The organism is Gilliamella sp. B2969 (genome assembly GCF_026536195.1).
In the GTDB taxonomy this organism is placed as follows: domain Bacteria; phylum Pseudomonadota; class Gammaproteobacteria; order Enterobacterales; family Orbaceae; genus Gilliamella.
Genome location: NZ_JAFNOP010000009.1, coordinates 1 through 115343 on the forward strand (window position 1 = coordinate 1; position 115343 = coordinate 115343).

Annotated in this window: 118 protein-coding genes and 1 pseudogene (1 of these 119 running past the window's edge); 41 read left to right on the plus strand and 78 right to left on the minus strand. The window is 36.1% G+C overall.

The genetic code is table 11. From position 1 onward, the window contains the following. The 5 genes and pseudogenes from J3U66_RS09035 to J3U66_RS09055 all read left to right on the plus strand — a co-directional run. Positions 1–346: pseudogene (locus J3U66_RS09035) on the plus strand (hypothetical protein); the annotation flags it as partial. A gap of 10 nt (positions 347–356) precedes the next feature. After that, on the plus strand, positions 357–1355 hold the full coding sequence (locus J3U66_RS09040; RefSeq protein ID WP_267344438.1) for a hypothetical protein: 999 nt from the start codon (positions 357–359) through the stop codon (positions 1353–1355). Next, positions 1355–2521 carry a hypothetical protein gene (locus tag J3U66_RS09045; protein ID WP_267348774.1) on the plus strand — a complete coding sequence of 389 codons (1167 nt, stop codon included), beginning with the start codon at positions 1355–1357 and terminating at the stop codon, positions 2519–2521. The genes J3U66_RS09040 and J3U66_RS09045 overlap by 1 nt, the downstream gene beginning before the upstream one ends. 118 nt (positions 2522–2639) lie before the next feature. Then, a complete protein-coding gene (locus J3U66_RS09050) occupies positions 2640–3740 on the plus strand; it encodes a hypothetical protein (RefSeq protein WP_267348775.1) in 1101 nt (366 codons plus the stop codon). A 118-nt stretch (positions 3741–3858) separates the two neighbouring features. Further along, complete coding sequence (locus J3U66_RS09055) at positions 3859–4962, plus strand: hypothetical protein (RefSeq protein ID WP_267348776.1); 1104 nt, start codon at positions 3859–3861, stop codon at positions 4960–4962. 394 nt (positions 4963–5356) lie between these two features. On the opposite strand, the gene glnS is transcribed toward J3U66_RS09055, so the two are convergent. The 4 genes from glnS to J3U66_RS09075 form a co-directional block, all read right to left on the minus strand. After that, the gene (gene glnS / locus J3U66_RS09060) at positions 5357–7042 is read right to left on the minus strand and encodes a glutamine--tRNA ligase (RefSeq protein ID WP_065634533.1); all 1686 of its coding nucleotides are present in this window, start codon (positions 7040–7042) and stop codon (positions 5357–5359) included. A gap of 298 nt (positions 7043–7340) precedes the next feature. Then, positions 7341–8552 carry an MFS transporter gene (locus J3U66_RS09065; RefSeq protein ID WP_267348777.1) on the minus strand — a complete coding sequence of 404 codons (1212 nt, stop codon included), beginning with the start codon at positions 8550–8552 and terminating at the stop codon, positions 7341–7343. Positions 8553–8674: 122 nt separating this feature from the next. Beyond that, a complete protein-coding gene (locus tag J3U66_RS09070) occupies positions 8675–10018 on the minus strand; it encodes an ATP-binding protein (RefSeq protein WP_267348778.1) in 1344 nt (447 codons plus the stop codon). Next, the gene (locus J3U66_RS09075; protein WP_267333868.1) at positions 10015–10743 is read right to left on the minus strand and encodes a winged helix-turn-helix domain-containing protein; all 729 of its coding nucleotides are present in this window, start codon (positions 10741–10743) and stop codon (positions 10015–10017) included. The genes J3U66_RS09070 and J3U66_RS09075 overlap by 4 nt, the downstream gene beginning before the upstream one ends. A 156-nt stretch (positions 10744–10899) precedes the next feature. Between J3U66_RS09075 and J3U66_RS09080 the strand changes: the two genes are divergently transcribed. The 4 genes from J3U66_RS09080 to J3U66_RS09095 are packed head-to-tail and all read left to right on the plus strand — an operon-like array spanning position 10900 to position 13221. Continuing rightward, positions 10900–11628 carry an MtnX-like HAD-IB family phosphatase gene (locus J3U66_RS09080; protein ID WP_267333869.1) on the plus strand — a complete coding sequence of 243 codons (729 nt, stop codon included), beginning with the start codon at positions 10900–10902 and terminating at the stop codon, positions 11626–11628. Positions 11629–11640: 12 nt separating this feature from the next. Next, positions 11641–12474: an alpha/beta hydrolase gene (locus J3U66_RS09085; RefSeq protein WP_065634529.1), complete on the plus strand. Its 834-nt coding sequence runs from the start codon at positions 11641–11643 to the stop codon at positions 12472–12474. Next, positions 12474–12830 (plus strand): EamA family transporter, encoded by a 357-nt coding sequence (locus J3U66_RS09090; RefSeq protein ID WP_267333870.1) that lies wholly within the window; start codon positions 12474–12476, stop codon positions 12828–12830. Before J3U66_RS09085 ends, J3U66_RS09090 begins: the two co-directional genes overlap by 1 nt. Position 12831: 1 nt before the next feature. Continuing rightward, entirely contained in the window at positions 12832–13221 is a 390-nt protein-coding gene (locus J3U66_RS09095) for a DMT family transporter (protein ID WP_065634527.1), read from the plus strand. A 75-nt stretch (positions 13222–13296) separates the two neighbouring features. On the opposite strand, the gene J3U66_RS09100 is transcribed toward J3U66_RS09095, so the two are convergent. The 3 genes from J3U66_RS09100 to J3U66_RS09110 form a co-directional block, all read right to left on the minus strand. Beyond that, the gene (locus J3U66_RS09100; RefSeq protein ID WP_267348779.1) at positions 13297–14169 is read right to left on the minus strand and encodes an arginase family protein; all 873 of its coding nucleotides are present in this window, start codon (positions 14167–14169) and stop codon (positions 13297–13299) included. Beyond that, complete coding sequence (locus J3U66_RS09105) at positions 14166–15215, minus strand: GNAT family N-acetyltransferase (RefSeq protein ID WP_267348780.1); 1050 nt, start codon at positions 15213–15215, stop codon at positions 14166–14168. The genes J3U66_RS09100 and J3U66_RS09105 overlap by 4 nt, the downstream gene beginning before the upstream one ends. 80 nt (positions 15216–15295) lie before the next feature. Next, positions 15296–16705, minus strand: coding sequence for an aspartate aminotransferase family protein (locus J3U66_RS09110; protein WP_141671563.1), 1410 nt, complete (start codon positions 16703–16705; stop codon positions 15296–15298). A gap of 176 nt (positions 16706–16881) precedes the next feature. On the opposite strand from J3U66_RS09110, the gene J3U66_RS09115 reads away from it, so the two are divergent. The 7 genes from J3U66_RS09115 (at position 16882) to gyrB (ending at position 26185) form a co-directional block, all read left to right on the plus strand. Further along, positions 16882–17631 carry a MipA/OmpV family protein gene (locus J3U66_RS09115; protein WP_267333874.1) on the plus strand — a complete coding sequence of 250 codons (750 nt, stop codon included), beginning with the start codon at positions 16882–16884 and terminating at the stop codon, positions 17629–17631. A gap of 130 nt (positions 17632–17761) precedes the next feature. Continuing rightward, on the plus strand, positions 17762–18670 hold the full coding sequence (locus J3U66_RS09120; RefSeq protein ID WP_267348781.1) for a recombination-associated protein RdgC: 909 nt from the start codon (positions 17762–17764) through the stop codon (positions 18668–18670). 192 nt (positions 18671–18862) lie between these two features. Next, positions 18863–19966, plus strand: coding sequence for a porin OmpA (ompA, locus tag J3U66_RS09125; RefSeq protein ID WP_267333876.1), 1104 nt, complete (start codon positions 18863–18865; stop codon positions 19964–19966). Between the two features lie 161 nt (positions 19967–20127). Continuing rightward, positions 20128–21486, plus strand: a complete 1359-nt coding sequence (dnaA, locus tag J3U66_RS09130; protein WP_267333877.1) for a chromosomal replication initiator protein DnaA — start codon at positions 20128–20130, stop codon at positions 21484–21486. 15 nt (positions 21487–21501) lie between these two features. Then, complete coding sequence (gene dnaN / locus J3U66_RS09135) at positions 21502–22605, plus strand: DNA polymerase III subunit beta (RefSeq protein WP_267333878.1); 1104 nt, start codon at positions 21502–21504, stop codon at positions 22603–22605. A 52-nt stretch (positions 22606–22657) separates the two neighbouring features. Beyond that, positions 22658–23731, plus strand: coding sequence for a DNA replication/repair protein RecF (gene recF / locus J3U66_RS09140; protein ID WP_267344428.1), 1074 nt, complete (start codon positions 22658–22660; stop codon positions 23729–23731). 42 nt (positions 23732–23773) lie between these two features. Continuing rightward, complete coding sequence (gyrB, locus tag J3U66_RS09145) at positions 23774–26185, plus strand: DNA topoisomerase (ATP-hydrolyzing) subunit B (RefSeq protein WP_267333880.1); 2412 nt, start codon at positions 23774–23776, stop codon at positions 26183–26185. Positions 26186–26322: 137 nt separating this feature from the next. Here gyrB and J3U66_RS09150 read toward each other — a convergent pair whose 3' ends face one another. The 13 genes from J3U66_RS09150 to gss form a co-directional block, all read right to left on the minus strand. Then, entirely contained in the window at positions 26323–27807 is a 1485-nt protein-coding gene (locus J3U66_RS09150) for a hypothetical protein (RefSeq protein ID WP_267348782.1), read from the minus strand. Between the two features lie 99 nt (positions 27808–27906). After that, a complete protein-coding gene (locus J3U66_RS09155; protein WP_267348783.1) occupies positions 27907–29295 on the minus strand; it encodes a VWA domain-containing protein in 1389 nt (462 codons plus the stop codon). A gap of 62 nt (positions 29296–29357) precedes the next feature. Continuing rightward, the gene (locus tag J3U66_RS09160; RefSeq protein WP_267333883.1) at positions 29358–29840 is read right to left on the minus strand and encodes a hypothetical protein; all 483 of its coding nucleotides are present in this window, start codon (positions 29838–29840) and stop codon (positions 29358–29360) included. Between the two features lie 2 nt (positions 29841–29842). After that, complete coding sequence (locus tag J3U66_RS09165) at positions 29843–30535, minus strand: hypothetical protein (RefSeq protein ID WP_267333884.1); 693 nt, start codon at positions 30533–30535, stop codon at positions 29843–29845. Then, a complete protein-coding gene (locus J3U66_RS09170) occupies positions 30535–32148 on the minus strand; it encodes an SUMF1/EgtB/PvdO family nonheme iron enzyme (RefSeq protein WP_267344425.1) in 1614 nt (537 codons plus the stop codon). Before J3U66_RS09170 ends, J3U66_RS09165 begins: the two co-directional genes overlap by 1 nt. After that, positions 32105–33328, minus strand: a complete 1224-nt coding sequence (locus J3U66_RS09175) for an ABC transporter permease (RefSeq protein ID WP_267333886.1) — start codon at positions 33326–33328, stop codon at positions 32105–32107. Before J3U66_RS09175 ends, J3U66_RS09170 begins: the two co-directional genes overlap by 44 nt. Beyond that, positions 33321–34049 carry an ABC transporter ATP-binding protein gene (locus J3U66_RS09180; protein WP_267348784.1) on the minus strand — a complete coding sequence of 243 codons (729 nt, stop codon included), beginning with the start codon at positions 34047–34049 and terminating at the stop codon, positions 33321–33323. The genes J3U66_RS09175 and J3U66_RS09180 overlap by 8 nt, the downstream gene beginning before the upstream one ends. Positions 34050–34054: 5 nt before the next feature. Next, positions 34055–36028 carry a vWA domain-containing protein gene (locus J3U66_RS09185; RefSeq protein ID WP_267348785.1) on the minus strand — a complete coding sequence of 658 codons (1974 nt, stop codon included), beginning with the start codon at positions 36026–36028 and terminating at the stop codon, positions 34055–34057. A 14-nt stretch (positions 36029–36042) separates the two neighbouring features. Beyond that, positions 36043–37053: a hypothetical protein gene (locus J3U66_RS09190; RefSeq protein WP_267348786.1), complete on the minus strand. Its 1011-nt coding sequence runs from the start codon at positions 37051–37053 to the stop codon at positions 36043–36045. 130 nt (positions 37054–37183) lie between these two features. Further along, positions 37184–39862: a putative virulence factor gene (locus tag J3U66_RS09195; protein WP_267348787.1), complete on the minus strand. Its 2679-nt coding sequence runs from the start codon at positions 39860–39862 to the stop codon at positions 37184–37186. Beyond that, positions 39859–42885 (minus strand): virulence factor SrfB, encoded by a 3027-nt coding sequence (locus tag J3U66_RS09200; RefSeq protein ID WP_267344420.1) that lies wholly within the window; start codon positions 42883–42885, stop codon positions 39859–39861. Before J3U66_RS09200 ends, J3U66_RS09195 begins: the two co-directional genes overlap by 4 nt. Before the next feature lie 8 nt (positions 42886–42893). Next, complete coding sequence (locus J3U66_RS09205) at positions 42894–44435, minus strand: SrfA family protein (protein ID WP_267333892.1); 1542 nt, start codon at positions 44433–44435, stop codon at positions 42894–42896. 258 nt (positions 44436–44693) lie between these two features. Continuing rightward, positions 44694–46568 (minus strand): bifunctional glutathionylspermidine amidase/synthase, encoded by a 1875-nt coding sequence (gene gss / locus J3U66_RS09210; protein WP_267348788.1) that lies wholly within the window; start codon positions 46566–46568, stop codon positions 44694–44696. Between the two features lie 195 nt (positions 46569–46763). On the opposite strand from gss, the gene ybeD reads away from it, so the two are divergent. Both ybeD and J3U66_RS09220 read left to right on the plus strand, forming a co-directional pair. Then, positions 46764–47033: a DUF493 family protein YbeD gene (gene ybeD / locus J3U66_RS09215; protein ID WP_065634508.1), complete on the plus strand. Its 270-nt coding sequence runs from the start codon at positions 46764–46766 to the stop codon at positions 47031–47033. A gap of 74 nt (positions 47034–47107) precedes the next feature. Beyond that, positions 47108–48385 (plus strand): bifunctional O-acetylhomoserine aminocarboxypropyltransferase/cysteine synthase, encoded by a 1278-nt coding sequence (locus J3U66_RS09220; RefSeq protein ID WP_267348789.1) that lies wholly within the window; start codon positions 47108–47110, stop codon positions 48383–48385. Positions 48386–48438: 53 nt separating this feature from the next. On the opposite strand, the gene adk is transcribed toward J3U66_RS09220, so the two are convergent. The 11 genes from adk to putP all read right to left on the minus strand — a co-directional run bounded on the left by adk (position 48439) and on the right by putP (position 59471). After that, positions 48439–49083, minus strand: a complete 645-nt coding sequence (gene adk / locus J3U66_RS09225; protein WP_267333895.1) for an adenylate kinase — start codon at positions 49081–49083, stop codon at positions 48439–48441. 39 nt (positions 49084–49122) lie between these two features. Then, positions 49123–49371: a zinc-ribbon domain-containing protein gene (locus J3U66_RS09230; protein WP_267333896.1), complete on the minus strand. Its 249-nt coding sequence runs from the start codon at positions 49369–49371 to the stop codon at positions 49123–49125. A 3-nt stretch (positions 49372–49374) separates the two neighbouring features. Beyond that, positions 49375–50841 (minus strand): ribosome biogenesis GTPase Der, encoded by a 1467-nt coding sequence (gene der / locus J3U66_RS09235; RefSeq protein ID WP_267348791.1) that lies wholly within the window; start codon positions 50839–50841, stop codon positions 49375–49377. A gap of 15 nt (positions 50842–50856) precedes the next feature. Then, positions 50857–52029, minus strand: coding sequence for an outer membrane protein assembly factor BamB (gene bamB / locus J3U66_RS09240; protein ID WP_267333898.1), 1173 nt, complete (start codon positions 52027–52029; stop codon positions 50857–50859). Positions 52030–52055: 26 nt separating this feature from the next. Continuing rightward, complete coding sequence (locus J3U66_RS09245) at positions 52056–52772, minus strand: YfgM family protein (protein ID WP_267333899.1); 717 nt, start codon at positions 52770–52772, stop codon at positions 52056–52058. A gap of 18 nt (positions 52773–52790) precedes the next feature. Beyond that, positions 52791–54068: a histidine--tRNA ligase gene (gene hisS, locus J3U66_RS09250; protein ID WP_267333900.1), complete on the minus strand. Its 1278-nt coding sequence runs from the start codon at positions 54066–54068 to the stop codon at positions 52791–52793. Between the two features lie 24 nt (positions 54069–54092). Further along, positions 54093–55202 carry a flavodoxin-dependent (E)-4-hydroxy-3-methylbut-2-enyl-diphosphate synthase gene (gene ispG, locus J3U66_RS09255; protein ID WP_065634500.1) on the minus strand — a complete coding sequence of 370 codons (1110 nt, stop codon included), beginning with the start codon at positions 55200–55202 and terminating at the stop codon, positions 54093–54095. 86 nt (positions 55203–55288) lie between these two features. Beyond that, positions 55289–55723 carry a helix-turn-helix domain-containing protein gene (locus tag J3U66_RS09260; RefSeq protein ID WP_267348793.1) on the minus strand — a complete coding sequence of 145 codons (435 nt, stop codon included), beginning with the start codon at positions 55721–55723 and terminating at the stop codon, positions 55289–55291. A 58-nt stretch (positions 55724–55781) separates the two neighbouring features. Then, positions 55782–56648, minus strand: coding sequence for a pyridoxal kinase PdxY (pdxY, locus tag J3U66_RS09265; protein WP_267348795.1), 867 nt, complete (start codon positions 56646–56648; stop codon positions 55782–55784). 4 nt (positions 56649–56652) lie between these two features. Further along, the gene (tyrS, locus tag J3U66_RS09270) at positions 56653–57924 is read right to left on the minus strand and encodes a tyrosine--tRNA ligase (RefSeq protein ID WP_218056882.1); all 1272 of its coding nucleotides are present in this window, start codon (positions 57922–57924) and stop codon (positions 56653–56655) included. 53 nt (positions 57925–57977) lie between these two features. After that, complete coding sequence (gene putP, locus J3U66_RS09275; protein ID WP_416379671.1) at positions 57978–59471, minus strand: sodium/proline symporter PutP; 1494 nt, start codon at positions 59469–59471, stop codon at positions 57978–57980. 255 nt (positions 59472–59726) lie between these two features. On the opposite strand from putP, the gene nth reads away from it, so the two are divergent. Both nth and smrB read left to right on the plus strand, forming a co-directional pair. Beyond that, on the plus strand, positions 59727–60365 hold the full coding sequence (gene nth / locus J3U66_RS09280; protein ID WP_065634495.1) for an endonuclease III: 639 nt from the start codon (positions 59727–59729) through the stop codon (positions 60363–60365). A gap of 6 nt (positions 60366–60371) precedes the next feature. Continuing rightward, a complete protein-coding gene (smrB, locus tag J3U66_RS09285; protein ID WP_267333904.1) occupies positions 60372–60902 on the plus strand; it encodes an endonuclease SmrB in 531 nt (176 codons plus the stop codon). A 642-nt stretch (positions 60903–61544) separates the two neighbouring features. Here smrB and cgtA read toward each other — a convergent pair. From cgtA to rplU, 4 genes are all read right to left on the minus strand, one after another. Next, the gene (gene cgtA, locus J3U66_RS09290; protein ID WP_267348797.1) at positions 61545–62711 is read right to left on the minus strand and encodes an Obg family GTPase CgtA; all 1167 of its coding nucleotides are present in this window, start codon (positions 62709–62711) and stop codon (positions 61545–61547) included. After that, entirely contained in the window at positions 62708–63676 is a 969-nt protein-coding gene (locus J3U66_RS09295; RefSeq protein WP_267333906.1) for a DMT family transporter, read from the minus strand. Before J3U66_RS09295 ends, cgtA begins: the two co-directional genes overlap by 4 nt. A gap of 88 nt (positions 63677–63764) precedes the next feature. Further along, positions 63765–64025: a 50S ribosomal protein L27 gene (rpmA, locus tag J3U66_RS09300; protein ID WP_034915250.1), complete on the minus strand. Its 261-nt coding sequence runs from the start codon at positions 64023–64025 to the stop codon at positions 63765–63767. Between the two features lie 15 nt (positions 64026–64040). After that, positions 64041–64349 (minus strand): 50S ribosomal protein L21, encoded by a 309-nt coding sequence (gene rplU / locus J3U66_RS09305; protein WP_025314436.1) that lies wholly within the window; start codon positions 64347–64349, stop codon positions 64041–64043. Positions 64350–65086: 737 nt separating this feature from the next. Between rplU and J3U66_RS09310 the strand changes: the two genes are divergently transcribed. The 4 genes from J3U66_RS09310 (at position 65087) to J3U66_RS09325 (ending at position 69289) form a co-directional block, all read left to right on the plus strand. Continuing rightward, entirely contained in the window at positions 65087–66109 is a 1023-nt protein-coding gene (locus tag J3U66_RS09310; RefSeq protein WP_267333907.1) for a DUF4272 domain-containing protein, read from the plus strand. A 307-nt stretch (positions 66110–66416) separates the two neighbouring features. Then, positions 66417–66914 (plus strand): MarR family winged helix-turn-helix transcriptional regulator, encoded by a 498-nt coding sequence (locus J3U66_RS09315; RefSeq protein WP_267333908.1) that lies wholly within the window; start codon positions 66417–66419, stop codon positions 66912–66914. Positions 66915–66989: 75 nt separating this feature from the next. Further along, on the plus strand, positions 66990–68108 hold the full coding sequence (locus J3U66_RS09320; protein ID WP_065634490.1) for an HlyD family secretion protein: 1119 nt from the start codon (positions 66990–66992) through the stop codon (positions 68106–68108). Continuing rightward, positions 68108–69289 carry an ABC transporter permease gene (locus J3U66_RS09325; protein WP_267333909.1) on the plus strand — a complete coding sequence of 394 codons (1182 nt, stop codon included), beginning with the start codon at positions 68108–68110 and terminating at the stop codon, positions 69287–69289. The genes J3U66_RS09320 and J3U66_RS09325 overlap by 1 nt, the downstream gene beginning before the upstream one ends. A gap of 208 nt (positions 69290–69497) precedes the next feature. Here the strand turns inward: J3U66_RS09325 and J3U66_RS09330 are convergent, their stop codons facing one another. Beyond that, a complete protein-coding gene (locus J3U66_RS09330; protein ID WP_267344413.1) occupies positions 69498–69923 on the minus strand; it encodes a lipoprotein in 426 nt (141 codons plus the stop codon). A gap of 801 nt (positions 69924–70724) precedes the next feature. Here J3U66_RS09330 and agaR point away from each other — a divergent pair. From agaR to agp, 8 genes are all read left to right on the plus strand, one after another. Continuing rightward, positions 70725–71495: a transcriptional repressor AgaR gene (gene agaR, locus J3U66_RS09335; RefSeq protein ID WP_416379738.1), complete on the plus strand. Its 771-nt coding sequence runs from the start codon at positions 70725–70727 to the stop codon at positions 71493–71495. A gap of 50 nt (positions 71496–71545) precedes the next feature. Continuing rightward, complete coding sequence (locus J3U66_RS09340) at positions 71546–72712, plus strand: SIS domain-containing protein (RefSeq protein ID WP_267333912.1); 1167 nt, start codon at positions 71546–71548, stop codon at positions 72710–72712. Between the two features lie 42 nt (positions 72713–72754). Beyond that, positions 72755–73243, plus strand: coding sequence for a PTS N-acetylgalactosamine transporter subunit IIB (gene agaV, locus J3U66_RS09345; RefSeq protein WP_267333913.1), 489 nt, complete (start codon positions 72755–72757; stop codon positions 73241–73243). A 16-nt stretch (positions 73244–73259) separates the two neighbouring features. Continuing rightward, complete coding sequence (gene agaW, locus J3U66_RS09350) at positions 73260–74036, plus strand: PTS N-acetylgalactosamine transporter subunit IIC (RefSeq protein WP_065634485.1); 777 nt, start codon at positions 73260–73262, stop codon at positions 74034–74036. Beyond that, the gene (locus J3U66_RS09355; protein WP_267333914.1) at positions 74026–74922 is read left to right on the plus strand and encodes a PTS system mannose/fructose/sorbose family transporter subunit IID; all 897 of its coding nucleotides are present in this window, start codon (positions 74026–74028) and stop codon (positions 74920–74922) included. Before agaW ends, J3U66_RS09355 begins: the two co-directional genes overlap by 11 nt. Positions 74923–74932: 10 nt before the next feature. Next, a complete protein-coding gene (gene agaF, locus J3U66_RS09360) occupies positions 74933–75370 on the plus strand; it encodes a PTS galactosamine/N-acetylgalactosamine transporter subunit IIA (RefSeq protein WP_267333915.1) in 438 nt (145 codons plus the stop codon). Next, positions 75360–76520, plus strand: coding sequence for an N-acetylglucosamine-6-phosphate deacetylase (gene nagA / locus J3U66_RS09365; protein WP_267348800.1), 1161 nt, complete (start codon positions 75360–75362; stop codon positions 76518–76520). Before agaF ends, nagA begins: the two co-directional genes overlap by 11 nt. A 120-nt stretch (positions 76521–76640) precedes the next feature. Beyond that, the gene (gene agp, locus J3U66_RS09370; protein WP_267333917.1) at positions 76641–77900 is read left to right on the plus strand and encodes a bifunctional glucose-1-phosphatase/inositol phosphatase; all 1260 of its coding nucleotides are present in this window, start codon (positions 76641–76643) and stop codon (positions 77898–77900) included. 72 nt (positions 77901–77972) lie between these two features. Here agp and J3U66_RS09375 read toward each other — a convergent pair whose 3' ends face one another. The 7 genes from J3U66_RS09375 to gatA all read right to left on the minus strand — a co-directional run bounded on the left by J3U66_RS09375 (position 77973) and on the right by gatA (position 84234). Next, the gene (locus J3U66_RS09375) at positions 77973–78632 is read right to left on the minus strand and encodes an HAD-IA family hydrolase (protein ID WP_267333918.1); all 660 of its coding nucleotides are present in this window, start codon (positions 78630–78632) and stop codon (positions 77973–77975) included. Positions 78633–78959: 327 nt separating this feature from the next. After that, positions 78960–79904 (minus strand): hexose kinase, encoded by a 945-nt coding sequence (locus J3U66_RS09380; protein ID WP_267333919.1) that lies wholly within the window; start codon positions 79902–79904, stop codon positions 78960–78962. A gap of 184 nt (positions 79905–80088) precedes the next feature. After that, on the minus strand, positions 80089–80862 hold the full coding sequence (locus J3U66_RS09385; protein WP_267348801.1) for a DeoR/GlpR family DNA-binding transcription regulator: 774 nt from the start codon (positions 80860–80862) through the stop codon (positions 80089–80091). Between the two features lie 92 nt (positions 80863–80954). Beyond that, complete coding sequence (locus J3U66_RS09390) at positions 80955–81998, minus strand: alcohol dehydrogenase catalytic domain-containing protein (RefSeq protein ID WP_267344406.1); 1044 nt, start codon at positions 81996–81998, stop codon at positions 80955–80957. Between the two features lie 102 nt (positions 81999–82100). After that, positions 82101–83477, minus strand: a complete 1377-nt coding sequence (locus tag J3U66_RS09395; RefSeq protein ID WP_267333922.1) for a PTS galactitol transporter subunit IIC — start codon at positions 83475–83477, stop codon at positions 82101–82103. A 4-nt stretch (positions 83478–83481) separates the two neighbouring features. Continuing rightward, positions 83482–83766, minus strand: a complete 285-nt coding sequence (gatB, locus tag J3U66_RS09400) for a PTS galactitol transporter subunit IIB (RefSeq protein WP_065634476.1) — start codon at positions 83764–83766, stop codon at positions 83482–83484. 15 nt (positions 83767–83781) lie between these two features. Continuing rightward, positions 83782–84234 (minus strand): PTS galactitol transporter subunit IIA, encoded by a 453-nt coding sequence (gene gatA, locus J3U66_RS09405; protein ID WP_267348803.1) that lies wholly within the window; start codon positions 84232–84234, stop codon positions 83782–83784. Between the two features lie 270 nt (positions 84235–84504). On the opposite strand from gatA, the gene J3U66_RS09410 reads away from it, so the two are divergent. Next, positions 84505–85035, plus strand: coding sequence for a gluconokinase, GntK/IdnK-type (locus tag J3U66_RS09410; RefSeq protein WP_267348805.1), 531 nt, complete (start codon positions 84505–84507; stop codon positions 85033–85035). 46 nt (positions 85036–85081) lie between these two features. After that, positions 85082–86887, plus strand: a complete 1806-nt coding sequence (edd, locus tag J3U66_RS09415; RefSeq protein ID WP_267333925.1) for a phosphogluconate dehydratase — start codon at positions 85082–85084, stop codon at positions 86885–86887. Positions 86888–86987: 100 nt separating this feature from the next. Here the strand turns inward: edd and J3U66_RS09420 are convergent, their stop codons facing one another. Beyond that, a complete protein-coding gene (locus J3U66_RS09420; RefSeq protein ID WP_065634472.1) occupies positions 86988–88709 on the minus strand; it encodes a thiamine pyrophosphate-dependent enzyme in 1722 nt (573 codons plus the stop codon). Between the two features lie 311 nt (positions 88710–89020). Here J3U66_RS09420 and J3U66_RS09425 point away from each other — a divergent pair, with 311 nt between their 5' ends. The 3 genes from J3U66_RS09425 to fmt all read left to right on the plus strand — a co-directional run bounded on the left by J3U66_RS09425 (position 89021) and on the right by fmt (position 92327). Continuing rightward, positions 89021–90838, plus strand: a complete 1818-nt coding sequence (locus J3U66_RS09425) for an SLC13 family permease (protein ID WP_369126357.1) — start codon at positions 89021–89023, stop codon at positions 90836–90838. A gap of 97 nt (positions 90839–90935) precedes the next feature. Then, a complete protein-coding gene (locus tag J3U66_RS09430; RefSeq protein ID WP_267348807.1) occupies positions 90936–91238 on the plus strand; it encodes a hypothetical protein in 303 nt (100 codons plus the stop codon). 129 nt (positions 91239–91367) lie between these two features. Continuing rightward, positions 91368–92327 carry a methionyl-tRNA formyltransferase gene (gene fmt / locus J3U66_RS09435; RefSeq protein WP_267333926.1) on the plus strand — a complete coding sequence of 320 codons (960 nt, stop codon included), beginning with the start codon at positions 91368–91370 and terminating at the stop codon, positions 92325–92327. A 34-nt stretch (positions 92328–92361) separates the two neighbouring features. Here fmt and tehB read toward each other — a convergent pair whose 3' ends face one another. Continuing rightward, a complete protein-coding gene (gene tehB, locus J3U66_RS09440; RefSeq protein ID WP_267348809.1) occupies positions 92362–93228 on the minus strand; it encodes an SAM-dependent methyltransferase TehB in 867 nt (288 codons plus the stop codon). Positions 93229–93421: 193 nt separating this feature from the next. Here tehB and fabI point away from each other — a divergent pair, with 193 nt between their 5' ends. Next, complete coding sequence (gene fabI, locus J3U66_RS09445) at positions 93422–94210, plus strand: enoyl-ACP reductase FabI (protein WP_267333928.1); 789 nt, start codon at positions 93422–93424, stop codon at positions 94208–94210. Between the two features lie 117 nt (positions 94211–94327). Here the strand turns inward: fabI and ppnP are convergent, their stop codons facing one another. After that, on the minus strand, positions 94328–94618 hold the full coding sequence (ppnP, locus tag J3U66_RS09450) for a pyrimidine/purine nucleoside phosphorylase (RefSeq protein WP_065634467.1): 291 nt from the start codon (positions 94616–94618) through the stop codon (positions 94328–94330). 327 nt (positions 94619–94945) lie between these two features. Between ppnP and slyD the strand changes: the two genes are divergently transcribed. The 3 genes from slyD to J3U66_RS09465 all read left to right on the plus strand — a co-directional run bounded on the left by slyD (position 94946) and on the right by J3U66_RS09465 (position 96598). Next, the gene (gene slyD, locus J3U66_RS09455; protein WP_267333929.1) at positions 94946–95512 is read left to right on the plus strand and encodes a peptidylprolyl isomerase; all 567 of its coding nucleotides are present in this window, start codon (positions 94946–94948) and stop codon (positions 95510–95512) included. A 159-nt stretch (positions 95513–95671) separates the two neighbouring features. Next, on the plus strand, positions 95672–96340 hold the full coding sequence (radC, locus tag J3U66_RS09460; protein WP_267344398.1) for a RadC family protein: 669 nt from the start codon (positions 95672–95674) through the stop codon (positions 96338–96340). A gap of 54 nt (positions 96341–96394) precedes the next feature. Beyond that, the gene (locus J3U66_RS09465) at positions 96395–96598 is read left to right on the plus strand and encodes a SlyX family protein (RefSeq protein ID WP_416379596.1); all 204 of its coding nucleotides are present in this window, start codon (positions 96395–96397) and stop codon (positions 96596–96598) included. 340 nt (positions 96599–96938) lie between these two features. On the opposite strand, the gene rplQ is transcribed toward J3U66_RS09465, so the two are convergent. From rplQ to hscA, 32 genes are all read right to left on the minus strand, one after another. Then, entirely contained in the window at positions 96939–97325 is a 387-nt protein-coding gene (gene rplQ / locus J3U66_RS09470) for a 50S ribosomal protein L17 (RefSeq protein WP_034884211.1), read from the minus strand. Positions 97326–97354: 29 nt separating this feature from the next. After that, complete coding sequence (locus J3U66_RS09475) at positions 97355–98344, minus strand: DNA-directed RNA polymerase subunit alpha (protein ID WP_065634463.1); 990 nt, start codon at positions 98342–98344, stop codon at positions 97355–97357. 25 nt (positions 98345–98369) lie between these two features. Then, a complete protein-coding gene (gene rpsD, locus J3U66_RS09480) occupies positions 98370–98990 on the minus strand; it encodes a 30S ribosomal protein S4 (protein ID WP_065558591.1) in 621 nt (206 codons plus the stop codon). Positions 98991–99036: 46 nt separating this feature from the next. Further along, the gene (gene rpsK / locus J3U66_RS09485; RefSeq protein ID WP_034948028.1) at positions 99037–99426 is read right to left on the minus strand and encodes a 30S ribosomal protein S11; all 390 of its coding nucleotides are present in this window, start codon (positions 99424–99426) and stop codon (positions 99037–99039) included. A 15-nt stretch (positions 99427–99441) separates the two neighbouring features. Continuing rightward, positions 99442–99798, minus strand: coding sequence for a 30S ribosomal protein S13 (gene rpsM / locus J3U66_RS09490; RefSeq protein ID WP_025314404.1), 357 nt, complete (start codon positions 99796–99798; stop codon positions 99442–99444). Positions 99799–99967: 169 nt separating this feature from the next. Continuing rightward, the gene (gene rpmJ / locus J3U66_RS09495) at positions 99968–100081 is read right to left on the minus strand and encodes a 50S ribosomal protein L36 (protein WP_034884218.1); all 114 of its coding nucleotides are present in this window, start codon (positions 100079–100081) and stop codon (positions 99968–99970) included. A gap of 26 nt (positions 100082–100107) precedes the next feature. Next, positions 100108–101448 (minus strand): preprotein translocase subunit SecY, encoded by a 1341-nt coding sequence (secY, locus tag J3U66_RS09500; RefSeq protein ID WP_267333931.1) that lies wholly within the window; start codon positions 101446–101448, stop codon positions 100108–100110. An 8-nt stretch (positions 101449–101456) separates the two neighbouring features. Further along, on the minus strand, positions 101457–101891 hold the full coding sequence (gene rplO, locus J3U66_RS09505) for a 50S ribosomal protein L15 (protein ID WP_065634461.1): 435 nt from the start codon (positions 101889–101891) through the stop codon (positions 101457–101459). 5 nt (positions 101892–101896) lie between these two features. After that, entirely contained in the window at positions 101897–102076 is a 180-nt protein-coding gene (gene rpmD, locus J3U66_RS09510; protein ID WP_025314400.1) for a 50S ribosomal protein L30, read from the minus strand. 6 nt (positions 102077–102082) lie between these two features. Then, positions 102083–102583, minus strand: coding sequence for a 30S ribosomal protein S5 (gene rpsE / locus J3U66_RS09515; RefSeq protein ID WP_025314399.1), 501 nt, complete (start codon positions 102581–102583; stop codon positions 102083–102085). Positions 102584–102597: 14 nt separating this feature from the next. Beyond that, positions 102598–102951: a 50S ribosomal protein L18 gene (gene rplR, locus J3U66_RS09520; protein WP_025314398.1), complete on the minus strand. Its 354-nt coding sequence runs from the start codon at positions 102949–102951 to the stop codon at positions 102598–102600. Between the two features lie 9 nt (positions 102952–102960). Further along, on the minus strand, positions 102961–103494 hold the full coding sequence (gene rplF / locus J3U66_RS09525; RefSeq protein WP_267333932.1) for a 50S ribosomal protein L6: 534 nt from the start codon (positions 103492–103494) through the stop codon (positions 102961–102963). Between the two features lie 11 nt (positions 103495–103505). Beyond that, entirely contained in the window at positions 103506–103898 is a 393-nt protein-coding gene (gene rpsH / locus J3U66_RS09530; protein ID WP_034884228.1) for a 30S ribosomal protein S8, read from the minus strand. A gap of 17 nt (positions 103899–103915) precedes the next feature. Next, positions 103916–104221, minus strand: coding sequence for a 30S ribosomal protein S14 (gene rpsN, locus J3U66_RS09535; RefSeq protein WP_065634459.1), 306 nt, complete (start codon positions 104219–104221; stop codon positions 103916–103918). 11 nt (positions 104222–104232) lie between these two features. Beyond that, positions 104233–104772 (minus strand): 50S ribosomal protein L5, encoded by a 540-nt coding sequence (rplE, locus tag J3U66_RS09540; protein ID WP_065634458.1) that lies wholly within the window; start codon positions 104770–104772, stop codon positions 104233–104235. Positions 104773–104789: 17 nt separating this feature from the next. Then, positions 104790–105104, minus strand: coding sequence for a 50S ribosomal protein L24 (gene rplX, locus J3U66_RS09545; RefSeq protein ID WP_065634457.1), 315 nt, complete (start codon positions 105102–105104; stop codon positions 104790–104792). 10 nt (positions 105105–105114) lie between these two features. Then, positions 105115–105486: a 50S ribosomal protein L14 gene (gene rplN, locus J3U66_RS09550; RefSeq protein ID WP_025314392.1), complete on the minus strand. Its 372-nt coding sequence runs from the start codon at positions 105484–105486 to the stop codon at positions 105115–105117. 194 nt (positions 105487–105680) lie between these two features. After that, positions 105681–105941 (minus strand): 30S ribosomal protein S17, encoded by a 261-nt coding sequence (gene rpsQ / locus J3U66_RS09555; protein WP_025314391.1) that lies wholly within the window; start codon positions 105939–105941, stop codon positions 105681–105683. A 1-nt stretch (position 105942) separates the two neighbouring features. After that, entirely contained in the window at positions 105943–106134 is a 192-nt protein-coding gene (rpmC, locus tag J3U66_RS09560) for a 50S ribosomal protein L29 (protein WP_065634456.1), read from the minus strand. Then, complete coding sequence (gene rplP, locus J3U66_RS09565) at positions 106135–106545, minus strand: 50S ribosomal protein L16 (RefSeq protein WP_025314389.1); 411 nt, start codon at positions 106543–106545, stop codon at positions 106135–106137. It lies immediately after the preceding gene. Between the two features lie 12 nt (positions 106546–106557). Beyond that, complete coding sequence (gene rpsC / locus J3U66_RS09570; protein ID WP_065634455.1) at positions 106558–107295, minus strand: 30S ribosomal protein S3; 738 nt, start codon at positions 107293–107295, stop codon at positions 106558–106560. Positions 107296–107309: 14 nt separating this feature from the next. Then, positions 107310–107642: a 50S ribosomal protein L22 gene (gene rplV / locus J3U66_RS09575; RefSeq protein WP_034884235.1), complete on the minus strand. Its 333-nt coding sequence runs from the start codon at positions 107640–107642 to the stop codon at positions 107310–107312. A 13-nt stretch (positions 107643–107655) separates the two neighbouring features. After that, positions 107656–107934: a 30S ribosomal protein S19 gene (gene rpsS, locus J3U66_RS09580; RefSeq protein WP_024496505.1), complete on the minus strand. Its 279-nt coding sequence runs from the start codon at positions 107932–107934 to the stop codon at positions 107656–107658. A 19-nt stretch (positions 107935–107953) separates the two neighbouring features. Next, entirely contained in the window at positions 107954–108778 is an 825-nt protein-coding gene (gene rplB, locus J3U66_RS09585) for a 50S ribosomal protein L2 (protein WP_065562943.1), read from the minus strand. An 18-nt stretch (positions 108779–108796) separates the two neighbouring features. Beyond that, on the minus strand, positions 108797–109099 hold the full coding sequence (gene rplW, locus J3U66_RS09590) for a 50S ribosomal protein L23 (RefSeq protein WP_034885052.1): 303 nt from the start codon (positions 109097–109099) through the stop codon (positions 108797–108799). Continuing rightward, positions 109096–109698, minus strand: coding sequence for a 50S ribosomal protein L4 (gene rplD / locus J3U66_RS09595; RefSeq protein WP_025314384.1), 603 nt, complete (start codon positions 109696–109698; stop codon positions 109096–109098). The genes rplW and rplD overlap by 4 nt, the downstream gene beginning before the upstream one ends. 16 nt (positions 109699–109714) lie before the next feature. Then, positions 109715–110341 (minus strand): 50S ribosomal protein L3, encoded by a 627-nt coding sequence (rplC, locus tag J3U66_RS09600; protein WP_267348811.1) that lies wholly within the window; start codon positions 110339–110341, stop codon positions 109715–109717. A 31-nt stretch (positions 110342–110372) separates the two neighbouring features. Then, a complete protein-coding gene (rpsJ, locus tag J3U66_RS09605) occupies positions 110373–110684 on the minus strand; it encodes a 30S ribosomal protein S10 (protein WP_006120582.1) in 312 nt (103 codons plus the stop codon). 373 nt (positions 110685–111057) lie between these two features. Then, a complete protein-coding gene (locus J3U66_RS09610) occupies positions 111058–111993 on the minus strand; it encodes a pseudouridine-5'-phosphate glycosidase (protein WP_267333933.1) in 936 nt (311 codons plus the stop codon). Then, the gene (locus J3U66_RS09615) at positions 111990–113081 is read right to left on the minus strand and encodes a PfkB family carbohydrate kinase (protein ID WP_267348812.1); all 1092 of its coding nucleotides are present in this window, start codon (positions 113079–113081) and stop codon (positions 111990–111992) included. The genes J3U66_RS09610 and J3U66_RS09615 overlap by 4 nt, the downstream gene beginning before the upstream one ends. A gap of 192 nt (positions 113082–113273) precedes the next feature. Beyond that, complete coding sequence (gene fdx, locus J3U66_RS09620) at positions 113274–113612, minus strand: ISC system 2Fe-2S type ferredoxin (protein WP_065634451.1); 339 nt, start codon at positions 113610–113612, stop codon at positions 113274–113276. Positions 113613–113626: 14 nt separating this feature from the next. Further along, positions 113627–115343, minus strand: partial view of a Fe-S protein assembly chaperone HscA gene (gene hscA / locus J3U66_RS09625; protein ID WP_267348813.1) — the 3' portion only. Its footprint extends 143 nt past the window's final position; 1717 of the gene's 1860 nt are visible here — the last part of the coding sequence; its start codon lies off the right edge, out of view; its stop codon occupies positions 113627–113629.

Sequence of the window (115343 nt, forward strand, 5' to 3'; positions counted from 1 at the left end):
TCAAAAAATCACCTTAATTTGTGGTGGCTCTTATATCAAAATCAGTGAAGAGGGGATTGAGCTCGGTACAGCTGGTAATGTGTATTTAAAAAGCAATGCTTTGCAAAAAATGGGGGCAAAAACAATAGCACCTAATCCATTAGCACTACCGTATATTATTGGTGATTATGCTGTTAAATTTATCTGTAAAGATGAAACTGGAAAAATTTATGCCAATGAACGTTACATTGCTACGCTACCTGATGGTAGAAAGATACAAGGGCAAACCGATAAAAATGGGTATACACAACCATTCCACTCTACCAATGAAAATGAAACAATTACACTGGAATTAATTAGTAGGTAAGTTAATCAATATGCCAAATGAAAACACGCAAAAATGTAAAATTTTTACAGCTCAAACAAGTAAGCTTGAAAATGGCGAGGTTGCCACTGAGGAAGTGATATTAAAAAACGTACCAACGCCTCTTTTTATATTATTTGCTTATGGGGGCACAGGAGCAGCAAACTTTTTAAGAGCTGCCGAATTTAAAAAACAACGATTAGAGTTTAAATACCCGGATGCTGAAGTTAGAATCATAAAAGGTTTTGAGTATCCATTACAATTTAAAGCGGAATGGAAAAAACTATATAATGAATTAACCAACTCAGAAACGGCTTGTAAATATGCATTGTGGCATGTTCATTATTTTGGGCATGGTGATGAAATTTCCCTAACTTTTAGAAGCTACAGTAGGTTATACTTTGACAGTTCCGACAACATGGAACGTTTACCATGGCATCCAAATGAAGGCATTTTTGTTTTACACTCCTGTCGGGGAGCAGCTTTTGAAGATACTCTTAATATAACATACATAGAGAATCAAATTTGCTTAGCTAATACCATTTCAAAGCAGCAAAAAACACGTTGTTTAGGGCAAGTAACCTTTGGAAGTTTTAATGCTCTTGACATACTAACAGATAATAATAAAGTTGCCATACCATTGAATAAGCGAGCAAATATTTTTCATCCAAAGGACAAATGGGAAGCTGATATTATAAGTAAAGCAAAATACAGATCTCATTATGCTTATAATTATGTTAAAGATTTCTTAGAACAACCTGCTGTTTTATGGGGCTATGCCTTGTTAACAAATGATACAAAAGAAAGAACATTAGATATAAAACAAAAGTATGAGAATAATACAAAAATACAAAATTCAACTTTACCTAAGTTATATCCAATCTATCAAGAAATAGAAAAACTTGCACCGAAAAATCAAATCCTACCTTGTAGGGTTTTTAATAAAGGAGATTTAGAAGAGCGTATTGTTGAAGTGGATGTGTTTAATCAAAATGATTTGGAATATATTTAATGAGTTATACTACCAAAAAAAATAAATCAATACGGAAAAAATTAATCATTTTTGTCACTTTTTTGGGTCTTATTATCAGTATTGGCCTTATATATTTAAATACTGATAATTCAAAAAAACGAAACTATGAACTTAATCAACCGGAAAATTTAATTATGGACTTTACCATTTACCCTTCAACTATTCCCGAAAATGAATTATTACGCATAGACGAAGCTAAAAAGCTGTATAACTCAGCCTTTGACCATAGCGTATTTTATGGTGTGGTTAATCCTGACCAATTGATAAAATTTCTTAAACATGCCTGGCAATGGGATAAAAATGCCATGCCGTATTATTACGATGTTCTTAGTTGTAAAGATTTTTATGATAAAAGAGGAAAAGAGGACGGTATCATTATGTCCTTTGCTGAGTTTATGCACAAATATCGAGATCAGTTAGTGGATAGTGCTGGTAAACCGTTAGTTGAACCAGCGGTGTTTAAAAATAGTCAAATACAGTGGTATTTATGGGATAAGTTTGCCGATTTAAAATATCCCTATTTTGCCTTTCAAAATGGTTACGTAATAGGTACTTGTGGGTATGATGAACAAGGTATGGCGCGCCCCTGTCCTGATGAGCAATTAGAAAAAAGTATTGTGTATTTTAATTATGCCATTGAAGGCGGCTATCATTGCTACGAATATTTAATAGCCCGTATGTTATTTCAACATGGGCGTCAATATAAAGATCAGAAATATAAACAACTGACTAAACTAACCGAATACCGCAGAGCATTAAAATCAGATGATTTAAAACTAGCCATAGATTATGCACAGTTAATGGCCGAGCATAGCTCAATGATTGGCATATTGCGCATGACTGAAGCCTATTTCTATGGATTAGGTCGAGAGCAAGATCCGGTTAAAGCTTATGCCTGGTCACTGTTAAGCAATTATGCAAAACAAAAAATCACCGAGATAGACAACAATTTGGCGTGGGATGCAGAGCAATTACCACCAGTTTGGGAATATAACAAGCAAATCCAACAACGTTTAGAACAAATGCTTACCCCAACCGGAAAACAGGCGGCATTAGATTATTTGGAAATACTGAAAACTAAAATTGTAACTTGGGATTACAATGAATGGCGAGATCAAATAGATGATTTTCATCCTAAACCTTAATTTATTTGACTATATTGTAGTGAGTTTAAGGTTGAATAATAGTGATTAATCTGGATAGCGTGTGAAGAATAGCAAATTGAAACGTTCAAAGTTGAAAATAGTCATGCTAGTAATGATTATGATAATGGTTATTAGCCTTTATCAATTATATTTTAATCAATCATCCGATAACCAAGTTAATGTTGGTTTTGTTGAATCCAAAAATTTAATTATGGACTTTACCATTTACCCGTCAACTATTCCCGAAAATGAATTATTACGTATAGACGAAGCTAAAAAGCTGTATGAATCAGCCTTTGACGATAGCATATTTTATGGTGTGGTTAATCCTGACCAATTGATAAAATTTCTTAAACATGCCTGGCAATGGGATAAAAATGCTATGCCATATTATTACTCTCTTCTTAGTTGGCAAAAACACTTTGATGATGGTTACAAAGAAGATGGGATGATCTCTTTTACAGAATTTATGCGCAAATATCGGGATCAGTTAGTGGATAGTGCTGGTAAACCGTTAGTTGAACCAGCGGTGTTTAAAAATAGTCAAATACAGTGGTATTTATGGGATAAGTTTGCCGATTTAAAATATCCCTATTTTGCATATAAAAATGGTTACATAATAGGTACTTGTGGGTATGATGAACAAGGTATGGCGCGCCCCTGTCCTGATGAGCAATTAGAAAAAAGTATTGAGTATTTTAATTATGCCATTGACGGTGGCTATCATTGCTACGAATATTTAATAGCCCGTATGTTATTTCAACATGGGCGTCAATATAAAGATCAGAAATATGAGCAACTGACTAAACTAACCGAATACCGCAAGGCATTAAAATCAGATGATTTAAAACTGGCCATAGATTATGCGCAGTTAATGGCCGAGCATAGCTCAATGATTGGCATATTGCGCATGACTGAAGCCTATTTCTATGGATTAGGTCGAGAGCAAGATCTGGTTAAAGCTTATGCCTGGTCACTGTTAAGTGATTATGCAAAACAAAAAATTATCGAGATAGACAATAATTTAGCATGGGATGCTCATCAACTACCACCGGTTTGGGAATATAACAAGCAAATCCAACAACGTTTAGAACAAATGCTTACCCCAACCGGAAAACAAGCAGCATTAGATTATTTGGAAACACTGAAAACCAAAGTTATAACTTGGAATTATAATCTGTGGCGCAATCAAATAGATGATTTTCATCCTAAACCGTAATTTATTTGACTATATTGTAGTGAGTTTAAGGTTGAATAATAGTGATTAATCTGGATAGCGTGTGAAGAATAGCAAATTGAAACGTTCAAAGTTGAAAATAGTCATGCTAGTAATGATTATGATAATGGTTATTAGCCTTTATCAATTATATTTTAATCAATCATCCGATAGTCAAGTCAATGTTGATTTTGTTGAATCCAAAAATTTAATTATGGACTTTACCATTTACCCTTCAACTATTCCCGAAAATGAATTATTACGTATAGACGAAGCTAAAAAGCTGTATAACTCAGCCTTTGACCATAGCGTATTTTATGGTGTGGTTAATCCTGAACAATTGATAAAATTTCTTAAACATGCCTGGCAATGGGATAAAAATGCCATGCCGTATTATTACGATGTTCTTAGTTGTAAAGATTTTTATGATAAAAGAGGAAAAGAGGACGGTATCATTATGTCCTTTGCTGAGTTTATGCACAAATATCGGGATCAGTTAGTGGATAGTGCAGGTAAACCGTTAGTTGAACCAGCGGTGTTTAAAAATAGTCAAATACAGTGGTATTTATGGGATAAGTTTGCCGATTTAAAATATCCGTATTTTGCCTATAAAAAGGGGTGGGGAATGGGTTTTTGTTGGTATGATGAACAAGGTATGGCGCGCCCCTGTCCTGATGAGCAATTAGAAAAAAGTATTGAGTATTTAAATTATGCCATTGACGGTGGCTATCATTGCTACGAAGATTTGATAGCTCGAATGTTATTTCAACAAGGTGACCATTATCAGGATGAAAAGTATAAACAAATAATTAAATTAACCGAATACCGTAAAGCATTAAAATCAGACGATTTAAAACAGGCAATAGATTATGCACAGCTAATGGCCGAGCATAGCTCAATGATTGGCATATTGCGCATGACTGAAGCCTATTTCTATGGATTAGGTCGAGAGCAAGATCCGGTTAAAGCTTATGCCTGGTCGCTGTTAAGTGATTATGCAAAACAAAAAATCACTGAGATAGGCAACAATTTAGCGTGGGATGCAGAGCAATTACCACCGGTTTGGGAATATAACAAAGAAATCCAACAACGTTTAGAACAAATGCTTACCCCAACCGGAAAACAGGCGGCATTAGATTATTTGGAAATACTGAAAACTAAAATTGTAACTTGGGATTACAATGAATGGCGAGATCAGATAGATGATTTTCATCCTAAACCGTAATTTATTTGACTATATTGTAGTGAGTAAAATTTAAGGTGTATTAAGAAATCGCAAATTGAAGTAAATGGACAATAGTGTGAATAAACGTAACGTTAAATGCTCGATGCTTAAATTATTAATCCTGATAATTGGCATGAATAGATTGGATGTTATTATGGCAAAAATTTTGAATATTTTCGAATCATCTAAAAATAATCAACCTAAATAATGTTTTTTAATTTTATCTAGTACAGCCCCTTCTTTGGCTAAAGACTGCGTTTTTTATAATAATTCTAAAGATAGTTTCAAACTAGCTTTAAAATTTACTTAGTTATATTTTGCGTAAAAGTGATAACTTTTTAATTTTAATTAAAAATAAGTTAAATAAAACGCCGACTGAAGTCGGCGATAATCATTACTTAGCTTGAGTTTCGTTCCAGCTATCTCTTAATCCAACCGTTCGGTTGAATACTAAATTGTCATCAGTTGCATATTTACTATCTAAACAGAAGTAGCCTTCACGTTCAAATTGGTAAGCTTTGCCAACTTCAGCATGTTGCAGGCTTGGTTCAACAAATCCTTTTTTGATAATCAATGATTCTGGATTAATAGTTGATAAAAAGTCTTCAGCCGCCCCAGGATTTGGAGTATTAAATAAACGATCATAAAGACGAATTTCGGCTGGTTTTGCGAATTTAGCCGATACCCAATGAATCACACCTTTAATTTTACGCCCATCTTCTGGGTTTTTATTAAGGGTGGTTGGATCATAACTACAATAGATAGTTTGTATATTACCTTCTGCATCTTTTTCAACGCGATCAGCACGAATAACATAAGCATTACGTAAACGGACTTCTTTTCCTAATACTAAGCGCTTATAATTTTTGTTCGCCTCTTCTTTAAAATCAGCGCGATCAATATAAATTTCGCGGGTAAATGGTGCTTCACGATTGCCCATCTCCGGACGATTTGGATGATTTGGCATGCTGAGCACTTCATCTAAGGTTTCTGAAAAGTTTTCAATCACAACTTTCACTGGGTCAAGCACAGCCATTGCTCGTGGTGCGTTTTCGTTAAGATCTTCACGAATACAAAATTCTAGCGTGCTCATTTCAACGGTATTTTCTTGTTTGGTTACACCAATGCGGTTACAAAATTCACGAATGGAAGCAGGTGTATAACCACGGCGACGTAAACCTGAAATAGTTGGCATACGTGGATCATTCCAACCATCAACAATTTGTTCTGACACGAGTAAATTTAATTTACGTTTTGAGGTGATAGCATACTCTAAATTTAATCGAGAAAACTCATATTGATGTGGGCGAGCGTCAATTGTGATGTTATCTAATACCCAGTCATATAAACGGCGATTGTCTTGAAATTCAAGTGTGCATAATGAGTGAGTAATATTTTCAATTGCATCAGAAATACAATGAGTAAAATCGTACATTGGGTAAATACACCATTTATTGCCGGTTTGATGATGTTCGGCAAATTTAATACGATATAACACTGGATCTCGCATAACAATGAAAGGGGAAGCCATATCAATTTTTGCTCTTAAACACGCTTTTCCTTCAGCAAATTTTCCTTCTTTCATTTGTTGGAATAGCGTTAAATTTTCATCGATACTACGATCACGATAAGGACTATTTTTGCCGGGCTCTTTTAAAGTGCCACGATATTCACGAATTTCATCTGCTGAAAGTTCATCAACATAAGCAAGACCTTTATTAATTAACTCAATTGCATATTCATATAATCGGTCGAAATAATCAGATGAGTAACAGATTTCACCATCCCACTCAAAACCTAACCAATGAACATCTTCTTTAATCGATTCAACGTATTCAACATCCTCTTTGACTGGATTAGTATCATCAAATCGTAAATTACATTTACCCTGATAATCTTGAGCAATACCAAAATTTAAACAAATTGATTTAGCATGACCAATATGCAAATACCCATTTGGTTCAGGTGGAAAACGCGTATGCGTGGTTTTATATTTACCTGCTGCTAAATCTGCATCAATAATTTGACGAATAAAGTTAGTTGGACGATTTTCTGTCTCTGTCGGTAAGGAACCGCTCATAAAAAAACCTCTGATTAAATATTTCAATGACGAATTTAGAAATTTGTTCTGTCACTTTTTATCATTTTGGCCAAAGAATATAACAAATTTTTTGTTTTTCTGAAATGGAAAAACGTGTATTTACTGTGACAAAATAATGTTTTTTATAAAATCGATGGTTTTCCTAAAAATTGCATGTGACGACAACCTAAAAAGTGACATTACTCAAATATAATTAAAACAACTATTAAAATTGGGTATTATTTATATTTGAGTAAACTAGTGAGTTTAAAATTTTAGTTTTAGTAATAAGATAATGTTAATTTTTATTTTTCTTTTCATTGACAAAAAGCATAGCGGTTATACCCACTAAAGTTAACGCTGCGGCTAAATAAAAACCACTATTTAAACTACCTGTTTTATCCGCTATCAATCCAGTAAAATAAGGAGCACAAATTGATGCGCTCATACCAAAAAAGTTGTATAACCCAAAAGCCGTACTAAGCGAAGCTTTAGGCGCATTATCGGCAACTAAAGCGATTAATACTGGATTCAAGCTTATTTTACCAATAAAACCATATAATATAAGTACTGCAATTAATACAGCATATGATTCACTATACACAATCGAAAAAATAGCAATTAATGATAATGGCATCATGCATAACACTACCGGTTTACGTCGACCAAGTTTATCCGATATATAGCTACACAACAAAGTACCAATAATTGAGATCCAAGGTACAATTGATGCAATTTGTGAAGCTTGTAATTTATCCATTCCTCTTTCTGCTTCAAGATAGTTTGGTAACCAGGTGATAATGACAAAAAAACCATATATTGAACAAAAGATTGTAATATAAGCTAAAACCAAATTGCGGTTCTTGAACAATTCCGAAAATTTTATAGACTGTGAAACCTGTGTTGCTGTCGGTTTGGCCACTTTTTCTTTAATACACACAGCCATCAGTAAAGTAACGATTATTATTGGAATAGCAACAACCACAAACGGTAGTTGCCAAGAACTATGGAATACTGAAATCATCACACTTGATAGATAATATCCCATGGCAATACCAAATGACATTCCACTGCCAATAATAGCACTGCCTAACGTTATCCATTTTTTAGGAATAGCTTCTGATGATAACGCATATTGTGGTCCATAATAACAGCCTTGTGCCGCACCAGCTAATATCCAAAGAATCAAAAAGATTATGAAAGAAGGAGCAAAATATATTGATGCAATAAAAATGGCATATAATATGAATCCTGTCACAAGCACACGCTTGCGACCTATTTTATCGCCAAATATACCTGAAGGTATTTGAAATACGGTATAAGCAAGAAAAAACAGGCTCATTATACCGCCAGTTTCAGCCTTATTTAAGCCAAACTGAGTTTGTAATTCACCAATAAGCGGGCTTAAAACTGATCGCCCAGCATAAATAACAATCCAGCCCAAAAAGAAAATGATAACTAATTTGATCCAATAAGCATTTGGAGTGGCGTTTTTTGAATCGCTTGCCATGTTACTCACCTTACCGTTGCATAAAGTAAGTATCATCTTATGATAACGTCAAAAAAATAAATTACTCACATATCACAATTATGATTTTTTTTAATAAAAAAACATTGATTATAAAAAAATAATTAACAATCATTGGATTTTAATGAAACAACAAATCGTGCGCCACCCAATGGACTTGTCACCACAAATGCTTTGCCATCATGAAATTCAGCCATTAGTTTTACATAAGCTAAACCAAGACCATAGCCGCCCGTTGAACGAGTTCGACTAGTATCTAACCGCGCAAAAGGCATAAAAATTTTTTCTCGAGCATCAAATGGAATACCTGGACCATCATCATCGATTTCAAACACAACGCCATTTTCTTGTTTGGTGATATTTAATACCGCTTTATGTGCTGCATATTTAAAAGCATTTAGCAGTAAATTTTTAACAATGGTTTCGGCTAAATTGATATCTATCACGGCTTGAGCATCTTGGCTATTACACACTAACTCAAAGTCTTTGGGTTTGAATAATGAGAGTGATTGGCAAACTTTTTCGCTCCACTGTTTGAGTGATACTGCTGTTAAATTTAGCTCAATATTACTCTGCTGCATTTTAAAGTAACTTAAACTAGCATTAATTAACGTTTCAAGTTCGTTAATGTCATCATTCATACCTTTTTGTAGCAATAACCGTTCTTGTTCGTCGGTTGACTCTTCAAGCATGCTAAGTTCAAATCGCATTCGTGCCAGTGGGGTTCGAAGTTCATGCGCCATGGCATGTGAAATAGTTTGATTGGTCCCAACTAAATGTTCAATATGTGTCCCCATGTTATTAAGGACATTAGCCAATGGCTGAAATAACCAACCTTTGACATTTTCCGTTCGCGCCTTAAGATTACCCTGTCCTAACTGCTCAGCTGTCTGCCTAATATTAACTAAATCTTTCCAGACCGCACTGAAAGCAAAATAGATCAAAATAAAAAAGATAATAGCGCTAAATAATGCCCATATAATTAAAAAAACACTAAGTGACATAGTGTTAGATTTTAAAATATCGCGCATAACCATGGGCCCGAGTTGTAGCAACTTGCCATCGTTTAAATCGATATAGACAACCTCTTCATCACCATCGTATGAAAAACCTAATTTTTTTAACTCGTTGTGTACAGTTTCAGGCAGTGGTGTATTAGCAGGTAAAATGGTTATTGGATAACCAAAATAGGGTTGTAATTCATTGACCACTTCTTGAAGAGGGCGATGTTTATTTTCATTAATGCGCATGCGTATCAGGTTGACTGTGCCTCGTTGTGACTCACGAAACACAATATGATCATCTGGCATATCGGTTAATGATGAAGGTAAAGAATCAAATACGAGTAATGCACCATAAGCAATGATACATTGCAATGAAAGCAAAATGACCAGATAAAATACGATGCGGCGATTAAAAAAAAGGGGTTTTGCTAATAATTGGCTCAATGATTATCCCCTTCTCGCATAAATAAATAACCTTTGCCTCTTACTGTTTTAATGCGTGATGGATTATCGGGATCATCAAGTAATTTTCGACGTAGTCGAGAAATCCGAGCGTCAATTGAACGATCACTACCATCAAAATCAATTCCTCGAACTTGAGAAAAAATATCATCACGAGTCAATATATTACCGGCGTTAACAGCGAGTAACCAAAGCAAATCAAATTCAGCGGTGGTTAAATCAATTTCTTGATCTTGTAATAGCACCTTACGATTTTCACCATCAATAGTAAGATTATCAAAAACTAATGTTTTGTTATTGAGCGGAGCGGCTGTTTCTTTACTGCTATCTTTGTCTAATTCAATTTGTTTTCGCCGAAGTAGCGCTCGAATACGTGCAAGTAATAATCTTGGTTCAACAGGTTTAGCCAAATAGTCATCGGCACCCAGTTCTAAACCGACAATTTCATCAATATTATCTTCACTTGCTGTCATAATAAGAATGTAATTATTGAACCAAGTACGTATATCACGGCAGATATCAAAGCCAGATTTTTCCGGTAACATGACATCTAAAATGACTAAATCGGGATTAAATTGTTGAATTTTTTCTTCTGCACCATTACCACTATTATGCCATTGAACAAGATAACCTTGTCGAATCAAATAAACTTGTATTAAATTAGCAAGTCGCTGGTCATCTTCAATAATTAGTATACGTTCACTCATTCTTATTCTCAGTATGGTAACAGTAAGTAGTAAGGCCTTATTATACAGGCAATTTTATTCTCGTTACAAAATATATACAAAGAGCCTACAAAGTTTGAAATCACTCTATGAGAAAATTTGCGACAATATCGATAAATAGGCTATTTAATTTCAAAAATGAATAATTTTTCATCAATTACAAGTCATCTATTTCATCCATCTTATTCACAACATCATACGCCAATCGTGTTGTGTGATTTTGATGGTACCATTAGTGTTAAAGATGTAACAGATACTTTACTGAATCATTTCGGTAAAGACGGATGTGACGAACTTGAAGAGTTATGGGTGAATGGTAAAATTGGTTCTCAAGAGTGCATGAGTAAGCAAATTGCTTTGATGGATGCCAGTTTAGCAGAACTTAATGAAGTTTTATCACAAATTGAAATTGACCCAACCTTTAAGGCATTCATTGATTACACTGATCAAAACAACATACCGGTTCACGTTGTCAGCGACGGATTAGATTACGCAATTGAATTTGTGTTAAAACGTCATGGCATAGAAAATTTACCTATTTTTGCTAATAGATTATTACACGATAATGAACGTAGCTGGCGTCTTGAATTTCCTTATGCTAATCAAAATTGCATTAAACAAAGTGGAAATTGTAAATGTAATCACGTTAAAAAACAGCAATATTTTCCACAAATTCTTTATGTTGGTGATGGAACGTCTGATTATTGTGTTTCTCATAATGTGGATTTTGTTTTTGCCAAAGATAAATTGATTCATTATTGCCAAAAAAATAATATTGAACATAGTGCTATTAAATATTTTTCTGATGTTACTCAAGCATTAAAACAGTCACAGCAAGCACTTATTCCAACTGTGATGGTAAAATAATAGGAAATAATAATGAGTACAATTCAAGATTTATCTTACTTTTTACCAGGTAATAAAAATGGGGTGCTTTTAATTCATGGATTAACAGGTACACCAAATGAGATGAGAATTTTAGCAAATGGCCTACATAAAGCTGGATTCACCGTTTATGCAATACAATTAGCTGGCCATTGTGGGACTGAAGCCGATCTTTGTAAAACCACATGGCAAGATTGGTATAAAAGCGTACAAGATGGCGCAGATTATCTAGCCAACCATGTAGATAATATTTTTGTGGCGGGATTATCAATGGGCGCCCTGCTAGCGTTAAAGTTAGCAGCTGACAGACCTGAACAAATTAAGGGAGTGGGTGTGCTTGCGCCCACTTTTTATTATGATGGTTGGAGTATGCCTTTTTGGGCAAAAAAATTCTTTTTCTTACTCGTCTATTTTAAAAAATTAGGTATTTTTCAAAAAGTTTCTTTTATTGAAAAGCCGCCTTACGGGCTTAAAGATGAACGAATTCGTGCTGTCGTTTCAGAAAGTATGCTTAGTGGCGATGCAGCGTCTGCCGGCCTTGCTGGTAACCCTTTTCCGGCGCTGGCAGAAATGCAACTATTAGCAAAAAATGTACGACAAATTTTGCCGAATGTTACCTCACCTTGTTTAATTATGCATTCGGGTAATGATGATATCGCAAATATTGAAACCAATGCCAAATTAGTTGAAAAGCATGTATCGGGACCTAAAAAATTAATCGTATTAAATGAGAGTTATCATTTAATCACCATTGATTCTCAACGCCGCGAAGTGATTAAAGAATGTGTTTCTTTTTTTAACGGTATAGTAGAAGGAACAAACACTTAATGTCACCATTAGTCATCATACTTTGGGTTAGCAATATCTGTTTTGATACTTTAGGGCAAATAGCCTTTAAATTCGCTGCAACTTCAACAAATAATCGTGACGGTTGGTACTATTGGATCGATTTATCAAAAAATCATTGGATTTGGATTGGTATTATATCCTATATTGCTGAATTTCTACTTTGGTTAGCATTTTTAACATTAGTTCCACTGTCACAGGGTGTTTTACTTGCCTCATTTAATATTATTACCATCATGTTGGTTGGTCGTATTGTTTTTAAGGAACTTCTCACCTTTCATCGTATAGTTGGTATGCTTTTAATCACAGCTGGCGTTATTTTTGTGGGATTGTCTTAATATGGCACGATTTTATTTAATTGGCTTCACAGTATTACTCATCTTTGATACGATTGCACAATGCAGTTTTAAATTAGCAGCAATTCACGCTGAACCTTTAGCGATGAGTATTGATTGGCTGGTTCGCGTATTTACTAATCCATGGATCTATATATCAATTGCTGGTTATATTTTCACGTTTTTTACTTGGATGACCTTACTAAAAAAAGCACCAGTTGGACCCGCTTTTGCCGCTTCTCATTTTGAAGTGGTGACAGTTATGATCGCATCAATTTGGTTATTTAACGAGCCAATAACCTTATTTAAATTGATTGGAACAATATTAATTGTGTCAGGAATTGTGTTTTTAGCGATAGCTGAAAACAAATTAACTCAACAAAACAATCATTAAATTAAACCTAAATTATTCAATAAAGTGTAGGTAGTTTTTTATTAAAACAACTACACTTTCTATTCGATTTTTCAGTTATATAACTAATGCTTTTAACAAGGTCAAATTAAGCTGATGTTGTTCGCTTTGCCAAGTTTGTAACTTATCAGCCGGTATGATGGGTTGTTTATCTAATGAACTTAAAAAGCGCTTAAACCAGTTCGATGGTTGCCATATTGACAATTCGCCGGTGATATCACTACCAATAACACGCTGTTTAATCGATGAAATAACATCCAATAGGTGGTAAGTCTGTAACTGACCTTGATCCCAATTGGTATGAATAACCTCTTCACTTAATACATCTTTATCAATCGATAAATAAACGCGTTCTGCATTATGATACTGTTCAGATAAAAAACTCGCAATAAGATCATCTGGAGTAGAAAAATACCGAAATGCATGACCTAAACCTATTTTTTTTGCCCATGACACATTAACACCTAGGCTCCAATAAGTGAGTTTTTTATGAAAAAGTGGTTTCCATCTATTTTCCCAAAAATGGCTAATGCCAATATCATGTGAGGTAATACCCAATACGTGTACCTGTTTCACAAACGGTAAGCTTGCGACATAACTGACCCATGAACCACAATGAATACCAAATAAGTAACGCATATTATCGGGATGATTATCAAAAATTATTACTTCAATGGGATTTTCTGCTGAGTAATATTTCGCTAAACGCGCAATCAATAATAGTGAGATATGATGATAATCCCCGCTTCCCATCAAAACTGTACCATAATGCTCAGGTAAAAATTGTTGAAGTTTTGCGCTAAATTGTTGAAATTTAGTTCGAGAGCATCCAAAACGCAGAGTCTCTTGCCAAGCGGTTAAATCTATTTTTTTAGCATCACTAATTTCACCGACACTTTGATCAAAGTCGAGAATTATAGGGCATTTCATGCTACTTTCTCCTTGTCACTTTCAAAGTGACCAATCAATTTACGTATTACCACTCTTAATAAAGGATTGCGGATATAAACTAAATGCTTTGTTAACGTAAATTTGGCACCCAGTGATGCTTTAACTTCGGGATCGGTCCAACCGGCAATATAGTGACTAAAGCCGTTTTCAACTGCATATTCAAGATTAACAAACCAACTGACAAAATAGAGATTGAGATTTTGAGCTTGGGGGTAAACCATACCGATATATTTATCAATTAACATGTTATTGACCACGTAGCAGATATTGTAACCAATAAGTTCATTGTCATGATAATAAGTAAAAATACGTGTTTGAGCAGATTTGTTCTGTAATAATTGCACGAAAAATGGTTTAGTTAACAAATCAAAATGTACGTCGCTTTGCTGATAAACATTAAGATAAAGTTGATAATATTTATCTAAAACAGCATCATTAAAAAAACAGTCATCGCCACTATTTAAAACATTAATCTCTAGCTTTTGGCGAGATTTTAATTTCCGCCTAAAATTTTTTCGACGACTATATGAAAAACGTGAAAAAACTTCATCTAAGCTATCAAAATCTATAGGTAACCAAGCTAATGCTTGCCCTTCAACTTCAATAAAACCTTGATTTTTTAACGCCGATATAAATTCGGCAGAATATTGATTATCTTTATCACTCAATAAGGGGGAAGATAAAGGTAAATCTTTAACAATAACAAAAGGATATTCTTTGCTATAACTTGCTTTCAGGTTACCCGCTAATTTTTTTGCATCAACTTTATCATTGAGCATGCCATATTCAGAGACAGTTGTCCCAACAAAACATGTTTTAGGTTGTAACCAGTGCCGCCATTTTTTGGATAGTGGTAATTTTTCAATTTTATTTTTGAAATTATCATCAGCTGTTGTCAATAAATCGAACTTTGCTGAAAAAACAGGCACACCACCATCACTTAGCCAAGCAGAAAAATTATGTGGAGGATAATTTAAAAAATTGTCTATTAATTCATTAGGTTCTAACTGATTAATATATTTCATAACGATATAAATGTTAACTGTTTGAATTGAATAAGAGATCCCGCTAATAGCCATTAGCGGGAAAATTTAGAAATAATGGATTAAAGCTCTTTTTTAGCTCGAGTAATTAACTGATCCAGTAATTCAATACCTTGATCAATCTCTTGACGGGTAATGTGTAGCGAAGGGGCAAATGTAATTACGTTTTTGTAATAACCACCGATATCAAGCACTAAGCCCATTTTCGTACCTTTCCAATCAAGATCGCCTGACATACCAATGTCTACCATTTTATCAACCAAAGCTTTATTGGCTGTAAAACCATCATCAGTACAAATTTCAGCACGAAGTGCTAGACCTAAACCATCTACTTCACCGATCTCTTTGTGTTTTTTCTCTAGTGTTTTTAAGCCTTCAAGGAAATATGCACCGCTATCCATTACCATTTTTTCGTAATCAGTTTCAGACGTCATTTTTAACACTTCAAGACCAACGGCTGTACCTAGTGGATTTGATGCAAAAGTTGAATGCGTCGATCCAACAGGGAACACTTCAGGATTAATTAACTCTTCACGAGCCCACAAACCACCTAATGGATTTAAACCATTAGTTAATGCTTTAGCAAATACCACCACATCAGGTTTAACATCAAAATGTTCAATTGACCATAATTTACCAGTACGGTAAAAGCCCATTTGGATTTCATCTACAACTAATAAAATACCATATTGATCGAGAACTTTTTTCAAACCTTTAAAGTAATTACGTGGCGGAACAATATAACCACCCGTTGCTTGTAGTGGCTCAGCATAAAATGCAGCATATTCAGCCTGACCTACTTTTGGATCCCATACACCGTGATATTCTGTTTCAAATAAACGCGCAAATTCAGCAACTAAATGTTCACCATACTCTTCAGCAGTCATGCCTTTTGGACGACGGAACGGATATGGGAATGGAACAAACATAGCACGATCACCAAAATGTCCATAACGACGACGGTAACGGTAGCTTGACGTAATTGAAGAGGCACCCAGTGTACGTCCATGATATCCACCTTGGAAAGCAAACATCAGTGACTTACCACCTGTTGCATTACGAACAACTTTTAGCGAATCTTCAATACATTGTGAACCACCAACATTGAAATGCACTCGACCTTGATAACCAAATCGCTGCTCCATACCTTGAGCAATGGTTTTTGCTAATTCGATCTTGGTTGGATGCAAATATTGGCTTGCACACTGTGGTAAGGTATCAATCTGTTTTTTTAGAACATTGTTTAATCGTTCATTTGCATAACCAAAGTTACATGCTGAATACCACATTTGTAAATCAAGAAAGGCTTTACCTTCTTTGTCGTACATGTAGCTACCTTCACAGCCATCGAAAATTTTTGGCGGTTCAACATAATGAACGGTATCACCAAAAGAGCAATATTTGGCTTCGTCGGCTAATAGAGTGGCATCATCAGGGCGACTGTTAATCATTTCTAAAGTTGGTTTACTCATAATTTATCTCACTAATCCATATTCAAATATGATAAAATGTGGCATTATTATTCAAGAAATTTGTTTGTTACAATGTACAATTAATGTATAGATTTTGTGACCATTCATTTTAATTCAATTAAAACAAAAATATTCGACCAGATAATGGCATTACAAATTTAATGGGTATAAAGAAAATGAAAAAATCGCGCTGCGCTGCTTATATATTTACATTAATGACTTTAGCATACATACCTATTGCTTCTGCTGATCCAACTTCTATTGGAATTGGAGCAGGTTGGGCAACGTCACCTTATAAGAGTTACAGCTCGAAACTTTATCCAGTTCCACATATTGATTATGATAACGGTGTATTTTTTATCGATGATTTATCTGCAGGTGTTTATGCATATCAGGCCAATGGACAAAGTCTTTCAATTGGTGCTCGCTATTTAGCTAATGAATTCAAACCTCATGATTCTGATAATCACCGCTTAAAACAATTAGATACTCGCCATTCTACTCTACTTGCAGAAATCGAATATTCAATTGATACTGACTTCGGCAGTTTTTCTAGTAGTGTTGGGACAGATGTTCTTAATGAAAGTAACAGCATCTTAGCTAATGCTGATTATAGCTTACCTTACCTAGAGGGTAATTTAGTTATAGTACCGACCATTGGTATCAATTGGGCAAACAGCAAACATAACGATTATTACTATGGCGTATCTCACAGAGAATCATCACGTTCTGGATTACGTTATTTTAATGCTGATAGTTCAGTAACCCCTTATGCTGAAATCGGCGCCCAATATTCATTAACGGATAATATTGCTACTTTCGGTGGTGTTCACGTTGATAAATTAACCGGTGATGCTGCCGATAGTCCAATGGTAGACAGCAGTACAATTACTTCTGTTTATATGGGATTATCTTATAAATTCTAAGTGTTTTGGTCTATTTTAGAATTAAAGCTGATGATAAAACAATAGGTCAATCGTATTATTATCGTACGCTTTATTTACGACAATTATGGTAAAATAGTTATCCTAAATAAAACTTAGGAAGTGTAATAACATGCTTTGGTTTAAAAATGCCATTATTTACCAACTTAATAATGACACCTTACTAAATAAAGACACTATTGAAAAAGCAGTCAAATCCCAACTGTTCACACCATGTGGTAACCTTGATACCACTAAAATAGGTTGGGTATCACCTTATCGTGATGATAACCAAGATAATTTAATTATTGATATCAATGGCCAATATTTACTACGTATAAAAAAAGAGACAAAAATATTACCTGCGCCAGTTATCAAACAAGCATTATTAGAAAAGATAGATAAACAAGAGCAAACATTAAGTAGAAAATTAACTAAAAATGAGAAAGCGACATTAAAAGATGAAGTCATGATTGATCTCATGCCTCGAGCCTTTAGTAAATATAATCACTATTGGCTTTGGATTGATACCGACAATAAACGTATCATTGTCGATAGTAGCAATTTTAAACAAGCCGAAGATATTTTAGCTATTTTACGTAAAGAGTTAGGCGCACTTGCCTTAACACCGTTATCAATTGATAAACCGCTAGAACAAATATTAACAACTTGGGCTAAAGAAAAACTTAGCTTTCCACCTTTTATATTAGGCGATCAAGCTGAATTGAAAGATCCGCTTGAAGGAAATGGCATTATTAGTTGTAAAAATCAAGATATCACTAGTGATGAAATGCTAATTCATTTTGATTCAGGAAAATGGATCACAAAAATGAAAATTATTGATGATAGAGGTGTGAATTTCATTGTATACAGTGATTTGACGTTAAAAAGAATTAAGTTTGATTCTATCATTTTAGATGAAAATGAAGATATTGGCTCAGATGAATTTGATAAGCGTCTCGAAGCTGATTTTATTATTATGTCAAACGTTTTAGCTAATACCATTAATGAGTTTACACTCGTGATTAACAAAATTATTTGATAATATTATTTAAATATTTTTTTAGTGTTGTATTATAAACTCTAGCTTTGCATATAAAGTATGCTATAATCACAAAAGATTATGTATAGCATAATTTACTTGAAGATAAATTATTATTAGTTTATTTCAAATAAACTTAAATAAAAACAAACTAAACAACGTCTATAACAACATATAAGTTGAGGCAAGAAAATGAAAAAAACAACTCTAGCTCTAGCAATCGCAGTTGCAAGCTTAACAGCTACTGCAGCTAATGCAGCATACGAAGACAACACTTTTTATACAGGTGCTAAATTAGGTTGGGGAGAACTTTATAGCTTAGATGCAAATAAAGTTAAAGGTGCTGATTTTGTTGGCATCAGTACGGCTGATCGTAGCAACGTTGCTGGCGGTGCATTCGTTGGCTTCCAAGCTAACCCTTACTTAGCATTTGAATTAGGTTACGACTGGCTAGGTTCAGCTAAATATAAAAGATCATTTGGTTTTCTAGGTAAAAGCTATGATTTAGGTCACAGTAAAGTATCTGCACAAGGTGTATCTTTAACTGGTAAATTAAGCTATCCATTATCATTCATCTCTGATGATTTAGATGTTTATGGCCGTGCTGGTGGTATGGTAACTATCGCTAAATGGAAAAATGGTGGTGTGTATAAAGACGTTTATGGTCATGGCGGCACTAAAACTGATGTATCACCAGTTTATGCATTAGGTCTTGATTATCGCTTCGACGAAGACTTCTCTACTCGTTTAGAATACCAATACACTCAACATATTCATACTAAAAGTGATGCATCACCTGATTCAGGCTTGTTAACTTTAGGTATTACTTACCGTTTAGGTTCTCCAGCAGTTGCTGCTCCAGAAGTTGAAGTTAAAACTCAAGAAAACCGTTATGTGTTAAACGAAGATGTTCTATTTGCTTATGCAAAAGCTGATTTAAAACCAGAAGGACGTCAAGCACTTGATAACCTATTAACATCTCTTGTTAAAATTAACCCAACTCAAAGTGCAATCGTTGTAATTGGCCATACAGACCGTATTGGTTCAGACAGCTACAACCAAAAACTATCTGAACAACGTGCACATTCAGTAATGAAATACCTAGTAGAAAAAGGTGTTCCAGCTGATTTAATTAGTGCTCGTGGTATGGGTAAATCTCAACCAGTTACAGGTACTAAATGTAATGCACTTCGCGGCGCTGACTTAAAAGCATGTTTAGCACCAGATCGTCGTGTTGAAATTGAAGTTAAAGCACGTAACGTTAAAGAAGTGAAAGTGATCGACTCAACCAATTAATTTTGATTGACCTAATCACTAGAACCCGGCTGATGCCGGGTTTTTTATTTATAAGATTTGGTTAGTAACTAAATAATATATCACCTTCGATCTATAAATTACCCACAAAAAAGATTATAATCAGTTCTGTTTTGTTAGTAATTATAATTAAAGGGGTTATTGTGCCTACCGCTATTTGGCAAGATTGTCTTTCTCAATTACAAGAAGAACTTCCGACAACTGAATTTAATTTATGGATTCGGCCATTGCAAGCGGAAATGGTTGATAATAAACTTTACATCTATGCCCCAAATAGATTTGTGCTCGATTGGGTTCGAAATAAATATCTCACAACCATATCACAACTATTAAATAAACATTTTAATAATGATTCTTTGAAGTTATATCTTGAAGTTGGCTCTACTTTATCAATTGATAAAAAAGTCAAAAAGGAACAACCGAAAGCTGATCTGGCTCCGGCATGGAAAACAACTAAAGAAAATAATAGTAATTATAATTATCATTCAGGAATCAATCAAAAACATACTTTTGATAGTTTTGTAGAAGGTAAATCTAACCAACTTGCTGTCGCGGCGGCAAAACAAGTGGCAGAAAACCCAGGTAAAGCCTATAACCCATTATTTTTATATGGATCAACGGGTTTAGGTAAAACACATTTATTGCATGCAGTTGGTAACCAAATAATTGAAGAACAAAATAATGCAAAAGTTGTTTATATGCATTCGGAACGATTTGTGCAAGATATGGTCAAAGCATTACAAAATAATGCTATTGAAGAATTTAAAAATTACTATCGATCAGTCGATGCGTTATTAATTGATGATATCCAATTTTTTGCCAATAAAGAGCGTTCACAAGAAGAATTTTTTCATACTTTTAACTCATTATTAGAAGGTAATCAACAAATTATCTTGACATCTGATCGCTATCCGAAAGAAATAAATGGTGTTGAAGATCGTTTAAAATCACGTTTTGGTTGGGGGCTAACAATAGCAATAGAACCACCAGAGCTTGAAACTCGCGTTGCAATACTAATGAAAAAAGCAGAAGAAAATCATATAAAGTTACTTGAAGAAGTAGCATTTTTTATTGCTAAACGCTTACGTTCTAATGTACGAGAACTAGAAGGTGCATTAAACCGAGTCATTGCCAATGCTAATTTTACAGGTAAAGCGATAACGATTGATTTTGTTAAAGATGCGTTAAAAGATTTACTCGCATTGCAAGAAAAACTTGTGACTATTGAAAATATTCAAAAAACTGTGGCGGAATATTATAAAATTAAAGTATCAGACCTATTATCTAAACGCCGCTCTCGCTCTGTAGCAAGACCTCGTCAAGTTGCGATGGCATTAGCTAAAGAATTAACCAATAAAAGTTTACCTGAAATTGGTGATGGATTTGGTGGCAGAGATCACACTACAGTTTTACATGCATGTCGAAAAATTGCAGAATTAAAAGAAGAAAACAATGATATTAAAGAGGATTATTCCAATTTAATTCGAACATTATCAACTTAAAAAAGAATCAACATTATGAAATTTATTATTGATCGCGAAAAACTTATCAAACCACTGCAACTTGTCAGCGCACCTTTAAGTAGCCGTCCAACGTTACCGATTTTAGGTAATTTATTATTACAAGTGAACGATAATACTTTATCAATGACAGGCACCGATCTTGAAATCGAAATGATTGCGCATTTACCTTTAACTGAAGCAAATGAACCGGGTGCAACAACAGTTCCAGCAAGAAAATTCCTCGATATCTGTCGAAATTTACCCAATAATGCGCAAATTTCGATAACCGTTGACGATAATCGATTAATAATTCAATCGGGTCGAAGTAAATTTTCCTTAGCGACCTTACCTGCTAGTGATTTTCCTAATTTAGAAAATTGGCAAAGCGATGTTGATCTTGCAGTTCCGCAAAAAACAATAAAACGACTTATTGATGCTGTTCAATTTTCAATGGCTAATCAAGATGTAAGATATTACTTAAATGGTATGTTATTTGAAATTGAAGACGGTCTATTAAAGACAGTTGCAACTGATGGGCATCGTTTAGCCGTTTGTGCTCAACCAATTGGTCAAAATATTGCTAGCCCTTGCTCAGTCATTATGCCAAGAAAAGGGGTGATAGAACTTGCAAAATTAGTTGCCGATAATGAAGAACTGATTAATATGCAAATTGGTAATAATAATTTACGCGTTAATCTTGGCGATTTTACCTTCACTTCAAAACTCATCGATGGTAGATTTCCCGACTATAAACGCGTATTACCTAGAAACCCAGATAAACCACTTGAAGTATCCTGTGATGAATTAAGAAATGCATTATCTCGCGTGGCAATTTTATCCAACGAAAAATTTCGTGGAATAAGATTATACGTACATAATGATCAGATAAAAATTACGGCCAATAACCCAGAACAAGAAGAAGCAGAAGAATTAATTGATGTTAAATATCAATCATCAGAGCTCGAAATCGGCTTCAATGTCACCTATTTATTAGATATATTAAATACTCTAAGATGTGATAGCGTACAACTTTTATTAACTGATGCAACATCCAGTGTTCAAATTGAAGATATCAATGATCAATCTGCCACATATGTTGTCATGCCAATGCGCTTATAATCATAACTTCTCTTAGCTTCTGATCCCAGTCGGAAGCCTTATTTTATACTATATGACAATTTCACAAATCAAAATTCATCATTTTCGTAATATTGATCATGCCGAGTTATCGTTATCTCGGCATTTTAACTACATCATTGGTGATAATGGTAGTGGAAAAACTAGCCTACTTGAAGCAATATACATGCTTGGGCATGGCCGGGCATTTAGACATATTCAATCCAATCGAATTATACAACATGAACAACCTGAATTAATTTTATTTAGCCAAATTGAATCTGCCAATCAACAAACACGCACAATTGGCTTATCAAAAACACGCAATAATGAAAACAAAATAAAAATTGATGGTGATGAAGGTTTTCGGCTCACTGATTTAGCAAAACTATTACCTATTGAACTCATTACGCCAGAGGGTTTTGATTTACTCACTGGTGGTCCTAAATATCGACGAGCTTTTATCGATTGGGGCTGCTTTCACCATTACCCTGAATTTGTCTATCTTTGGAACAATTTAAAACGATTATATAAACAGCGTAATGCGTTATTAAAACAATCTTATAACTATAACCAACTATTACCTTGGGATAAACAGCTAGTCCCGGTTGCTGAAAAAATAAGCCAGATTAGAGCGGATTATACTCAACATATTTTTCCAAAAATTATAAAAACCTGTGTAGATTTTCTACCTGAATATCAATTAAATTGCCTGTACTATCAAGGTTGGGAACACAGCAGTGATTATGCAGAAATACTTTACAAGCAATTTGAACGAGATAAATTACTTAATTATACCTCGCTAGGTCCACATAAAGCGGATATCAAATTTCGAGTTGACAACATTCCCGTTGAAGATCTTTTATCACGTGGTCAGTTAAAACTACTCATGTGTGCTTTACGTTTATCACAAGGTGAGTATTATTCAAAACAAACAGGGCAATCATGTATTTATTTAATTGATGATTTTGCTTCTGAACTTGATAACAATAAACGAAATCTATTAGCAAAACGTTTAAAACTTGCAAATTCACAAGTGTTTATTACAGCCGTTAACCAAGACCAAATAACCCAGATGATCGATGAAAATGATAAGATTTTTAACATAAAATCTGGTATAATTTCATAATTGTACGAAACGATAAAAGAAATTAAATAGGTCAAAAAATCCATGTCTAACTCTTATGATTCATCTAGTATTAAAGTGCTTAAAGGGCTTGATGCAGTCCGCAAACGTCCTGGTATGTATATTGGAGATACCGATGATGGAACAGGCCTTCATCATATGGTTTTTGAAGTCGTTGATAATGCCATTGACGAAGCATTAGCAGGTTACTGTAACCATATCGAAGTAATCATTCATCCTGATAACTCTGTATCCGTTCGTGATGATGGACGCGGTATTCCAACGGGTATACATAAAGAAGAAGGTATCTCAGCAGCTGAAGTCATCATGACTGTTTTGCATGCTGGTGGTAAATTCGATGATAATTCCTATAAAGTATCGGGTGGTTTACACGGTGTTGGTGTTTCGGTAGTTAATGCTTTATCTGATAAATTAGAACTTGTCATTTATCGTGAAGGAAAAATACACAAGCAAACCTATCATTTAGGTGTGCCAGAAGAACCGCTTAAAGTTATTGGTGAAACCACTGAATCAGGGACTTATGTTCGTTTTTGGCCAAGTCCAAAAACGTTCACCAATATTGAATTTGTCTATGAACATTTAGCAAAAAGGCTACGCGAACTATCATTTTTAAACTCTGGTGTTTCTATTAAACTCATTGATGAACGTACAGGTAAAAGTGAGCATTACCATTATGAAGGTGGTATTAAAGCATTTGTAGAATATTTGAATAAGAATAAGAATCCAATTCATCCTAAAATATTCTACTTTAGTACCGAAAAAGATAATATTGGTGTTGAAGTTGCATTGCAATGGAACGATGGTTACCAAGAAAATATCTACTGTTTTACTAATAATATTCCTCAACGTGATGGTGGTACCCATTTAGCCGGTTTTCGTGGTGCTATGACTCGTACACTAAACAATTACATGGAAAGCGAAGGATACAGTAAAAAAGCAAAAATTAGTGCCACCGGTGACGATGCACGTGAAGGGCTTATTGCTGTCGTATCTGTCAAGGTTCCCGACCCTAAATTCTCATCACAAACAAAGGACAAATTGGTTTCATCAGAAGTTAAATCAGCAGTGGAATCGGTTATGGGTGAAAAGTTAACCGAATACCTACTTGAAAATCCTTCTGATGCGAAAATTGTTGTCGGTAAAATTATCGATGCAGCCAGAGCGCGTGAAGCAGCACGTAAAGCACGTGAAATGACTCGACGCAAAGGCGCATTGGATTTAGGCGGTTTACCTGGCAAACTTGCTGACTGCCAAGAAAAAGATCCTGCTTTATCTGAACTTTATTTAGTGGAAGGGGACTCTGCGGGCGGTTCAGCCAAACAAGGACGAAACCGTAAAAACCAAGCAATTTTACCATTAAAAGGTAAAATTCTAAATGTTGAAAAAGCTCGCTTTGATAAAATGCTCTCTTCTCAAGAAGTCGCAACATTAATTACAGCATTAGGTTGTGGGATTGGTCGTGATGAGTATAATCCAGATAAAATGCGATATCATAGCATTATCATCATGACCGATGCCGATGTCGATGGTTCACATATTCGCACATTATTACTCACGTTTTTCTATCGTCAAATGCCAGAAATTATTGAACGTGGTTATGTTTATATCGCACAACCTCCACTCTATAAAGTTAAAAAAGGCAAACAGGAACAATACATTAAAGATGATGATGCAATGACACAATTTCAAATTGCATTAGCATTAGAAGATGCCTCATTACATGTTAATGATCATGCACCAGCACTTGCTGGTGAAGCGCTTGAAAAACTGATTGCTGAATATCAAAAAGTTGAAAAACTCATTACCAAAATGGAACGTCGTTACCCTAAAGCGTTACTTTCTGAATTGGTTTATCATGATGTTTTAGATGAAAGTATTTTACAGAATCAACAATCAGCACAACATTGGGCTAAAACCATTATTGATAATTTAGCCAGCAAAGAACAACACGGTAGCAGTTATCGCTATTCAGCAGACTACAACGATAAAACACAATTATATGTGCCAATAATTAAAGTAAGAACACATGGTGTTGATAATAACTATGCATTAGATCAAGTGTTTATTCATAGTAATGAATACCGTAATATTTGTCATTTAGGTGCGCAATTAAAAGGTTTACTGGAAGATGGTGCTTTCATTCAACGAGGTGATCGCAAACAGCCAGTTAACTCATTTGAAGAGGCAGTAGATTGGTTAATTCGTGAATCTCGTCGTGGTTTAACCATTCAACGCTATAAAGGGCTTGGTGAAATGAACCCAGAACAGTTATGGGAAACAACAATGGATCCAACCAGCCGTCGCATGTTACAAGTGACCATAAAAGATGCAATCGAAGCTGATCAGCTGTTTACTACCTTAATGGGAGATGAAGTTGAACCACGTCGCTTATTTATTGAAGAAAATGCGCTAAAAGCGGCTAATCTTGATTTTTAACAGCCTATCAGCCCTATTACAGATAACAAAAAACCAGATAAACATCTGGTTTTTTTATAGTGATTGATAGTGATGGCTAAAGCAAATTAGCCTTATTTTGTAAGATAAGTTAATGCCTTAATACTTTATTATTGTCTTTATTGGCAAACAGGTCTATTTATTTTCAAATCAGACACCGCATTGTTCATCTGTTTAATCATATCTTTTGGACTCTGAGCGATATAGACCTTCCCTCCTGTCATATCCGCAACACAATCAATTTTATGTTCGCCTGCTATATCGACAATGTTAATTTTTAATTTTGGTTTCTGCGTCGAAATATAATTCGCTAAAGTACAAATATTATTCCTTGAACAGCTATCTTCACCATCACTGATGATCAAGATATAATCATTACGATTCACACCATCTAACATACTACTCGCTTTTTCAAGTCCACTATAAAGTGGTGTTCCACCCCCACCTGCACCTGATGGATTAAGTCTGGTGATATTATTTTTTAAAATACTACGACCAGCATAATCATAAAATTGCGTAAAATTTGCCGCCGGACAGCGATTTAACGTGACAAGCGATATACCAATATTGGGTTGTATTTTATCGATACTCGATAACGCTACGCTTTTACTTGTCGATAAACGACTGGGTAAACGCGTCATTTTTTTCTGATAATCAACTTTTTCCTGTTCGGACATATTACGAGGATAACCATAAGACAGGTATTGAAAAAATTGCTCAACTTCTGCTGGCGATTCAGCTAAAGTTGCAGTCATCGATAGGGAATTATCAAACACAATAACCATTTTCGATGGATTTGGATTGTTCTTTATCTCATCTTGAGTGATACAATTAGGCGGATTTTTAACCTTAGGTTTTGGTTTAACTTTGGGTACTTCTTGAGTATTAATGATAGGCTCTGGCTCTATAGCAGGTACGGGATCAGGTTCTGGCGTAGCGACAACTTGCGGCGCTTTCGGAGGTTCCACTACCGGTGCCGGCTTAGATACAGGTTCAGGTTTATTGACTAATACTGGCGGAATAATAATTAACTCAGGTACAGATTGCACCTTGTTTTCTGGTGAAGATGGATAAAAAAAGTACCACAATAGGCTCAATAATCCTAGTAATAGCAATGCCAAAATTAACCAGTACCACCAACGCCAAAATGATTTTGAAACCGTAACAGGGGGAATAACCGGTTGCGATAAAACGGGTTTTGCTAGATCGAAAATAATAACGGGTTCATCATTAATAACAAAAATTTGATTGGCTAAATTTTTTATTCTAGGCAACCATAAAGCTACAAATTTTTGTTGTTCATCATTTAAAGGAATTGATTTAATCGCCGTTTCAATATCATTAATTCGCGTGGTTAATGTATCTTTTATTTTTTGCTTATGCGATTCATCTGCAACATGATCAATTAATATCGGTTGCCCTTCAAGATGAGTATACCAACCTAAATAGTCATTGTTACTCATAAGTTTAGGTATAGCAAAAATGGAAAAAGTGCGTTCTGTCAAATGCGGTTTTAACAACGATAACATTAAGGAGTATTGCTCCAATAAAGCCAACTTAGTTAAATCATTATGATCAATTGAAATCCGGGTTATTCGTTGCATTATTCACGCATTTCCTTCTATTTTGAACGTATAATAAACAAGCTTATTAACTCAAGGCTGTTTTTATCAACAACATCAAAAATTTATTATCGCTTTACACTACTCACAAATCGGTTTACTAATATTCATATCAGACACAGCATGATTCATTTGATTGACAATTTCTGTTGGATTTTGTGCAATGTAAACTTTACCACCAGTACTTTGAGCAACACAGTCAATTTTATGTTGCCCTGCAATGTCGACAATATTAATTTTCAAACGTGGTTGCTTAGCCGCTATATTACTCGCTAACGTACAAATATTACTTTTAGTACAATTATCATCACCATCACTAATAATTAAAATATAGTCATCACGATTTACGCCATTAAGTAATTTACTGGCTTGTTGTATACCACTATAAAGTGGCGTTGCGCTGTTATATTCTAACGGATTTAATTTATTGATTTTATTTTTTAACTTTGATCGATTAGTATAATTATAAAATGATGTGGTTTGAGCGACTGGGCAACTTGTAAGTGTCACTAATGCGATATCAATATTTTGCTGTATTTTATCAATTGTGGATAGTGCCACTTTTTTACTACTTGATAACCGATTAGGTAACCTAGTCATCTTTGCTTCATAAGCGTTGGCTTGACTTTCTGACATGGAATTCAAATTAGTTTTTAAATATTGATCTATTGCGGATTTTGACTCCATTAATGTCAATGTCATTGATGCTGAATTATCAAATATTATTACCATTTTAGAGGCGTCATTATTATGGGCCACTTCTTCTTTTCGAATACAATTTTTAGCTACTGGCTCAGGCACAGGTTGCTGAACAACAGGTTCAGGCTCTTTCGTCGGCGGTTCAACAACAGGAGCTGGTGGCTTGTTAACCAACACAGGCGGAATAATTATTAACGCCGGAATAACATCAGGCTTTTTATCTTTATTAAATGGGCAAAAAAAGTACCCTAACACACCTAAAAGTCCTAATAGCAATAATGCCAACAATAACAAATACCACCATCGCCAAAATGATTTTGGGGCAACCACAGGAGGAACCGGCGTAGGTTTGGGTAAAATTGGTTCTTCAAAAGAATTAACAATGACAGGTTCACCATTAACAATATAAATTTGATTACCTAAACTTTTAATTCTTGGTAACCAAGACGAAACTAATGTTTGTTGCTCACTATCTAAACGCATTGACTTAACGGATAATTCAATATCGTTGATGCGTGTTTGTAACGTTTCAGTAACTTGTTTCTTCACGAGCTCATCATTAACATCACTCAGTGAAGTAGGCTGTCCTTGAAGTTCGGTGTACCAACCTAAATATTGATTATCATCAATTAATCGAGGTATCGCGAGAATTGAAAATGATCGCTGAGTTAAATTGGGCTTTAACAACGATAACAAAGAATTATATTGATCCAATAAAGCCATTTTTTGTGAGTCATTATGGTCAACTATAACCCTTGCTATTCGTTGCATGCGCAATATATTCCTTAATTTTAACTTTTCAAATAAATAATACTGTTCAAGTTTTCAGATAGCTAAATATTTAGTGCTTTCTGTAATTGTTGAAGTTTTTTATTTAATTTATCCAGTTCGACCTGTTTTTCTACTTCTGATTTGTTTGATTTATTTACTTGATTATACTGTTGCTCAATGTCATTAACTTGTTTTAATAAATCGTCACGACCTTTCGCTTTTGCTTTTATTTCGCTCGTTAATTTAGACAGATCTTGCTTTAACTTCTGCTGCTGAGCTTGTTTCTGTTTTACACTCAACGTAGTATCGTTTTTCTGTTTTTCGATATTTGCATAAATCTCTTTAAATTGTTGATTAGCCCTTTGTTCGTTCTCAAGAATTTGTTTTTTCTGATCAATTCTAGCCTGATAATTACCGGAATAATTGCAACTTATTTTATCCATAATACCGATATTAGTATTTTTAGGATCACATTGTTCTGGAGTTGTAGAACAGCCGGCGAGTAAAGCAAGCGATAAAATAGAGATAAAAGATATTTTTTTCATAATTAACCAACCTTAACAGCTGAGCGTTGTTGAGTAACTAAATTCACTTGTTTTTCAAGTGCTGCTATTTGTTTATGTAATTGACCGATTTCTTGATCCAATCTAGTGACGTTCACACCGGATCGTTGTTCCTGAACAGACAGGTTAACCCAATCATTTTCAACTTTCTTAATTCGTTTTAATTTATCATTTAAATAAGCAATATTCGCGTCGATTTGAGTTAACTCTTTCTGAGCCTGCTTTTTATTGACACTTTCGCTTTTTATTTGTTGATTTAAAGCGTTAAGCGTAGCTAAATTTCTATCCACAACATCTTTAGCACTTCGTGTAATTGATTGCACTTCTGCGGTGTTTTGTTGAACATCTTGAATATAGGCATCAATGCGCGCCTCAGCATTAGCATATTCTGCTCGTTTTTTATCCAGATAATAATTTCCGCCCATCATTACTCCACAACCAACAGCGGCAGAAGCAAGGCATGCAGCAGGTTTTCCACCTAATAACACACAGCCAAGCCCACTAATACCTGCACCTATGGCACAAGATTGCCATGCAGATTTACTAAAAAATTCAGCAGTTGAACCTTTAGTTAATTCAGGATCGACATTTTTTGTACTCGCTCCGCCAGATGTAGATTGACAACCTGCCAAAACTAGAGAAATGCATAAAGCAAGTGTACCTATCATTTTGTTCATTATTTCTTTCCTTTTATCTCATTACAAGATTGCAGCCAAGTTGTTCTTTCAATCTTACCAGACTCAATATATTGATTAATATGTTGTAAATAAAGTTTTAAGTAATCACTCATATTCGCTTTACCACTGTTTTCTAAAATAAATTGCGTGGGCTTTGCTTGCTCATCAAGAGTATTTTTTTCATAGTTTGATGCGGTATTAACAATGGTGTCAGCATAATATTTTAAAATAAAGTCTCTGGCATTTTTCGACTCATCAAGAACGTGTTTTAAATTATTGAGTTTTTCGGGTGAACACACACCGTCATTATTAACATTTTCCGAATCTTTTGTTTCACAAACTTCATTATTTATGGTGTTATATAAATTATTATTATATTCAAATTTACTATTTAAGTCAGAGACATTTGCACACAAAAAAGCGCCTAACTGTAGCGCGGATTGAATTGAGCGGTTTCGCTGTTCGTCGCGAGCTTGATTGGCACTACGTAAAAGGGTATTTAGTTGATTGAGTTCTTTTTTAGTCTTTTCATCTTCGACTTGTTTAGTGATTTTTTCAAGCTCACTCACCACATTTTGTTTTTGATTTTCTTCCGCTTCTGAGCCTAATTCATTCCATTCTTTGTCTAATTCTTTGATAATATCGCTACTAGACATCACTTCAGTTGTATAGACCACTCGAAAACCGACATCCATACTTTTATAAGCACCTTTATCATCGTAATACGGTTTTTCAATACGAAAAGCAGTGGTGATTGACGATTCAGGTGTCAAATAACTGCCACCTCTAACCGTCATACCACCAGGTTGACCATGATAACGATCAAGTTTATTCATACGAAAAGAATCAAACATCATTTCGCTAGCATTGCCTAACATATCATAAAGATCAACAGGATTAGGCTGTAAGCGTCCAATAAGCTGTAATTTACCATTGGCTGATTTTGCACCAGAAAACCATGCATAATTTTCTAAATTTGCCGTCATTGGGAAACGCATTTCACGGAACTCAGAATCTGTCACTTTTGACCCTCCACGAGCTGCATATTCCCATTCGGTATTATTAGGTAGACGGATATAACCTTTCGGTAAGGTATTAGCGTTAATCTTCGACTGATTTTCAATCAACCAACGATTATATTTATCAGTAAAAGCAACAGCATCAAACCAACTAATGTTGGTAATAGGAAAGGTAAGTGCTAGTTTTGCTGTGGGGCAAGTATCACTCATGACAGCTTGATATTGCAAAGCGGTTATTTCATATTTGCCAATCAAATAATAACGCTCTTTTCCCTTTTCAGAAAAACTACCAGAAATATAATTGGGGGTTGCATATTCGGCAAAACCGAGCTCTTTTTGATTACTGCCTAAAATAACTTTAATATCATCTAAAGGCTTATTCGTTGGTGTATAGATTTTTTTCATTACCAAACTACCATCACATGGCATAGGCAAAATAACATCATCTTTTGCTGGTTTTGGATTGAAAAAATTACTATTCCAAGGTTCAGCATAGCAACTTAACGGAAATAAACTGATAGTTAATCCCCAAAAAGCAATTTGTTTTAAGTTACGCTTCGCGTAAACTTTCTGCTGGTTGGATCTTAATAGCACGTCGACCTCCTATGGCTACAACGACACCTGAAATAACTATACACAACAAAAATGCAATGATAAGGTGGTAAAATTGTAAGCGACTTACAATTGGTTGTGAAATCAAATTTTTACCTAACACAGCATTAAAGGCATAATTGCCTAATAAAAATAACACAAAGGAAACGAAAAACGCCAAACAACTCAAAATAACGGCTTGATTGATTAAATACCCCATTATCGCTTTGGATTGGAAACCAAGTAATCGCATAAAAGCAATATCTTTGCGCTTACGTTCAATATTTGATAGAAACGAACCCGCAAACGATAAAATACAACCTAGTCCTGCGGTTATTGCAATCACGCTAAAAATAAAATTGAGTACCCGATCAATCGCCTTAACATTTTCAATGACATTAGACTGCGTGCGTGTTTCGATGTTCTTTTCTCTTAATTTAAACGACAATGGTGCTACGTTATCTAACGAATTGGCATAAATGCGAGCCCTTGCAAATAATGAATGGGGTGGCGGATTATTTTTACCGGTATTAGTTGCAAATAATTCACTTTGATAGCCATCATAAAAATTTTCCATTGCAATGAGTAAATCTAAACTGACAAACGCAGCAGCACGACTATAGCGATTGTCAGGAATAATACCTTTGACCTCTAATTCAATTGATCCTTTCTCGAACTTGCCATCTAATTGACGGGTAATAAATAATTTTATATGACTACCCACAGTTACTTGCAATTTTTCCGCTGATAATGCACTTAATAAAATTTGAGTTTTATCATTAATAGAAGGCAAATCCTGTGTAAGCGGATCGCCACTCGCTGTAGGAATAATTTCAGCACTGCTCACAAAGTGGCTTGAATCTTTGACTAGATCGGCTTGAGTATTAAGCGAACGCGTTAAAGGAATCACAAAGCCAGTTTCAGGTTGTTTTTTTATCCAGTCAAACATGGCATCATCCAGATTTAAATTACCCACAATCTTTATCTCTAAATTTTGTGGATCATTAAGTAGTTGCTGCCGTAGCTGCGAAACTACGCCATATTTTAAGCTGAACAATAACAATAATGGTGTAATGACCGATATGACCGATGCGATAATACAAAATGAGACTTTTTTGTCGTACCATAAATCAGACAATGATAACCGTATGATTAGCAACCATTTTAATATCATTTTACTCATCGACGCATACCTTGCTTTGTAATGGTAAAAAAACTGATGATTGTGGAGAGTTTAATTTGGCCGATAAAGTAAATAAGCCTTTACTTGCAATACGTTGCCAATCATGCGTAACAATCATCGCGGCAATATTATCTTGTTTTGCCTGTTCAATAATCAAATCAAACAGTAAATTGGCGTTATATGGATCTAACGCTGAAGTCGGTTCATCAGCGAGTAATAGTGCTGGTTTATGAATAATCGAACGAATAAACGATGCTCGTTGCCTTTCACCAATTGATAACTGCTTAGGATATTTACTGAGTAAATGTGCAATGTTAAGCTTGTCGACTAAATAATCGAATCTTGACATATCAACGGGTAGCTGAAGTAATTTAAGCGGTAATACAATATTTTCCCAAATAGTCAAAAACGGCAGTAAACCACCAGTTTGTAACATAAATCCTAAATAACGAGCACGAATAATCGCTAACTCATCGATATCATTACGGTGAATTAATTTAGCTATATCAATATCGCTATTATCTAAAACTAATTTATAACAATCCAGCTCATCAGGTTTTAAAATCATGCCAATCATTTCAAGCAACGTACTTTTACCCGATCCGCTATCGCCTTGTATCACGACAACTTGCCCTGCGTTTAATGATAGCTCTGGCAGGCAAACGTTGAAAAAAGATTTGCCTGTAGAGCGAGAGATGGCTAATTGCTTTATTGTTAACATGAGCTTTACGGTAACATTTCTAATGGGATAGGATAAACATTATCACGAGGATCACTACCTTCAGCTAATGAAATCCAACGATCAACATCGGCATTACATTTCTGATAATAACGAATTTTGCTATTAAGATTACGAATAAATTTTTCTTGTTCAAGTCCACTCATGCTTTTCCAAGTATCTTGATCCAGTCCAGTAACATCACTTTTATAAGGAATATTATCCAAATATTCGCCAAGCAAACCTAAATCAGCAATTTTGGTAACTGAATCTGATTTTAGTTTACTTGGATCTTGCCCCATAGCTGCGGCAACAGAACGTAATTGTGAAAACATATCATCAGAAGAAATCAATCCATCATTAGCTGCATTAGCAATTTTACTAACCACATCACTTAAGTCACTCAATTGCGACTTAGTTAATAAAATCCGAGGCTCTGCTGTTGGTATTGTTGGTTTAACAAAATCTTTATCCGCAATCCACGCTTTAAAAACTGAAGGGGCTTTCGTTCCATTGGTATCACCTAAATAAGCAAGCTGCATTGCTTTACTCAATAATAATGCATCTTTTAGCATATCCGAATCATCATCTTTAGCATTAAGTGCATTACCTACAGATGCTTCACCTTTATATGCTAATTTCACTTGTTCAGACAACGCATCAGCTAATAAATCAACTTTCTTACCAAATTCTTGAACATCACCAGCATTAACAGGGTAATAAAGTGATTTATGAATAAAATCATTGTAGGTTAAATCAGAATATTGCGCGGCAGCGACTTGATGATCTTTTTCACCACTTGGTGTTTTTAAATGCAGTGCATAAATAGCAACACCTTTATGCTGAGCTTCAAGCCTTAATTGTGCAGCATCCATACCGGTGCTAGACAGTTTATCGTCACCAGGAATGGCACTAGCATCAGTAATTAAAATCATATATCGCGCGCCAAAACTATTCCAATTGATATCATTTAGCGCTTGTGCAACACCTGCATAAGAATCTTCTGCAAAATAAGAAGTTGAAACAGTCGCTTGCTTGAGTGAAGCACTTAATTTCATGAACTCTTCTTTATTTTGAACTTTATTAGGATCAACAAAAATTTTAGAAACAAACTCCAATTTATCAGACGCTTTTAAACTAGAACGGAACGATACTAAACCAAATTTAACCTGATTTTGTAAGTGTTCCTTTTCAATATGTTGATAAACACGTTCAACTGCCTCTTTGGTTCTTGAAATATAAGGATCCATTGATATGGTTGAATCAATGACAAAAACAATTGCAGCTTTAAATGGTACAACTTGATTGGCCGTATTATCATCCGAGCTTTGGTTATTAGTGGAGTTAGAATTAGTGTTATTTTTAACCAATTTATCTTGTTTACTCACTGAAGCGACTTCTAAAACTCGCTCATAAAAACCTTTACCATTCATCACCTCTTCACCTTGTAAAATAGGTAATAAATAAAAGTTTGTTTTAAAATCAATATACGCTTTCGGCTCTTGCGCCACAATTTCAGGCGTTGCTTTATCAGCGTTTAGTGAGTCTCGAATGGGTTTTAACAAAGCTTCGGGCTGATCTGAATCTACAATTTTGGTTAAAGCCGCTTTATCTTTAAAAAATAATAGAGGATCACGATCAACTGGATTGGTAAAAACCAATGTCATTTGCATATTCCATGCTATTGCACAGGAATTATTTATCCAACCTATTGTATTACCATATGAATCAGGTCCAATACTAAGCCACTCTTGATTATTATCTGTTTTTCGTTCATACACATAATACCGAGAAAAAGCAGGTAATGTAGCGCCTGTTGGATCCGTAATATTTTTTTTCAATTCACAAGTTGGTGTACTTAGCACTCGTTGATAAAGTGTTGTTTTACCCTCTTGTTTTAGTGGTTCAGCAGCTGAACTTATCAACGGCATACAGGCAAGCGTTAGACTGATAACTAATTTTGAAACGGCTATTTTTTTCATACCTGTGTTCCCCATTATTTTTGTAACTCGTCTAATCGTTCTTTAGCTAATGTATTATTCGGATCACGGTCTAACGCAGTTTCATACCAATAACTTGCTGTACCTTTATCTGCTTTAAAACAATTATTTGCTTGATAAAATTTTTCGTCATACTCTTTAGCATAAAGGAAAGCAATCTGACCATTTTGCTGGGCTTGATTTGCATATAGACGCTGAGCAATATTACATTTATCCGCCTTTTTTGCACCATTAATTAACTGGATAATTGCCTGAGTATCAGGCTTGGTTTGTAAACACTGTTGAATAAAAGCCAGATCGTCAGTTGTGGTATTATTTAAACTGCATTGCGCATTAACTTGAGCTGTAGGTTCGACAGGTTGTGTTTTTTGAAACACTAAAAAATACCATGCAGCTAGGCCAAGACCAGCTAAAATCAATAGAACAATGATAATGGTGATAACCAAGCCTAATTTACTTTTCGATTTTTTTAACTGAGGAGTCTGAGCAATCTCTGGTTCAATTACTGTTTCGACGTCAAGTTTAACCGGCTCAATAAGGTCATCATTTTGCGTCTCAATGTTGGGGGGTTGTTCAGGCTCTTCAGGTAGTTCAACAGGTTCGGTAAGTGATTTGGTTTCAACCGATGGATTATCTAATGGCGGTTGAACAACATTTAATGCTGTTGAAGCAAGTACATCTTCGGCAATACTAACAACACCACCATCAATATAACGTTGATTTTGTTTGTCGCGTAACTGTATTAGAAATCGTTTGGTATTGTCCTGAGATAATAACGAATCAACTAACCATTCACTCACATAACCACTAATTTGTTGGTTATCTACTGACAAATCGGCTATTGAATGCCAACACTTTTCGGGTCCCCATTGTTGCAAACCAGATAAATAATAACCATCTTGATTACGCTGTATAAGCATATCGATATCGGCACTACCATTCCACTTTTTTGCCGAAAACTTCGCAATTCCAGGTTTATAACCTTCTAATTCAATTCTTAATGCCATAGTACCCTCTATTTCGCCTCCTAATCACCAAGCTATTTTGTCATTCAGTAATCAATAACAAAACTTTCATTTAAAATCAGGAAGATCTAATATTATTTTTAGTTAATTTTTCAATCTTATTGTTATAACATTAATTTATATAAGCTTGCTTAAAACTAGCCAAAATCTCGCCCAGGCGACTATTTTGTTCTTGACTGATTTCACGCCCAGCATGATGTCCAATGTTTTCTTGAGCAAGCATCGCAAATGCAATAAACCAATCGAATATTGCATACTGAGAATAATTTTTAGTTTTCTCATCTAATATAGGCAATGGATGGGATTGCTGATGCGTAAATTCAGCTACCGGTGAAGAAAAAATAGGTTTACCTTGATTCACCCGGCTCATTGGTATATCAACAGCTTGCCCTTGAACAAAACCAAGCCAAGCAATAAAATCTGCTAATAAAGTATGAATGGTGCTCACTTGTCTTGACTCAAGATCATCACGTTTACTACCCGTATTTTCATTATTTAAAATGCGATCAGTTAAATTTGCCTCAAGCTTTAAACGATTTGCAGCTGTGATTAACTCTTCGACAATAAAAGATAACGATTTCTGATGTAAACCAAAGAACTGCAAAACATGTTTATCTAATACCATATTTCTTAAATAATCCAACCAAGCGGTAAAAACTGTTTTGGCTAATTTTGACTCGGTAGGTAACGAAGATGTAAGCGTCACTTCAGACGAAAAGGTTGCATCAGAAAATAACTCAAAATCAGTATTTAAGCCAAAATCAGTTGATAAATCATCACTATTTGCATGCACATTATGAGTATCTTGAGTTGTTTCAGTATCAATATTACTCGTATGATAAAGCGCACGGATAGTTTGATCTGGCAGTTCTAAAGTTTTGAGTAATTCGCCAAGTAATAATGCTTTCCCTAGTAGTTCTTTCACTACATCAGTAATAATCTGTTTTTTCTTACTTAGTTCTTCATCACTATCAGCATGATACCAAGTATCAAAACGCATATTTATAATATAATCAATTTTTTCATTAAGCTGTTCTAAAATACGCTGTTGCTTAACTTCAGTAATGGCAACTTGTTCTAAATATTGGCTAATGCGTTCAATCCCACCATCATTTAGCTGCAACATAGCATCCCACGCATTAGCCGGTTGATTAACATATTGCTCAATATCAGGATTTTCAATAAATGTTTTTCTCAATAGCAACATTTTTTGTTGATAACTTTCGTTATAAGATAATTCACGATTGGAAGTGGCATCAACGTTTAAAAACGGCACATCAAAACCGGGTTTTCGCACTAAAAAAACATTATTGAATTTATGACCATTTGACCAATTTGTTAACCAATCATAATTACCAAAGCGCTCTAAAATAGTTTGTTGTAGTAACCCACCTTTACCCCAGCTATTTTTGAGATTATCTTCTGAAAGTATTAATGAGCTACCAATACGTTTATCAAACATGGTAATCGCCCATAATAATCCTGCTTTTTTTGTTGCTCTTTTTTCAGCTGTCTCACCTTGGGTTTTATCAATCCAACGTTCAAGCACGGGGCCGACATCGTTAACATCAGACTGTTTGTCTGATGGCGTACAGACAACCAGTACGTTCATTTCTTGATTATCAGTATATTTTTCAAAAAGATAAGCCACTTTACCTCGCAATAAAAGCTGAGCAATCGGGTTACCTTCTTTAACATCAGAGACAGAAATCAAATTCAAACGGCCGCGATACCCAGGAAAATCAAGCAAATCAACTTTTTCAAAAGTAGTAACCCGTGTTGGATTGACTAAAGGAAAAATCAGCTCAGCAGTCAAAAATGCTAATTGAGCGATAGATATTGTAGTTGGCTCACCATTTAGTGGCGTAATAGTGACTTGAGTATCGCGATCGGTATTTAATCGTTCAAGAATATCGACATTCATAATGCTATCAATTTGCGATTTAACACCATCATTATCTTTCACTAATACTGATAGTGGAGCATAAACAGTATCAACATGGTTTAAGCTGCTTAACGTTGTGGCGAGTTGGGTATAAGCCACAGTCAATTCGTTTATGCCACCCCATAACACCGAAAAAAGTTCACCTCGATCAAGTATTGAAAGATAGGGGAGTAATTGCATCGCCTTTTCCCAATAGCCGCCTTTCAATCCTTCTAAAGCATTGCCAAAATTTTCGGAAAGATAATCATAAAGATCAACAATATCGTCTTCGGTTATCCCACTAGTGCGCTCAGTTTGCTTCTTGCCTTCAAGCTGTAGAAGCAGCTGTTTCAATGAAGAGAATTCGATTTTATTCGTGATTTTTTGTTGATCAAAATCTTTAAAATAAGCATTAATTAGAATTTTTACAATTTCAATCTCTTGAAATAATCTTAATTCTAATGGGTAGTTGGCTATTCCCCCTTTGGCTATACGACTAAAACGGGTAACCAGTCCAGTTGCTTCTTTACCACTTCCAACAGGATTAACATGTTCAATAAAGTCTAACACTTGATTGTCAACAACTGTTTCAAGTTTACCGTTTTCACCGGCAGCTAATGCCGAGATAAGATAAGATTTACCCGCTTGCGATAACCCAAAAAAACCGACCGCCACAGATTTACTTGAGACATCACCCAATCTTTTGGCTGTATTACGTAAACGACGAAGATCAAGAATTAAGTTATCAGCCTCGCTATTCAATCGTTTGGATGAATCACGAGTCTGTTTCACCCATTCAATCGCTTGTGCTGACGCTTGATACACTTGATCCCAAGATTTAGGAAGTTGTTCATTTAAATTATTCATCGTTTTATCATTCCACTATCAAGCCAATATTGTGTACTTATTAATCCAGAATTAACCATTGTATTTAGGTTCAATTTGATATCCTGATTTTTATTACAAGCACGCCCATCAGAGGCTTTAACATCTTTAATATAAAAATTCTCAATGGTTTTTTGTCGACTTTTTATGCCTAATGTCACTTCTAATACCACACCTTCAGTACTCAAGCGTTTAGCCACTTCACTGTTTTCTATAGTTAAAATATAAATTGGTGACGCCGGCCAACGTTCGATTTCTAATTGCTTGAAACCGAGCCGTGTGGTGCCACGGATCTCAAAAGAGGTATCGGGAAAGTCATAATCAGGATCATCTAAATCAATATCTCGGTAATAAACATTTTCCTTTTTTATCATATTAAGATTATCTAAAAGACCAATATATTTAACTGTAGAATATAAATCGATATTTGATGATCTAAAATAAAAATTAGGTAAACGTAAATTTTTACTTAAAAAGCATAACATAGCCCCAACAGCCGCTGTTGTTTTAGGATCGTCAATACGTTCTTGTTTATGGAATGGATACCAACCGCCAGTATAATAACCATGTAATGGTAAGATTCTTCCGGCTGGAATTGACAAGCGCGATCGAAAATAACTTTGTACACCAGGTAAACGTGACGGGCGACCGGTTAACAATAATACATCACATTGATAACAACTAATGATTTCAGACAGCGCGTCAAACGTTTTACAAATATTGTAATAATCACCACGTATAAATAAATAATGAATTCGTTTAAGATTAATCTCAATATTTAAGTCCAATACTGAAAAAGTAGGATTATTCAGTGCTCGCCGAATCGGTTCATTAATAAAATTAAGCACATGATCAGTCATGACATTATGCTGTAATAGCTCCCTAAAAGTAGCATTATACACATGTTGCTCGGCATGCAGCGGATCATAAAGCTCATACCTTTTTAGTACTTGCAAACCTAATGGCGTAAATAACTGTAAAGTTAATTGTTGACGTAATACCGCATCTTGAATAGAAAGCTGCTGAGAACCAATAATTGCTGATAAAATTGGATTAGGATCAGTAAGCCCAGCTTGTTTTAAGCCATTAGTCAAAGCTGTGAGTACAGTGTCTTGAATAATATCAAGTAAAATATCATCGCCCGCCACTTTAAAGCCATCACGAAAACGTTGAATTGGAACAATATAAGCATTACTGCTATTGATTTGCTTGCTGGTACCGTAATCAAGCTCATAATCATTTATGACTAAATCAGTAGTACCACCACCAATATCTACTGTTGCAATTGTGAGCTTTTGTTTATTGGTTTTATCTGGACGTACCATTGATGCAATAAATTCTTCACTGCGTCCATTGTAATTATTTTGTGTTTCGTTAAATAAATATACAACTTGTCCACAAGTTGCTTCATCCCATTGAATATAAACTTCAGGGATGTTTGGCCAAACACTTTTTAATTGTTCTGGATTATTAAAATCAATATTATCATCAGAACTATCCCAACCAAGACTTTTCCATACCAGTCCAATAGCTTGGTATACACAACTTTTAAAAATGGCTTGTTCTGGTTTTGGCATTGCAGGTGGAATAGTCAAAATAATAGAACGTAGGTTACGCGGCGTTTTAGCGTGTTCGAGTTTATTACGTTGCGCAACGCTATTCATCTGCATTAATGCATGCATCAAAACTTCACAGAGCATGAATGTCATTAACGAACTTCGCGAATATTTTGGATGAAAAACCGGCATTTTGCGATCAAACTCTTCCTCAATATCATTACTTAAAATATGTAGTGCTTCACCATATTCGTTAATTAAACTCGAAAATGGTTCAGCGGTAGCAAAGGGTTCATGATCACTTTTTACATAATGGGAATTAAAACGCCAACCTTGCTCATATTTATCTTGATCCCATAAATAGCGTTTAGGGCTAGAAAGGCCAGTAGCACCTTCATTGCCTTCTCGTTGACTTGCTAAACGGCTTGCCTCAGTCCCAACACGAACAATACTTGGCCAACGGAATGTGTCTCGTCTTCCACTTTGTAACGAAAAATGTTCCTTACCAAAAAAAGTTTGCGCAAATTCAACACGGCTTTCGAAAGGTTCATTATAGATATGCTCAGGCTGACCTAAATCACGAATCTCAAGCTCATAACGACGATTTAAGCTATCTTTATCTTGCACATGATCTTCAATCAATATTCCACAAGTACGTGAATTACCCACGTCAAGAATCATATCAACAGGTATTGATTTAATCACATCATCTTTAGCATTTGATACAATCTTAATAGTTGGTAATTGTAATGAATCAGCAAGTAAATTGATGATATTTAGATAGTGTCCATAATAAGCTTTATTATTAATTTCTGTATTAATATCATCTTTATGTATTTTTAAACGATCAGTTTGAGGCGCTAGCTCTTGAAACAAATCAATTAGCCAGCTTGTTACCCATTTAAGTTCTAAATACCATGAAACGTGATCTGAACGATGTGCCAAACTAAATACTGCTCCAGTTTTAACATCATTTTCGGTAGGCGCTAAATAGATCACATCTTGCATATTGGTGAAAATTTTAGTATCAAATGCAAAGGTGATGCGATGGGTATTGCCATCAGGATCTTCACCCTCAGGGATACTGACAATTCGCACGCGGCTCCAATTATGCGGTCCTTTATCAAAACGTTCTGGAGGAATCGATCTTAAGACAGGAATTGGCAACCAAATCCCATCATATAATTTTAGTGATTGCTCAACACTTATTTCTTGTGTTGGTTTAACCGCAAAAGATAAATCATCTGGCGCAAAAAATTTACCACTCTCGGCATTCTCAATCAGTCTTATTAATGCCCCGCTTTCAGATGGGTCAATAAAATAACCATTTAATTTACTGCGCCATTGATTATCTTTCCAATCTATCTTAAGTGCAAAATCAAGAAACTGAATACCACTATTCATAATAAGTGTGACTTCTTGACCATAATTGCGTAATTCTGGAAGCATATACTACCTTATTGTTTTTTCATAGTAATTGGGAATGTTTTCCCGTTATCATAAACCCCTTGGCAATCAGCTTGATTGTTTTTACCAGGCGTACATTGAATTTTTGGTAATTGATATTTACTATTGTCACTACATATTGCTTCAGTATTGCTGGCAATATTTAAATTCGACTTGTTAATACCGCTCTCTACTTTACCTACACACTTAACACCATCACTACGTGTTACGGTAACTTGACCATTACCTTCATTAAAGTCATAACTCAATTGTAATGGTTTGCCTGTAGCTTTATCTTGAATACCGCCTCCAACAGACCATTGACCATCTAAAAATTTAGTTGATCCTTGTTTAAGTTGATCTTGAGATAAAGCTAAATTATTAGTTTGATCTGGGTTAGTTCCTGTGCCTGTTTGCTTACCATCATCTAAATCGGGAGGAATTGATCCTTTGCTATTTTCATCTTTTTTATCAGGTTCATTAGTCGGCGACTTATCATCGTTATTATTTTGATTATCAACTTTATCTTTTTCTGAATGATTAACCTGCTCATCTTTATTTAACGTGTCTGAGTTTTGGTTAAGACTATTATCATCTTTAACATCATTAGGTAATGTAGCGGAATCAACAGGATTAACGGTGTTAGCTACAACATCACCATTCACTCGGGTACCATTGGCATCAATAATATCATGACCGTTGGTTGTTACTCCGTTAACCACTTTAATGTTTCTATCGATTACTTTATCAGTAGGTTCAGGATCTTTTTTATCTTGTTCCAGCTTTTCATCGGTAACAGTAGAAGAAGAAACATGATTATCTCTACCTAAATCAGCATTAATCGATACTACAGGGGATTGCCAACAGCCTCGAAGCCAAAAAATCGCCAATAAAAGTAATAATAGAGGCAGTAATGCAAGTAACCAGAGCCACCAGCGTTTCCACCATGGTTTGTTAATAGTGGCCGGCTCAGTAAATGTATGAGTGGCTGATGGAGTTGGTTGTTTGAATGATTCTAAACAATAAAATGGTGAATTGACTTGCGCAGTTTGCGGATAAACAAATCCCCAAAAAGTAATAACAGGTTTACCGTTAACAATATAGACAAATTGATTACTTGGAAATCGAATTGCCATCAAATTGGGTTCTAGGTCATCACTCTTATTGTTGGGATCATAAATCAAGCGACTAAAAAGCAGTTGATCGCCTTCTAAATTAGGGTTGCTTGCTAACTGTTTACCAAAATTCAATACTTTGTGTTCAAACTCTTTGAGTAAAATCAAAGCTGATTCTTGCTCTGATTCGCTCGCTGATGTCCAAGGTACAATATCATATTGCCCATCAGGTTGATCTGATTCAAAAGGAATGTACCAATCAATAATATTACCTTGATCATTACGTTGTGGTATAGCTAAACAATCGGCATATTGTTTACCTAATTTAATTCTAAACATTTCACGGATTTGCGCCGCAACAAGATAAGCGGCTTTCCCATCATGCCCAAGCATTTTGAAATCTTTAATATCACCACTTCGAAGTAATGTATTTACCATATATTCCTTTTTATCCCATTATTTTAATTATATTTATGTAACTCAATCAATTTCAACAAAAACCTAATTATAAACATAACCACACTACATGATAGTGTAAGTTTTTCATCGAATTTTTTTAGTCGACTAGGGTTAGTCAATAACAATGAGAACTTATTAAAAATAAATTAATCAAGTGATAGTCATTTACCTATCTAAAATATGTCTATTCTTGTTACATCTGGTATAACTATAACCTGAAAATTCTTTACAAAGAAATTATTTCATAAATTGCTCATCAGTTAATACACGTAGTGGTTGCATATCACTTTCACCTTTTATCACCAAAGTGGGATCTGAACGTAAACACGCGCCACCATAATGACCTCCAACAGTGAAAGTACAAACTTGTAAATATCGATCATCGACCTTAGGTAAACACCAAAGCTCTTGGTAAATATTTTCTTGCTTAGCAAATTGACCAACCGTTTTGCCTAGTGTTTGTTCTTGACTACTGACTAATTCAATATCACTACCGCGTCGACCGGCAATAGGTTTAATGGCATACCCTTTTTTGATAAGATCTGCATTAAGTTCAAACGTTGATTCTAATAAATAACGATGATTAGGAAACAATGACCATAGCACCGGTAAAATCGCTTTATTACTTGGTATTACTGTCCATAAAGGCTCAAAAACCGAGACTTCAGGTCTTAAAAGCACGTCAATTAATCGGACCGCATTTTCAGGATGCCAAGTACGAATCGGTAAGCCAGCAACTTGCGCCTCACTTTCTTGTCGCAGCTGCTCTAATACTGTTTCCCATGCCCATGTTTTCCATACACAAGTGACCTGCCTGTTTTCATCATCAACTAATTGCCCTTGCTTATCCCATTTTAAACCAGTTAAGCCACGTAATATTTTGCTTTTAAAACCAGCTAAAGTCAGGGCTTTTTGCATAAACAAAGCGTGATAATTTTCCTCACTATCATTGTCTTGCATGATGTGTACAAAAGCTTGAGCATCACTATGCTTCCAACAGTTAGCAAGCGAATTGAGTAACCCTGCACTTGGATTAGTACCAATATTGAGTTCAGCTTGTACCGCCCATTTTTCCAAAATTTGCCCGGCTTCTGTATGACAAGATGCAGAATCTGCATTGTATTCATAGACTTTTAAACCGCGCTCATCCATACAAAAATCTAAACGACCTGTTATCATTTGATAGCGGCGCTGTTGCCATGAAAGCCTTAATCTTGGCCAAAGTATTTCTGGAATATTAAAATTATTTAATAAATGATCGTCTTTTAGCACTTTATCCGTTGCATGCAAATACATCAAATGTAATTCATTCGTCGCACGGATTAATTCTTGTTCAGCACTTTCTGAAATAGTAAAGTAACGATAATGATCATCATGACTAATTGCATGGCCTGCGGCTAACACATAGGTGCTTTCTAAAGGATCTGACTCATCAAGCCATTTTTTTTCAAATTGTTCTTTATTCGTTATATGAGCACTATGAATTTGTAGTAAGGGTTTTGCTACTTCAGGTTGCGATAAACTATGTTCAGTTTTATCTGTTTGAATCATCCAACCTAAAATTTTCGTATCATCAAAGGTATCGTGTAATAAATAACCTTCATTTGTTACTGTCATCTTAAGTTCACGCGTCCATTGTTGACCAATAGGTAAACGCGTATGTATCACATTTTGTTCAGCTATTCTAATTTTGTCATCAAATACTTCGGTAATAACTGCAACATGCCCCGTTCTATCAAATACGCCACCATCATCCCAGATTAATAATGAGCCTGCTTCGGGTATTTTTTTACTACCATTAGCAAAAGCTTGTAAAGGTAAAATAGCTTCATTAACCACTTGCCTTAAAAAGCGTAGTGAAAATATTTCGTGAGCCATACCAACATCAGTGAAAACAATCCCATAATTCAAAAACAAAAAGCGCCTTGCAAATTCGACACATTGCCACTTATAGCCCATATATTCGTATCCTGAATAACTACGAAAGGATGCATCATCAGGGTATTGTTCGGGATCTAATGTTTCATAATCTGAAGAATAAATGGCAACGCCGCCCGGTGCATAACCTAATAATGTGCCAAAGGGTTCTTTATTGTTGGACTGAGATAACATGCTGTATGGCCTTATGATTGATAGTTAAGATATGTTTTATAAGTCATAATAGAATTTTATTATCATAGATCAAATTAGAGCCTTTAAAAAGCGATGTTTATTTTTTGTTACTTGAAGAATCATAAAATGCCTATATATAGGAAAAAGTAGATTACACTAGTAATTAAAAATACCGATTAACTGAGAAATCAAATTATGCAACAGAAAACAAAATTAAATGAATTATTAGAATTTCCATGCTCTTTCACGTATAAAGTAATGGGAGAAGCAAAACCTGAATTAGTTGACAAAGTGGTGACAGTCATTCAAAAACATGCACCGGGTGATTATACACCTTCAGTTAAACCAAGCAGCAAAGGTAATTATCATTCGGTTTCAATTACAATTAATGCAACGCACATTGATCAAATTGAGAATCTATATAAAGAGTTAGGTGATATTGATATCGTAAGAATGGTATTATAACACTTTACCTTTTCAGGATTTTTTGCGCAAAATAGAGCCTTGTTGTTATATTATTATAATTATGAGGCTCTAACATGAAACCAGAAACAATTGCTCTACACACAGGCTATAGTCCAGAACCAACCACCCATGCTGTTGCTGTCCCCATTTATCAAACAACATCATATGCTTTTGATGATACTCAACATGGCGCTGATCTTTTTGATTTAAAAGTCGCTGGCAATATTTACACACGTATTACTAACCCAACCAATGCTGTACTGGAAGCGCGCATAGCTGCTCTCGAAGGAGGAATAGGTGCATTAGCTGTCGCCTCAGGTATGGCCGCAATTACTTATGCAATTCAGGCTATTACATTTGCCGGTGAAAATATTGTTTCGGTTTCCAAATTATATGGCGGAACGTATAATTTATTTGCTCACACACTACCTAACTTCGGCATTACAACCAAGTTTGCACCGCATGATAACCTTCAAGCTATCGAACAACAAATTGATGATAAAACCAAAGCGTTATATTGTGAAAGTATTGGTAATCCAGCCGGAAATATTGTTGATTTATCGGCACTTGCAGAGATCGCTCATCGGCATGGCATTCCTTTAATTGTCGATAACACTGTAGCAAGTCCAGCACTTTGTCGTCCTTTTGAGTTTGGTGCCGACATTGTAGTGCATTCATTAACTAAATATATTGGCGGCCACGGCAATAGTTTAGGTGGCATGATTGTCGATTCCGGTAAATTTCCATGGAAAAAATATCCGGAAAAATATCCAATGTTAAATCAACCCGATCCCTCTTATCATGGTGTTTCATATACTGAAACTTTTGGCGATGCTGCTTATATTGCGCGCTGTCGAGTTATTCCATTGCGTAATATGGGAGCGGCACTTTCACCATTTAATACTTTTTTATTACTGCAAGGGCTTGAAACATTATCTTTACGTATTGAACGTCACTGTCAAAACACCTTAAAAGTCGCTCGATATTTAGCATCTCATCCACAAGTAAGTTGGGTAAACTATGCCGGTCTTGATACTCACCCTGAGCATCACTTAGCGGTTAAACAGATGGATAAGGGGTTGCCGGCTGGAATTTTATCTTTTGGTATAAAAGGCGGCATACAAGCTGGGGCTAAGTTTATTGATGCTTTAAAGCTAATTCTGCGTTTAGTTAATATTGGTGATACACGTTCACTTGCTTGTCATCCAGCGTCAACAACTCATCGTCAACTTAATGATGAAGAATTACAAAAAGCCGGAGTAAGTCAAGAAATGGTGAGATTATCTATCGGAATAGAACATATCGATGATATTATTGCCGATTTAGAACAAGCGCTTAACGCTGCAAAATAATGTCAAAAAGAGCAAGATAAAATTAACTTCTTGCTCTTTTAGTTAACCCGTAATTATCCTAAAATTTTAGCTAACTCTTTAGTGACCTCTGCCACAGGTTGCGTTCCATCAATACGGAAATATTGCGTATGACCTTGTTTAGCTTCATGCTGATAATAACTCACTAAAGGTTTAGTTAATTGATGATATTCAACAAGACGTTTACGCACGATATCTTCGTGATCATCTTTACGAATAGTTAATGGTTCACCAGTAACATCGTCAATATTCTCAACTTTTGGTGGATTATGGCGAACATGATAAACCCGTCCTGACGGTGCATGAATTCGTCTGCCACTCATACGGTCAATGATTACTGAATCAGGAACATCGAACTCAAGCACATAATCTATGTCAATATCTGCCGCTTTCATTGCATCAGCTTGCGGTACTGTGCGAGGAAAACCATCTAGTAAAAAACCATTAGCACAATCACTTTGCGCAATACGCTCTTTAACTAACGCAATCACCAGCTCATCAGTAACAAGCTTACCGGCATCCATTAGTTCTTTAGCCTGCAAACCAAGTGGACTACCCGATTTAACTGCTGCACGTAACATATCCCCTGTTGAAATTTGGGGAATACCATATTTTTGCATAATAAATTGTGCTTGAGTGCCTTTTCCAGCGCCTGGCGCACCTAATAAAATAATTCGCATAAAATAACCTCTTATGACTCTAATATAGATAAAGTCTTTTTACTCTGGTAAATAGTGAAATATCACCTTACTGCTAGCAATTAAACCATCAGTATGACAAATATAATTAATTGCACCACAACCTTTAATCATTTGAGCATTTTGCTGACAAATGGGACAAATGTATTGTTCAAGGTAGTGCTGCTTACAATGAGAACAGACATAGTGTTGAGGTGAAACAACTTGCATTTTACAATGGCATTTAGGACAAAAACCCTCTTTACCATCTATACTAACTTGCTCTGACATAAACTACTTTCGCCCCCTAACATGTTTCATCAATCGACGGCGTTTACGTTGTTGAGATGCGGTTAAACTATTTTTTCTGCCTTCAAATGGATTAGCACCTTCTTTGAATTGAATACGAATAGGTGATCCCATAATTTTCAATGAGCGTCTAAAATAATTCATCAAGTAGCGCTTATATGAATCAGGTAGCTCTTCAACTTGATTACCATGAATCACAACAATCGGTGGATTATATCCTCCCGCATGAGCATATTTTAATTTAACTCTGCGCCCTTTAACTAAAGGTGGTTGATGATCATCTTGAGCCATCTGCATAATTTTAGTTAATAATGCAGTGTTAACTCGTCGTGTTGCACAATCATAGGCTTCTTGAATTGAATCAAACAAGTTGCCAACACCACTGCCATGGAGAGCAGAAATAAAATGAACACGTGCAAAATCGATAAAATCCAGTCTATCATCTAGCGTAGTTTTCACTTGTTCTTTAATATCTTGCGATAAGCCATCCCATTTATTCACCGCAATAACAAGTGAGCGCCCACTATTAATAATAAAGCCAAGGAGTGATAAATCCTGATCAGATATACCCTCTCTAGCATCAATGACTAAAATCACAACATTGGCATCTTCAATAGCTTGTAGTGTTTTAATAACAGAAAATTTTTCAACGGTTTCTGTCACCTTGCCACGCTTACGAACACCAGCAGTATCTATCACAACATATTCGCGCTCATCACGGGTCATAGGGATATAAATACTATCACGAGTGGTGCCGGGCATGTCATACACGACAACGCGCTCTTCACCTAGAATACGATTTGTTAGTGTTGACTTACCAACATTTGGACGACCAACAATAGCTACTTTAATTGGCTGATTAATCAATGATTCGGTTTCATCACCTAAATCATCGTATGATTCAGGTAAATCATCTAGTTCATTGTGAACACTAACTTCAGTTGCTTCTTCTGATTCAAATTGAAAAATTGGATCTAAGACAGTTTCGATTAATGAGGTTACGCCACGACCATGACTAGCCGCGATAGGGTGAATTTCACCTAATCCTAAGCCATAAAAGTCAGAAACAGCAGTATCGACATCAATACCATCAATTTTGTTAGCAACTAAAAAAGTCGCTTTTTGACGTGAGCGTAAATGCTTGGCAATAGCATGATCAGCAGGCATAACACCCGATCTAGCATCGACCAGAAAAAGCACAATATCGGCTTCTTCAATTGCTTGTAGGGATTGTTCAGCCATAAAGCTTTCAACCCCTTCTTCTGTGCCATCGATACCGCCGGTATCAATCACGATATATTCATGACCTTTGATCTCAGCTCGGCCATATTTACGATCACGAGTTAATCCTGGAAAATCAGCGACTAAGGCGTCTCGAGTCCGAGTTAAGCGATTAAATAAAGTCGACTTTCCAACATTCGGACGACCAACTAGTGCTACTACAGGTATCATGTTTATCTAATTACCTTAATTTTTTGTAAATGCGTAAATATCACCATTTTTTGCTTGGACAATTAATTTATTGTCCACAACTAATGGTCGGGAGATTAATCCACTACTACTTACTTGTGTTTTAGCAACAATTTCACCATTGTCTTTATTTAGCCAATACAAATAACCCTCAAAATCACCCACAACAATATAATTTTGATACACAACAGGATCGGTTAATTGACGATGTAAAAGACTGGATTGAGTCCAATCGACAGCCCCACCATTTTTAGTGATAGCTTGGATATTGTCATCTTGATCAACAACAAATAGTTGATGAGAATCAACTGCAAAACTGTGCGTTGAGCCAATTTGTTTTTTCCATACAACTTGACCATTACTTAAATCTAATGCAGCAACATTACCATTATACCCTACAGCATAAACAAGATTGCCTTCAACAACTGGTGTGGAATCAACATCGTTCAATTTTGCAATTTCAGTTGAACCTGTTGGCTGCGAAATACGCTGCTGCCAAATAAGTTGTCCATCTTTAATAAAGTAAGCATCAACACGTCCATTATCATCACCGACAATTGCAGCACCATGAGCTATAGTTGGTGTTGAATTCCCCCTTAAAGATAAAGCAGGAACATCAAAAGACACATCCCATAATTCATCGCCAGTGTTACGATTAAGTCCTTGTAGTACACCGTTAGCAGTATGTATGATTAATTTATCTTCTGAAGATACAGGGCGCGCTAAGACTTCACCTTTCACCGGTTTTTCCCAAACCACTTTACCACTATTGCGTTCTAAAGCATAAACAACTGCTCGTTCACTGCCTACATATACATAATTATCATCTGCACTTACGCCACCAGAAAATAAAGCTGTTTTACTGCTAAATAAGGTACTTTGTGATAAATTGATATCCCAAATCGTATTACCGCTTGATAAATCAAGGGCTTTTACCTGACCACTACGACTCGCTACATAAATAGCATTATCATAATTAATCGGCCCTAATAAAGAGTAAATTTGCGTATTACCTGATGTACTATTTCGCCAAATTTGTTGAATAGGAAATTGATTGTTGACTGTCGGTGATGGTGAAATTTGAACCACATCTTCTTCACCACCAAATAACGAGCATCCAGCAAGTGAGAACATTAAAACACCGGTAAAAAAACATTTTGATAACTTCATTTTAAAGACCCTTATAGCAGGATAAATTAATTTTTATTTTGTTCTGTTGTTGCTTGTTGTGTCTGAGCTTTCTGCTCAGTTTTAGCTTGTTCTTCTTGTTCAACTTGTTGTTTAGCTTTTAAATATTCAGCTTGATTTAACTTCATTTTGATATTTGTTTCTAACTCTTTAGTTGGTCCCGAAGTTAAAGCGAGATTATATGCATCAACTGCATCACTGTAACGCTCTAATTTGACTAATATATCACCACGCAGATCGTTAACAATTGGCGCCCAACTTTTTTCAGTGATATTCGTTAACGAATTTAAGCTATCTTGATATTGACCTTGCTGATTTTGTAAGCGAGCAATACGAACATAAATGAGCGATTTTATCGGTTCTGCATCAGTCTTTTTCAGCGAATCAGTTAGCAATGTTTGCGCGCCAGCATAATCTTTTAATACATCAACATAAAACTTAGCTGCACGTAAATTAGCAAACACACTATAAACAGTATCATTATCTTTAGCAAAGGCAACTAATTCATTGACAGAATCGGATTTTGTCTCATCTAACTTTTTAATTAATTGCTCATATCGATCTGATGATTCTATCGATTGATTCACTTTATAAGATTGCCAGTAACGCCATCCATAAAAGCCTAATAATCCAATTACGATAACTGCTACAATAATTTTCCATGTCTTAGCAAGAAATTCTTTTATCATCGAAAATTGTTCTTCACTCGTTAATTGATGACTCACTTTTTTCTCCTATTTTCCTTATTCTATTGCTAAACAAGTTTGAACAATGTTGGCCTTTGCAACTTCAATTTGTTCACCTGTTTTCAAATTTTTAATCGTAACTGTTTGGTTTGCAATTTCATTTTCGCCAATAATGACGGCTATTTTAGCACCTAATTTATCTGCTTTCGCAAATTGTTTCTTAAAATTACTTGATCCATAATTAGTCACAATTCGTTTATTAGGTAATCCATCGCGTAATTGTTCTGCAATACATTGTGCCGCTGAAATCGTTTTTTCATCGCCTGATGAAATCATATAGATATCAATCGCGTTTTCTTGCGTAAATGATGGATTTACCGCCTGAACTAATAATACTAAACGTTCAAGCCCCATCGCAAATCCTACTGCTGGCGTAGGTTGCCCACCGAGTTGGCTAACCAGTCCATCATAACGACCGCCACCACAAACAGTCCCTTGCGCACCTAAACTACTTGTTACCCATTCAAAAACAGTACGATTATAGTAATCTAAGCCGCGAACTAATCTTTGATTAATATTGTATTTTATTCCTGCATTATCTAACAATCGACATAAGCCTTCAAAATGCTGCTTAGAATCGTCATCTAAATAATCAAATAATTTTGGCGCTTGGTTAAGCAACTCTTGTACTACTGGATTTTTTGAATCAAGGACTCTTAGTGGATTAGTATACATTCTACGTAAACAGTCTTCATCCAATTTATCTTTATGTTGCTCAAGAAAGTCAACTAAAGCTTTTCGATAATTCGCTCTTGCCTCAAGTGAACCGATTGAATTTAATTCTAAAGAAGTATGTTTTTCAATACCTAAGGCTTTCCAAAAGCGTGCAGTTAACAATATCAGTTCAGCGTCAATATTGGGACCTTCAAGTCCAAATACTTCAACACCAAATTGATGAAATTGACGATATCGTCCTTTTTGCGGTTTTTCATAGCGAAAAGCAGGACCTAAATACCAAAGGCGCTGTTCTTGGTTATAAAACAGCCCATGCTCAATACCTGCACGTACACAACCAGCCGTTATTTCTGGACGTAAGGTAATACTTTCATCATTACGATCGTTGAAAGTATACATCTCTTTTTCAACAATATCAGTTACTTCACCTACGGCTCTTTTGAAGAGTGCTGTATCTTCAACAATGGGGGTTCTTATTTCATTATAGCCATAGCTATTTAAAACACCTTTGACAATTTTTTCTATCTGTTGCCAACTTGCACTATCTGCTGGGAGTAAATCATTCATTCCCCGTATTGATTGGATTTTTTTCTCTGCCATTCGTTTATTCGCTATTAAATAAAATTATAATTCAGTTGCTACAATTCGGTTTTTCAAAATCGAGGCTTTGGCTCGAATTTTGGATTCTAATTCATCAATCATTTTTTCGTTATCAATTCGACCTATACGCACACCATCTTCATAAAAGCCACTTTTATTATGTCCACCAGCAACGCCCATTGTCGACGCAAGTGCCTCACCAGGACCATTGACAACACATCCAATAATAGAGACATCCATTGGAGTAATAATATCTTCTAATCGTTGCTCTAATATATTTACAGTGTTAATTACATCAAACTCTTGTCTTGAACAGGTAGGGCAAGCAATAAAATTGATGCCTCTTGCGCGTATACGTAACGATTTTAAAATATCAAATCCGACTTTAACTTCTTCAGTCGGGTCTGCTGCTAACGATACACGAAGCGTATCACCAATACCTTCAGACAGAAGTAAACCTAACCCTATTGCCGATTTTACCGCACCACTACGCACGCCCCCCGCTTCAGTTATACCTAAATGTAAGGGTTGCTTAATTTGCTTCGCTAATAATCGATAAGCATCTACCGCAGTAAAAACGTCTGATGCTTTAACACTCACTTTAAATTGTTCAAATCCAAGTCGATCAAGTATATCCACATGCCGCATCGCCGATTCAACAATTGCTTGAGGTGTCGGTTCGCCATATTTTTCTTGAATATCTTTTTCTAAAGAACCCGAGTTAACACCAATTCTTATCGGAATGTTTTTATCTTTTGCACAATCAACAACCGAGCGAATTCGGGTTTCATTACCAATATTACCTGGATTAATTCTTAAACAATCCACACCATATTCAGCAACTTTTAAAGCAATACGATAGTCAAAATGAATATCAGCTATGAGTGGAACTTTAGCCTGTTGTTTAATATATTTAAACGCTTCAGCTGCATCCATAGTTGGAACTGATACTCGCACAATATCAACACCTACGCGTTCAAGTGCTTGTATTTGAGCAACTGTTTTGGCAACATCAGTTGTACGAGTATTGGTCATCGATTGAACTGCTATAGGTGCACCACCACCTATAGGTACGTTGCCAACATAAATCCTTGTAGATTCTCGTCTAATAATCGGTGAATCTTGATGACTCATAACCTGCCTAATTATATTACAAAATAACTAGCCAGTAATCTTAACAAGATTTAAAGCAAAAGTCTGTATGAGAATAACAAAATTTGCTAACTATTAACATGGTTAGACGTCGATGGAGAAATATAATGGCTAACTTCAACAAAATTATTTTTATTTGCTTTATTAACACAATATAGAGTGATACCTAATGCACATAAAATGACAAAAATAATCATAAACCAGATTCCTTTTCCGCGTTTACGCTTATAATTACATTGATAATTACTCTTTTGTTGGGAAGGATATTGCTCAGATAGCTGATCAATATAAGGTTGATACTCTTGAGCGGATAAACCAACAAGCTCAGCATAAGAACGAATATACCCTTTAACAAATACGAGGGGGGTTGTAATTATCTGTCCGGTTTCAATATCTTCAATAATCGTTTTGCGGACATGGATTTTATTGGCGATATCATCTTGAGTTAACCCCATTTTTTCCCTTAAATCTGAAAGTTTTTCTCCTAATGATATAGTATCCATTATCCCCTCATTTATTTTGTTAAACGCAATTTAGTTTTATTTTTACATATTTTAATAATTAATCAATTTTTTTTGCACGAAACCAATGAGTTGGTTTTTCAATTTCATTTTGTGCTGCAACTAATTGTAATTCATATTCGTGTTGTTTTAAAGTTTCAAGCATCACTGCATATACCGCAGCAGTGGTATGTTCTAATGCCTCAACAAGCGATTTTCCAAGTAATATATTCGCCAAAAATAATCCACTTGTCATATCACCAACACCAACCGGTTGTTTAACACCAAAATCAACTAATGGACGGCTTATGTGCCAAGCTTCATGTTGTGTAACTAGTAACATTTCAAAATTATCTTTGTTATAGCCTGCTCGACTTAAATGTTTGACTAAAATAACTTTAGGACCTTTATTACAAATTTTTCGGCAAGCAATAACTGCTTCATCAACATTACTAATGTGTTGTTTATCATTTAGCTCTTCTAATTCGAGAATGTTAGGCGCCATCATGTCAGCAACAGATAAAGCGGTATTACATAAAAACTCAGCAACACCGGGCGCAACAATACAACCTTTTTCAGGATGTCCCATTACAGGATCGCAAAAATAAATCGCATTTGGGTTGACCGTTTTGACCTTTTTAACAACCTCAATAATTGCATTGCCCTGTTCTGGCGAACCCATATATCCACTTAAAACTGCATCACACCGCTTTAACTCATGAATTTGATTAATTCCATCAACAATTTCAGTTAAGTGCGATGCTGGCATTACCGTTCCAGTCCATTGTTGATATTGTGTATGATTAGAAAATTGTACGGTATTTAAAGGCCATACATTTACACCAATACGACGCATAGGAAATACAGCCGCACTATTACCAGCATGACCAAATACCACATGTGACTGGATCGATAAAATATTTTTCACTCGATTATCCCCAAATTAACAAACAGTAATATTTTTTACCACGACGCAGTAAAGTATAACGATTAAACAGTTTATCGCTATCAGTAAAACGGTAATCAATTGTTGAGTTACGTTCTCCATTTACCGAAATGGCATTTGATTCTATCATGGTTCTGGCCTGACCTCGAGAAGGTGCAAACTGTGCATTAACGATTGCTTGTTGTAAATCAGCATCACTTTCAATTGATAGTGTTGGCATACCATCTTGCGCTAACTGTTCAAAATCAGCTTGCGATAAATCACTTAATTTTCCTGAAAAAAGACTTTCGGTAATACGTTTCGCGGCAATTAGCCCCTCTTCACCATGCACTAATCGAGTCACTTCCTCTGCCAATACATATTGAGCCCTTGGTGCAACGCCACTATTTTTGTCTTCTTCTTCCAGTGCATCAATTTCACTTAATGGCATGAAAGTGAAGAATTTTAAGAAGCGATATACATCAGCATCAGCCGTATTAATCCAAAATTGATAGAATTTATATGGACTAGTCTTTTTCGGATCAAGCCAAACAGCACCACTTTCTGTTTTACCAAATTTAGTTCCGTCAGATTTTGTGATTAATGGCACAGTTAAGCCATATACCTGTTTTTGATGTAAACGGCGGGTTAAATCAATACCTGCGGTAATATTTCCCCATTGATCTGAACCACCAATTTGTAATACGACACTGTGAGATTTATTTAAGCACGCAAAATCATAAGATTGTAATAGACTATAAGAAAACTCAGTAAATGAAATGCCTTGCTCATCGCGGTCAATACGTTGCTTCACTGATTCTTTATTAATCATAGCATTGACTGAAAAATACTTACCAACATCACGTAAAAAAGTGAGCACATTCATACCACTAAACCAATCATAGTTGTTGGCAACAATGGCGGCATTTTCACCACAATTAAAATCTAAAAATGGTGATACTTGTTGTTTAATTTTTTCACTCCATTCAACAACTGTTTCTTCTGTATTGAGTTTACGTTCAACGGCTTTAAAACTCGGGTCACCAATTAAACCCGTTGCGCCACCGACCAAAGCTATCGGTTTATGGCCAGCTAATTGAAAGCGTTTTAAACAAAGTAAAGGAACTAAATGACCAAGATGCAAACTATCGGCAGTAGGATCAAAACCACAATAAAGCGCAATGGGATGTTGTTCTATGAGTTCTACCAGTGCTTTTTCATCAGTAAGCTGAGCAATCAGTCCACGCTCTTGCAGTTGTTTGATCACATTTTTTGTCATGATATTTACCTATTATATTTTGTTACGTTTAGAGTTTACTTTAAATAAAAATTTTATTCTGCTTTATTATGAAAACGTTTATACGCCTGTTTAAAATGGTCTGCCACAACTTCGTTAGGTCTGTTATCGCATAAACTAACAATCACAATGGCAATAGATGCAAATAAAAATCCAGGAATAAGTGAGTAAAGGTTAAACCAATTAAAATTGATCCAAAGCAACACGGTTATTGCACCAATCACCATTCCCGCTAATGCACCATTACGTGTCATTCTTGACCAAAATACAGAAAAAACAATAATTGGTCCAAAAGCTGCGCCAAATCCTGCCCAAGCATGACTAACTAAATCAAGTACACTGTTATTAGGGTTTATTGCTAATAAAATAGCGATAACCGAAACCAATAGCACCATAATACGCCCCACCCAAACAAGTTCGCGCTGTTTAGCGTTTGGTCTTAAAAAGGCACGGTAAAAATCTTCGGTTAAAGCACTTGAGCAAACAAGTAGCTGACAACTTAACGTGCTCATTACTGCAGCTAAGATTGCAGCAAGTAAAATACCAGCAATCCAAGGATTAAACAGTAATTTTGATAGCTCAATAAAAATACGTTCATGCTTACCATTATTAATTAAGTAAGCTAAACCTGGATTATTAGCAAAATAGGCGATTCCAAAAAAACCAACCGTAATGGCACCGACTAAACATAAAATCATCCATGTCATACTAATTCGACGAGCATTTTTCATTACCTCATGTGAATCAGCAGCCATAAACCTTGCTAAAATATGCGGTTGACCAAAATAACCTAATCCCCATCCTAATAAAGAGATAATAGAGATAAAGTCCATATGGGCAAAGATATTTATATAATCGGGATTAAGTGATTCAATATGAACAATAGCATCATTAAAACCACCTGCATTAGCTATAACCATAATTGGGGTTAAAATCAGGGCAAACATCATTAAACTAGCTTGAATCGTATCAGTCCAGCTCACCGCTAAAAAACCCCCAATAAAAGTATAGGCAATAGTCGCACCAGCGCCAGCTAACATTGCCCAACCATAGCTCATACCAAATGTACTTTCGAATAATTTTGCGCCAGCAACGACACCAGAAGCACAATAAATGGTAAAAAAGATCAGAATAATTACTGCCGAAATAATACGAAGTAAAGAGCTCTTATCATCAAATCGTCGAGCAAAATAGTCTGGTAATGTTAAAGAATTATGGTTAATTTCGGTAAAAACACGTAACCTGCCAGCAATGAGTAACCAATTTAGATAAGCACCGATTATCAAACCAATAGCAATCCAACTCTGAGATATACCGAATAAAAAAACGGCACCGGGAAGCCCCATTAACAACCAGCCACTCATATCAGAAGCACCGGCTGAAAGTGCTGTCACAACACTACCGATACGACGCCCACCGAGAATATAATCACCAAAGTTTTGCGTTGCACGAAACGCAAAAAAACCGATCGCAATCATCCCTAAAATGTACACACTAAAGGTGACAATCATTGGTAACGACATTTTTATAAAAAACCTTGTATTATGAAATTGAAATAGTGGGGTAGCTTATCATAAAAAGACGATGCTAAAAAGCAGGCTATTTAGGTATTTGAATCAATAAAAAATCAATAGCAAACCGTTATAAACATTATACTATTGGCTAATAGTCATATAGTATTGCTTATATTTATTTTAAATAACGCAATTTAACTTACCGATAAAGTCTAAATAAAGTATATAATATTAACCCAACATTCCACTATTTTTGATTATAATTAGTTTGTGAAACAATCAACTCGAATTCAGATTCTAGAAAGACTGAAAGAACATATTAAAGATCCTACAACAGAACTAGTATATCAAACACCCTTTGAATTACTTATTGCTGTTGTATTATCTGCTCAAGCAACTGACGTTAGTGTTAATAAAGCAACCAAACCGCTATTTGCTGTTGCTAACACGGCCGAGCAAATATTAGCACTGGGTGTTGATAAGTTGAAAAGTTATATCCGCACCATCGGTTTATATAATAGTAAAGCCGAAAATATCATTAAAACTTGCCAGATATTAGTCAATAAATATCAAGGTCAAGTGCCAGAAAATTTTGATTCATTAATTGAACTGCCAGGAGTTGGCAGGAAAACCGCTAATGTAGTACTTAACACAGCTTTTGGTTGGCCTACAATTGCTGTTGATACCCATATTTTTCGTGTATGTAACCGGACTGGTTTTGCACCCGGTAAAAACGTAGAGCAAGTCGAAGAAAAACTGTTAAAAGTTGTACCTAAAGCGTACAAACTAAACTGCCATCACTGGCTGATTTTACATGGTCGATATACTTGTATTGCTAGAAAACCAAGATGTGGCTCTTGTGTTATTGAAGATTTATGTGAATTTAAAGAAAAAATCTACCCTGAGTGATAATCAATGACAAATAAATATACATTGGATGACGAAGATATAAACTTATTTAAAAGTAGTATTGGTCATACTAAACAATTAAAACAAGATACTGTCATTCATCAACCGCAAAAACGGTCACAAAAAATAATGGAAACACAAAAACTTCAACATGAAAAAGGTCATGCTGAGTTCTATTTTTCTGACACCTATCAACCACTATTACAAGATGACCCAATTCGTTATATACGAGAAAATGCCGATCCATTTGAACTTAAGAAATTACGACGAGGTTTTTACGATCCCGAATTTTTTTTAGATTTGCATGGTTTAACCCAACAAGAGGCAAAAAAGGAAATAGCAGCCCTTATCGCAGCCTGCTTAAAAGAAGGGGCACACTGCGCTTGTATTATGTATGGTCATGGTAAGAATATTTTAAAAAAACAAACACCAATGTGGTTAGCCCAGCATCCGCATATAATCTGTTTTCATCAAGCCCCCAAAGAATTTGGCGGCAGTGCAGCATTATTGATTTTATTTGATATAATTAATCAATAGATATTGCTAATTCTATCCCAACAATCATTTGAATTGAGCATAATGATTGTATATCGTTGATTCAACGCTATTTTTATAAAACTAATAAAACTCATACCCTAAAAAGTCTATAGCCTTGGGTCTAATTAAAAATAGCATTATTCATTATTATATAGAATTTTTTGATCTCTATTTAACGATGTCACAACATTTATAGATGATATTTCTAAATAGTGTATTAGAATTTAATACATTATTTTAAAATTTGGCTTTGTTGGTTAATGGAGTAAATGCAATAGCGCACAATAATAAGTGGCTTATTAGTTATACAAAAAACGGATTTAGCTTAGTGCTAAATGAAAAAAGCCAGCTTAGTTAGTGCTAGGCTGGCAAACATTGGAAGCAATGTGAGCAATGTCATACTTTTTCAGAAGTCTTGCGACGCTCTAACAAAGCACAGATTAATGATAATAATTCTCATTACTAAAATCAAGCATTATTTTTGACTTTTTTCAAAAAAAGGGTAAAAAAACTTTCAAACTCAATGGTTTTTAATTTTGACAATGAAGAATATTTAGAAAAAACAGTTAAAAAAGCAGAGCATAACCCTGCTTTTTTGTAAGAGATTAAATTTTGTAAAGAATAAAAAATGCATATCAACATCTATTTTTGGTAAATAAATTCGACGCCTTCCTCATCACTTTCATCCCAGTCGTCAAAATCATCATCGTCATCAAAAGCATCGTCCATAGCTTGTTGATGATAATCATCCCACATAAATTCAACTTTTTCTGGTGAGTTTTCTTCTTGTTCAATTTCTCGTGGGTGAGCATTCATATATTCCATCAGATCCCAACACAAAGATTTTACACCTTCATGATTGACCGCAGAAATCAAATAATATTTATCATCCCAATTAAGTGCCTTCGCGATTTCGGCGGCTCGTTTAGCGCTTTCTTCTTCACCTAATACGTCCATTTTATTAAACACTAACCAGCGTGGTTTACTGGCGAGTTTTTCACTATATTGATGGAGTTCTTGAATGATCACTTTTGCATTTTCCACAGGAGCAGTACCATCAATCGGCGCAATATCAACTAAATGGACTAATACCCGGCATCGTTCAAGATGTTTTAAAAAGCGAATTCCAAGCCCTGCCCCTTCAGCAGCACCTTCAATCAATCCAGGGATATCAGCAACCACAAAGCTTTGTTCGTTATCCATTCTAACCACACCTAAACTCGGTACTAATGTTGTAAAAGGATAATCTGCAACTTTAGGCTTAGCTGCCGATACTGAACGAATAAACGTTGATTTACCCGCATTAGGTAAACCAAGCATCCCCACATCAGCAAGTAATAATAACTCTAATAAAACATCTCGCTTTTCACCCGGCGTACCATCGGTTTTCTGTCTTGGTGCGCGGTTAACTGACGATTTGAAACGAGCATTTCCCAAGCCATGAAAGCCACCTTTGGCAACTAAGACTTTTTGTTGATGATGAGTTAAATCACCAATGATTTCACCAGTATATTTATCGGTAATTCGTGTTCCAACAGGCACTTTAACGGTAATATCTTTACCACGTTTACCCGTACAATCAGAACCTTGCCCATTTTGTCCGCGCTCTGCGCGATAATTTTTTTCAAACTGAAAATCAACCAAGGTGTTCAAGTTTTCATCGGCAACAAAAAATACATCACCACCGTCACCACCATCACCACCATCTGGACCACCTTTAGGTATATATTTTTCCCGACGAAAACCTACACAACCATTGCCACCATCTCCGGCTTCAACTCGAATTGTAGCTTCATCAACAAATTTCATAAATTTTCCTCTTTTTTTCGGTTAATCAGCAAACCTTTTCTTGGTTGCCAAATATGGTGTCCAATTGTTGCAAACATCGCCCCTGCAACAACCGATATTGCGCCAATATAACCTAAAATATTTAAATATTGCATGGCAAACTTTTCTGGCCAAATTAATGCAAATAAATCAGAGAAGATCAATGAAAACAACGGTGTGAGTGTTGTTATAGCACTAACTTGAGCAGCTTGCCAACGCTCCATAGCCATTACTAATGCGCCATAAGCGATAATGGTATTTAAACCACAAAAAATAATGGCAAATAATTGTGTTGCATCGGCATGAGCAATTTTACTTGGCGAAGCAAGTGGCCATAAAAATACAGTACAAATTAGATAAATTAACCAAAGTAATTGTTCTGCGCGCAATTTACGTAATAATACCTTTTGCGCAAGAGCATAACTGGCCCACGAAACAGATGCAAGCAAGCCCAGCCAAACACCAATACCATAAGTAGACATATTAGAAAAAAGGTCAGCAATATTTTTATTAAAAAATAGTACTAAACCAGTTAACAATACCAAAATACCAATAATTTGGGTTGGTCTTAATCTTTCTTTAAAGATGAAAGCACTTGCTATCATAAATATCACAATACCGGTTTGGCCAACAACTTGCGCAGTTGTCGCCGACAGATATTGAACAGCGCTAGCAAATAACGCAAAATTACCGAGCAAACCAAACCCAGCAATCATTAATAAGATAAAACGGCGACGTTTTTTAAACATAATTAAATTAGGAAATTGCTTTTTATAAGCAAGCCATATCGTAATTCCAATCGCAGACATCCCTAGCCGAGACCACGCTAAAGTCAATGGATCAACAACGGCTAATGCATATTTCATTGCAATTGGCACTATACCCCACATAACTGCCGTTAACATGGCTAATGCAAAACCTAATTTTACATTTTGCTGTTTTATCATAATAGATAATATTATATAAAATTTAAGAAATGAAAAAAGCCCCACAATAACTGTGAGGCTTCTATAATTTTTTTTAAACCGTTTCTAATTAGCTGTTAGCAACGACACTAACATACCGACGGTTTTTAGGACCTTTAACTTCGAACTTTACTTGTCCGTCAATTAAAGCAAATAAGGTATGGTCACGACCACAACCTACATTAGTACCTGGGTGAAATTGCGTTCCACGCTGACGAACTAAAATATTACCAGCAAGAACTTCTTGACTACCATAACGTTTAACACCTAAACGTTTACTTTGGGAATCACGACCGTTACGTGATGAACCACCAGCCTTCTTATGTGCCATTGTTCGATACTCCTATTAAGCGATTGCAGTGATCTTCACATCAGTGAACCACTGACGGTGACCTTGTTGTTTACGATAGTGTTTACGACGACGGAATTTAACAATTTTTACCTTGTCACCACGACCGTGTTCAACAATTTCTGCTTTAATTGTTGCACCTTCAACAAACGGAGCACCAACTTTGATGTCTTCACCATTTGCTACCATTAAAACTTTATCGAAAACAACTTCTGCGCCGGTTTCGACTTCAATTTTTTCCAAGCGAACGACTTGTCCTTCGCTAACTCGGTGTTGCTTACCACCACTTTGGAAAACTGCGTACATACTTAACTCCGCAATAAAAAGCAGACGATTACTTGATTTAAAATATATGTCTGCATTGATTAATCTTATAGGGCGTGAATTTTACGCAAAATTTATCCTTGTTGCAAGCTCTGATTTCTAAAAGATCGCAAAAAGTTACAAAAAAGATCAGAGGCATACACTTTTCAACTTAGAATAACGATAAATGATTATTTCTTTTACGATATTTATTATCAAATACTATTGAGTCTTAACGCGGTAAAAATAAAGCTACGCTGTCATGTATCAATTATAACCGCTCTTGGTTTTCAAGTGAAATAGCTTAGTTTCACTTTTTTACTTACTCTAATCAGATAACAAGAATATGCAGTATATTTACCGATAAGCTTAATCCGTGATTAATTAAGCTGAAAACTATCAAATTTTAACCACAATGACATTAAATAAAATACCGTATCATCAATTAGATGATATCAAGATATTCGTTATTAAATTGTCAGTAAAATACGTAAAAAGTAGACATCAAAGGTCTCTAACAAAACTAAATTTTAAAGTCAGAAAAATAATAGCAGGTTGTTTATATTGTAAACAGTAAATTCAATAAAAAAGCCAAGTATGACTTAACCTCGTTGCATAAATAAAATGTTCCCTTTTATTAATTAATATAAATTAATTAATTAGTTGATAAAAAACTTATTTTTATTATGATAAATTTTATACTTCTATATACATGAAATTTAAGATAAGGTCAGTTTAAAATGTCTACATTAATTACTGCTTACTCAACCCTCACCAATCCACCTGCTATTGATTTTCCGTGTAAACTACTTAATCAACTAAGCTTAGAATCATCTGAACTTCCCGATCACCTTGATGATTTTATCGGTTTTGTGATGAACGCAGGAGACGGAGAAATGAATTCTCGTCGTTATGCTTTATATCGTCATATACAAAGAGTACGACATCTGTTTAGTATTGAAATTGACGAAGATAAATTTGATCAGTTCGCCGATTGGGGCTGGCGAGCTAACGTAATTATTTATCTATATGACAATACTATTCGTAACCCTGACGGCGATGTGTTGCAAGATCCTTATGGTAAGTTTGATAAAAATGCCACCATGCCTTATCCTTTAGATGCAAAACAACGTAAAGCAAAAACAGAACAATATTTAAAAGAACTTGGTATAAACGTTCCCACCAGTTTACCGCCTGTCGTTGCTGAATCTGAAGTAGTATTAAGATCGCCTGACGAGATAGCCCATCGAGCTTTAGCTTTGATGATATGTTGCATTCAAGCAGAAGGCTTTTATGAAAACGACCCCATCGATCCTGATGAGTTTAAACAGCGTTGCCCGATCGGTTATGCTGCTCTATCCGATAATGAACGAGCGTTTATCCACAGTAAGCAACCAGAACAAAAAGATGTAATCAATAAGTCTTGGCGATATGAAGCTTTATTAGCTTTACAATGGGCAATTGAGTGGCAATCTCAGTTACCTTTTGCGGATACTGTATGTGATTCATCTGATTTAGTTAATCAAGCAATGAACTATAACCAACAACCAAATCAGTCTGTCAATTTAAGACCAGTGAGTGAAATATTGGATGCTTTAGATTTACATTATCGTTTACATTGGTTAACAAGAGAATACGGGCGTGAGGATAAGGCGCTTCCTGCATCAATTAACGGCGGTGTGATTTACGAACGCCATTACGCATTAAACTGGCTAACCAATTTTGAAAATGCTGATTGGGATGATGTGGATACGCCAACTTGATTTATAAGCGCTATTTAAAACCATAAACCCTCTGAACAAATAGAGGGAATTGCCATCAATCGATACACAAACGAACACAATAATTTAGATTTTAACTGCAAGATGTTTTACTTAAAATCCACATAATACTAACTAAAGGATTATGTTAACTGAAGTAAGCACATACTTGCGGTGAGATCTTATCCGTAAAATCTAATTATTTAACAAAACTTGCTAATATTTGACACTAAAAAGCGTGTAAAAAATTAATTGATAATTGTAGTGAAATTTGTATAATTAGCCGACTAAATAAATTGAGTAATGATAATTGAATTACAATTCAAGAATGCTACCATCTCGTGAAACTTTAGCACGAGCGCAAAGATTTAATGATGATGTTGTTGACGTTTCGGGTGTGGATCTAGTATTAAGCTTGATCACCACAGCAGATTTAATTCGAGCAAATATTTATGCACAGTTAACCAAAGATTATGGTGTATCTGAAGGCAAGTTTGCTTTATTAATGTCGCTCTATTCTGAAGGCGAAACTAATGCCAGCGATTTAGCATTGCGAATAGGCGTAACACCGGCAACCGTTTCAATTATGGTCAAGCGAATGCTTGCAGCATCAAGCCCTTTAATATCAATGAGCAAAAGTGGAGAAGATGGCCGTACACGTCTGATCGCTTTAACTGATGCTGGCATTAAACTTATTCATAACGCATTACCCAATCATCTCAAAGCTATCCGGGCTTTTGCTCAAGTTTTAGATAGCCAAGAACAAGAATCTTTAATACAGATGTTACGTAAATTATTACGAAAATAAACGACTTTATTACCTTAAAGTCATATTACTTTATCTTAATACTTAGCTGACTAAATAAATGGAAAATAAGCTATAATGAATATGCCAAAAAATATTAAAATCCCCGTTATATTTTTACTACTGCTTTTATTAGGATCAACATTAATTTATTTTGGTTCTCGAAACGACGCTGTATCGGTTGCCAAAAGCATTAAATCAGGTGTACTCACTGCTGATGAAATTAATGTCGCTTTCCAAAATGTTAGTGGTAAATTGTTAAAACGTACCGTCCAAGAATCACAACATGTGAAAAAAGGTGATGTTTTAATGGTACTGGAAGATACCGATACACAGCTTGCTATTGATCAACTTAAAGCAGTAATAGCAGGTCAAGAAGCGGCAATTAATCAAGAACAGGCCGCAATAAAAATTGCTGAAGATGAAACTAATCTATCAGAAGTATCAACGTGGCGAAATATTGAATCAACACAAGCCAATATTGATGCGGCAATTTCAGCAAGAGATTTTGCAAATACAGAATATGATCGCCACACCCAACTTCGTAAAACGGGTGGTGCATCACAATCGCAATTAGATAGTACGCGTAATACTTATATTTCAACTAAGATGAGTGTTATCCAATTACAAAGTCAATTAGCTACATTAATGGTCGGTGCAACACCAGATCAAATAAAACAATTTGCTCAAACTAAAAATGCTACCGGCATGACTTTACAATCGATTATTAATGCGCGTCATAATATTGAAAATCGTCAAAATCAATTAGCACAATTGCGTGCACAATTAGCACAATCACAAGCAGAATTAAAACAACTTGAGATCAATTATCAACGATTAACCCTTACCGCGCCAGAAGATGGAAAAGTCTTAAAACTCATGTATGAAGAAGGGGAATTAGTTCCTACTGGCGCACCAGCAGTGCTGTTAGAAACTGATCGTCAATATGTTGATATTTATGTCAATGAAAAGATGGTTAACGATTTCCAACCAGGTACTAGCGTAAGTGCTAATGTAATTGCGCTTGATAAAACAGTTAAAGGCAAGGTTAGATTTGCGACTGCAGCGCCGTCTTTTGCTGATTTACGCATGACTCGAGAAAGAGGACAAGCCGACTTAACATCTTATCAAGTTAGAATTTATGTTGATCCTATCCCACACTTATTAACGGGTATGACATTAGAGGTCGATCGATAATGCAAAACATGATTAAATCTATGCTTGAAGAGCTTGATGCTATGCTGTCCGGTCACTTTATACCTTATTATAAAGTAGCGATCGGTTTAGCGGCAATTGTTGCACTCATTTTTTCGCTCGTTCTTAGTCATGGAGCCGTGTTTGAAGGTAAAATTGCGGTAATTGATCTTGATGGTTCTAAATATTCTACTGAATTAATTAGTAAAGTGAACACTTCACCTTATATCCAAGTTGCTGAAGTGATAAGATCACCGGTTAATCCGATTACCCTAGTGTCACACGATCGTAATTTGGGTGTGTTATATATTCCTAAAGGCTTAGAAAAAAGTTTAAAAAAAGGTGATCAGACCGTTCGTTTAGGTTATTTTGCCGATGACACCAATGACGCGCAAAATGCGAAAGTGTTACAAAGTCTGAATGAATATATACCTGAATCAGGTGCGGAGCTAAGTGTTAGTCGTGTTTCTGCGTTAGGATTAGGTCGTGAAGGCACCGAGGCAGCATTATCACCAATGCAAATCAAAACACGGTATATGTTTAACCCAGCAAGTTCTTCGACCATATCGACCATTATTTATTTTGTCTACTTTTTTTCTTCTTTAACTTATGGTTTAACATCGTTAATGATCATCGGTCGCCTAAAAGTAACAGGCATGTGGCAAACGGTGTTAGAACGAGGTTTTATGCCATTATTGGCAAGAACAATACCTTATGCACTATTTTATACAACAGGGCTAACCTTGATTACGGCTATATTAGTAATATTTGGACAATTACGCTTTGATGGTAATTATTTTGCTTTTGTACCGAGTATTTTTATGACAGGACTTGCTTTTGGCTGGTTAGGTTTATTGCTATCTTGGAACACCAACAACCCAGGTGAAGGAGCTAGTCGTATGATCTTTTTGGTACCACCTGGATTTATTATGGGGGGATCAACCATGGCCGTAGGTATCATGCCAATATGGGCTTATTATATCAGTCATGCCTTTCCTTTAGTGTGGCTTTTTCGCTTTTTCCGAGATTTTGCCATGCGAGGACGTTCATTAATTGATATGTTAGCAACATATGGCATGTTTATTATCTATCTGACCATTATTGCTTTTGTCGTCATGATGGTGATTAATCATGTTAGAAAGAAAACAGGTATTGAAAATGTAAACCAGATAAAAGATTATTAGTTAAAATACACTAAAATTTTATACTGAAACGCATTTATTTTCTTAACGTTTTTACAAAATTGGGTACTGTTTATTCTATGTGATTTAGATATTGTTAATTTTGGTGATAACGTGTTAACCCAAAGGGGGATGATCTGTCCCCCGCTTAAATCTCAATTCAAATACGACAATAATAACATGCTTTTTGTACTATATTCTGGTCAACAGATTAATATATAGTCGTTGGCAAGATATCTGTATTGCCATTTTGATCTATAAACAAACGGAACACTTTTTTTTCACCATTGTTAAGGGTAAATTCACGTTCACGACGAGGTGCATTGAAACTACACAATCCCTTTCCTTGTATTGATGCGCCAACTAAAATGTTTCCACTAGGTGCATACAATGAAACATACTCTTTTGTTTCTAGCTTTGCTGCCTCGTTACCATTAATGAATACATTAATATAACAGCCACTACCGACAAAGCCTTTATCTCTTATTAATACCAAATTGGCATAATTATCGACTCTATTGTCAAATCCTAAAATTCTCTCTTTTGGGGTATACTTAGCTTCACTCAATAAAGTCGGAGTAGTTGAGCAACCAGCAAGAAAGGTGACAATTAACAATGCAATAATTACTTTTTTCATCTTCTTTCCTAAATCACTTATTTTTCGTAATGTCATGTGATTTAATTGATAAAATTCAAACATAATCGCTTCAATAAAACGGTCAATGAACCAATTGCATCAAAAACGAGAAAATTGCAAAATAAGTTTCTGACAGAAATTTTAAGGAACCTTATGTGTTTAAGTATAAAAATATTTAGTACTACTCTCTAATTCGGGATAACACATAAAGGAGGATTAAAGACAACTTTGTCCTTGATGTTGCGTTAGAATGTTAGGGTATTTTGCAGCACATATCCCTATTTAAAATTATGACTAAAACAATAAAAACCTAAACATCAAGTGCTTACAATTTGAAATGAGAAAAAAGTCCCTAATAGATATAAAAAAATAAAGTCACCGCATTATCCTTTTAACCCAGATACAATATTTGTAATAACAAAATAGTTTTACATAAACCATCCACAATCTAAATAACCACAAATACCCGCTTTTAAAAATGTTCGTATTTATATAAAAAGATGAAACTTGTGATCAAGATCACTTCGCTAATCGAAATCGACTATTTTGTAAATTGGTCAAATTGTTTTCTTTTACTTCTTATCAAGAATTACCTAACAGACTAAATTTACTGATAATATTCTATTTTTTGTTTTCTCCTATTTCCCCACTTCTTTCGTTTAATTTAAAAAAGAAAGCAATATTTACCGTTATTTTCATAAAAGCATTTTGTGACTTATCTATCATTTTCATTGTCTTTCGTGTGTTTAAATTTAATAACTCAATGAAAGTAATGTGAATGAACGTGTTATGAATGATGAAATGATGACCACACTACAACGCCGAGAAAAAATAATTCATTTACTTGATAACCAAAATACAGTTTCGGTTAATAAGTTGAGTAAATTATTTAAAGTATCAACAGTGACTATTCGTAATGATTTACGTCATTTAGAAGATAAAGGCTGCGTATTACGCTGTTATGGTGGTGCTATATTAAATAAGGCCTTTGCCTTTGATAAACCATTGTTAGATAAAAGCCGCATCAATTCAAACATAAAAAATAAAATAGCCCAAAAAGCTGCTGAGCTAGTGCAAGATGGCGATCGTATTATCCTTGATTCTGGCTCGACAACAACAGCAATGGTGCCATATTTATATAAAAAACAAAACTTAATTGTTTTTACCAACGCTATCAATATTGCTTACGACTTATCAACCAATACCGATATTGATGTGATTATTGCTGGTGGCAATATTAGAAAAAAAGCCTACTCGATTTCAGGCCCTACTGTTGAAGAGCAACTAAAAATGTTTCACTTCAATAAGCTCTTTTTAGGCGTTGATGGATTTGACTTAAATGCTGGGATCACAACACCTAATTTTGCTGAAGCTGTTGTTAATCGAATCATGTGTCAAGTATCAAGCGACATTATTGCTATTACTGATTCGACCAAATTTGGACGTAAAAGTTTTTGTCTGATCGAAAAGATCAATTGTATTAATACGCTAATTACTGATTCAAAAATTCCAAAAGACTACTTAACGCAATTACATACATTAGGCATCAATGTCGTTATTGCAGATTCATAAACGACTTTATTTTTATCAAAACAAATTAATTACTAAACAGGGTTCTTATTATGCAACAATACTTTAATTATTCACTAGATTGGTTAACACAACGTAATGCACAACATACCGCTAAAGAAATTTGGCAACAACCACAAATTTGGCGCGAAGTTCTTGAACTAATCCAGCAAAAACAACCTGAACTACAACAATTTTTGCAACCTATACTCACTGATGCCAATTCAGATATCATTTTAACTGGCGCTGGTTCATCTGCTTTTGGTGGTGTTGCACTTGCCCCTTGGCTTCGTGAGCATACCCACCGCAACTTTTTTGCCTATGGCACAACCGAAATTGTCGCAGATCCACTACAATACCTACGTCCTAATAAAAAAACCTTAATCATATCCTTTGCGCGTTCAGGAAACAGTCCTGAAAGTGTGGCAACAGTTCAACTTGCTGACCAATTAGTGGCAGATTGTTATCACCTTTTTATAACTTGTAATCCGAATAGTGCTTTAACCCAATATGCAGCTAACGCCAACAATAGCAAACGAATTTTTGAGCTCATTATGCCAGAAGGTACCAATGATTTAAGCTTTGCTATGACATCGAGTATTAGCAGCATGATGCTAGCAACATTACTGATTTTTGGTCATTTTGATAACCAAACAACTCTCAATGCTGTTAATAAAATTGCTGATATAGCAGAGCAAAAATTGATAAGCTGGCAAGATATTACTAAACAATTAGCAGCAAAATCACATCAACGAGTGATCTATGTGGGTAGTAGCTGTTTTACCGGACTTGCTCAAGAATCAGCATTAAAAATTTTAGAACTAACAGCCGGCAAAATAGCCAGCCGTTTTGACTCAATACTAGGGCTTCGCCATGGTCCTAAATTTATGGTAGATAAACAAAGTCTAGTTATTTGTTTATGTTCGAATGATGCCTATATACACAAATATGATAACGATTTATTTAATGAATTAGTTCACGATCATATCGCTACCGATGTTCTAGCCCTTAGTGGCAAAAACAATAACACCCCAAATGTCTTATCGATTGATAGTGATCTGGCTGATTGTTGGCTACTCTTCCCTTATCTTGTTTTTGCCCAAATGCTCGCTTTTGAAAAATCATTAAGCTGTGGCTTAACGCCCGACAATCCATGTCCTACCGGTGAAGTAAATAGGGTTGTAAAAGGTGTGACTATTTATCCATTTAATCGAGTCTAAACGGTAATTATTTTATATCAAACCACTAGGGAGGGAATCAGTATGGGGACGCCAAATATTCTAATGACACGCATAGATAATCGTTTAGTCCATGGTCAAGTCGGAGTCACTTGGGTAAATGCACTTGGTGCTAATTTATTATTAGTTGCCAATGACAGTGCTGCACAAGATCCAGTCCAACAAAACCTTATGGATATGGTCATCGCTGAAGGTATTCAAACCCGTTATTTTACTTTGCAAAAAACGATCGACATCATCGGCAAAGCCGCCGATCGTCAAAAAATTTTTATTGTTTGTAAAACACCACAAGATGTTCTTACGCTAGTAAAAGGTGGCGTACCTATCAAATTTGTCAATGTCGGTAATATGCATTTTTCAGAAGGGAAAAAACAGATACATAAAACGGTATCGGTTGACGAAAGTGATATTGCCGCATTTAAAGAACTTCACCAATTGGGTGTCACTTGCGAAATTCGCCGAGTGCCCGATGAGTCCGGTGAAAAAATTTCAGATTTACTCAACTTTTGTTAATAACAGGGAGCACTATATGTTAATCGATGCGTTATTAATTGGGCTATTAGCAGGTATTGCTGGCGTTGATCTGTTTGATGGACTCACGCATTTACATAGACCGGTTGTTATTGGTCCTTTGGTCGGTCTAATTTTGGGCGATGTCACAACAGGTTTATATGTTGGCGGTTCATTGGAATTGGTCTGGATGGGGATGGTACCGTTAGCCGGTGCACAACCACCAAATGTGGTCATTGGTGGTGTAATTGGTACCACATTTGCCGTTTTAACTCATGCCGATCCTAAAGTAGCGATTGGAATTGCCGTACCATTTGCTATTGCAGTGCAAGGTTGCATTACTATTTTATTTACTATCTACTCACCAATGATGCATAAATGCGACAAATTTGTCGATCAACTCAACTTCAAAGGTATTGAATGGGTCAACTACTTAGGAATGATTATATTATTTTGTTTCTATTTTATTGTCGCATTTTTACCTATCTATTTTGGTGCAGATGCAGCTACTGAGTTAGTCAAAAAATCACCACAATGGTTACTTGATGGGTTAAGTATTGCCGGTGGTATGATGCCTGCAATTGGCTTTGCCATGTTAATGAAAATTATGATGAAAAAAACTTATATCGCTTATTTTATTCTCGGTTTTCTTGGCGTGACATTTCTAAAATTACCTATTTTGGCAATTGCATTAGGCGCACTTGCCATTGCAATGATCGATTTCTTTAATTATAGCCGTGATAACAATCAAAGTAACAAGCCAGCCGGCTCAATGGAGGTGGAAGATGGGATTTAATAACGATAGTGAAAGCCAAATGGCACAAAAAGCAGAAAAGCGTATGGAACAAGCGTTAGCTACCAGCAAAGTATCGACCGATACCTACAGTGATCAAAGCCAAAATATCACATTAACTAAGAGTGATATCAATCGTATGGCATTTCGATCACTTGCATTACAAGCTTCATTCAATTATGAACGTATGCAAGCGGGCGGTTGGCTATTTACAATTTTACCTGCATTACGAAAAATTCATCAAAATAAAGATGATTTAAAAAATTCAATGCATATGCATATGGAATTTATTAATGTCCACCCTTTTGATGCGACATTCTTGTCTGGACTGGTATTAGCCATGGAAAAAGGCAAAGAAAATATTTCAACCATCCGAGCAGTTAAAGTTGCATTAATGGGGCCTTTAGGCGGTATAGGTGACGCATTATTCTGGCTGACATTATTACCTATTTGTGCAGGAATTGGGGCATCATTGGCATTAGAAGGTAGCTTATTTGGACCAATTATCTTTCTATTAATGTTTAACGTGGTACACTTTGGATTACGTTTTGGCCTTGCTCACTACGGTTATCGGGCTGGTATCAGCACTTTACCATTATTAAAAACGCACACTAAACGTATTTCGCATGCTGCATCAATAGTTGGCATGACCGTTATTGGTGCTTTAGTTGCCTCGTATGTACATTTAGCCACACCACTAGAAATTAATGCAGGACAGGCACATATTGCACTACAAACCGATGTACTGGATAAATTAATGCCTAATCTATTACCGTTAGGCTTTACATTAATGGTTTATTCACTCATGAAACGTAACTTTTCACCGGTTAAATTAATTGGTTTAACTGTAGTAATTGGTGTTTTAGGTAAATTAGTTGGTTTTTTATAAAGGACAAATTATGATAGGTGTGATATTAACCGGTCACGGTAGCTTTGCTACCGGCCTTTTTCAGGCTGCAACACAAATTATTGGCGAGCAAATACAATTTAGCGCAGTTGATTTTCCTGATGGGATGAGTAGTGAACAACTTGAACAACAGCTCAAAGCATCATTAAAATCAAACGATACCGGTGAAGGCGTCATTTTTTTGACCGACATTGTTGGTGGATCTCCTTTTAAACTATCGGCTACGCTTAGCTTCGAATTTGAGAAAATCGAGGTGATTAGTGGTATTAATATGCCGCTATTATTAGAAATATTGTTACAACGCGATGAATTGGATTTGCAAACCTTACGTTTAAAAATTGTTGAAAATGCCGATAAAAGTATTAGTAGTTTATGGCATGAACAACAAAAAAAATCAACTTATGAGAAGGAATGTTCAGATGGCATCTAAGCAAATTCACGCAAAACAAGTTTTAACACCTATTGGTTGGTTAGAAAATGCCATTATCACTATTGAAAAAGATAGAATCACCAATATTGAACTTAGTGATAAACCCAGTGTCAATGAGATTAAAGTATTACCAGCACTAATTGATACCCATATTCATGGCGTAATGGGTGCAGATACGATGGATGCAACGCATACCGCTCTTGATACCATGAGTCGTTTTCTAGCACAGCGTGGTGTAGGTGCTTTTTTGGCAACAACAGTAACGGAAAGCCATGAAAAAATTGAAGCGGCTTTAATACAAGTAAAAAATAGTATTAAACAAGGGGTATCTGGTGCAACCTTACTTGGGTCATATCTAGAAGGACCTTTTTTTACCGCAACACACAAAGGTGCACACCCACAAGAACTACTACATGCCCCCAATCAATTACTCATTGAAAAATGGTTAAAACTTGCAGAAGGGACATTAAAGTGCATCGCTTTAGCGCCTGAATATCCTGAATCGATAGCGATAATCAAATGGCTATCTAGCCAAAAAATACGTGTCATGCTAGGACATACTGATGCAGACTATTCAACTACTAAAGCGGCACTGTTGGCCGGCGCAAGTGGCGTAGTACATTGTTATAATGGAATGTCAGGTTTACAGCATCGTAATCCCGGTGTTGTTGGCGCAGCACTCAGTATTGACAATTGCCAAGCAGAAATCATTGTTGATGGCCACCATGTTCATCCTGCAGCTGTTGCGATTGCTCACAAATGTTGTGGTAAAAATTTATTACTCATCACTGATGCTATGCGAGCAACCGGTATGTCTAATGGAGATTATCAATTAGGCAAATTAGTCGTACATATGCAAGATAATGTTGTACGCACCGATGAAGGAAGTCTTGCTGGAAGTGTATTAACGCTGGATCGTGCTGTTAACAATTTTGCTAAATTTACAGATATTTGTTTTGAACAAGCATGGCTACATGCTAGCTATTACCCAGCAAAAGCATTAGGTATTGATGAAGATTTAGGTAGTATTTCCATCAATAAATTAGCTAATTTAGTCTTACTTAATAAGCGAAATGAACTAGTTGCAACTATTGTTAATGGTAAAGTGGTATATAAATCAAAAGAATATGATGATCATTATTTTTGCTAAATGCTGAACAAAGCATAATTATGATCACTAAACCACGCCTAAAGAATATTTTTATGCTATAACCAAAAGAGTATAACAATGTTATAACTCACGTTTTTAAATGACATAAAAGGAGGTCATATGAAACAAATCCTATTTAAAGGAATATTAGGTTTAACAGCATTGTTGTCATTTTCAACATATGCAACAGATACGCTAGATGATTATACTTTAGAACAAGTGGTCGTATTTAGCCGTCATGGTTTACGTGCACCATTAGCAAGTCCAACAAGCACACTAGGGAAAGTCACGCCAAACCAATGGCCACAATGGGATACACCAGCGAGTTATTTGACCATACGCGGCGGTGTGTTAGAAACATATTTTGGTCACTATTTTAGCCAATGGCTTGTGGATAATAAATTATTAAATGCCGATAGTTGCCCAACTGAAAAAGATGTTTACATTTATACCAACAGCCTTCAACGAACAATTGCGACCGGACAATATTTTGCGGTTGGTGCTTTTCCTGGCTGCATAGTGCCTATTATTCATAAAGAAAAACTCGGTACGATGGATCCACTGTTTTTCCCTGTTATTCGAGATGATAGTCCTGAATTTAAACAAGCTGCGATTAATTCAATTAATCAAAATGCAGATTCTAATGGTATTGACGGGTTAAATAAAAAGCTAAATAAAGCCTATCGAGACATGGCTAATGTCATCAATTATCCAAAATCAAAAGATTGTTTAAACAACAAGCAATGTGACTTTATTGCTTTACCAACACAATTGATCATCGAAAAAGGTAAAGAACCTGGTATTACTGGACCACTACGAACAGGAACATCTATTGCCGATGCCTTTATATTACAATACTATGAAGGCGTACCTTTAGCAAAAGTAGCTTGGGGCAAAATAAAAAATGAGCAGCAATTTAAACAGCTTGTTGCCATTAAAGAAGATTATAATAAGGTTCTGTTTGGCTCACCTGTTGTGGCAAAACACGTCGCTGCAAATTTAGTTAATTACATTAATCAAGCATTCACTGAAAATGACTCAACTATAAAGTTTACTTTTTTAGTAGGGCATGACTCCAATGTAGCTTCTTTATTTTCAACAATGCAGATTCAACCTTATAACTTACCAAACCAGTTTGAAACAACACCTATTGGCGGCAAAGTGGTATTCGAAAAATGGCGAAACAACAGTAGTGGCGAAAAATTTATTAAAATTGAGTATTTTTATCAATCTACAGATCAAATTCGCAACTTATCACCATTGAATCGTGATAATCCACCACAAAAAGTCACCTTAAACATGACAAAATGCCCAACAAATGCAATGGGACTTTGCTCATTCACCACCTTCAAACAAGTGATGGATGATATCAGCAAATAGTGTTATTTATTAATAGTAAGCAAAAACTGTTAAATACGTTTTATGCTTACTATCCATTATGTTTATCTAAGGTTATTCAGCATTAATTTTTGAAATCACAATATCCGTTGGCATAACTTTTTTAATGATTAATTCATCAAAACTATTAATGTTCAATGCAACGTTTGCCTGAGCACAGTTAAGTAAATTAACACCAATAACTTGGCATTTAGCATTAAAAGCAGATTGTATTCCCGCAATCGAATCCTCAAAAACAATACATTGCTCAGCAAGTAATCCAAGTGCTTTTGCGCCTTGCAAGTAACCGTCCGGAGCAGGTTTAGTCTTTGCTACCATTTCACCCGTGATAAAAACGGGTGGTTTCGCTACGCCAAGCAGGTTGAATCGAGATTCAGCAACTATTTTAGTGCCAGAAGTCACAATGCCCCAAGGTATATTTTGCGATGATAACAATTGTAAAAATTTACTCGCGCCGGGTATTTCACCTATGCCATCTAAGTCTTGTGATTCTAATTGCTCCATCCAGTTAAACTCTTGTTTTATCTCTTCATTAGGTTTATCCGGTAAAAAAAGCTTTATATTGTCAATCGCTTTACGCCCATGAATTGAAGTCAACACATAATCATGATCTAGATGATGACGCTTGGCAAATTTTAACCAACAACGCTCAACTGCTGATAATGAGTTGACTAATGTCCCATCTAAATCAAAAAGAAGTCCTTTAGCTTGCATATTATAATTTTCCTGTACGACTACATTGAATTTACTGTTCTATCGATTTTTGCATTAACTGATTTCCATTTAATGCAAATAACGTCAATCAATCACTTTTGCCATACCTGTATAGAGACTCATTAAACATTCAATCTCAACACAACAATACGCTGCTGATATTGTCACAAGTATCACAACAGGCTGCGACTGCATAGCCACATGAACTCACCGTTGAAATAGTTAACAAGTGATAAATAGTAAAAGTCGTTATCTGCTAACTTTATTATTGTGCTTTTTAGTATTTATTAAGATGAAATAAGTTAAATAGCCCCGCCTTTTCAAGCGTTATTTATCCATTACTTGTTGGACAACAACTTGCTGGAAATAGCCATCATAGTTTTGCATATTGACAAAACCAGTTTGTGACTCCATCGTATTTAACATGCCCATCGTCATAGCTCGTTTAAGCATCACCTCTACCGGTTCATGTTGGTGAATACCAACAGCCAGCCCAGCTAAAGTTACATCTCCAGAACCGACAGGATTAACCACATTAATTTTAGGAATTGTTACTCGATAATATTGTCCATGACAACGAGCAAAGGCGCCATTTTTACCCAATGATACAATGACAAAAGCGATGTTATCCAACAAAGGATGATTAACCGCTGAAATCAGTGAATCAATATTTTGTTCATCAATATTAACTTGTAGAATTTGTTGTAGTTCACTCTTATTGGGTTTTATCAAATATGGTTTATTTTGGGAGATTAACACCTCATGCAGCATGTTGCCAGATGAATCAAGTAAAACGGGAATATTGTTTTTATTCGCTTTTTCAATAAGTTGAGCATAAAAATTAACAGGAAAACCTTGGGGCAACGATCCAGAAATTGTGATTACTTTGGCCTGACTTAATAGTGTTTGATAATGATTGAAAAAATGAATCACATCTTGTTCAGTAAGTATAGGTCCTGATTCAAGAATTTCAGTTTGATTCCCCTCATGTAAAATCGCTATACAATTTCTTGATTCCTGCTTTGTAATATAAAAATCATATTTAATATCATCTTCAGTCAATTTTTTTTGAATATATTCACCCGTAGTGCCACCAACAATACCCGAAGCTAATACATCTATCCCCGAATATTTAATCCCCCGAGTTACATTCAGTCCCTTCCCTCCGGCTGTTTTTCTGACGTCTTTTACTCGATTAATATCATTAATGTTAAATTTTGCCAGTGGATAAGAGATATCCACCGAAGGGTTCATTGTAATGGTTAATATCATGTTTTTTTCCTACACAAATGATGCTCTACTATTGTTTATGAGAAATATTCAACTTACTTAATTTGGTTAATATGATGTAAGAAAAAAGTTTGTAACAGTATTAGTCTTTGCTTAAATTCGATAAGCTGAAATTGATGATTTTTTTATAAACGACATTCCATCGAAATCCCATCATCCTTGTATTTTATACAGCTATAAAACCAACACCTTTTGCTTCAAATTCTTGTTTACATCGACTATTAACATCAACATCTGTAATAATTACATCAAGCTGGCTCATAGGTAACACAACATTGATACCATTACGCCCAAACTTTGATGAATCTAAAACCGCAATCACATGTTTTGCAGCTTTAGCCATAACGCTACTTATAGTATAACCTTCATTAAACGTTGTTATTCCTCTTTCAGCATCAATCCCGTCTGCGCCAACAAACAAAATATCTGCTGAAATGCCGGCTAATGATTGCTCAGCAATTTTTCCATGAAAAGAACGTGTTTTGTGTCTGAGCGTACCTCCACACATAAACAACATGATGTCACTATTGTCTGATAAGATAAATGCTGACGTCAGACTATTGGTAATCACTGTAATATGTTTTAGTTTTACCAGCTCTTCAGCTATTAGCATAGTTGTACTACCGCTATCTAAAATAATAGTATCACCTTCTTTAACATGTTTAACTGCTTCAATTGCAATACGCTTTTTTGCTTCTATAAATCGCTGATAGCGATCTTCTAATTGCAACTCTTTAAACGATTTCATTTCTCCATTATCAACGATTTTAGTTGCGCCACCATGAAAACGTATTAATACGCCTTGTTTTTCTAGCAATCTGAGATCAGTTCGAATCGTGACTTCTGAAACATCATATTGCTGAGATAAATCACTCACCAATAAAGTACCTTTCATATTAATAAGCGCTAATATCTGTTGACGTCTTTCACTTGCATTCATATTATTTCCTTTTTCGAAAATTTTTCAGCAGTGTATAACAAACAAAATCAAAAGATAAGCGCTCTTTTTCATGGTGGAATTAATTTAAAATTCTAACGGCAATTCAATAAAATTTTGCCATTCATGGGTTGTCCATTCAAACTACTCACTTCATGAACAAAAGCGTCAAAATCACCAATCACAGCAATGAGATCATCAAGCTTAATTTTGCCGTCTACAAAAAATTGGCTCACCAGTTGCCACTCTTTACCAGGCCAAGGATCGGAATAGTTCATCCAACTACCTAAGATTGCAAGCTCCTTCCTTAAAATCAAACCAAATGTTTTTTCTGGCAAGGTAAGATCATTATGCAGTGTGCCAATCAAACAGACCTTGGCCCTAGGACCGGCAATCTCGATAGCTAATTTAACCGTAATAGGCGATCCTGCAGTTTCTAAAACAATTTGCTCAAAACGGCATGATGACAAAGCTTGATGAATATCTTGAGCGGTTAAATCTTTAGAATTATAGACAGCATCAGCGCCTAATTTTTGAGCTAGTTTTAAACGCTCATCATTGATATCAACAACCGTAATCGATTTAGCCCCCATCGCTTTGGCACATAACAGGGTAAGTAACCCTATTGTGCCACCACCAACAATCACTAAATTTTTATCTTGGCATCCTTTAGCCAATAATAGTGCATGCATACCCACTGTCATTGGCTCAAAAAAAGCGCCTTCCAATGCATTTACTCCTTCGGGTAATTTAAATGCGTTTTTTTGATCTAATACTATATATTGAGCAAATCCACCTGCCATTCTTGATCCGACAAAGGTATAGTTTTTACACAGTGAATAATAGTGTTTTTGGCATTCATCACATTTAAAACAAGGCAATAAAGGCACACAAGAGATCAAATCACCAATCGCAAAGCCCGTGACTGCCTCGCCTTTTTCAACCACGGTACCACTAAACTCATGACCCAGTGTAATTGGATAAAAATGTGCAGCATGATGAAAGATTCTTGGGATATCAGAACCACATAAACCACAATAAGCCACTTTTACTAAAATTTGATTTTGCGAGGTTATTTTAGGTACTTCAACATGTTGTACAGCTAAAGTTCCGCCTTCATTGACAATAACTGTTTTCATTTTCATTTCCTTACGTTAGTCATCACATTTTGTTAATGTATTGCTTTGACTTATTACGCATAGTCAAAGCCAGTTAATTTTTTTTAAAGTGCAACTTCGAATTTATTGATTTATCTGGTCTTTTGCTATTATTTGCTGTTGCAATAATTTATGTTTTTGTGCTCGTTTCCAGGTTAAATACAGGCAGAACAAATAAAAGATACCAATAACTGCAAAACCAATAGGTTGATTTAAATTAACTAACTGAACCATGATATAGGTAATAGGCGAACCACCTTGATCCATCGCACCAACCGAGATGCCATTACCAGCAGTAATAGTACCGGCATTGACGGCAAGCTGAGTGGTTAGTGGCACCATTTGAGTTGCAATCCAAAGCGTAATAGCAATAATGATTGAACCGGAAATAATAATCCTAAACAGATTGCCTTGATGAATCGCCACACCCATTGCGATAAAAAAGCCAATTGTTGCTAAATCACCAAAAGGTAATACCTCATTACCGGGAAGAACGATTGCAATAAAAATACTTAATGGAATAAAAATTAAACTGGCAGATACGACTGTTGAGTGACCGAGTAATAAGGCAGGATCTAAACCAATTAAAAAATCTTGCCCGCCAAATTTTGATTGTAAATGTTTACGTGCTTGTTTAGAAATGGGAGTTAATCCATCCATGATGGGTTTAATCACTCTAGGCATTAATAACATGACTGCCGCGGTTTGAATCGCCAGTTGTAATGTTTGTTTGACGCCATAACCTGCAAGTAATCCTAACAATATCCCCATAAATAAACCAACTGTAACCGGTTCGCCAAATGCGCCAAACCGTTTTTGCATATCAACAGCATTAAAATTAATTTTGTTAATGAAAGGAATTTTTTCAATTACTGTATCAACAAACACAGCTATCGGACCACAATATGCTGAGGTACCATGAGGCACGGCAATTCCATCTAACTCAAAAAAATCTTTTGTATCGTTAGCAAACCAATCACCTAATTTATAAGCAATAATGGCATGAACAATAACACCTAAAATACCTAACCAATAAGAACCAGTCGCGATATAAACAAGTGCACCTGTAAATGTCATGTGCCAGATATTCCAAATATCAACATTCACCACACGCGTCAATTTTAAAATTAACATAACTATATTGACGACAATGGCGATAGGAATGGCAACTAAGGCAATTTGTGAGGCCCAAGTCATTGGCGCTGCACCAGGCCATCCAACATCAACAATACTAAGACTAATATCAAACCGTTCCGCCATTGCTTGCGCCGCAGGTCCGACCGAACTAGTTAATAAACCAACAACCAATCCAATACCGACAAAACCAATACCTATATGGATTCCAGCTTTTAATGAATCACCCAGTTTCATTCTTAATGCTAACGAAAATAGGATAATGACAATAGGTAACATTACTGATGGACCTAGATCCAAAATGTACTGCATAATTTCTGTAAACATAGATTTATCCTTTTAAAATAGATAAGATTTTTTGTTTAAGTTGATCGATACCTACACCAGACACAAAAGGCATGCCATGTACAATAGGAATATCACCAAACTGTTGATCCATCTTTGCTGTAGTACAAATTAAGTCGACATCATCAATAAACGTGTTTATTTCGTTTATACGACATTGAATAAGATCAAGTTGAATATTATTTTCATTGCATAGTTCTTTTATTTCTTCCGCGGCTAATGTCGAAGTTGCAACAGCACCACCACAGGCAACAATAATCTTTTTTTTCATAAAAACTCCTGTAACTCATTGATGAAATATTACTTTTTCAAAATGCGTCGTAATTTGTTCTTGCGATGCATTTAGAAGAAACTGATAAAATTCTTCATGTTGCAAATTAGTAAATAAGGCTTTTAAAAGCGCTAATTGATCTGCAGGCGAGGTAACAACTAACGAAATAATTAGCGAGACATCAACTAAACTATCATCATCAGCCCGATTGAAAGCAACCGGTGAACCTGTTCGCAAAATAAAAATAGCAGGGGTATTGGCATGTTCAGCTTCACAGTGAGGAATCGCAACAGCATAATTATCAAATGCAATGCCGGTTGGAAAGGCATTTTCTCTTGCGATAAGTGCTTGCAAATGACTTTTTTTAACAATTGTTTTTTGCTGCAATTGCTGACTGATATAGGTTAATGCTTCTAATTGATTTTTAAAAACAAGGTTGTCTTCGAAAAGAAGCCGGCATTTTTTCATAATTAATCTCCATACTTGATTTATGTTATTTCGAAAACAAAAGCTATATTCGAAAGATTATTTTCTTTCGAATATAAAAGCAAACAGCAATAATAAGTTTTGTGATCGAAATCTATTTTTTTCAAATAAAGAGAAATAAATCATCTCCATCTAATTGAGATAGCAAAAGATAAAATCTGATCACGATCACAAAAAAATGTTTTATCTATTGCAAAAAAAGATTAATGTGACAAAATGTTACCCGTAACAAAGGAATAATAAGGATAAACAATGACTAAAAAAAATAAACAAGTTTTTGTTTTTATGGGAGTATCTGGTTGCGGAAAATCAGCAGTCGCAAAGCAAGTGGCTTATGACTTTGATGCTGCTTTTCTTGATGGTGATTTTTTACACTCTAAAGCAAATATCATAAAAATGCGTAATGGTATCCCATTAAATGATGATGATCGTATGCCTTGGCTCCATTTAATCAGTAATGCAGCATTTGCAATGAGTAATGTTAATAATATTTCGATTATAATTTGTTCATCGTTAAAAAAACGCTATCGAGATATTATTCGGGGTGAAAATGAAAATGTTCACTTTATATACTTAAAAGGCAGCTTTGATGTTATTGCTGAACGGTTAGCAAAACGTGAAGGGCATTATCAAAAAGCCAATATGTTGCAATCACAATTTGATACCTTAGAAGAGCCGACGCCTGATGAAAAAGAGGTTTATACCATCAATATCGAACAGCCATTAGCAGGGGTTATCAACGATACTGAAAACGTCATCCGTTCAATTTGCCACTGCTTTTAACATATAAAAATTAAAAGAATATAACAATAAAAATTACGAGGTTAATGTGAATCCAACAGTTCAAGCAGTTACACAGCGTATTATAGCGCGCTCAAAAGCTTCGCGTGAAGCTTATTTACAGAAAATAGAACATGCCATGTCTAACAGAGTCAATCGAGCCAATCTGCCTTGCAGTAATTTAGCACATGGTTTTGCCGCTTGTTGTATTGATGATAAAAATGACTTAAAAAATATATTAAAAAGTAATATTGGCATTATTAGTGCTTATAACGATATGTTATCAGCACATAAACCTTATGAGTTTTATCCAGAACAGATACGAAAAGTGCTGCATAAACTAGGTGCTGTTGGCCAAATGGCTGGCGGTGTACCGGCCATGTGTGATGGCGTTACGCAAGGTGAGCCGGGGATGGAACTTTCGTTAATGAGTCGAGATATCATTGCTATGTCAGTTGCTATTGGTTTGTCACACAATATGTTTGATGGCGCTTTATATCTTGGTATATGTGATAAAATTGTACCAGGATTATTTATCGGCGCGCTCACTTTTGGGCACTTACCTGCTATTTTTATACCAGCCGGCCCAATGCCTTCAGGTTTGCCAAATAAAGAAAAAGTTCGTATACGCCAGCTCTATTCAGAAGGAAAAGCCTCTCGCGAAGATTTATTAGAATCTGAATCAGCGTCATACCATACCAGTGGAACGTGTACTTTTTATGGCACCGCAAATAGTAATCAAATGGTCATTGAACTTATGGGATTACATTTACCCGGAGCCGCATTTGTCCATCCAGAAACAGCATTACGTTTTGAGTTAACTAATGCAGCCGCGCAGCAAATTACCCGCCTCACAAATCAATCAGGTAATTATATGCCTGTTGGTAAAATGGTTGATGAAAAAGTAATTGTAAATGGTCTAGTTGCATTACTCGCGACAGGTGGCTCAACCAATCTAACAATGCATATTGTTGCTATGGCTAAGGCTGCTGGGATTATCGTTAATTGGGATGATATTTCGGATCTTTCAACAGTTGTTCCACTCTTATGTCGAATTTATCCAAATGGCCCAGCTGATATTAATTATTTTCAAGCTGCCGGAGGAACATCACTACTTGTCAGAGAATTGCTTGAAGGTGGTCTATTACACGAAGATGTTGAAACTGTTGTTGGGCGAGGTCTTAGCCACTATACCAAAGAGCCTATTTTAGAAAATGGTAAATTAATTTTCCGCGAAGGTCCAAACAAATCACTCGACGAAAATGTTATCGCATCAATTAAAAAGCCATTTGATTCACATGGCGGCTTAAAAGTCATGTCTGGCAATTTAGGGCGAGCTATTATGAAAACGTCTGCCATCGCTAAAGAGCATCAAATAATTGAAGCACCAGCAGTAATATTTAATAGTCAATATGATTTAGATGCAGATTATAAAGCAGGTAAGTTAGATAAAGATTGTGTTGTTGTTGTTCGTTATCAAGGACCAAAAGCAATTGGTATGCCTGAATTACATAAACTGATTACACCACTCGGTGTTTTACAAGATCGTGGGTACAAAGTTGCGTTATTAACGGATGGTCGATTATCTGGTGCATCAGGCAAAGTACCAGCAGCAATTCATGTGACGCCAGAAGCTTACGAAGGGGGATTGTTAAGTAAAGTGCAAGAGGGTGATATTATTCGAGTTAATGGTCAAACGGGTGAAATCACTTTACTTGTAGATGAAGCTGAACTCGCTAAGCGTCAACCTTATGCGTTTGATTTACATGATTCTCATTATGGCTATGGCCGTGAGCTTTTTTCGGTTATTCGGGAAAATTTAACTTCAGCAGAACAAGGGGCGGTGAGCTTTTAATTCGATTTTCTGCCGCATGTTGCGGCAGAAATCTTAATATATCATGTAATTAGCCTTTATCTTAAACTTCATGATACATCATTAGGCGACTTAGCATGAATTATTTTTTAATGAAATTATCCACTAACAAATCAACTACATCTCCCATTTTGCCGTGCAATGAGGCTTTTACACTATAAAGTGCCATGCCCATCACTTGTGACGCTTGGATTTCAGGTGGCATAACAAGCTCATTTGAGCTGGTTTTCACATCCAACAATGCAGGGCCTGGGTGTGATAAAAATGATTGCATTGCTGCTTCAAGCAGATCAGAGTCTTCTACACTTATTGCAAACAATCCCATAGATTCAGCAACTTTAGCAAAATTAGGGTTTTGTAGGTCGGTATAATGATCAACTAATCCTTCTACTTTCTGCTCTAATTCAACAAAATTAAGTGAACCATTGTTAAGTACGATAATTTTTATTGGTAATTTTTCTTGGATGGTGGTTAATAAATCCCCCATCAACATACTAATACCACCGTCACCAGATAAAGTTATGACTTGGCGATTAGGAAATGCCTTTTGTACACCTAACGCTTGAGGCATCGCATTTGCCATTGTGCCATGTTTTAAACTAATTACGGTGCGTCTTTTACCATTAGTATTAAAATGTCTACATGCCCAAACCATAGCAGATCCAACATCAGCACAAAGAACCGCATCATCTGTTGCATATTTATCCACTAATTCAGTTAAATATTGAGGATGAATGGTTGCTTTTGAAGGCATTGATTTTTTATTTAATTTATTCATTGACTTGGTGTATAGCTCACGACATTTCACTAAGAAAGCTGTCTCTTGCTTTTCGTTAATTAATGGCAATAAAGCTGTAATTGTTGGTTTAGTACTACCAACAACGCCCACACTCACAGGATGACGTCGTCCAAGATGCGTAGCATCAATGTCAACTTGGATAATGATTGCTTTATTTGGGTAAAATTGTGACCAAGCAAAATCAGCACCTAACATCAGTAGTACGTCACAATCTTTGATTGCGGTCGAACCTGATTCAACCCCAAACATACCAGTCATACCCACATTATATGGGTTATCATATTCAACAAAATCTTTGGCTCTTGATGTATGCACAATTGGCGCTTTTAGTTTTTCTGCAAGACCAATTAATTCATCATGAGCCTCATGAGCGCCTTGTCCGGCAAAGATTGCTATCTTATGATTTTTATTTAATATATCAGCAATTTGATTAAGTTCTTCGTTAGAAGGATGAATAATTGGTTTAGGATGGTAAATTTTATGACCACTATTATCTTCTACTTTTTCTAAACTAATATTATAAGGAATGACTAAAACAGCAACGCCTCGTTGATTAATCGCAGCTTGAACTGCCGCTGTGGTTATTTGTCTTGCTTGTGTTGGATCATTTATTTCCTGACAAAATACCGAACAATTTTTATAAACAGATGGAAAATCAACTTCTTGTGGAAAATCAGTTCCTCTTTGTGAAGTAACCAATTGGCTTGCTAATAAAATAACCGGCACTTTATTACGTTGCGCTTCGTAAATACCATTAATAAAGTGTAAGCTTCCTGGTCCACATGAACCTGCACATGCAGTTATTTGATCAGTTAGATAAGCTTCAGCGCCTGCAGCAAAAGCCCCCACTTCCTCATGACGAACGTGCACCCACTCAATATCACTTTTTTTAATGGCAGATGTAATTTGGTTTAATGTATCGCCCACAATCCCATAACAATGTTTAACTCCGGCTTCACCTAAAACATCGACTATAATTTGTGCTACTGATTTTTTTGATGACATAGTTTCTCCTAAAAACTTTTATTGTTTTATTCCACTTTTAGATGCATAAATTACACCTACTTTGCCATAATGCGAATAGGTTATAAAAAAAACAGCAGAAAATGTTAAAAATGTAATAATAAAGTGGTCAATTTTAAGATAACTTGATTGGATAATATTCCCTATTACAATAAATCAATGTATTATGTTTAACATAGTATTTACTTCATAGAGTTGCTTTTGTGAAACAATTGTCATCTGAGCATGGGTTAATATCATCAATTTCTGCTCTGTTACCTGATTATTTATCCCAATATTTTCCATTATTAATTATTTGTATATTGTTATTGATCGCAATTTTACTATTTTCGTTTAGTAAATTGAGAATGGACATAATAGCGATACTGACAATTACCGCTATTACCATTACAGGTATATTAACACCATCTGAAGCATTAGCCGGATTTAGCGATCCCAATATCGTTCTTATTGCATTATTATTTATCATTGGTGAAAGCCTAGTTAGAACCGGTATATCGTTTAAAATGAGTGAATATATCCTAAAAATAGCGGGTAAGAACGATATTCGTATCATCATTTATATTATGCTGGGCTCTGCTCTACTTGGTTCAATAATGAGTTCTACTGGCGTAGTTGCGATTTTTATTCCGGTTGCTATCAGTATTGCCAACCATACGGGTATTCATGTCAAAAAATTGATGATGCCACTTTGTATTGCCGCTCTTATTAGCGGTATGATGACTTTAGTTGCAACTGCACCAAATTTAGTCGTAAATAGTGAACTTAGCCATTTTAAATTAACTGAGTTTGGTTTTTTCTCAATTACGCCAATAGGTTTAGGCGTATTGTTTGTTGGTCTTATTTACTGTGTATTAACTCGTAACTGGTTGCTTACCGCAGATCAACTTGCGCCAACAACAATTCAACCGCAAAGACGACGAATTACGGATTTGATTCGTGACTATAAATTAATTGGTCGAGCACATCGTGCGCAAATTTTAGCGGGTTCACCTTTTGTTGGTCGAACCATCGATGGCCTACACTTGCGTAGTGAACATGGCGTAAATGTTATTGGTATTGAACGTTGGCGTAAATTCCAAAAGGTTCTTATTCCCGTCAATGGTTCAACGGAATTTAGAGAAAACGATATATTACTGCTTGATATGTCACACTCCGAAGCTGACTATCGTACTTTTCTAAATACCAATAATCTTGAACCTAAGGTATTGCGTGGTGAATATTTTTCAGAACAAGTTAAAGAGGTCGGTATGGCTGAAGTTGCCTTATTACCGGAATCAAGCTTATGTGGTAAAACACTTAATGAAATCGATTTTCGTAGTAAATATTTTTTGACCGTAATCGGTATTTGGCGCAATCATGCTCCTGTTGAAACTAATAACTTATTCCAAGAACGATTAGAAATGAGTGATACCCTGTTAGTCTGTGGAGATTGGGGATCAATTCAAAAACTACAAACCCGTACCAGTGATTTTGTAGTACTCGATTATCCTTCCGATATCGATGACATTGCTCCAGCAAGCTCACAAGCTTATGCTGCCTTAATTAATTTAGCTATCATGATTATATTAATGGTAACCGGTATTGTGCCAAATGTTGTTGCAGCACTTATTGCCTGTTTATTAATGGGCGCAACAAAATGCATTGATATGACTAATGCCTACAAGTCAATACACTGGCCAACATTAATTTTAATTATAGGGATGATGCCTTTTGCATTAGCACTAAATAAAACTGGTGGTATATCACTCATTTCGGCTTGGCTTGAAGTCCATTTACGATCTTTTGGTCCATATATGGTACTTACCTTTGTTTTTTTATTATGTTCAATTGTCGGATTATTTATTTCTAATACAGCGACCGCCATATTAATCGCGCCAATTGCGATTGATTTAGCCTTAAAATTTGGTTATTCCCCTTATCCATTCGCTATGACTGTTGCCATCGCAACCTCGGCGTCGTTTATCACACCCGTTTCTTCGCCAGTTAAAACGATGGTAGTTGCGCCTGGGGGGTATAGTTTTAGTGATTTTGTTAAAGTTGGCGTACCATTAACCTTTTTAGTGATGGCGGTTGATATTGCTTTAGTGCCAATATTCTTCCCGTTTTAATTTTATAATAAAGTAAATTTTTGATGACTATACTAGAATAAAAAGTACTAAAACTTCTAGTTATAAAAATAAATTTTTATAAATAAGGATATAAAAAATGAGTGAATTTTTACAAACAATAATGGGGACTTGTGTCGCAGCAGCGGTTATAATTGGCATATTTGCAGTCCTTAGTTTGATAATTCAAATACAAATGGTCTGGTCTTTAAGGATGATTAAATCAGGGAAAATAAGTAATTTTAGACTGAATGGACAATATAGAATGTTAAAAAGCTTCAAAGACGATTGGTTCTGGATTATATTAAATCATGGTATTTATTACGAAAAAGGCATACAAAAACAAAATAAACTTTTTGAAATATTTCGTGAATGTATGATTAAACGAAATCTACCTTTATAAAATTTTTACTTATTCTCTATCTTGAAGCAAAGGCGCTAATTATCAATTAAGCGCCTTTCTGTTTAAAGATTCTCAAGAAAATTTCAGTTATAATGCCACTCATTATTTTCTGATTATGGATAAAGATACATGCCACAAAATATCAAGCCATTAAACATTATTTTTGCAGGTACCCCTGATTTTGCAGCCAAACACCTACAAGCTTTAATCGAAGCGAAACATAATGTGATAGCTGTTTTTACTCAGCCCGATCGTCCTGCTGGGCGTGGTAATAAGTTAACGGCAAGTCCGGTTAAACAATTAGCTATCGAAAATCATCTTCCGGTTTATCAACCAGCTACACTCAAAACTGAAGAAAATCAAAAAATCATTGCTGAGCTCAATGCCGACATTATGATTGTGGTGGCATATGGTCTTATTTTACCGCAAGCTGTGCTTAATATGCCTAAACTAGGTTGTTTAAATGTGCATGGTTCATTATTACCAAGATGGCGCGGCGCAGCTCCTATTCAACGCGCTTGTTGGGCAGGTGATACTTTAACCGGTATTACGATTATGCAAATGGATGCCGGGCTTGATACGGGTGATATGTTATATAAGCTCACCTGTCCAATTGAACCTTCTGATACCAGTGCAACGTTATATAACAAACTGGCACAATTAGGTCCACAAGGACTACTTGATACCTTAACACTAATTACCGAAGGAAAAATCCAACCCGAAAAACAAGATCCATCACAGGTTACTTACGCTGAAAAATTATCTAAACAAGAAGCTAAACTTGATTGGAACCTATCGGCACAGCAACTTGAACGTTGCATTCGCGCCTTTAATCCTTGGCCTGTGAGTTATTTTGACGTTAATGGCGAGCCAGTAAAGGTATGGCAAGCAGAAGTGATAAAAACATCCAACAATCAACCTGTTGGTACTATTTTACAAGCGGATAAAAAAGGGATATGTATTGCAACAAGTGATGGCGCATTAAATATGACACTTTTACAACCCGCAGGTAAAAAACCGATGTCAGCTCAAGATCTATTGAACTCTCGCAAAGCATGGTTTGAAGTAGGTAAGATACTGGAGAAATAATTAAAAAGATATTGCAGGATAAATTCCTGTAATATTATCGTTTTTTGGCTAACAGCGTCGCAAAGCGGAGCTTTATTCGGTTGCCATGGATATCCGTTTTATGCAGTTCGCCAACATCTTCATTGTATTTTAGGATGTCCCAATTTTGATAATAATTAAGTAACTCATTCTCTTTAAACGTAAACGAAAATCCTACAGTGCAAGGAAAATCATCAGTTGACATAGCGCAAACAATTAAATTATAACCATCCGTTTTAGTTATGTTTTGCATATTATGAATGATATCGGGAATTCTATCTGGTTGTAAAAACATCATTACAACAGTTGAAATAATTAAATCGTAGTTACCTTTTAAATTAGCCTGGTTAATATCATAAATAGATGCATTGATATGCGATAAATGATCGTTTGCAATAATTTCTTGTAAATTACTAATACTCATTTCTGACTTATCAACGGCATCAACATCAAAACCAAGTAGCTGTAGATAGAGTGAATTACGACCTGAACCACAACCTAAATCTAGCGCTTTTCCGGCCTGAATGATTTGACAGACTTCCAACACGTCAGAATGGGTTTTAGTCATCTGATATTTTTTCTGGCTATAATCCTCAGGTTGACAATAAAAAGCCAACTGGCACTGCAAATCATCTGAAACTTGAGCTATTCGATGCCATTGCTGAGGCTCAATAAATGGAGGCTGATGCTCAACATCAAAAACATATTGAGAAACGATATCGCCTTGCTCGGTTAACATATCAAAATTGATATGACCTTTTATAATGTTTAATTTTGCCCAAGTGCCTAGTTGTGTATTATGTTTTTCACGAAACAAATCGGGTAACGTTTTTGCATCCCAAACAGGAAACGTTTTGTAGCAAACTAAATCTTTATCTTTCATCACGAAGTACCAACAATGCTATCTAATAGTTGATTATTATAGTCAAGTATTAACCCAATAAACAACTTACTTTTTATAAATAAAATGATGTTTAAATCAGGAAAAATAAATTTATAGTAGCGAAGTTAACTATATCAACATATAATCATCAGCATTCTAAAATATAGAGTAATAAATATTAGAGGAACAATTTATGGGATTTTTAACAGGTAAACGCATACTGGTTACCGGCGTTGCAAGTAATCGTTCTATTGCTTACGGTATTGCAAAAGCGATGCACCGTGAAGGCGCAGAATTAGCTTTTACTTATCAAAGCGAAAAATTAAAAGGCCGTGTTGAAGAGTTTGCTGCTGATTTTAATTCTAAAATCGTTTTACCTTGTGATGTCGCGCATGATGAAAGCATCACAACATTATTTACAGAGCTAGCTAAAACTTGGGATAAATTCGATGGTTTTGTTCATGCAATCGCCTTCGCACCAGGTGATCAATTAGATGGTGATTATGTTAATGCGGTAACGCGTGAAGGTTTTGCCATTGCGCATGATATTAGCTCTTATAGCTTTGTTGCGATGGCTAAAGCTTGTCGTTCAATGCTAAATCCTAACTCAGCATTAGTCACGCTTTCTTATTTAGGCGCTGAACGTGCAATTCCTAATTATAATGTTATGGGTCTTGCTAAAGCATCTTTAGAAGCAAATGTACGTTATATGGCAAATGCAATGGGACCTGAAGGTATTCGTGTCAATGCCATTTCTGCTGGCCCTATTCGTACTTTAGCCGCATCAGGCATTAAAGACTTTAAAAAGATGTTATCACATTGTGAATCAGTAACGCCTATTCGTCGTACAGTAACGATTGAAGATGTCGGTAATTCAGCAGCATTCTTATGTTCAAATTTATCGTCAGGCATTACGGGTGAAGTCATCCATGTTGATGGTGGCTTTAGCATCGCGGCGATGAATGAGTTAGAACTTAAATAAGTTATCGATTCAGTTATAAAAACGCTAAAATACTCCCACCCCATTGGTGGGAGTATCGTTTTAGGCATTAATTAATGTTTAATTATCTTAAAGCCATAATAAATTAAAATAGCCTTATTAATTTGCTAAATAACGACAAAGATAAGCTGTCGCTTCAACAACCTGAACATCAAATTTGCTTTCACCAGCAACATGAAAAACTTGTCCTGCTTGGAAAACTTGCCAATCATCGGCTGTAGGTAGTAACACCTTAAGCGAACCCGTTATAACTGTCATTTCTTCAGGATTGATAGTACTAAAAATATATTCGCCCGGTAACATTACACCAACAGAAGCAGAACCAGCCGAAGCATTTTCAAAACTAATTGATTTAACTTTACCATCAAAATATTCATTAACATTTAACATTGTGATACCTACCCGTTATTTTCTATATCGTAAATTTAACTGATTGCAAACTTCTGATTTAAGTCTACAAATTCGAATCATCATTTCCTAATACACTATAATTTACTGTCATATACAGTTAAGGTAAATAAGATTTTTACAAGGCCATATAAAATAACCAATTTAGCAATAACGTAAATTTTGATAAATTAATTTTTTATAAAAACCTTATTTAGTTTCATCTTAAACATAGTGATTTGTAATAAACTTAAGAAAATAGCATACAGATGGAGTTTTTTCCGTTAAAATCTATGCCAATTTGTGCAATACAAGTTTGTTGGAGAAAATATGAAAATAGCAAAAAACACGGTGGTTAGTTTAGCTTATCAAGTTAGAACAAAAGATGGGGTTTTAGTTGATGAAGCAACAGCGGCTGCACCACTTGAATATTTACAAGGTGCAGGAAACTTATTACAAGACCTTGAAAATGCCTTAGAAGGCCATCAAGTTGGTGATAAATTTGATGTTGAAATCATCAATGCCTATGGAGATTTTAACGATGCTTTAGTACAAAACGTTCCTCGTGATGTTTTTGTAGGCGTTGATGAATTAGAAGTTGGTATGCGTTTTTTTGCTGATACCGACCATGGCTCATTACCGGTTGAAATCACAGCTATTGATGGCGATACAGTGACTATTGATGGTAATCATATGTTAGCAGGACAAGATCTACAATTTAATGTTGAAGTATTAGCGGTTCGTGAAGCAACAGAAGAAGAGATAGCACATGGACACATTCACGGTGCACACGGGCACGACCATGGACATGGTGGTTGCGGTTGTGGTGGCCACGATGATGAAGATGAAGATACAGGTTGCTGTGGCGGTGGTCATGGTGGCTGTGGTTGTCATTAATTCACCGAACAAAATTCATTACAAAAGCGCCTGTCGGCGCTTTTTTTTCGTAAAGAATTCATGTAGTTTGTGATTAATTTCCCAAAATTTTAAATTGGGTCTTTATACTTCCTTCTTTTTATCAATAATTTATTCTTATTTTGGAATAAATTACTAATTATGTCCTCACCCTCGCCAACATTAATGCCTCGTGAAAAACTCTTACGTTTTGGGGTTGAAACATTAAGTGATGCTGAATTGCTCGCATTATTTTTACGTACAGGTACGCGAAATATACCTGTTTTAGAATTATCACAAAAATTATTAAATGAATTTGGTTCTTTTTATAATTTAATTAATGCAAGTCACAGTGATTTTTGTAAAAAACATGGTTTAGGTACCGCCAAATACACACAACTAAAGGCGGTTGTCGAACTTTCACATCGCTATCTTAAAGTGAAAATAATGAAAGAAAATTCCCTTACTTCACCTTCTTTAACTCATCATTATTTAGCAAGTCGATTAGCAAACAAAGATCGTGAAATTTTTATGGTGATTTTTTTAGATAACCAAAATCATGTAATTACTGCAGAAGAAATGTTTACTGGTACCTATAACTGTGTAGAAGTTCATCCACGCGAAATTGCTAGACAGGCATTACAGTATAATGCAGCTGCATTAATTCTAGCGCATAATCACCCTTCTGGTATTGCAGAGCCCAGTCAAGCCGATCGCGTCCTGACACAAAAGATTGAACAAGTTTGTGAATTAATTGATATTCGGATTCTTGATCATCTTGTGATAGGTAAAGGACAATATGTGTCATTTGCTGAACGAGGATGGATTTAATAGCCATTTTTACTTACAATGTATCTTTACCTACATACTCTTATTAAAGATCTTATGAAACAACGATTAGAATTATTAGAAACCAAAGTAGCATTTCAAGATATGACCATTGAAGAACTCAATCAGATGGTTATGCACCTACAAGCTGATATTAGCAAATTAAAAGAACAATTAATGCTTTTATCACAAAAAATACAAGCAAATCAGTCATCTAATATTGCCAGCTTAGCAGAAGAAACACCACCCCCACATTATTAAACGACCTTGAAATTAACCTATTTTTATTTAAGAACAATTAAAATTAATCAACAAAACAGACAGTAAGCTTAATATATTTTAATTACGTGAAATTAATTGAAGTATTAAAACGACTTTAGTATAGCTAACAATATAACAACTGTATGTCAGATAAAATATCGAAAACTATAAACAATTTATTCCAATTATTTGTTTAGGAAACTTATCAAAGCAACCATTACGATAGTGGTTGTCTAAAATCATCAAGTTTGTTTATTAAAGATGAAGGTATAAAAGTTAAATTCAGCTCAATAAAAAACCGGCTTAATTGCCGGTTTTAGTTCTCAATGAGTTAAATTTTTTATTCAGCTGCTGCTTCTGCTTCTACTGCAGGGCGATCAACTAATTCAATATAAGCCATTGGTGCATTATCTCCATCGCGGAAACCACATTTTAAAATACGTACATAACCACCAGGACGGGTAGCAAAACGTGGACCTAAATCTGAAAATAATTTTTTCACTGTATCTTTATCACGGATACGAGCAAAAGCCAAACGGCGATTAGCTACGCTATCGCTTTTGGCTAGCGTAATTAACGGTTCAACAACACGACGCAACTCTTTTGCTTTAGGCAATGTAGTTTTGATGATTTCATGTTCAACAAGTGAACTAGTCATGTTACGAAACATTGCTTGACGATGGCTGCTATTTCGGTTCAGTTGACGACCACTTTTACGATGGCGCATAACTTTATCCTTCTTATATAAATTTTATCTTAGTCTTCAACAATACTTGCTGGTGGCCAGTTCTCAAGACGCATGCCTAAAGATAAACCACGAGAAGCGAGCACATCCTTAATTTCAGTAAGCGATTTCTTACCAAGATTAGGGGTTTTAAGTAGCTCAACTTCGGTACGTTGTACTAAATCACCAATATAATGAACTGCTTCTGCTTTTAAGCAATTAGCAGACCGAACAGTTAATTCGAGATCATCTACTGGACGTAGAAGAATCGGATCAAATTCCGGTTTATCTTCTTTAACTTCAGGTTGACGTACATCACGTAAATCAACGAAAGCTTCAAGTTGTTCAGCCAAAATAGTTGATGCGCGACGAATAGATTCTTCTGGATCAATGGTACCATTGGTTTCCATATCGATAACCAGTTTATCTAAATCGGTACGTTGTTCCACACGAGCCGCATCGACAGAATATGCAATGCGCTCAACTGGGCTATAACAAGCATCAACTAATAGACGACCAATTGGTCGCTCTTCATCTTCTGACTTAACGCGAGCAGAAGCAGGGACATAACCACGTCCTCGTTGTACACGAATACGCATACTAATTGAAGCATTGGCATCAGTAAGATGACAAATTACTAAATCAGGATTAACAATTTCAACATCACCATCATGAGTGATATCCGATGCAGTAACTGCACCAATACCTGATTTATTTAAAGTCAGCATAACATCATCTTTAGTATGCACACGTACTGCTAATTTTTTCAAATTAAGCAGAATATCAAGTACATCTTCTTGAACGCCTTCTTTAGTACTATACTCATGCAGAACACCGTCAATTTCAACTTCGGTTACTGCATATCCCGGCATAGATGATAATAAAATGCGGCGTAGTGCATTACCTAAAGTATGTCCAAAACCACGCTCAAGTGGCTCTAAAGTCACTTTTGCATGAGTTGGGCTGTATTGAACAACATCAACTAGGTGAGGTTTTAAAAACTCTGTTACAGAACCCTGCATTATGTCCTCTCTTAAGTGCTAAACTTTACTTAGAGTAAAGTTCGACGATCAAATGTTCGTTGATGTCAGCAGATAAATCTGAACGTTCTGGTAAGCGTTTGAATACACCTTCCATTTTGCTAGCATCAACTTCTAACCATGTTGGTTTTTCACGTTGTTCAGCTAACTCTAAAGCGGCTTTAATACGTGCTTGTTTTTTTGATTTTTCACGAACACTAATCACATCTTCAGGCGAAACTTGATAAGACGCAATGTTCACAACGTGACCATTAACAAGAACAGCTTTATGACTAACTAACTGACGAGCTTCAGCACGAGTTGCACCAAATCCCATACGATAAACAACGTTATCTAAACGACGTTCTAAAAGACCAAGTAGGTTTTCACCAGTATTGCCTTTAATACGCGCAGCATTTTTATAGTAATTACGGAATTGACGTTCTAAAATTCCATAAATACGTCTAACTTTTTGTTTTTCACGTAACTGAACACCATAATCGGATAAACGCGGTTTACGCGCACCATGTTGTCCAGGCGCTTGTTCTAACTTACATTTACTGTCAACCGCTCGGACACCAGATTTAAGGAATAAATCAGTACCTTCACGACGACTTAATTTGAGCTTTGGTCCCAAATATCTTGCCATTTTATTTCTCCAATAATCCTATAAACATTCGATGTTTAATAAATAATTAAACACGACGTTTCTTTGGTGGACGACAACCGTTATGAGGGATCGGAGTAACATCAGTAATGTTAGTGATACGATAACCCGCAGCATTTAATGCACGAATTGTTGACTCACGACCAGGACCAGGTCCTTTTACCATAACTTCTAGATTCTTAATTCCGTAGTCTTTTACGGCTTCTGCACAACGCTCTGCGGCCACTTGAGCTGCGAACGGAGTTGACTTACGAGAGCCACGGAAACCAGAACCACCAGCGGTTGCCCAACCCAACGCATTACCTTGACGATCGGTAATAGTTACGATTGTATTGTTAAATGATGCATGAATATGAGCTACACCATCAGAAACTTGCTTTTTAACACGTTTACGTGTACGAACAGGTGTCTTTGCCATTTATTATCACCTCAATTATTTCTTGATTGGCTTACGCGGTCCCTTACGGGTACGAGCGTTAGTCTTAGTGCGTTGACCACGAACAGGAAGTCCACGACGGTGACGCATGCCACGATAACAACCAAGGTCTAATAAACGCTTGATACTCATAGTTACTTCACGACGTAAATCACCTTCAACAGTAAATTTAGCGACTTGTTCACGTAACTTTTCAATCTGATCTTCAGATAGTTCTCTGATCTTTACATGTTCAGGAATACCGGCTTCAGCACAAATTGTCTTAGCGCGAGTATTACCAATTCCATAAATTGCTTGTAACGCAATTACAGCATGTTGTTGATCAGGAATGTTAATGCCTGCTATACGGGCCACTATGCACTCCTTTATTGTTAATGTTAGTAAACTTACTATACTGAAAAGCCCGTTTTCAGGATACTCAAACAGCAAGTTTACAAATAAATTTAGGCTGGCTATTCTAGCCAGCTTTACTATACTTTGGCAAGTAAAATATGCAAAAGTTCAACTTTACAGTTAAATAAAATTAACCTTGACGTTGTTTATGCTTACCTTCAATGCAAATAACACGAACGATGCCATTGCGTTTGATGATTTTACAATTTCTGCATAATTTCTTGACTGAAGCACGAACTTTCATTTTTTTCTCCGTAACTTCTGGCTAACTTATCGGCCATAGCCTTTAAGGTTCGCTTTCTTTAACACTGACTCATAACGATTTGGCATCATTAAAGTCTGTACTTGTGCCATAAAATCCATGATTACAACAACCACAATTAATAAAGAGGTCCCACCAAATTGGACAGGAACTTTCATTGCACTTGTCATAAACATTGGTACCAAACATACAAAAGTAATGTAGATAGCGCCAATTAGCGTTAACCGTGTCATTACCTTGTCAATATACTTCGATGTTTGTTCACCTGGACGGATACCTGGAATAAATGCCCCAGATTTTTTTAACTGATCTGCTGTCTCTCTTGGGTTGAAAACCAATGCGGTATAGAAGAAACAGAAGAAAATAATCGCAGCTGCAAAAAAGATTATGTATAACGGTTGATCATGAGAAAAATATTGACCTATAAGAACAATAATGTATCTCCAACCTTCACCATCTCCTTGAAACCAAGAAGCCATCATAGATGGTAACATAACGATTGTTGAAGCAAATATAGCCGGAATTACACCTGCCATATTAATTTTCAATGGTAGATGTGTACTTTGTGCGGCATACACACGACGACCTTGCTGACGCTGCGCATAGTTGACGACAATACGTCGTTGACCACGTTCAACAAACACAACAAAATAAGTCACACCAACTACTAATGCGGCGACTACTAGTAATAAAATTGGATGCAATGAACCAGAACGAGCTTGTTCAATTGTTTCATATATTGCATGGGGAAGACCTGCCACAATACCCGCAAAGATAATGATTGAAATACCATTACCTACACCGCGTTCCGTGATCTGTTCACCCAACCACATAAGAAACATAGTGCCAGTAACTAAGCTAACCGATGCAATAAAATAGAAAGAAAATCCTGGATTAATCACAACATGACCATAACCAGGAATATTCGGTAGACCAGTCGCAATACCAACTGCCTGTACAATCGCTAAAGCAAGAGTGCCATAACGAGTGTATTGGCTAATTTTCTTACGACCTGATTCACCTTCTTTCTTCAATTCTGCGAGTTTAGGGCTAATAGCTGTTAATAACTGTACGATAATCGATGCAGAAATATATGGCATTATCCCTAATGCGAAAATTGAAGCACGGCTTAAAGCACCACCAGAGAACATATTGAACATACCGACAATACCATTAGATGATGCTTGTGCTAGTAAGTCCGATAACGCTTTAGTATCAATACCAGGAACCGGAATATAAGAACCTAGACGAAAAACAATAAGCGCTAAAAGCACAAATATTAAACGTCTTTTAAGCTCACCACTACCGCCTCGAGTACTTTGAAAATCTAATCCTGGTTGCTTTGCCATCTTTCTAATTATTCCTCAATTTTTCCGCCAGCAGCTTCAATTGCAGCTTTAGCACCTTTCGTTACTCGAATACCACGAACGGTAACTGGTTTAGTTACTTCACCAGATAACATGATTTTAGCATATTCGATTTGTGAATTAATCACATTAGCAACTTTTAAGCTATTTAAGTCAACAACATCACCTTCAACTTTCATTAAATCTGAAAGACGAACTTGTGCTGTTACCATAGCTTTACGTGAGGTAAAACCAAATTTTGGTAAACGACGATATAAAGGCATTTGACCACCTTCAAAGCCACGACGAACGCCGCCACCTGAACGAGATTTTTGACCTTTGATACCACGAGTACCCGTTTTACCTAATCCAGAACCGATTCCTCGACCTAGACGTTTTGGTGCATGCTTTGAACCTTCAGCAGGAGATAAAGTATTTAAACGCATTACTATTACTCCTCTACTTTAACCATGTAATAAACTTGGTTTACCATACCGCGAATCGCAGGTGTATCCTCGCGCTCAACAGTATGACCAATACGACGTAATCCTAAACCTACTAACGTTGCTTTATGCTTCGGTAGACGACCAATAGAACTACGAGTTTGTGTAATTTTAATTGTCTTTGCCATGGCTAATTACCCCAAAATTTCTTCGACGGTTTTACCACGCTTAGCAGCAACCATTTCAGGTGATTTCATGTTTTCTAAGCCATCAATTGTTGCACGAACCACGTTAATTGGGTTTGTAGAACCATATGCTTTAGCTAGAACGTTACGAACACCAGCAACTTCTAATACCGCACGCATCGCACCACCGGCGATAATACCAGTACCTTCTGATGCAGGTTGCATATAAACACGAGAACCTGTATGAGCACCTTTAACCGGATGCTGTAAAGTATCGTTGTTTAACGCAACATTAATCATATTACGACGTGCTTTTTCCATTGCTTTTTGGATTGCTGCTGGCACTTCACGTGCTTTACCATATCCAAAACCTACGCGGCCATTACCGTCACCAACAACAGTTAGTGCAGAAAAACTAAAAATACGACCACCTTTTACGGTTTTAGAAACTCGGTTAACTGCGATTAATTTTTCCTGCAGTTCACCAGCTTGTTTTTCGATGTTTGACATCTTTAACTCCTACCTTAGAACTGTAGGCCAGCTTCGCGAGCAGCATCTGCTAGCGCCTGAACTCGACCATGATATTGGAAACCTGAACGATCAAAAGAAACTTCTTTGATATCTTTCGCTAATGCACGCTCTGCGATTGCTTTACCAACTGCTGCTGCTGCATCTTTGTTTCCAGTGTATTTTAAACTTTCACTGATAGCTTTTTCTAATGTAGAAGCGGCTGCCAGTACTTCTGATCCGTTTGGTGCGATAATCTGCGCATAAATATGACGCGGAGTACGGTGAACTACTAAGCGAGTTGCAAGTAGTTCATGCATCTTACGACGCGCTTTAGTTGCACGACGGATACGAGCTGATTTCTTATCCATAGTGTTACCTTACTTTTTCTTAGCTTCTTTAGTACGCACAACTTCATCTGCGTAACGAACACCTTTACCTTTATAAGGTTCAGGACGACGATAAGCACGGATATCTGCTGCTACTTGTCCAATTAACTGTTTATCAGCACTTTTTAGTACGATTTCAGTTTGAGAAGGACATTCAGCTGTTACACCTTTAGGTAATTGATGTTCAATTGGATGTGAATATCCAAGAGATAGACCAATTGCATTACCTTTAACTTGTGCACGATAACCGACACCAACTAGCTGAAGTTTTTTAGTAAAACCTTCAGTAACACCAATAACCATTGAGTTAATCAATGCGCGCGCTGTACCTGCTTGAGCCCAAGCATTCGCAAAGCCGTCACGAGGGGCAAATTTAATTTGACCTTCTTCTTGATTAATAACAACAGCATTATTAATTGTACGAGATAACTCGCCATTTTTACCTTTAATCGTAATTACCTGACCATTGAGTTTTACCTCTACGCCAGCAGGAACAACGACAGGTGCTTTTGCAACACGAGACATTTTTTTCTCCCTTACGCTACGTAGCAGATAATTTCACCACCAAGACCTGCTTGGCGTGCTGCTCGATCAGTCATAACACCTTTAGAAGTAGAAATAACTGCGATACCTAATCCTGCCATTACTTTTGGCAATTCGTCTTTACGTTTATAAATACGTAGACCTGGACGGCTAACACGTTTAATACTTTCTACAACAGCCTTACCTTGGAAATATTTTAAAGTGATTTCCAATTCTGGTTTAGTGTCACCAACTACTTTATAGTCCCCGATATAACCTTCTTCTTTTAGCACATTGGCAATTGCCACTTTTAGCTTAGAGGAAGGCATGGTGACTGCAACTTTATTCGCAGCTTGACCGTTACGAATGCGGGTCAACATATCTGCTATAGGATCTTGCATGCTCATCTATAACACTCCCCTGATTACCAACTTGCCTTTTTAAGACCTGGAATCTCACCACGCATGGCTGACTCACGGACCTTAATACGGCTTAAACCAAACTTACGAAGGACGCCATGAGGACGACCGGTTTGACGACAACGACGACGTTGACGTGATGGACTAGAATCACGAGGAAGCGTTTGCAATTTAAGCACTGCATTCCAACGATCTTCATCTGATGCATTAAGATCAGAGATAATCGCTTTTAATTCTTGACGCTTCGCAAAATATCTTTCTGCTAGCTTTACGCGTTTCTTATCGCGTTCAATCATTGATTGTTTAGCCATTATGCCCTACCTTACTTACGAAATGGGAAGTTAAAGGCAGATAATAAAGCTCGGCCTTCTTCATCTGATTGTGCACTTGTTGTGATAGTAATATCTAAACCACGAACACGATCAACTTTATCATAATCGATTTCAGGGAAAACGATTTGTTCTCGAATACCCATGCTATAATTGCCACGACCATCAAAAGATTTTGCGCTTAAACCACGAAAATCTCGAGTACGAGGAAGAGCAATATAAACTAGACGTTCAAAAAATTCCCACATACGTTCGCCACGTAAAGTGACTTTACAACCAATAGGATACCCTTGACGGATTTTAAAACCAGCAACTGATTTGCGTGCTTTAGTGACAAGTGGTTTTTGACCACTGATTGCTGCTAAGTCAGCAACTGCATTATCTAATAATTTCTTATCAGTAATTGCTTCACCCACACCCATATTCAAGGTGATCTTTTCGATCCGAGGGACTTGCATGACAGATTTGTAGCCAAACTGGTCTTGCAGTTTATTTACTACCTGTGCTTTGTAGTAATCATGCAGTTTCGCCATCGTACACTCCAAATTACTTAATTGATTAATTCATTAGTAGACTTATAAAAACGGACTTTTTTTCCGTCTTCAAAACGAAAGCCTACGCGATCTGCTTTGCCTGTAGCTGGGTTAAAAATTGCTACGTTAGAAACATTAATAGCTGCTTCTTTCTCAACAATTCCACCATCTTGATTTAATGCAGGTACTGGTTTTTGGTGTTTTTTCACCAAATTGATACCTTCAACAATCACTTTGCCTGTAGACAAAACACTTTTTACTTTACCGCGTTTACCTTTATCTTTACCGGTTAACACGATAACTTCATCTTCTCGACGGATTTTCGCTGCCATTACCCGCTCCTTACAGTACTTCTGGTGCTAATGAAATGATCTTCATAAACTTCTCAGAACGAAGTTCACGAGTGACCGGTCCAAAAATACGCGTACCAATCGGTTGCTCACTGTTATTATTTAAAATAACACACGCATTGCGATCGAAACGAATGACAGATCCATCAGGACGACGAACACCTTTTCTAGTGCGCACAACCACAGCTTTAAGTACATCACCTTTCTTTACTTTACCACGTGGAATTGCTTCTTTAATGGTAACTTTGATGATATCACCAACCGCTGCATAACGACGGTGCGATCCACCGAGAACCTTGATACACATTACACTACGTGCGCCAGAGTTATCGGCAACATCTAGCCTAGTCTGTTCTTGGATCATTTTAATGCTCCGTATAAATAAATTATTGTCTAATCTACCTTCATCCACCTCAACTACCATGGATAAGAATAGACAACCAAAAACCCACATATGTGAGGGCGCATAGTATAACACCACTCAAATAAAATGGATAGCATAAAATAAACGGCCGATGAGCCGTTTATTATATTATGTACAGTTTTTAATCAAAAAGATTAACTAACTGCTTTTTCTACGATTCGAACAAGAGTCCAAGATTTGGTTTTTGATAATGGACGACACTCTTTAATTTCTACAGTATCACCAATACCACACTCGTTGTTTTCATCATGTACATGCAATTTAGTCGTACGTTTAATGAACTTACCATATAACGGATGCTTCACTTTACGTTCAATAGCTACAGTAATAGATTTATCCATTTTGTCGCTAATAACACGACCTTGCTGAGTACGAATTTTTACTTCAGTAGTCATATTACGCACCCGCCTTCTCAGTTAATAATGTTTTAACTCGTGCAATATTACGACGCACTTGTTTTAACACATGAGTTTGTGTTAACTGACCCCCAGCTAATTGCATACGTAAGTTAAATTGCTCACGTAATAAATTAAGAAGTTCAGTATTTAACTCTTCAACGCTTTTTTCGCGTAGCTCTTTTGCTTTCATTTACATCACCGTCTTAATCACAAAGGTGGTTTTAATTGGCAGTTTTGCAGCTGCCAACGCAAATGCTTCACGAGCAACTTCTTCCGGTACTCCGTCCATTTCATAAAGGACTTTACCTGGTTGAATCTGAGCAACCCAGTATTCAACGTTACCCTTACCTTTACCCATACGCACTTCAAGTGGTTTTTCAGTAATTGGTTTATCAGGGAAAACTCGAATCCAGATTTTACCTTGACGCTTAACTGCACGAGTCATAGCACGACGTGCTGCTTCGATCTGGCGCGCAGTCAAACGACCACGACCCACAGCCTTAAGACCGAATGTACCGAAACTAACGTCAGTACTTACAGCAAGACCACGATTGCGGCCCTTGTGCACTTTACGGAATTTTGTACGCTTTGGTTGTAACATCAGCGACGCTCCTTATTGTTTTCGGCCTTTGCGCTGCTTTTTCGGTTGAGCAGCAGGTTGTTTTTCTGCTTGTTCAACGGCAGCCATACCACCAAGGATCTCACCTTTGAAGATCCACACTTTAACACCAATAATACCATAGGTAGTTAATGCTTCAGATGTACCATAATCGATATCAGCACGTAGAGTATGTAGAGGCACACGACCTTCACGATACCATTCACTACGTGCGATTTCAGCGCCGCCTAAACGACCACTTACTTCAACTTTGATACCTTTAGCACCCGCTTTCATTGCATTTTGTACCGCACGTTTCATTGCACGACGGAACATAACACGGCGTTCTAACTGAGAAGTAATACTGTCAGCAACTAATTTAGCGTCAAGTTCAGGTTTACGAACTTCAGCTATATTAATTTGTACTGCAACATCACGTTTCTCTTTCTTGTCTTTATATTTATTGACAATAGAAGCTACGGCATTACGTAATTTTTCAACGTCCTCGCCTTTTTTACCAATCACAATACCCGGACGAGCAGTGTGAATAGTAATGCGAACGTTAGTTTCTGCTGAACGGTCGATTACAATCTTAGAGATTGATGCTTGTGCTAATTCTTTGTTTAAGAATTCACGCACTCTAAAATCACTTTCTAAATTATCAGCGAATGTCTTTGTACCCGAATACCATGTAGATGTCCAAGGCTTGACGATGCCTAGTCGGATACCATTTGGATTTACTTTTTGACCCATTGCTATTCTCCAGCCTAGCGATCAGAGACGATCACGGTGATGTGACTCGTACGCTTCAAAATTCGATCTGCACGACCTTTTGCACGAGGCATAATACGCTTCATGGTTGGGCCTTCGTCTACGAAAATTTTCGCAACTTTTAGATCATCAATATCAGCACCATCGTTATGCTCTGCATTAGCAATAGCAGACTCTAATACTTTTTTAACTAGTACAGCCGCTTTTTTATTGGTGTACGTTAAAATATCAAGTGCCTGAGACACTTTCTTACCGCGAACAAGATCTGCAACTAAGCGAACTTTTTGTGCAGAAGAACGAGCGTGGCGGTACTTTGCAATTGTTTCCATCTCTTTCTCCTACTTATTTCTTCTTAGCTTTCTTATCCGCAGCGTGGCCGCGATAAGTACGAGTCGGCGCGAATTCACCCAATTTATGACCAACCATTTCGTCGGAAACATAAACTGGAACGTGCTGACGACCATTATGGACAGCGATGGTCAAACCGATCATGTTAGGAAAGATCGTTGAACGACGGGACCAAGTACGAATTGGTTTCTTGTCCCCGCTTTCCACCGCTTTCTCTACCTTCTTCAGCAAGTGTAGGTCAATAAAAGGACCCTTCTTGAGAGAACGTGGCATAGCTAATCCTCTATATTAATTATTTCTTATTGCGACGGCGAACAATATACTTATCAGTACGTTTGTTGCTACGCGTTTTCAATCCTTTGGCTTTTTGACCCCATGGAGACACAGGATGTTTACCAAAGTTACGACCTTCACCACCACCATGTGGATGGTCTACCGGGTTCATTGCTGTACCACGAACAGTAGGACGAACACCGCGCCAACGCGAAGCACCCGCTTTACCTAGTACGCGAAGCATATGTTCTGAGTTACCCACTTCACCAATAGTGGCGCGGCAATCAGATAACACTTTACGCATTTCACCTGAACGTAGACGTAATGTTACATAAGCACCATCACGCGCAACGATTTGAACATAACTACCAGCAGAGCGAGCAAGTTGTCCGCCTTTGCCTGGTTTCATTTCAATATTATGCACGGTAGAACCGACTGGAATATTGCGCATTGGTAAACAGTTACCTGTTTTAATTGATGCATCAACACCAGATTGGATCTGATCACCTGCTTTTAAGCCTTTAGGCGCTAAAATATAACGACGTTCACCGTCTTTATATAGAACCAATGCAATATTTGCACTACGGTTCGGATCATATTCCAAACGTTCAACAACTGCTGGAATACCATCTTTATTACGCTTAAAGTCGACAATACGATAATGTTGTTTATGACCACCACCGATATGACGGGTAGTGATACGACCATTATTATTGCGACCACCAGTTTTGCTTTTTGAATCAAGCAACGGTGCATAAGGCTTACCTTTATGCAACTCTGGGTTAACCACTTTAACAACGTGGCGACGACCCGGAGATGTAGGTTTACACTTAACAACTGCCATTGTTCTTACTCCTCCGAATTACTCAGCGACGCCAGCAAGGTCTAAGTTTTGACCTTCTGCTAAAGTAACGTAAGCTTTTTTCCAGTCGCTACGGCGACCGATTTGTTGACCACGACGTTTTACTTTGCCTTTAACAACAAGCGTATTTACGTCATCTACTTTAACTTCAAATAGTTGTTCAACTGCGGCTTTAATCTCTCTCTTAGTAGCATCTTTAGCAACTTTCAATACTAATGTATTTGTTTTTTCCATTGAAATAGATGCTTTTTCAGAAACATGTGGTGCTCGCAGGACTTTAAGCAGACGCTCTTCACGAATCATGCTAACATCTCCTCTACTTGTTTAACGGCATCAACAGTGATAACCACTTTGTCAAATGCAATCAAACTAACTGGATCAATACCTGCCACATCACGCACATCAACTTTATGCAAGTTACGTGCTGCTAAGAAAAGATTTTCATCAACGTCAGAGGTAATGATTAGAACATCATTAAGATTCATATCATTTAATTTCTGAGTTAATAATTTAGTCTTAGGTGCTTCAACAGTAAATGTTTCAACCACAACTAAACGTTCTTGACGCACTAATTCAGAGAAAATACTCTTTAATGCACCACGATACATTTTACGGTTAACTTTTTGGCTATGATCTTGTGGTTTTGCTGCAAATGTTACACCACCACTACGCCAGATTGGGCTCTTAATAGAACCTGAACGAGCACGACCTGTGCCTTTTTGACGCCATGGTTTTTTGCCTGAACCAGCGATTTCTGCACGAGTTTTTTGTGCGCGAGAGCCTTGACGAGCAGCAGATGCATAAGCAACAACTACTTGGTGAACTAACGCTTCATTAAACTCACGTCCGAAGGTAGTTTCGGAAACAGAAAGCGCTTGCGCGTCTTTTACTACTAATTCCATCTCTATCTCCTCGACGTTAAGCCTTGATTGCTGGTTTAACAATTACGTCACTATTGATTGCGCCAGGAACCGCACCTTTAATTAATAAAAGGTTACGCTCTGCATCAACACGTACAATATCTAAGTTTTGAACAGTTACACGTTCATTACCTAGGTGACCTGCCATTTTACGACCTTTGAACACTTTACCTGGAGTTTGGTTTTGACCAATTGAGCCATGACCACGGTGTGCCAAAGAGTTACCATGGGTTGCATCTTGAGTACGGAAATTCCAACGTTTAGTTACGCCAGCAAAACCTTTACCTTTAGATGTACCAGTAACATCAACTTTTTTAACGTCTGTAAAAATATCAACGTTAATGCTTTGACCTACAGTAAATTCACCTTTTTCAAAACGGAATTCCCATAGACCACGACCAGCTTCAACGCCAGCCTTAGCGAAATGACCTGCTTCAGGTTTGTTTACGCGGCTTGCTTTTTTGCTGCCAGTAGTAACCTGAATAGCTTGATAACCATCATTTTCAAGCGTTTTTACTTGAGTAATGCGGTTACTTTGAACTTCAACTACGGTGACAGGAATAGAAACACCCTCTTCGGTGAAGATTCGTGTCATTCCTACTTTACGACCGATTAAACCAATCATTGTTTCGACCTCTCAATCATTCAGCCTAGGATTAACCTAAACTGATCTGCACATCAACACCGGCAGCAAGATCTAGACGCATTAAAGCATCAACTGTTTTTTCAGTTGGCTCAACAATATCAACTAGACGTTTGTGAGTGCGAATTTCATATTGATCACGCGCGTCTTTATTAACGTGCGGAGAAATCAATACGGTAAAACGCTCTTTGCGTGTCGGTAATGGAATAGGACCACGAACTTGTGCGCCTGTGCGCTTCGCAGTTTCTACAATTTCAGCAGTTGATTGATCTATCAAACGATGATCAAACGCTTTTAACCGGATACGGATTCTTTGGTTCGACATGAGACCAGAGCTCCACTATTTAAAAGTTATAACAAAAGACTACTCCTCTTACCCTGTTTCGATTGACAGGAGAGTGTAATCCGTTCTTTTTCGTAACCCCCAAATCGGGAGTATTGTTGATATAATTCAATATTATTAAATAAGGATTATATCTTCATACGCATTTGCTTATCAAAAATTCAACAAACAAAGTGCGTCAATTATACGTAAATAATTAACTAATGCAAGGAGTAATTCATAAAGAGTAACGATAATGACTTTAACAAATCAAACAAATATTTTTAGGATTACAGGTACTAAAGCGATAATACCTAAAGGAAGTGCATTAAATAAATATAGCTATTCTTCCTTTAGACTAAAAATTTAATAGTAATTATTTAATATGGCAATAATTTATTGCTATTTCTGATGCTAATTTAGCATTATTAAAGACGAGATTGATATTAGCTTCTAAACTATCACCACCCGTTATTTCTACCACTTTTGCTAACAAGAATGGCGTGGTTTCTTTACCTTTAATCCCTTTCTCAACCGACTCTTGTAACGCTTTTTCAATCGCAACGGAAATAATTTGCTCATCCATTGCATATTGTTCAGGAATAGGATTTGCAACCACAACGCCACCCTTTAAACCCAAATCCCATTTTACGTTAATCATGTCGGCAATCTGTTTAGCGCTATCTAGTTTTACGCTAACATCAAACGGACTAGTTCGGCTAAAGAACGACGGCAGTTTTTCGGTTTGATAACCAACCACAGGTACCCCATATGTTTCAAGGTATTCCATCGTTAGACCTAAATCTAAAATTGATTTGGCACCAGCACAAACTACAGCGACACTTGTATTAGCGAGTTCTTGAAGATCGGCTGAAATATCAAAGGTATGCTCAGCGCCACGATGAACGCCACCAAGCCCGCCGGTTGCAAAAACTCGAATACCCGCTAATTCAGCAATAATCATTGTAGCTGCAACGGTTGTCGCACCATTTTGTTTATTGGCTACAACAACTGGTAAATCACGACGGCTTACTTTTGTTACATTTAATCCTTCTTTACCAAGAATGGTGATCTCTTCTTTTGATAACCCAGCTTTTAATCGACCGTTAATTACCGCAATCGTTGCAGGAATTGCGCCATTTTTTCTGACAATTTCTTCCACTTTTAATGCGGTTTCCACATTTTGCGGATAAGGCATGCCATGTGAAATAATGGTCGATTCTAAAGCAACGACAGGTTGATTATTGTCAAGCGCTTGTTTAACTTCTGGCGAGATATCGAGATATTGATTATAGGTAGATACATTATTCATGAAACAGACTCCAATATATTTTGAACACAATTAATAGATAGATTTGGATTATTGGTAAATTCAGATGATAACGTTAAAGATGAGCACGCTTGAGCAAATCTCACACTTTGATAAAAACTCATATTATCCAAATAGCCATGAGCAAGGCCAGCAAGCATCGCATCACCTGCACCTGTAACGCTAATAATTGTTGTAGGAATAGAAGCGGACCAACCTTGCTCACCATTGATTTCGCTGTAATAAACACCTTCAGCACCGGTACTGATCGCTATACGCTGCACGCCTTGTTTATGAAACCAATCAATAACAGCTGGTATGTCTTTATCGCTATTAATTTTTATGCCACTTAACATTTCAGCTTCAAGGCGGTTAGGTTTTAAAGTATGAATATGTGATAACCAATCTTTTATTTTATGCGATTTAAAGGCTGAAACGGTATCAACAAAAATAGGGACTGAGCCTGCGTTACTGAATAACCAAGCCAAAGCCTCTGATTGTAAATTACAATCAATAATTAATAATTTTGCATGTTGAATCAATTGTTTTGACTCATTTAATAAACTTGGTGTTAACTTATCAATAATGTCCATATCGTTGATAGCTAGAATCATTTCACCAGCTTCATCTAATAGAGAAAGATAAGTTGAAGTACTATCCCCTTTTACAACGTGGCAATGATCCATATTAACGCCAGCTTTTCGCGTGTGCTCAATCAATTGCATGCCATAAAAATCATCACCGATCATAGAAACCAGATGAGTATCTTGTCCCAATAATGCTAAATTTTCAGCAATATTACGACCGACACCACCAGGTGTACAAGCAATTTTGCCTGGGTTTGAATCACCATAAACTAATTTCTTATTTGAATATCCAGTCACATCCATATTGCTCGAACCAACCACCACAATATGATTATTTTCTGATAAAATATAACCCTTTCCTTTTATATAGCCTTTTTGAGTCAGTGTCATAATATAACCTGCAACACTCGAGCGAGTGATACCTAACATGTCAGCTATTGTATGTTGTTGGATAAGCGGATTATTACGGATAATTGTTAAGATTTGCTTTTCTCTATGATTCATAAACACCTGTTTATTTTTCAGCACATGTCTATAAATCAACTATACCAAAACGATAATCAAGTTAATAGTAAAGTATTATTTTTGATAAGAAAAATGTGACAAAAATCACAACGATATCAAAATCAAAGAAAAATAGAAAAAATTAAAATCTCAAATGATAAGTAAATTAGGCGCCGCCATAAAGGCGACTGATTAATGATCTTCTTTAGCGTGGTTAAGACTATATCTTGGGATTTCAACCTCAAGATCTTCATCGGTCACTCGAGCTTGGCAACTTAAGCGACTATGCGGTTCAACACCCCACGCTTTATCCAGCATATCGTCTTCTTGTTCATCACTCTCTTCGAGTGAATCAAATCCTTTTCGAACAATACAGTGGCAAGTCGAACAGGCACAAGACATTTCACAAGCATGCTCAATTTCAATGTCATTGCGCAAAGCAACTTCTAAAATAGATTCGCCTTCTTCTGCTTCGACAGTTAATCCATCAGGACAAAGATCGGCATTAGGTAAAAAAGTAATTTTTGGCATAATAATCTCGTTAGTTAAATATCATCAACTTTATGACCAGTTAAAGCATGACGAATTGACCTATCCATTCGCTTAGCAGCAAACTCCTGTGTCACTTTATCAACAACTTTGATTTGTTTTTCAATGGTATAACTGTCATCTAATTTACTTACGGCTTGTAATTGATGTTTAGCTGCTAAAATCTGATCCAGTTCATTTTCACTTAATAAATCGGCGTCTTTATCTAAGGCGCTTTGCAAACTCTCAAGAACTCGTGCGGCTTCAACTTTTTGTTCAGCGAGCATCCTAGCTTGTTTATCTTGCTGTGCATAGCTAATAGAATCTTGAATCATGGACGCGATTTCTTTATCTGTTAACCCATAAGATGGCTTGACTTGGATCGCTGCTTCAACGCCTGTTGATTTCTCTTTTGCGGTGACACTTAACAAACCATCAGCATCAACTTGAAAAGTGACACGAATATGTGCACCGCCTGCAGGCATAGGAGGAATACCCCTTAACGTAAATCTTGCAAGTGATCGGCAATCAGCAACAGTTTCACGTTCACCTTGTAAAACATGAATCATCATCGCCGTTTGTCCGTCTTTAAAGGTTGTGAATTCTTGCGCCCTCGCACAAGGAATGGTGCTATTACGTGGAATAATTTTTTCAACCAATTCGCCCATCGTTTCTATCCCTAAAGACAAGGGAATAACATCAAGCAATAGCATGTCGGAATCTGGCTTATTGCCAACGAGTATATCCGCCTGTATTGCTGCACCAATAGCAACAACTTTATCCGGATCAATCGACGTTAAAGGCTCAGTTTTAAAATAATCGCCGACAAGTTTACGAACTAACGGTACGCGAGTAGAACCACCGACCATCACAACTTCAACGATATCACTCATATCAGTTTGAGCATCTTTTAATGCCCGGCGACAAACCGCCAATGTGCGTTTGACTAACGGTTCAATTAACGCTTCAAATTGTTTACGTGTTATAGTTAAAGATTGACCTTCTATGTTGACTAAAACAGAATCTTTCTGGCTTAGTGCAATTTTGATTTGAACCGCTTCATCAATAATTGTTTGGTTGATATGGGGATCAGTGTTAGTTTCTAAACCGACTTGTTTTTTTAGATAATCTGCAAGTAGTCGGTCAAAATCATCACCACCAAGTGCAGAATCGCCCCCCGTTGCTAATACTTCAAACACCCCTTTATGTAAGCGCAAGATAGAAATATCAAACGTACCGCCACCTAAATCATAAACGGCAATCACCCCTTCTTTGCCGGAATCTAAACCATAAGCAATCGCGGCGGCGGTTGGTTCATTTAAAAGACGAAGTACATGCAATCCAGCTAACTTTGCAGCATCTTTGGTTGCTTGCCGCTGAGCATCATCAAAATAGGCAGGAACAGTAATCACCGCGCCATCAATTTCACTTTGTAATGTCTGTTTTGCTCTGTTGGCTAAAGCAACTAAGATTTCGGCTGAAACCTGAATCGGATTAACTTGGCCATTAGGTAAATTTAATAAGGGTACGCCATTTTCAGTTTGTGAAAATGCGTAGGGAAAATGCGAAAATTGAATATCGGATAAACTTCTGCCCATTAACCTTTTAACAGAACTTACTGTATTTTTGGGATCGTTGGCAGCATTATCTTTAGCATTCTTTCCAACGGTAATAACCGGATTATCATCATGATCGATGCCATAATGAACAACTGATGGCAATAAAGCATTACCG

Excerpts from the sequence above, each read along its gene's own strand:
- J3U66_RS09040 (WP_267344438.1), top strand. The coding sequence starts at position 357 with ATGCCAAATGAAAACACGCAAAAATGTAAAATTTTTACAGCTCAAACA.
- J3U66_RS09045 (WP_267348774.1), top strand. The coding sequence starts at position 1,355 with ATGAGTTATACTACCAAAAAAAATAAATCAATACGGAAAAAATTAATC.
- J3U66_RS09050 (WP_267348775.1), top strand. The coding sequence starts at position 2,640 with ATGATAATGGTTATTAGCCTTTATCAATTATATTTTAATCAATCATCC.
- J3U66_RS09055 (WP_267348776.1), top strand. The coding sequence starts at position 3,859 with ATGATAATGGTTATTAGCCTTTATCAATTATATTTTAATCAATCATCC.
- glnS (WP_065634533.1), bottom strand. The coding sequence starts at position 7,042 with ATGAGCGGTTCCTTACCGACAGAGACAGAAAATCGTCCAACTAACTTT.
- J3U66_RS09065 (WP_267348777.1), bottom strand. The coding sequence starts at position 8,552 with ATGGCAAGCGATTCAAAAAACGCCACTCCAAATGCTTATTGGATCAAA.
- J3U66_RS09075 (WP_267333868.1), bottom strand. The coding sequence starts at position 10,743 with ATGAGTGAACGTATACTAATTATTGAAGATGACCAGCGACTTGCTAAT.
- J3U66_RS09080 (WP_267333869.1), top strand. The coding sequence starts at position 10,900 with ATGAATAATTTTTCATCAATTACAAGTCATCTATTTCATCCATCTTAT.
- J3U66_RS09085 (WP_065634529.1), top strand. The coding sequence starts at position 11,641 with ATGAGTACAATTCAAGATTTATCTTACTTTTTACCAGGTAATAAAAAT.
- J3U66_RS09090 (WP_267333870.1), top strand. The coding sequence starts at position 12,474 with ATGTCACCATTAGTCATCATACTTTGGGTTAGCAATATCTGTTTTGAT.
- J3U66_RS09095 (WP_065634527.1), top strand. The coding sequence starts at position 12,832 with ATGGCACGATTTTATTTAATTGGCTTCACAGTATTACTCATCTTTGAT.
- J3U66_RS09100 (WP_267348779.1), bottom strand. The coding sequence starts at position 14,169 with ATGAAATGCCCTATAATTCTCGACTTTGATCAAAGTGTCGGTGAAATT.
- J3U66_RS09105 (WP_267348780.1), bottom strand. The coding sequence starts at position 15,215 with ATGAAATATATTAATCAGTTAGAACCTAATGAATTAATAGACAATTTT.
- J3U66_RS09110 (WP_141671563.1), bottom strand. The coding sequence starts at position 16,705 with ATGAGTAAACCAACTTTAGAAATGATTAACAGTCGCCCTGATGATGCC.
- J3U66_RS09115 (WP_267333874.1), top strand. The coding sequence starts at position 16,882 with ATGAAAAAATCGCGCTGCGCTGCTTATATATTTACATTAATGACTTTA.
- J3U66_RS09120 (WP_267348781.1), top strand. The coding sequence starts at position 17,762 with ATGCTTTGGTTTAAAAATGCCATTATTTACCAACTTAATAATGACACC.
- ompA (WP_267333876.1), top strand. The coding sequence starts at position 18,863 with ATGAAAAAAACAACTCTAGCTCTAGCAATCGCAGTTGCAAGCTTAACA.
- dnaN (WP_267333878.1), top strand. The coding sequence starts at position 21,502 with ATGAAATTTATTATTGATCGCGAAAAACTTATCAAACCACTGCAACTT.
- recF (WP_267344428.1), top strand. The coding sequence starts at position 22,658 with ATGACAATTTCACAAATCAAAATTCATCATTTTCGTAATATTGATCAT.
- gyrB (WP_267333880.1), top strand. The coding sequence starts at position 23,774 with ATGTCTAACTCTTATGATTCATCTAGTATTAAAGTGCTTAAAGGGCTT.
- J3U66_RS09150 (WP_267348782.1), bottom strand. The coding sequence starts at position 27,807 with ATGCAACGAATAACCCGGATTTCAATTGATCATAATGATTTAACTAAG.
- J3U66_RS09155 (WP_267348783.1), bottom strand. The coding sequence starts at position 29,295 with ATGCAACGAATAGCAAGGGTTATAGTTGACCATAATGACTCACAAAAA.
- J3U66_RS09160 (WP_267333883.1), bottom strand. The coding sequence starts at position 29,840 with ATGAAAAAAATATCTTTTATCTCTATTTTATCGCTTGCTTTACTCGCC.
- J3U66_RS09165 (WP_267333884.1), bottom strand. The coding sequence starts at position 30,535 with ATGAACAAAATGATAGGTACACTTGCTTTATGCATTTCTCTAGTTTTG.
- J3U66_RS09175 (WP_267333886.1), bottom strand. The coding sequence starts at position 33,328 with ATGAGTAAAATGATATTAAAATGGTTGCTAATCATACGGTTATCATTG.
- J3U66_RS09180 (WP_267348784.1), bottom strand. The coding sequence starts at position 34,049 with ATGTTAACAATAAAGCAATTAGCCATCTCTCGCTCTACAGGCAAATCT.
- J3U66_RS09185 (WP_267348785.1), bottom strand. The coding sequence starts at position 36,028 with ATGAAAAAAATAGCCGTTTCAAAATTAGTTATCAGTCTAACGCTTGCC.
- J3U66_RS09190 (WP_267348786.1), bottom strand. The coding sequence starts at position 37,053 with ATGGCATTAAGAATTGAATTAGAAGGTTATAAACCTGGAATTGCGAAG.
- J3U66_RS09195 (WP_267348787.1), bottom strand. The coding sequence starts at position 39,862 with ATGAATAATTTAAATGAACAACTTCCTAAATCTTGGGATCAAGTGTAT.
- J3U66_RS09200 (WP_267344420.1), bottom strand. The coding sequence starts at position 42,885 with ATGCTTCCAGAATTACGCAATTATGGTCAAGAAGTCACACTTATTATG.
- J3U66_RS09205 (WP_267333892.1), bottom strand. The coding sequence starts at position 44,435 with ATGGTAAATACATTACTTCGAAGTGGTGATATTAAAGATTTCAAAATG.
- gss (WP_267348788.1), bottom strand. The coding sequence starts at position 46,568 with ATGTTATCTCAGTCCAACAATAAAGAACCCTTTGGCACATTATTAGGT.
- ybeD (WP_065634508.1), top strand. The coding sequence starts at position 46,764 with ATGCAACAGAAAACAAAATTAAATGAATTATTAGAATTTCCATGCTCT.
- J3U66_RS09220 (WP_267348789.1), top strand. The coding sequence starts at position 47,108 with ATGAAACCAGAAACAATTGCTCTACACACAGGCTATAGTCCAGAACCA.
- adk (WP_267333895.1), bottom strand. The coding sequence starts at position 49,083 with ATGCGAATTATTTTATTAGGTGCGCCAGGCGCTGGAAAAGGCACTCAA.
- J3U66_RS09230 (WP_267333896.1), bottom strand. The coding sequence starts at position 49,371 with ATGTCAGAGCAAGTTAGTATAGATGGTAAAGAGGGTTTTTGTCCTAAA.
- der (WP_267348791.1), bottom strand. The coding sequence starts at position 50,841 with ATGATACCTGTAGTAGCACTAGTTGGTCGTCCGAATGTTGGAAAGTCG.
- bamB (WP_267333898.1), bottom strand. The coding sequence starts at position 52,029 with ATGAAGTTATCAAAATGTTTTTTTACCGGTGTTTTAATGTTCTCACTT.
- hisS (WP_267333900.1), bottom strand. The coding sequence starts at position 54,068 with ATGGCAGAGAAAAAAATCCAATCAATACGGGGAATGAATGATTTACTC.
- ispG (WP_065634500.1), bottom strand. The coding sequence starts at position 55,202 with ATGAGTCATCAAGATTCACCGATTATTAGACGAGAATCTACAAGGATT.
- J3U66_RS09260 (WP_267348793.1), bottom strand. The coding sequence starts at position 55,723 with ATGGATACTATATCATTAGGAGAAAAACTTTCAGATTTAAGGGAAAAA.
- tyrS (WP_218056882.1), bottom strand. The coding sequence starts at position 57,924 with ATGACAAAAAATGTGATCAAACAACTGCAAGAGCGTGGACTGATTGCT.
- smrB (WP_267333904.1), top strand. The coding sequence starts at position 60,372 with ATGACAAATAAATATACATTGGATGACGAAGATATAAACTTATTTAAA.
- cgtA (WP_267348797.1), bottom strand. The coding sequence starts at position 62,711 with ATGAAATTTGTTGATGAAGCTACAATTCGAGTTGAAGCCGGAGATGGT.
- J3U66_RS09295 (WP_267333906.1), bottom strand. The coding sequence starts at position 63,676 with ATGATAAAACAGCAAAATGTAAAATTAGGTTTTGCATTAGCCATGTTA.
- rpmA (WP_034915250.1), bottom strand. The coding sequence starts at position 64,025 with ATGGCACATAAGAAGGCTGGTGGTTCATCACGTAACGGTCGTGATTCC.
- rplU (WP_025314436.1), bottom strand. The coding sequence starts at position 64,349 with ATGTACGCAGTTTTCCAAAGTGGTGGTAAGCAACACCGAGTTAGCGAA.
- J3U66_RS09310 (WP_267333907.1), top strand. The coding sequence starts at position 65,087 with ATGTCTACATTAATTACTGCTTACTCAACCCTCACCAATCCACCTGCT.
- J3U66_RS09320 (WP_065634490.1), top strand. The coding sequence starts at position 66,990 with ATGAATATGCCAAAAAATATTAAAATCCCCGTTATATTTTTACTACTG.
- J3U66_RS09325 (WP_267333909.1), top strand. The coding sequence starts at position 68,108 with ATGCAAAACATGATTAAATCTATGCTTGAAGAGCTTGATGCTATGCTG.
- J3U66_RS09330 (WP_267344413.1), bottom strand. The coding sequence starts at position 69,923 with ATGAAAAAAGTAATTATTGCATTGTTAATTGTCACCTTTCTTGCTGGT.
- agaR (WP_416379738.1), top strand. The coding sequence starts at position 70,725 with ATGATGACCACACTACAACGCCGAGAAAAAATAATTCATTTACTTGAT.
- J3U66_RS09340 (WP_267333912.1), top strand. The coding sequence starts at position 71,546 with ATGCAACAATACTTTAATTATTCACTAGATTGGTTAACACAACGTAAT.
- agaV (WP_267333913.1), top strand. The coding sequence starts at position 72,755 with ATGGGGACGCCAAATATTCTAATGACACGCATAGATAATCGTTTAGTC.
- agaW (WP_065634485.1), top strand. The coding sequence starts at position 73,260 with ATGTTAATCGATGCGTTATTAATTGGGCTATTAGCAGGTATTGCTGGC.
- J3U66_RS09355 (WP_267333914.1), top strand. The coding sequence starts at position 74,026 with ATGGGATTTAATAACGATAGTGAAAGCCAAATGGCACAAAAAGCAGAA.
- agaF (WP_267333915.1), top strand. The coding sequence starts at position 74,933 with ATGATAGGTGTGATATTAACCGGTCACGGTAGCTTTGCTACCGGCCTT.
- nagA (WP_267348800.1), top strand. The coding sequence starts at position 75,360 with ATGGCATCTAAGCAAATTCACGCAAAACAAGTTTTAACACCTATTGGT.
- agp (WP_267333917.1), top strand. The coding sequence starts at position 76,641 with ATGAAACAAATCCTATTTAAAGGAATATTAGGTTTAACAGCATTGTTG.
- J3U66_RS09375 (WP_267333918.1), bottom strand. The coding sequence starts at position 78,632 with ATGCAAGCTAAAGGACTTCTTTTTGATTTAGATGGGACATTAGTCAAC.
- J3U66_RS09380 (WP_267333919.1), bottom strand. The coding sequence starts at position 79,904 with ATGATATTAACCATTACAATGAACCCTTCGGTGGATATCTCTTATCCA.
- J3U66_RS09385 (WP_267348801.1), bottom strand. The coding sequence starts at position 80,862 with ATGAATGCAAGTGAAAGACGTCAACAGATATTAGCGCTTATTAATATG.
- J3U66_RS09390 (WP_267344406.1), bottom strand. The coding sequence starts at position 81,998 with ATGAAAACAGTTATTGTCAATGAAGGCGGAACTTTAGCTGTACAACAT.
- J3U66_RS09395 (WP_267333922.1), bottom strand. The coding sequence starts at position 83,477 with ATGTTTACAGAAATTATGCAGTACATTTTGGATCTAGGTCCATCAGTA.
- gatB (WP_065634476.1), bottom strand. The coding sequence starts at position 83,766 with ATGAAAAAAAAGATTATTGTTGCCTGTGGTGGTGCTGTTGCAACTTCG.
- gatA (WP_267348803.1), bottom strand. The coding sequence starts at position 84,234 with ATGAAAAAATGCCGGCTTCTTTTCGAAGACAACCTTGTTTTTAAAAAT.
- J3U66_RS09410 (WP_267348805.1), top strand. The coding sequence starts at position 84,505 with ATGACTAAAAAAAATAAACAAGTTTTTGTTTTTATGGGAGTATCTGGT.
- J3U66_RS09420 (WP_065634472.1), bottom strand. The coding sequence starts at position 88,709 with ATGTCATCAAAAAAATCAGTAGCACAAATTATAGTCGATGTTTTAGGT.
- J3U66_RS09430 (WP_267348807.1), top strand. The coding sequence starts at position 90,936 with ATGAGTGAATTTTTACAAACAATAATGGGGACTTGTGTCGCAGCAGCG.
- fmt (WP_267333926.1), top strand. The coding sequence starts at position 91,368 with ATGCCACAAAATATCAAGCCATTAAACATTATTTTTGCAGGTACCCCT.
- tehB (WP_267348809.1), bottom strand. The coding sequence starts at position 93,228 with ATGAAAGATAAAGATTTAGTTTGCTACAAAACGTTTCCTGTTTGGGAT.
- fabI (WP_267333928.1), top strand. The coding sequence starts at position 93,422 with ATGGGATTTTTAACAGGTAAACGCATACTGGTTACCGGCGTTGCAAGT.
- ppnP (WP_065634467.1), bottom strand. The coding sequence starts at position 94,618 with ATGTTAAATGTTAATGAATATTTTGATGGTAAAGTTAAATCAATTAGT.
- slyD (WP_267333929.1), top strand. The coding sequence starts at position 94,946 with ATGAAAATAGCAAAAAACACGGTGGTTAGTTTAGCTTATCAAGTTAGA.
- radC (WP_267344398.1), top strand. The coding sequence starts at position 95,672 with ATGTCCTCACCCTCGCCAACATTAATGCCTCGTGAAAAACTCTTACGT.
- J3U66_RS09465 (WP_416379596.1), top strand. The coding sequence starts at position 96,395 with ATGAAACAACGATTAGAATTATTAGAAACCAAAGTAGCATTTCAAGAT.
- rplQ (WP_034884211.1), bottom strand. The coding sequence starts at position 97,325 with ATGCGCCATCGTAAAAGTGGTCGTCAACTGAACCGAAATAGCAGCCAT.
- J3U66_RS09475 (WP_065634463.1), bottom strand. The coding sequence starts at position 98,344 with ATGCAGGGTTCTGTAACAGAGTTTTTAAAACCTCACCTAGTTGATGTT.
- rpsD (WP_065558591.1), bottom strand. The coding sequence starts at position 98,990 with ATGGCAAGATATTTGGGACCAAAGCTCAAATTAAGTCGTCGTGAAGGT.
- rpsK (WP_034948028.1), bottom strand. The coding sequence starts at position 99,426 with ATGGCAAAGACACCTGTTCGTACACGTAAACGTGTTAAAAAGCAAGTT.
- rpmJ (WP_034884218.1), bottom strand. The coding sequence starts at position 100,081 with ATGAAAGTTCGTGCTTCAGTCAAGAAATTATGCAGAAATTGTAAAATC.
- secY (WP_267333931.1), bottom strand. The coding sequence starts at position 101,448 with ATGGCAAAGCAACCAGGATTAGATTTTCAAAGTACTCGAGGCGGTAGT.
- rplO (WP_065634461.1), bottom strand. The coding sequence starts at position 101,891 with ATGCGTTTAAATACTTTATCTCCTGCTGAAGGTTCAAAGCATGCACCA.
- rpmD (WP_025314400.1), bottom strand. The coding sequence starts at position 102,076 with ATGGCAAAGACAATTAAAATTACACAAACTCGTAGTTCTATTGGTCGT.
- rpsE (WP_025314399.1), bottom strand. The coding sequence starts at position 102,583 with ATGTCAAACATCGAAAAACAAGCTGGTGAACTGCAGGAAAAATTAATC.
- rplR (WP_025314398.1), bottom strand. The coding sequence starts at position 102,951 with ATGGATAAGAAATCAGCTCGTATCCGTCGTGCAACTAAAGCGCGTCGT.
- rplF (WP_267333932.1), bottom strand. The coding sequence starts at position 103,494 with ATGTCTCGTGTTGCAAAAGCACCTGTCGTTGTTCCTGCTGGCGTAGAG.
- rpsH (WP_034884228.1), bottom strand. The coding sequence starts at position 103,898 with ATGAGCATGCAAGATCCTATAGCAGATATGTTGACCCGCATTCGTAAC.
- rpsN (WP_065634459.1), bottom strand. The coding sequence starts at position 104,221 with ATGGCTAAACAATCAATGATTGAACGCGATAAGAAACGCGTAAAGCTA.
- rplE (WP_065634458.1), bottom strand. The coding sequence starts at position 104,772 with ATGGCGAAACTGCATGATTACTACAAAGCACAGGTAGTAAATAAACTG.
- rplX (WP_065634457.1), bottom strand. The coding sequence starts at position 105,104 with ATGGCAGCGAAAATCCGTCGAGAAGATGAAGTTATCGTGTTAACCGGT.
- rplN (WP_025314392.1), bottom strand. The coding sequence starts at position 105,486 with ATGATCCAAGAACAGACTAGGCTAGATGTTGCCGATAACTCTGGCGCA.
- rpsQ (WP_025314391.1), bottom strand. The coding sequence starts at position 105,941 with ATGACTACTGAAGTAAAAATTCGTACTCAGCAAGGTCGTGTTATTAGC.
- rpmC (WP_065634456.1), bottom strand. The coding sequence starts at position 106,134 with ATGAAAGCAAAAGAGCTACGCGAAAAAAGCGTTGAAGAGTTAAATACT.
- rplP (WP_025314389.1), bottom strand. The coding sequence starts at position 106,545 with ATGTTACAACCAAAGCGTACAAAATTCCGTAAAGTGCACAAGGGCCGC.
- rpsC (WP_065634455.1), bottom strand. The coding sequence starts at position 107,295 with ATGGGTCAAAAAGTAAATCCAAATGGTATCCGACTAGGCATCGTCAAG.
- rplV (WP_034884235.1), bottom strand. The coding sequence starts at position 107,642 with ATGGAAACAATTGCAAAGTACCGCCACGCTCGTTCTTCTGCACAAAAA.
- rpsS (WP_024496505.1), bottom strand. The coding sequence starts at position 107,934 with ATGCCACGTTCTCTCAAGAAGGGTCCTTTTATTGACCTACACTTGCTG.
- rplB (WP_065562943.1), bottom strand. The coding sequence starts at position 108,778 with ATGGCAGTTGTTAAGTGTAAACCTACATCTCCGGGTCGTCGCCACGTT.
- rplW (WP_034885052.1), bottom strand. The coding sequence starts at position 109,099 with ATGATTCGTGAAGAGCGTCTGCTTAAAGTCCTGCGAGCACCACATGTT.
- rplD (WP_025314384.1), bottom strand. The coding sequence starts at position 109,698 with ATGGAATTAGTAGTAAAAGACGCGCAAGCGCTTTCTGTTTCCGAAACT.
- rplC (WP_267348811.1), bottom strand. The coding sequence starts at position 110,341 with ATGATTGGTTTAATCGGTCGTAAAGTAGGAATGACACGAATCTTCACC.
- rpsJ (WP_006120582.1), bottom strand. The coding sequence starts at position 110,684 with ATGTCGAACCAAAGAATCCGTATCCGGTTAAAAGCGTTTGATCATCGT.
- J3U66_RS09610 (WP_267333933.1), bottom strand. The coding sequence starts at position 111,993 with ATGAATAATGTATCTACCTATAATCAATATCTCGATATCTCGCCAGAA.
- J3U66_RS09615 (WP_267348812.1), bottom strand. The coding sequence starts at position 113,081 with ATGAATCATAGAGAAAAGCAAATCTTAACAATTATCCGTAATAATCCG.
- fdx (WP_065634451.1), bottom strand. The coding sequence starts at position 113,612 with ATGCCAAAAATTACTTTTTTACCTAATGCCGATCTTTGTCCTGATGGA.